The 115,343-nt window shown below is 26.4% G+C and carries 110 protein-coding genes, 3 tRNA genes and 1 pseudogene (2 of these 114 only partly in view); 59 read left to right on the forward strand and 55 right to left on the reverse strand.

Annotation, left to right across the window (positions count from 1 at the left end):
* The 3 genes in view from accC to rpmF are tightly spaced (at most 6 nt apart) and all read right to left on the reverse strand, a layout consistent with a single transcriptional unit that may run on beyond the window.
* Positions 1-1,072: the 5' portion of an acetyl-CoA carboxylase biotin carboxylase subunit gene (gene accC / locus H0H74_RS00620; RefSeq protein ID WP_185849333.1), read on the reverse strand. It extends 275 nt beyond the left edge of the window; 1,072 of the gene's 1,347 nt are visible here — the first part of the coding sequence; it begins with the start codon at positions 1,070-1,072; the stop codon falls past the left edge of the window.
* Positions 1,073-1,078: 6 nt separating this feature from the next.
* Positions 1,079-1,561 (reverse strand): acetyl-CoA carboxylase biotin carboxyl carrier protein, encoded by a 483-nt coding sequence (accB, locus tag H0H74_RS00625; RefSeq protein WP_185849334.1) that lies wholly within the window; start codon positions 1,559-1,561, stop codon positions 1,079-1,081.
* Positions 1,562-1,563: 2 nt separating this feature from the next.
* The gene (gene rpmF / locus H0H74_RS00630) at positions 1,564-1,758 is read right to left on the reverse strand and encodes a 50S ribosomal protein L32 (RefSeq protein ID WP_185849335.1); all 195 of its coding nucleotides are present in this window, start codon (positions 1,756-1,758) and stop codon (positions 1,564-1,566) included.
* A gap of 109 nt (positions 1,759-1,867) precedes the next feature.
* Here rpmF and proS point away from each other — a divergent pair, with 109 nt between their 5' ends.
* Positions 1,868-3,337 (forward strand): proline--tRNA ligase, encoded by a 1,470-nt coding sequence (proS, locus tag H0H74_RS00635; protein ID WP_185849336.1) that lies wholly within the window; start codon positions 1,868-1,870, stop codon positions 3,335-3,337.
* Here proS and H0H74_RS00640 read toward each other — a convergent pair.
* Positions 3,334-4,272, reverse strand: coding sequence for a dihydroorotate oxidase (locus H0H74_RS00640; RefSeq protein ID WP_185849337.1), 939 nt, complete (start codon positions 4,270-4,272; stop codon positions 3,334-3,336). The genes proS and H0H74_RS00640 overlap by 4 nt on opposite strands.
* A gap of 67 nt (positions 4,273-4,339) precedes the next feature.
* Here H0H74_RS00640 and pyrF point away from each other — a divergent pair, with 67 nt between their 5' ends.
* Both pyrF and H0H74_RS00650 read left to right on the forward strand, forming a co-directional pair.
* On the forward strand, positions 4,340-5,704 hold the full coding sequence (gene pyrF / locus H0H74_RS00645) for an orotidine-5'-phosphate decarboxylase (protein WP_185849338.1): 1,365 nt from the start codon (positions 4,340-4,342) through the stop codon (positions 5,702-5,704).
* Positions 5,705-5,861: 157 nt separating this feature from the next.
* The gene (locus H0H74_RS00650) at positions 5,862-6,437 is read left to right on the forward strand and encodes a MarC family protein (RefSeq protein ID WP_185849490.1); all 576 of its coding nucleotides are present in this window, start codon (positions 5,862-5,864) and stop codon (positions 6,435-6,437) included.
* Here H0H74_RS00650 and H0H74_RS03115 read toward each other — a convergent pair.
* From H0H74_RS03115 to fbp, 3 genes are read right to left on the reverse strand one after another with little or no spacing between them, the layout of a single operon-like run.
* Positions 6,409-6,591 carry a hypothetical protein gene (locus tag H0H74_RS03115; protein ID WP_238784101.1) on the reverse strand — a complete coding sequence of 61 codons (183 nt, stop codon included), beginning with the start codon at positions 6,589-6,591 and terminating at the stop codon, positions 6,409-6,411. The two genes, H0H74_RS00650 and H0H74_RS03115, sit on opposite strands and share 29 nt — an antisense overlap.
* A 5-nt stretch (positions 6,592-6,596) precedes the next feature.
* Positions 6,597-6,782 carry a hypothetical protein gene (locus tag H0H74_RS03120; protein ID WP_238784102.1) on the reverse strand — a complete coding sequence of 62 codons (186 nt, stop codon included), beginning with the start codon at positions 6,780-6,782 and terminating at the stop codon, positions 6,597-6,599.
* 9 nt (positions 6,783-6,791) lie between these two features.
* Positions 6,792-7,793, reverse strand: a complete 1,002-nt coding sequence (gene fbp / locus H0H74_RS00660) for a class 1 fructose-bisphosphatase (protein WP_185849339.1) — start codon at positions 7,791-7,793, stop codon at positions 6,792-6,794.
* Between the two features lie 151 nt (positions 7,794-7,944).
* Here fbp and H0H74_RS00665 point away from each other — a divergent pair, with 151 nt between their 5' ends.
* Positions 7,945-8,697 (forward strand): lysophospholipid acyltransferase family protein, encoded by a 753-nt coding sequence (locus H0H74_RS00665; protein ID WP_185849340.1) that lies wholly within the window; start codon positions 7,945-7,947, stop codon positions 8,695-8,697.
* 24 nt (positions 8,698-8,721) lie between these two features.
* Complete coding sequence (locus H0H74_RS00670) at positions 8,722-9,195, forward strand: ribonuclease HI (RefSeq protein WP_185849341.1); 474 nt, start codon at positions 8,722-8,724, stop codon at positions 9,193-9,195.
* 3 nt (positions 9,196-9,198) lie between these two features.
* Here H0H74_RS00670 and H0H74_RS00675 read toward each other — a convergent pair whose 3' ends face one another.
* Entirely contained in the window at positions 9,199-10,005 is an 807-nt protein-coding gene (locus H0H74_RS00675) for an RNA methyltransferase (protein WP_185849342.1), read from the reverse strand.
* A gap of 26 nt (positions 10,006-10,031) precedes the next feature.
* On the opposite strand from H0H74_RS00675, the pseudogene H0H74_RS00680 reads away from it, so the two are divergent.
* Positions 10,032-10,450: pseudogene (locus H0H74_RS00680) on the forward strand (deoxycytidylate deaminase).
* A gap of 11 nt (positions 10,451-10,461) precedes the next feature.
* Positions 10,462-10,544 (forward strand) — tRNA-Leu (locus H0H74_RS00685).
* 7 nt (positions 10,545-10,551) lie between these two features.
* Here H0H74_RS00685 and ureC read toward each other — a convergent pair.
* Together ureC and H0H74_RS00695 are read right to left on the reverse strand one after the other, a co-directional pair.
* A complete protein-coding gene (ureC, locus tag H0H74_RS00690; RefSeq protein ID WP_185849343.1) occupies positions 10,552-12,258 on the reverse strand; it encodes an urease subunit alpha in 1,707 nt (568 codons plus the stop codon).
* A complete protein-coding gene (locus H0H74_RS00695) occupies positions 12,255-12,884 on the reverse strand; it encodes an urease subunit gamma (protein ID WP_185849344.1) in 630 nt (209 codons plus the stop codon). The genes ureC and H0H74_RS00695 overlap by 4 nt, the downstream gene beginning before the upstream one ends.
* A 322-nt stretch (positions 12,885-13,206) precedes the next feature.
* Between H0H74_RS00695 and thrA the strand changes: the two genes are divergently transcribed.
* The 3 genes from thrA to thrC are packed head-to-tail and all read left to right on the forward strand — an operon-like array spanning position 13,207 to position 17,954.
* A complete protein-coding gene (gene thrA / locus H0H74_RS00700; protein WP_185849345.1) occupies positions 13,207-15,654 on the forward strand; it encodes a bifunctional aspartate kinase/homoserine dehydrogenase I in 2,448 nt (815 codons plus the stop codon).
* Positions 15,655-15,659: 5 nt separating this feature from the next.
* Positions 15,660-16,613: a homoserine kinase gene (locus H0H74_RS00705; RefSeq protein WP_185849346.1), complete on the forward strand. Its 954-nt coding sequence runs from the start codon at positions 15,660-15,662 to the stop codon at positions 16,611-16,613.
* A 21-nt stretch (positions 16,614-16,634) separates the two neighbouring features.
* On the forward strand, positions 16,635-17,954 hold the full coding sequence (gene thrC / locus H0H74_RS00710; protein WP_185849347.1) for a threonine synthase: 1,320 nt from the start codon (positions 16,635-16,637) through the stop codon (positions 17,952-17,954).
* 9 nt (positions 17,955-17,963) lie between these two features.
* Here the strand turns inward: thrC and H0H74_RS00715 are convergent, their stop codons facing one another.
* Positions 17,964-18,758 carry a thymidylate synthase gene (locus H0H74_RS00715; RefSeq protein ID WP_185849348.1) on the reverse strand — a complete coding sequence of 265 codons (795 nt, stop codon included), beginning with the start codon at positions 18,756-18,758 and terminating at the stop codon, positions 17,964-17,966.
* 57 nt (positions 18,759-18,815) lie between these two features.
* Here H0H74_RS00715 and H0H74_RS00720 point away from each other — a divergent pair, with 57 nt between their 5' ends.
* From H0H74_RS00720 to H0H74_RS00730, 3 genes are read left to right on the forward strand one after another with little or no spacing between them, the layout of a single operon-like run.
* The gene (locus H0H74_RS00720; protein WP_185849349.1) at positions 18,816-19,754 is read left to right on the forward strand and encodes a ribose-phosphate diphosphokinase; all 939 of its coding nucleotides are present in this window, start codon (positions 18,816-18,818) and stop codon (positions 19,752-19,754) included.
* Entirely contained in the window at positions 19,751-20,359 is a 609-nt protein-coding gene (locus H0H74_RS00725) for a 50S ribosomal protein L25 (RefSeq protein WP_185849350.1), read from the forward strand. Before H0H74_RS00720 ends, H0H74_RS00725 begins: the two co-directional genes overlap by 4 nt.
* A 29-nt stretch (positions 20,360-20,388) precedes the next feature.
* Complete coding sequence (locus tag H0H74_RS00730) at positions 20,389-20,826, forward strand: nucleoside deaminase (protein WP_238784112.1); 438 nt, start codon at positions 20,389-20,391, stop codon at positions 20,824-20,826.
* On the opposite strand, the gene H0H74_RS00735 is transcribed toward H0H74_RS00730, so the two are convergent.
* Positions 20,819-21,472 (reverse strand): DedA family protein, encoded by a 654-nt coding sequence (locus H0H74_RS00735; RefSeq protein ID WP_185849352.1) that lies wholly within the window; start codon positions 21,470-21,472, stop codon positions 20,819-20,821. The two genes, H0H74_RS00730 and H0H74_RS00735, sit on opposite strands and share 8 nt — an antisense overlap.
* Before the next feature lie 266 nt (positions 21,473-21,738).
* Here H0H74_RS00735 and aroB point away from each other — a divergent pair, with 266 nt between their 5' ends.
* Positions 21,739-22,806: a 3-dehydroquinate synthase gene (aroB, locus tag H0H74_RS00740; protein ID WP_185849353.1), complete on the forward strand. Its 1,068-nt coding sequence runs from the start codon at positions 21,739-21,741 to the stop codon at positions 22,804-22,806.
* Between the two features lie 34 nt (positions 22,807-22,840).
* On the forward strand, positions 22,841-25,300 hold the full coding sequence (gyrA, locus tag H0H74_RS00745) for a DNA gyrase subunit A (RefSeq protein ID WP_185849354.1): 2,460 nt from the start codon (positions 22,841-22,843) through the stop codon (positions 25,298-25,300).
* On the opposite strand, the gene H0H74_RS00750 is transcribed toward gyrA, so the two are convergent.
* Positions 25,284-27,380: a carboxy terminal-processing peptidase gene (locus H0H74_RS00750; RefSeq protein WP_185849355.1), complete on the reverse strand. Its 2,097-nt coding sequence runs from the start codon at positions 27,378-27,380 to the stop codon at positions 25,284-25,286. The genes gyrA and H0H74_RS00750 overlap by 17 nt on opposite strands.
* Before the next feature lie 67 nt (positions 27,381-27,447).
* Here H0H74_RS00750 and surE point away from each other — a divergent pair, with 67 nt between their 5' ends.
* From surE to guaA, 13 genes are all read left to right on the forward strand, one after another.
* On the forward strand, positions 27,448-28,263 hold the full coding sequence (surE, locus tag H0H74_RS00755) for a 5'/3'-nucleotidase SurE (RefSeq protein WP_185849356.1): 816 nt from the start codon (positions 27,448-27,450) through the stop codon (positions 28,261-28,263).
* A gap of 18 nt (positions 28,264-28,281) precedes the next feature.
* Positions 28,282-29,247, forward strand: coding sequence for a Holliday junction branch migration DNA helicase RuvB (gene ruvB / locus H0H74_RS00760; protein WP_185849357.1), 966 nt, complete (start codon positions 28,282-28,284; stop codon positions 29,245-29,247).
* 72 nt (positions 29,248-29,319) lie between these two features.
* A complete protein-coding gene (locus H0H74_RS00765; protein WP_185849358.1) occupies positions 29,320-30,615 on the forward strand; it encodes an adenylosuccinate synthase in 1,296 nt (431 codons plus the stop codon).
* 24 nt (positions 30,616-30,639) lie between these two features.
* Positions 30,640-32,076, forward strand: a complete 1,437-nt coding sequence (gene purB, locus H0H74_RS00770) for an adenylosuccinate lyase (protein ID WP_202983695.1) — start codon at positions 30,640-30,642, stop codon at positions 32,074-32,076.
* A gap of 11 nt (positions 32,077-32,087) precedes the next feature.
* On the forward strand, positions 32,088-35,780 hold the full coding sequence (locus H0H74_RS00775; RefSeq protein WP_185849360.1) for a phosphoribosylformylglycinamidine synthase: 3,693 nt from the start codon (positions 32,088-32,090) through the stop codon (positions 35,778-35,780).
* 17 nt (positions 35,781-35,797) lie between these two features.
* A complete protein-coding gene (gene purE / locus H0H74_RS00780) occupies positions 35,798-36,292 on the forward strand; it encodes a 5-(carboxyamino)imidazole ribonucleotide mutase (RefSeq protein ID WP_185849361.1) in 495 nt (164 codons plus the stop codon).
* Entirely contained in the window at positions 36,289-37,011 is a 723-nt protein-coding gene (gene purC / locus H0H74_RS00785; RefSeq protein ID WP_185849362.1) for a phosphoribosylaminoimidazolesuccinocarboxamide synthase, read from the forward strand. The genes purE and purC overlap by 4 nt, the downstream gene beginning before the upstream one ends.
* Positions 37,012-37,022: 11 nt before the next feature.
* Positions 37,023-38,486 (forward strand): amidophosphoribosyltransferase, encoded by a 1,464-nt coding sequence (gene purF, locus H0H74_RS00790; protein ID WP_238784103.1) that lies wholly within the window; start codon positions 37,023-37,025, stop codon positions 38,484-38,486.
* 38 nt (positions 38,487-38,524) lie between these two features.
* Positions 38,525-39,493, forward strand: a complete 969-nt coding sequence (purM, locus tag H0H74_RS00795; protein ID WP_185849493.1) for a phosphoribosylformylglycinamidine cyclo-ligase — start codon at positions 38,525-38,527, stop codon at positions 39,491-39,493.
* Positions 39,494-39,504: 11 nt separating this feature from the next.
* Complete coding sequence (locus H0H74_RS00800; protein WP_185849363.1) at positions 39,505-40,074, forward strand: formyltransferase family protein; 570 nt, start codon at positions 39,505-39,507, stop codon at positions 40,072-40,074.
* Positions 40,075-40,132: 58 nt separating this feature from the next.
* Positions 40,133-41,662 (forward strand): bifunctional phosphoribosylaminoimidazolecarboxamide formyltransferase/IMP cyclohydrolase, encoded by a 1,530-nt coding sequence (gene purH, locus H0H74_RS00805; protein ID WP_185849364.1) that lies wholly within the window; start codon positions 40,133-40,135, stop codon positions 41,660-41,662.
* 5 nt (positions 41,663-41,667) lie between these two features.
* Positions 41,668-42,903 carry a phosphoribosylamine--glycine ligase gene (gene purD / locus H0H74_RS00810; protein ID WP_185849365.1) on the forward strand — a complete coding sequence of 412 codons (1,236 nt, stop codon included), beginning with the start codon at positions 41,668-41,670 and terminating at the stop codon, positions 42,901-42,903.
* 19 nt (positions 42,904-42,922) lie between these two features.
* On the forward strand, positions 42,923-44,473 hold the full coding sequence (gene guaA / locus H0H74_RS00815; RefSeq protein ID WP_185849366.1) for a glutamine-hydrolyzing GMP synthase: 1,551 nt from the start codon (positions 42,923-42,925) through the stop codon (positions 44,471-44,473).
* 3 nt (positions 44,474-44,476) lie between these two features.
* On the opposite strand, the gene accD is transcribed toward guaA, so the two are convergent.
* Complete coding sequence (gene accD / locus H0H74_RS00820) at positions 44,477-45,316, reverse strand: acetyl-CoA carboxylase, carboxyltransferase subunit beta (protein ID WP_185849367.1); 840 nt, start codon at positions 45,314-45,316, stop codon at positions 44,477-44,479.
* Positions 45,317-45,327: 11 nt separating this feature from the next.
* A complete protein-coding gene (gene fbaA / locus H0H74_RS00825) occupies positions 45,328-46,398 on the reverse strand; it encodes a class II fructose-bisphosphate aldolase (RefSeq protein ID WP_185849368.1) in 1,071 nt (356 codons plus the stop codon).
* A 128-nt stretch (positions 46,399-46,526) separates the two neighbouring features.
* Here fbaA and H0H74_RS00830 point away from each other — a divergent pair, with 128 nt between their 5' ends.
* On the forward strand, positions 46,527-49,112 hold the full coding sequence (locus H0H74_RS00830) for a UvrD-helicase domain-containing protein (protein ID WP_185849369.1): 2,586 nt from the start codon (positions 46,527-46,529) through the stop codon (positions 49,110-49,112).
* A gap of 1 nt (position 49,113) precedes the next feature.
* Here H0H74_RS00830 and lipA read toward each other — a convergent pair whose 3' ends face one another.
* Entirely contained in the window at positions 49,114-49,968 is an 855-nt protein-coding gene (gene lipA / locus H0H74_RS00835) for a lipoyl synthase (protein WP_185849370.1), read from the reverse strand.
* Between the two features lie 90 nt (positions 49,969-50,058).
* Here lipA and H0H74_RS00840 point away from each other — a divergent pair, with 90 nt between their 5' ends.
* Genes H0H74_RS00840 through H0H74_RS00850 form a run of 3 tightly spaced genes read left to right on the forward strand, consistent with a single transcriptional unit; the run spans position 50,059 to position 52,514 of the window.
* Complete coding sequence (locus H0H74_RS00840) at positions 50,059-51,162, forward strand: Nif3-like dinuclear metal center hexameric protein (protein ID WP_185849371.1); 1,104 nt, start codon at positions 50,059-50,061, stop codon at positions 51,160-51,162.
* A 2-nt stretch (positions 51,163-51,164) separates the two neighbouring features.
* Complete coding sequence (locus H0H74_RS00845) at positions 51,165-51,956, forward strand: zinc ribbon domain-containing protein (protein WP_185849372.1); 792 nt, start codon at positions 51,165-51,167, stop codon at positions 51,954-51,956.
* Positions 51,957-51,959: 3 nt separating this feature from the next.
* On the forward strand, positions 51,960-52,514 hold the full coding sequence (locus tag H0H74_RS00850) for a thioredoxin family protein (protein WP_185849373.1): 555 nt from the start codon (positions 51,960-51,962) through the stop codon (positions 52,512-52,514).
* Here the strand turns inward: H0H74_RS00850 and H0H74_RS00855 are convergent.
* The 4 genes from H0H74_RS00855 to H0H74_RS00870 are packed head-to-tail and all read right to left on the reverse strand — an operon-like array spanning position 52,498 to position 56,339.
* Positions 52,498-53,505: a DHH family phosphoesterase gene (locus tag H0H74_RS00855; protein WP_185849374.1), complete on the reverse strand. Its 1,008-nt coding sequence runs from the start codon at positions 53,503-53,505 to the stop codon at positions 52,498-52,500. The genes H0H74_RS00850 and H0H74_RS00855 overlap by 17 nt on opposite strands.
* Before the next feature lie 5 nt (positions 53,506-53,510).
* Entirely contained in the window at positions 53,511-54,929 is a 1,419-nt protein-coding gene (locus H0H74_RS00860; RefSeq protein ID WP_185849375.1) for a CCA tRNA nucleotidyltransferase, read from the reverse strand.
* Positions 54,930-54,935: 6 nt separating this feature from the next.
* Complete coding sequence (locus H0H74_RS00865) at positions 54,936-55,514, reverse strand: L-threonylcarbamoyladenylate synthase (RefSeq protein ID WP_185849376.1); 579 nt, start codon at positions 55,512-55,514, stop codon at positions 54,936-54,938.
* Complete coding sequence (locus tag H0H74_RS00870; protein WP_185849494.1) at positions 55,515-56,339, reverse strand: 2,3,4,5-tetrahydropyridine-2,6-dicarboxylate N-succinyltransferase; 825 nt, start codon at positions 56,337-56,339, stop codon at positions 55,515-55,517.
* 72 nt (positions 56,340-56,411) lie between these two features.
* Between H0H74_RS00870 and ruvX the strand changes: the two genes are divergently transcribed.
* Both ruvX and def read left to right on the forward strand, forming a co-directional pair.
* Positions 56,412-56,840: a Holliday junction resolvase RuvX gene (gene ruvX, locus H0H74_RS00875; RefSeq protein ID WP_185849377.1), complete on the forward strand. Its 429-nt coding sequence runs from the start codon at positions 56,412-56,414 to the stop codon at positions 56,838-56,840.
* A gap of 4 nt (positions 56,841-56,844) precedes the next feature.
* Positions 56,845-57,378, forward strand: a complete 534-nt coding sequence (gene def, locus H0H74_RS00880) for a peptide deformylase (RefSeq protein ID WP_185849378.1) — start codon at positions 56,845-56,847, stop codon at positions 57,376-57,378.
* On the opposite strand, the gene rplT is transcribed toward def, so the two are convergent.
* The 11 genes from rplT to H0H74_RS00935 all read right to left on the reverse strand — a co-directional run bounded on the left by rplT (position 57,370) and on the right by H0H74_RS00935 (position 70,581).
* Complete coding sequence (gene rplT / locus H0H74_RS00885; protein WP_185849379.1) at positions 57,370-57,720, reverse strand: 50S ribosomal protein L20; 351 nt, start codon at positions 57,718-57,720, stop codon at positions 57,370-57,372. The genes def and rplT overlap by 9 nt on opposite strands.
* A 6-nt stretch (positions 57,721-57,726) precedes the next feature.
* Positions 57,727-57,915 carry a 50S ribosomal protein L35 gene (gene rpmI, locus H0H74_RS00890; protein ID WP_185849380.1) on the reverse strand — a complete coding sequence of 63 codons (189 nt, stop codon included), beginning with the start codon at positions 57,913-57,915 and terminating at the stop codon, positions 57,727-57,729.
* 17 nt (positions 57,916-57,932) lie between these two features.
* Positions 57,933-58,466: a translation initiation factor IF-3 gene (infC, locus tag H0H74_RS00895; RefSeq protein WP_185849381.1), complete on the reverse strand. Its 534-nt coding sequence runs from the start codon at positions 58,464-58,466 to the stop codon at positions 57,933-57,935.
* Between the two features lie 54 nt (positions 58,467-58,520).
* Positions 58,521-59,786 (reverse strand): threonine--tRNA ligase, encoded by a 1,266-nt coding sequence (gene thrS / locus H0H74_RS00900; RefSeq protein ID WP_185849382.1) that lies wholly within the window; start codon positions 59,784-59,786, stop codon positions 58,521-58,523.
* A gap of 27 nt (positions 59,787-59,813) precedes the next feature.
* The gene (locus tag H0H74_RS00905) at positions 59,814-60,560 is read right to left on the reverse strand and encodes an MIP/aquaporin family protein (RefSeq protein WP_185849383.1); all 747 of its coding nucleotides are present in this window, start codon (positions 60,558-60,560) and stop codon (positions 59,814-59,816) included.
* A gap of 8 nt (positions 60,561-60,568) precedes the next feature.
* Positions 60,569-62,065 carry a glycerol kinase GlpK gene (gene glpK, locus H0H74_RS00910; RefSeq protein WP_185849384.1) on the reverse strand — a complete coding sequence of 499 codons (1,497 nt, stop codon included), beginning with the start codon at positions 62,063-62,065 and terminating at the stop codon, positions 60,569-60,571.
* A 28-nt stretch (positions 62,066-62,093) separates the two neighbouring features.
* Complete coding sequence (locus tag H0H74_RS00915; protein WP_185849385.1) at positions 62,094-63,695, reverse strand: glycerol-3-phosphate dehydrogenase/oxidase; 1,602 nt, start codon at positions 63,693-63,695, stop codon at positions 62,094-62,096.
* Between the two features lie 110 nt (positions 63,696-63,805).
* On the reverse strand, positions 63,806-65,161 hold the full coding sequence (gene ffh, locus H0H74_RS00920; protein ID WP_185849386.1) for a signal recognition particle protein: 1,356 nt from the start codon (positions 65,159-65,161) through the stop codon (positions 63,806-63,808).
* 18 nt (positions 65,162-65,179) lie between these two features.
* Positions 65,180-66,937 carry an arginine--tRNA ligase gene (gene argS, locus H0H74_RS00925; protein ID WP_185849387.1) on the reverse strand — a complete coding sequence of 586 codons (1,758 nt, stop codon included), beginning with the start codon at positions 66,935-66,937 and terminating at the stop codon, positions 65,180-65,182.
* A gap of 30 nt (positions 66,938-66,967) precedes the next feature.
* A complete protein-coding gene (locus H0H74_RS00930) occupies positions 66,968-68,035 on the reverse strand; it encodes a branched-chain amino acid aminotransferase (RefSeq protein ID WP_185849388.1) in 1,068 nt (355 codons plus the stop codon).
* Positions 68,036-68,127: 92 nt separating this feature from the next.
* On the reverse strand, positions 68,128-70,581 hold the full coding sequence (locus tag H0H74_RS00935; protein ID WP_185849389.1) for an alpha-ketoacid dehydrogenase subunit alpha/beta: 2,454 nt from the start codon (positions 70,579-70,581) through the stop codon (positions 68,128-68,130).
* Positions 70,582-70,698: 117 nt separating this feature from the next.
* On the opposite strand from H0H74_RS00935, the gene ndk reads away from it, so the two are divergent.
* The 3 genes from ndk to H0H74_RS00950 all read left to right on the forward strand — a co-directional run bounded on the left by ndk (position 70,699) and on the right by H0H74_RS00950 (position 72,603).
* Positions 70,699-71,124: a nucleoside-diphosphate kinase gene (gene ndk, locus H0H74_RS00940; RefSeq protein ID WP_238784104.1), complete on the forward strand. Its 426-nt coding sequence runs from the start codon at positions 70,699-70,701 to the stop codon at positions 71,122-71,124.
* Between the two features lie 30 nt (positions 71,125-71,154).
* Positions 71,155-71,757, forward strand: a complete 603-nt coding sequence (locus tag H0H74_RS00945) for a LemA family protein (RefSeq protein ID WP_185849391.1) — start codon at positions 71,155-71,157, stop codon at positions 71,755-71,757.
* A gap of 96 nt (positions 71,758-71,853) precedes the next feature.
* Positions 71,854-72,603, forward strand: a complete 750-nt coding sequence (locus tag H0H74_RS00950) for a TPM domain-containing protein (RefSeq protein WP_185849392.1) — start codon at positions 71,854-71,856, stop codon at positions 72,601-72,603.
* Positions 72,604-72,605: 2 nt separating this feature from the next.
* On the opposite strand, the gene H0H74_RS00955 is transcribed toward H0H74_RS00950, so the two are convergent.
* Positions 72,606-75,263, reverse strand: a complete 2,658-nt coding sequence (locus tag H0H74_RS00955; protein WP_185849393.1) for a valine--tRNA ligase — start codon at positions 75,261-75,263, stop codon at positions 72,606-72,608.
* 33 nt (positions 75,264-75,296) lie between these two features.
* Between H0H74_RS00955 and H0H74_RS00960 the strand changes: the two genes are divergently transcribed.
* Positions 75,297-75,794 (forward strand): dihydrofolate reductase, encoded by a 498-nt coding sequence (locus H0H74_RS00960; protein WP_185849394.1) that lies wholly within the window; start codon positions 75,297-75,299, stop codon positions 75,792-75,794.
* On the opposite strand, the gene H0H74_RS00965 is transcribed toward H0H74_RS00960, so the two are convergent.
* Positions 75,795-76,442 carry a bifunctional nuclease family protein gene (locus H0H74_RS00965; RefSeq protein ID WP_185849395.1) on the reverse strand — a complete coding sequence of 216 codons (648 nt, stop codon included), beginning with the start codon at positions 76,440-76,442 and terminating at the stop codon, positions 75,795-75,797.
* A gap of 160 nt (positions 76,443-76,602) precedes the next feature.
* On the opposite strand from H0H74_RS00965, the gene H0H74_RS00970 reads away from it, so the two are divergent.
* Together H0H74_RS00970 and H0H74_RS00975 are read left to right on the forward strand one after the other, a co-directional pair.
* Positions 76,603-77,265, forward strand: coding sequence for a hypothetical protein (locus H0H74_RS00970; RefSeq protein WP_185849396.1), 663 nt, complete (start codon positions 76,603-76,605; stop codon positions 77,263-77,265).
* Between the two features lie 119 nt (positions 77,266-77,384).
* Positions 77,385-78,368 carry a pyruvate dehydrogenase complex E1 component subunit beta gene (locus H0H74_RS00975; RefSeq protein WP_185849397.1) on the forward strand — a complete coding sequence of 328 codons (984 nt, stop codon included), beginning with the start codon at positions 77,385-77,387 and terminating at the stop codon, positions 78,366-78,368.
* Between the two features lie 6 nt (positions 78,369-78,374).
* Here H0H74_RS00975 and metF read toward each other — a convergent pair whose 3' ends face one another.
* Entirely contained in the window at positions 78,375-79,337 is a 963-nt protein-coding gene (gene metF / locus H0H74_RS00980; protein WP_185849398.1) for a methylenetetrahydrofolate reductase [NAD(P)H], read from the reverse strand.
* Between the two features lie 13 nt (positions 79,338-79,350).
* Positions 79,351-80,619 (reverse strand): serine--tRNA ligase, encoded by a 1,269-nt coding sequence (serS, locus tag H0H74_RS00985; protein WP_185849399.1) that lies wholly within the window; start codon positions 80,617-80,619, stop codon positions 79,351-79,353.
* Positions 80,620-80,725: 106 nt separating this feature from the next.
* Here serS and rsmA point away from each other — a divergent pair, with 106 nt between their 5' ends.
* The 3 genes from rsmA to H0H74_RS01000 are packed head-to-tail and all read left to right on the forward strand — an operon-like array spanning position 80,726 to position 82,979.
* Positions 80,726-81,499, forward strand: a complete 774-nt coding sequence (gene rsmA, locus H0H74_RS00990) for a 16S rRNA (adenine(1518)-N(6)/adenine(1519)-N(6))-dimethyltransferase RsmA (RefSeq protein ID WP_185849495.1) — start codon at positions 80,726-80,728, stop codon at positions 81,497-81,499.
* Positions 81,496-82,371 (forward strand): bifunctional 5,10-methylenetetrahydrofolate dehydrogenase/5,10-methenyltetrahydrofolate cyclohydrolase, encoded by an 876-nt coding sequence (locus H0H74_RS00995; protein WP_185849400.1) that lies wholly within the window; start codon positions 81,496-81,498, stop codon positions 82,369-82,371. The genes rsmA and H0H74_RS00995 overlap by 4 nt, the downstream gene beginning before the upstream one ends.
* Positions 82,368-82,979, forward strand: a complete 612-nt coding sequence (locus H0H74_RS01000) for a 7-carboxy-7-deazaguanine synthase QueE (RefSeq protein ID WP_185849401.1) — start codon at positions 82,368-82,370, stop codon at positions 82,977-82,979. Before H0H74_RS00995 ends, H0H74_RS01000 begins: the two co-directional genes overlap by 4 nt.
* 1 nt (position 82,980) lies before the next feature.
* Here the strand turns inward: H0H74_RS01000 and hisIE are convergent, their stop codons facing one another.
* Genes hisIE through hisG form a run of 8 tightly spaced genes read right to left on the reverse strand, consistent with a single transcriptional unit; the run spans position 82,981 to position 90,140 of the window.
* A complete protein-coding gene (hisIE, locus tag H0H74_RS01005) occupies positions 82,981-83,565 on the reverse strand; it encodes a bifunctional phosphoribosyl-AMP cyclohydrolase/phosphoribosyl-ATP diphosphatase HisIE (RefSeq protein ID WP_185849402.1) in 585 nt (194 codons plus the stop codon).
* 23 nt (positions 83,566-83,588) lie between these two features.
* Positions 83,589-84,347, reverse strand: a complete 759-nt coding sequence (gene hisF / locus H0H74_RS01010) for an imidazole glycerol phosphate synthase subunit HisF (RefSeq protein WP_185849403.1) — start codon at positions 84,345-84,347, stop codon at positions 83,589-83,591.
* A 2-nt stretch (positions 84,348-84,349) separates the two neighbouring features.
* Positions 84,350-85,087: a 1-(5-phosphoribosyl)-5-[(5-phosphoribosylamino)methylideneamino]imidazole-4-carboxamide isomerase gene (gene hisA / locus H0H74_RS01015; protein ID WP_185849496.1), complete on the reverse strand. Its 738-nt coding sequence runs from the start codon at positions 85,085-85,087 to the stop codon at positions 84,350-84,352.
* Between the two features lie 10 nt (positions 85,088-85,097).
* Positions 85,098-85,688 carry an imidazole glycerol phosphate synthase subunit HisH gene (gene hisH / locus H0H74_RS01020; protein ID WP_185849404.1) on the reverse strand — a complete coding sequence of 197 codons (591 nt, stop codon included), beginning with the start codon at positions 85,686-85,688 and terminating at the stop codon, positions 85,098-85,100.
* 15 nt (positions 85,689-85,703) lie between these two features.
* A complete protein-coding gene (gene hisB / locus H0H74_RS01025) occupies positions 85,704-86,867 on the reverse strand; it encodes a bifunctional histidinol-phosphatase/imidazoleglycerol-phosphate dehydratase HisB (RefSeq protein WP_185849405.1) in 1,164 nt (387 codons plus the stop codon).
* Positions 86,867-87,952, reverse strand: a complete 1,086-nt coding sequence (gene hisC, locus H0H74_RS01030) for a histidinol-phosphate transaminase (protein ID WP_185849406.1) — start codon at positions 87,950-87,952, stop codon at positions 86,867-86,869. Before hisC ends, hisB begins: the two co-directional genes overlap by 1 nt.
* A complete protein-coding gene (gene hisD / locus H0H74_RS01035) occupies positions 87,949-89,265 on the reverse strand; it encodes a histidinol dehydrogenase (RefSeq protein WP_185849407.1) in 1,317 nt (438 codons plus the stop codon). The genes hisC and hisD overlap by 4 nt, the downstream gene beginning before the upstream one ends.
* A gap of 17 nt (positions 89,266-89,282) precedes the next feature.
* Positions 89,283-90,140, reverse strand: coding sequence for an ATP phosphoribosyltransferase (gene hisG, locus H0H74_RS01040; protein WP_185849408.1), 858 nt, complete (start codon positions 90,138-90,140; stop codon positions 89,283-89,285).
* Between the two features lie 188 nt (positions 90,141-90,328).
* On the opposite strand from hisG, the gene H0H74_RS01045 reads away from it, so the two are divergent.
* Positions 90,329-91,090: an exodeoxyribonuclease III gene (locus H0H74_RS01045; protein ID WP_185849409.1), complete on the forward strand. Its 762-nt coding sequence runs from the start codon at positions 90,329-90,331 to the stop codon at positions 91,088-91,090.
* Between the two features lie 13 nt (positions 91,091-91,103).
* Here H0H74_RS01045 and H0H74_RS01050 read toward each other — a convergent pair.
* A tRNA-Lys gene (locus H0H74_RS01050) sits at positions 91,104-91,176 on the reverse strand.
* A 48-nt stretch (positions 91,177-91,224) separates the two neighbouring features.
* Between H0H74_RS01050 and H0H74_RS01055 the strand changes: the two genes are divergently transcribed.
* The 4 genes from H0H74_RS01055 to H0H74_RS01070 all read left to right on the forward strand — a co-directional run bounded on the left by H0H74_RS01055 (position 91,225) and on the right by H0H74_RS01070 (position 94,913).
* Positions 91,225-91,737 carry a shikimate kinase gene (locus H0H74_RS01055; RefSeq protein WP_185849410.1) on the forward strand — a complete coding sequence of 171 codons (513 nt, stop codon included), beginning with the start codon at positions 91,225-91,227 and terminating at the stop codon, positions 91,735-91,737.
* A gap of 83 nt (positions 91,738-91,820) precedes the next feature.
* Complete coding sequence (tilS, locus tag H0H74_RS01060) at positions 91,821-93,098, forward strand: tRNA lysidine(34) synthetase TilS (protein WP_238784105.1); 1,278 nt, start codon at positions 91,821-91,823, stop codon at positions 93,096-93,098.
* Between the two features lie 81 nt (positions 93,099-93,179).
* Complete coding sequence (serC, locus tag H0H74_RS01065) at positions 93,180-94,244, forward strand: 3-phosphoserine/phosphohydroxythreonine transaminase (protein WP_185849412.1); 1,065 nt, start codon at positions 93,180-93,182, stop codon at positions 94,242-94,244.
* Between the two features lie 6 nt (positions 94,245-94,250).
* On the forward strand, positions 94,251-94,913 hold the full coding sequence (locus H0H74_RS01070; RefSeq protein ID WP_185849413.1) for a YggS family pyridoxal phosphate-dependent enzyme: 663 nt from the start codon (positions 94,251-94,253) through the stop codon (positions 94,911-94,913).
* On the opposite strand, the gene trpA is transcribed toward H0H74_RS01070, so the two are convergent.
* The 7 genes from trpA to H0H74_RS01105 form a co-directional block, all read right to left on the reverse strand.
* Entirely contained in the window at positions 94,906-95,673 is a 768-nt protein-coding gene (trpA, locus tag H0H74_RS01075) for a tryptophan synthase subunit alpha (RefSeq protein WP_185849414.1), read from the reverse strand. The genes H0H74_RS01070 and trpA overlap by 8 nt on opposite strands.
* Positions 95,666-96,859, reverse strand: coding sequence for a tryptophan synthase subunit beta (trpB, locus tag H0H74_RS01080; RefSeq protein ID WP_185849415.1), 1,194 nt, complete (start codon positions 96,857-96,859; stop codon positions 95,666-95,668). The genes trpA and trpB overlap by 8 nt, the downstream gene beginning before the upstream one ends.
* Complete coding sequence (gene trpF / locus H0H74_RS01085) at positions 96,856-97,368, reverse strand: phosphoribosylanthranilate isomerase (RefSeq protein ID WP_317167887.1); 513 nt, start codon at positions 97,366-97,368, stop codon at positions 96,856-96,858. Before trpF ends, trpB begins: the two co-directional genes overlap by 4 nt.
* A gap of 123 nt (positions 97,369-97,491) precedes the next feature.
* Complete coding sequence (gene trpC, locus H0H74_RS01090; protein WP_185849497.1) at positions 97,492-98,292, reverse strand: indole-3-glycerol phosphate synthase TrpC; 801 nt, start codon at positions 98,290-98,292, stop codon at positions 97,492-97,494.
* Positions 98,292-99,290, reverse strand: coding sequence for an anthranilate phosphoribosyltransferase (gene trpD / locus H0H74_RS01095; RefSeq protein ID WP_185849416.1), 999 nt, complete (start codon positions 99,288-99,290; stop codon positions 98,292-98,294). Before trpD ends, trpC begins: the two co-directional genes overlap by 1 nt.
* 2 nt (positions 99,291-99,292) lie before the next feature.
* Positions 99,293-99,868 (reverse strand): anthranilate synthase component II, encoded by a 576-nt coding sequence (locus H0H74_RS01100; RefSeq protein ID WP_185849417.1) that lies wholly within the window; start codon positions 99,866-99,868, stop codon positions 99,293-99,295.
* Positions 99,869-99,874: 6 nt separating this feature from the next.
* Entirely contained in the window at positions 99,875-101,284 is a 1,410-nt protein-coding gene (locus H0H74_RS01105) for an anthranilate synthase component I family protein (RefSeq protein WP_185849418.1), read from the reverse strand.
* 269 nt (positions 101,285-101,553) lie between these two features.
* On the opposite strand from H0H74_RS01105, the gene H0H74_RS01110 reads away from it, so the two are divergent.
* The 10 genes from H0H74_RS01110 to H0H74_RS01155 all read left to right on the forward strand — a co-directional run bounded on the left by H0H74_RS01110 (position 101,554) and on the right by H0H74_RS01155 (position 112,805).
* The gene (locus H0H74_RS01110; protein ID WP_238784106.1) at positions 101,554-103,068 is read left to right on the forward strand and encodes a putative porin; all 1,515 of its coding nucleotides are present in this window, start codon (positions 101,554-101,556) and stop codon (positions 103,066-103,068) included.
* A gap of 50 nt (positions 103,069-103,118) precedes the next feature.
* A complete protein-coding gene (locus H0H74_RS01115) occupies positions 103,119-103,778 on the forward strand; it encodes a glycoside hydrolase family 73 protein (protein ID WP_185849420.1) in 660 nt (219 codons plus the stop codon).
* A 38-nt stretch (positions 103,779-103,816) separates the two neighbouring features.
* Positions 103,817-104,212, forward strand: coding sequence for a glycine cleavage system protein GcvH (gcvH, locus tag H0H74_RS01120; RefSeq protein ID WP_185849421.1), 396 nt, complete (start codon positions 103,817-103,819; stop codon positions 104,210-104,212).
* A 31-nt stretch (positions 104,213-104,243) separates the two neighbouring features.
* Positions 104,244-106,490: a heavy metal translocating P-type ATPase gene (locus H0H74_RS01125; RefSeq protein ID WP_185849422.1), complete on the forward strand. Its 2,247-nt coding sequence runs from the start codon at positions 104,244-104,246 to the stop codon at positions 106,488-106,490.
* An 11-nt stretch (positions 106,491-106,501) separates the two neighbouring features.
* A complete protein-coding gene (gene ccoS / locus H0H74_RS01130; RefSeq protein WP_185849423.1) occupies positions 106,502-106,651 on the forward strand; it encodes a cbb3-type cytochrome oxidase assembly protein CcoS in 150 nt (49 codons plus the stop codon).
* Positions 106,652-106,659: 8 nt separating this feature from the next.
* Positions 106,660-108,861, forward strand: a complete 2,202-nt coding sequence (ccoN, locus tag H0H74_RS01135) for a cytochrome-c oxidase, cbb3-type subunit I (protein WP_185849424.1) — start codon at positions 106,660-106,662, stop codon at positions 108,859-108,861.
* Between the two features lie 42 nt (positions 108,862-108,903).
* A complete protein-coding gene (locus H0H74_RS01140) occupies positions 108,904-109,080 on the forward strand; it encodes a CcoQ/FixQ family Cbb3-type cytochrome c oxidase assembly chaperone (RefSeq protein ID WP_185849425.1) in 177 nt (58 codons plus the stop codon).
* Positions 109,077-109,964, forward strand: a complete 888-nt coding sequence (locus H0H74_RS01145; RefSeq protein ID WP_185849426.1) for a cbb3-type cytochrome c oxidase N-terminal domain-containing protein — start codon at positions 109,077-109,079, stop codon at positions 109,962-109,964. The genes H0H74_RS01140 and H0H74_RS01145 overlap by 4 nt, the downstream gene beginning before the upstream one ends.
* A 79-nt stretch (positions 109,965-110,043) precedes the next feature.
* A complete protein-coding gene (locus H0H74_RS01150) occupies positions 110,044-110,526 on the forward strand; it encodes a FixH family protein (RefSeq protein ID WP_185849427.1) in 483 nt (160 codons plus the stop codon).
* Between the two features lie 5 nt (positions 110,527-110,531).
* Positions 110,532-112,805 carry an NADP-dependent malic enzyme gene (locus tag H0H74_RS01155; RefSeq protein ID WP_185849428.1) on the forward strand — a complete coding sequence of 758 codons (2,274 nt, stop codon included), beginning with the start codon at positions 110,532-110,534 and terminating at the stop codon, positions 112,803-112,805.
* Here H0H74_RS01155 and murI read toward each other — a convergent pair.
* From murI to H0H74_RS01170, 3 genes are all read right to left on the reverse strand, one after another.
* Positions 112,802-113,605, reverse strand: a complete 804-nt coding sequence (murI, locus tag H0H74_RS01160) for a glutamate racemase (RefSeq protein ID WP_185849429.1) — start codon at positions 113,603-113,605, stop codon at positions 112,802-112,804. The two genes, H0H74_RS01155 and murI, sit on opposite strands and share 4 nt — an antisense overlap.
* A 77-nt stretch (positions 113,606-113,682) precedes the next feature.
* Complete coding sequence (rpsT, locus tag H0H74_RS01165) at positions 113,683-113,928, reverse strand: 30S ribosomal protein S20 (protein WP_185849430.1); 246 nt, start codon at positions 113,926-113,928, stop codon at positions 113,683-113,685.
* A 12-nt stretch (positions 113,929-113,940) separates the two neighbouring features.
* A tRNA-Glu gene (locus tag H0H74_RS01170) sits at positions 113,941-114,012 on the reverse strand.
* Positions 114,013-114,285: 273 nt separating this feature from the next.
* Between H0H74_RS01170 and H0H74_RS01175 the strand changes: the two genes are divergently transcribed.
* Complete coding sequence (locus H0H74_RS01175; protein ID WP_238784107.1) at positions 114,286-114,711, forward strand: C40 family peptidase; 426 nt, start codon at positions 114,286-114,288, stop codon at positions 114,709-114,711.
* Here H0H74_RS01175 and H0H74_RS01180 read toward each other — a convergent pair.
* A protein-coding gene (locus tag H0H74_RS01180) for a 3-phosphoshikimate 1-carboxyvinyltransferase (RefSeq protein ID WP_185849432.1) crosses the window boundary here: on the reverse strand, positions 114,699-115,343 show its 3' portion. The gene runs 612 nt beyond the window's last position; only the last 645 of its 1,257 coding nucleotides appear in the window; the start codon falls outside the window, past its right edge; its stop codon occupies positions 114,699-114,701. The two genes, H0H74_RS01175 and H0H74_RS01180, sit on opposite strands and share 13 nt — an antisense overlap.

Consider the following 115,343-nt stretch of genomic DNA (forward strand, 5'->3'; position numbering starts at 1 on the left):
GAGTAATTTTACCAGAAACTGGACGAAAATTATGATACGGTTCTTCTGCATTAATTCTACATTCTATTGAATACATTTTTGGATAAAAAAAATTTTTTTTTATAGAAAGTTTTTCTCCATTAGCTAAAAATATTTGTTCTTGAATTAAATCTAATCCTGTTATTTCCTCAGTTATAGTATGTTCCACTTGTATTCTCGGATTCATTTCCATGAAATAAAAATTTTTATTTTGATCTACCAAAAATTCTATAGTCCCTACTCCTTCATAATGAATATACTTAGCAGCTTTTACTGCTTCTTCTCCCATTTTTTTTCTAAGAGATGTAGTTAAAAACGGAGAAGGCGCTTCTTCTACCAATTTTTGATTTCTCCTTTGAATTGAACAATCTCTTTCTGATAAATGACATGCTTCTCCATATTTATCTCCTATAATTTGAATTTCTATGTGTCTTGGATTTAAAAGAAATTTTTCTATATACATATCTTTTTTTCTGAAACAAGACCAAGCCTCTTTTTTAGCTTCTTCCCAAGAATCTTTTAAATGATTTTTATCTAAAACAGATCGGATTCCTTTTCCTCCACCTCCAGAAACAGCTTTTATAATAATTGGATATCCTATTTTATCTGCAATTTTTTCTATTTCTTGATAAGATGATTCAATAAAACAATCAGATCCAGGCAAACAAGAAATGCCAACTTTTTTCATAGTTTTTTTGGCTAAAATTTTATTTCCCATTTGAATCATATGACTAGGGTTTGCCCCTATAAACTTTATCCCATGTTTATGACACATGGAAGAAAAATATGCATTTTCAGATAAAAATCCATATCCAGGATGGATTGCATCTACATTTGTAATTTCTGCCGCAGAAATCAAATTTGGAATATTTAAATAAGATTGATAAGGAGGGGGGGGGCCTATGCATACAGCTTCATCCGCAAAATAAACATGAAGACTATGTTTATCTGCTGTAGAATAAACAGCTACAGTTCTAATTCCCATTTCTTTAGCCGTTCGTATAATTCGTAAAGCAATTTCTCCACGATTAGCAATTAATATTTTTTTAAACATAAAAATTTAAAAATTAGGATCTAAAAGAAATAAAGGTTGGTCGTAATCAACAGGAGAGGCATCTTCCACTAGAATTTTAATAAGTTTTCCATCCACTTCAGATTCAATATCATTAAATAATTTCATTGCTTCTATCACACAAACTTTTGTTCCTATTTTTATTTGATCTCCTACTTTTACAAAAGGTTCTTGATCCGGATGAGGTTTTCTATAAAATGTTCCTATCATAGGAGATTTTATGGTTAAATATTGATTTTTATTTTTTTTTTCTTCTTTATAAAATCTATCATTAAAATCAGAAACAGAAAAAGAAGATGATGATGAAGGTATTTTTTTTTTGGGATGAGTTGGTTTCCATGAACGTTCTTGATTTTTTATCAAAGCTCTATTTTTCATGTAAATCTCAGTATTTTCTATTTTTATCCTTATTTCATCGATATTCGAATCCGAAATAAATTGAATCAGGGATTTTATTTTTTTTAAATCCATAATTAGGATTCTTTTTTATTTTTACTATATACAATTTTTCCTCTATAATAAAGTTTATTTTCATACCAATATGCATGATGGTATAAATGTTTTCGCTTTGTTAAAGCACATTTTGTTAATAAAGGCTCTTTTATTTTCAAATGACTTCTTCTTTTATTTTTTCTAGATTTAGATTGTCTTCTTTTAGGATGGGGCATAAATTATGATATTTAATAAATTACTAATTTAGAAATAAAATTAAATGTGTTAAATAATTTTTATATCTTTCATACATAAAAGAATAATAGAAATCATTTCTTATGTTTTATGAGTCAACTAACTAAACGTAATGAAAATTACTCAAAATGGTACAATGAAATTGTTGTTAAATCTGGTTTAGCAGAATTTTCCGGAGTACGTGGTTTTATGATTATTAAACCATATGGATATTCTTTATGGGATAGGATGAAAACAATATTAGATAAAATGTTAAAATTAACTGGACATCAGAATGTTTATTTTCCTTTATTGATTCCAAAATCAGCTTTTTCAAAAGAAAAAGAACATACTGAGATTTTTTCTGAAGGATGTGCAGTCGTTACACATTCTAGATTAAAAAAAAATCAAAATAAAGAAGAACTTATTGTTGATCCTGAATCTAAATTACAAGAAGAACTAGTCATTAGACCTACTTCAGAAAGTATAATATGGAAAACTTATAAACGGTGGATTCAATCTTATAGAGATTTACCTATTTTATTTAATCAATGGGGAAATGCAATAAGATGGGAAATGCGAACTCGTTTATTTCTTAGAACTACTGAATTTTTATGGCAAGAAGGACATACTGCACATTCTACAGAAAAAGAAGCTATAGAAGAAGCTATAAAAATATTGAATATCTATACAGATTTTTCCGAAAAGTTTATGGCTATTCCCGTATTACAAGGAATAAAACCATATATGGATAAATTTTATGGGTCAGAAAAGACATATTGTATCGAAGCGCTAATGCAAGACGGAAAAGCTTTGCAAATTGGAACTTCACATTTTTTAGGACAAAATTTTTCAAAAGCTTTTGATGTGAAATTTACCAATTTCAACGGGAAGAAAGAATATGTATGGTCAACTTCTTGGGGCGTATCTACCAGATTAATAGGGGGATTAATTATGTCACATTCTGATGATAAAGGATTAATTTTACCTCCAAAAATAGCTCCTATACAAATCGTAATTATTCCTATATATTGTGAAGAAAAATATGATTTTATCAATAAAATAGCAAAAAAAATTTTAAATATTCTAGAAAAAGAAGGAATACGAGTCAAATATGACGATAGAATTATATTAACTCCAGGATGGAAATTTCATGAATATGAAATGAAAGGGATTCCTATCCGAATCAGTATAGGAAAAAATGAAATACAAAATGAAAAAGTAGAAATTTTTAGAAGAGATACATATGAAAAAACATATGCACCTTGGATAAATTTAAAAAATTCAATACCAAAATTATTAGATAAAATACAAAATAACATTTATAAAAAAGCTTTGAAAAGAACTCAAGAATTAATCATTCAATCAGATTATTACAATGATTTTAAGAATCAAATAAATCGTTCAGGAGGATTCATATTTGCTCATTGGGATGGAACAAAAAATACAGGTAAAAAAATTCAAGAAGAAACAGAAGCAACCATCCGTTTTATTCCTCTCTTGAAAGAGAAAGAAAAAGGAAAATGTATTTATTCTGGAAACCCTTCTTTACAAAGAGTGGTTTTTTCTAAATCTTATTAAAAATTTTTTAATTTCCCTTTAAAACTATTTATAGATGAATAATTCTTTTTTTCTAAAATGAAAATTAATTCTTTTTTTAATCTTTCAAATACAGAAATTCCCTCTTTCATAAATTGTGTTCCAATCTGAACAGCAGAAGCTCCACATAATATGTGTTCAAAAATATCTTTTCCAGAAGAAATTCCTCCACATCCTATGATGGAGATATCTTTTCTAAGATAAGTATAAAACTTATGAATATTAGCTAATGCAAATGGCTTTATAATTGATCCACCTATCCCTCCAAATCCTTTTTTAGGTCGTATTACTACTGATTCTTTCATTGGATCAATGAAAAGACCATTAGGTAAACTATTAATACAAGTAACAAAAAAAATAGGAAATTGATTTAAAACTAAAGCCATATTCTTAATGTGTTCTTCCCGGAAATAAGGAGGAAGTTTAATTCCTAGAGGTTTTTTATTAAACTTAAATATGTTTTCTATGAAATTCGAAATTTGATAGAAATCATAACCTAACATTTTTTCTTTTTCAACAATATTTGGACAAGATAAGTTTAATTCTATAGCAGTAATTTTTGAAGATTCGTTTGCTTTTTTAACGAGAAAATAATTTTCTTCTTTAGATAACCCGGATATAGAAAGAAAAATAGGTTTATTTATTTTTTTTTTTTCTAAAAAACTTAGATAAAAATTAATACCAAGATTAGGTAATCCCATTGAATTTATGCTTCCTATATTCCATTCAAAATATCTAGGGATAACATTTCCTTTTCTTGGTTTATATGTACAACTTTTTGTAACGATTCCACCAGAAAAACTATTTAATAAATTGGATAGTTCTTGTTCTGTAGTACAAAGAACGCCTGAAGCGTTCATGATGCATAATGGAAGTTTGATTCCATTTATACTAGCAGTAGTATCTATTTTTTTCATAATCGTATCAATTGTAAGTAATAATATCCAAGTATAAAATTTTTAACTTTACCAAAACAGCTTTTTTATGGAAGAAAAAGAACAATTCTTTTTAGAAATTTACAATTTAGGAATCATAAAGTTTGGAAATTTTACACTGAAAAGTGGAATGAATTCTCCTATATATATAGATTTTCGTCCAATAGCTTCTAGACCTGATTTATTAATCAAATTATCAGATTTACTAATACGTGAAGTTACATCTTATGATTTTGAATTAATTTGTGGAGTTCCATACGCTGCTTTACCTATAGCTACTACTTTATCTTTAAGATCTAAAGTCCCGCTAATTATTAAAAGAAAAGAAAATAAAGGATATGGAACAGAACGAATGATTGAAGGAATATATAAAATAGGACAAAATTGTCTTATTATAGAAGATGTAATCACAAGCGGAGATAGTTTATTAAGAACTGTAATCGATCTTGAAAAAGAAGGATTAATCATTAAAAATATTATGTCTATTCTTGATAGAGAACAAGGAGGGATCGAAAATATAAAAAAAAGAGGATATAATATTCGAACTTTATTTAAAATAAGAGAAGTTTTCAAACTATTAAAAAAAAAACATTTTTTAAAGAAAAAAGAAATACATATGATTCAATTTTTTTTCAAAAAAAGAAATATAAAAAATATTCAAAATAAACGAATTTCTTATGAAGAGAAAAAAAATAAAATTTCTCATCCTATAGGAAAAAAACTTATTGATATTACGTTAAAAAAAAAAACAAACTTGATAGTTTCTGCTGACTTGATATACACTGAAAATATTTTAAAATTAGTCAATTCAATTGGAGATAGAATTTGTGGATTAAAACTTCATGTAGATATTATAAATGACTTTTCATATTCATTTATAAAATGTCTTAAAAATATTTCTATAGAAAAAAAATTCTTATTATTCGAAGATCGAAAATTATGTGATGTTGGTCCGACTAATTATCTTCAATTACATTACGGGATACATAAAATTTCTTCTTGGGCAGACATCATCACAACGCACGTAATTGCTGGTAGTATGAGTATACAAAACTTAAATATTCCTTCTAGTATGGGATTGATTACAATATCTGAAATGTCTTCTCACGGAAGATTATCGGATGATCATTACATAAGAAAAGCTCTGAATATTTCTTTGAAAAATCCAAAAGTTATTGGAACTGTAGCACAAAGAAAAGTGGATGATCGATTATTATTGTTTACGCCTGGAATTCATTTTTCTCAACAAAATAATGACGGAGGAAATAGGTACATTCATCCTGTCCAAGCTTTTGAAAAAAATGGAAGCGATTTTATTATTGTAGGTAAAGCGATTTACAAATCTATTAATCCAGAAATAGCGGCAGAAGAATATAGAGATGCAGGATGGAAAGCTTATGAAAATGGACTTTGAATAAGTCTATTTTATTTACATGAATGAGTTTTTTTAAAAAAATTGATGATACTGATTATAATTTTATTTAATTTGTATATATATAGTCGTCATATTAATTATTTCAATCATAAAAAATTATAAACGAGGTAAAAAATTATTTGAATAAATTTTGAGTATGGAATGGATCAATTCATTAATTAGTTGTTTTATGATACTTTTTAGCATTATAGATATATTAGGGAATGCTCCCATAATTATGGGGTTTAAATCAAAGGGGAACATTATAGATACTAAAAAAGTTATAATTACTTCTCTTGTAATATTTTTATCTTTTCTTTTTTTAGGACAACCTATGCTTAAAATCATTGGAGTTGATGTTCATTCTTTTTCTGTAGCTGGATCTGTAGTATTGTTTTTAATTGGGTTAGAAATGATATTAGGAATAGATCTTCATAAAGTTACGAAAAATGCTCAAACTTCTATTGTTCCAATAGCTTTTCCACTTATAGCTGGTCCCGGATCTTTAACTACTTTAATTTCATTAAGAGCAACTTATGACGTAAATATTATTCTTTTATCTCTTATTTTAAATATGATAGTTGTCTATTTTGTGATAGACAGATGTGATTTTATAGCCGAAAAAATAGGAAATAATGGTTTAGATATTTTAAAAAAAATATTTGGAATTGTTTTATTAGCTTTTGCAGTGAAAATTTTTGGAGCTAATGCGGGGCAATTGTTTCAACAATGATTTTATTGAAAATGTTTACAATAGATTCATTTATATCTTTAAATTTGGGTAAATAAAAAGCTTTATAAATAAAAATAATGTAACAATTTTTATTATTATTTATAATACTTTTATTCAAAATTGATTTATTTAGAAAAAAAGAAGCTTTTAACAAACGTTTTATTCTATTTCTATGAACTGATTTTTTAAAATTTTTTTTTTCACTAAAGTTCCAATTAGATTTAGTGACAAGTTTTTTCCAAAATTTGTTTCTTTTAACAAAAAGACAGATAAAACAGGATATACGAATAAATATTTTCCATTTTTTATTACTTTTTCAAAAATTTTTTTTTCTTTAAGATGCATTTTTAAGATTTATTCACAATCTAGCATAAACTCTTCTAACTTGGAAACCATTCCTGTAGGACCACAAACGAATGGAGTCCTTTGATGTAATTTAGTAGGTTCTATGTCTAGAATCCGTTTTTTTCCATCAGAAGCTTTTCCTCCAGCTTGTTCTGCTAAAAAAGCCATAGGATTACATTCATAAAGTAATCTCAATTTTCCTTCTGGAGAAGAAGCTGTTTTGGGATAAATGTATATTCCTCCTTGTATAAGGTTTCTGTGAAAATCTCCCACTAAAGATCCAATATATCTTGCTGTGTATGGACGATTGTCTTTTTTTTCTTGACAATATCTAATAAATTTTCTAATAGAATTAGAAAATTTAGCATAATTTCCTTCATTAATAGAATAAATTTTTTCTTTTTTAGGAAAATGAAGATTAGAGTGAGATAAGTAAAATGTTCCAACTGAAGGATCTAAAGTAAATCCATGGACTCCATCCCCAATACTATATACTAATATAGTAGAAGATCCATAAATAATATATCCAGCAAGAATTTGTTTATTTCCTTTTTGCAAAAAATCTTCTATTGTTAAATTCATTTGAATAGGAGTTTTTCTCATATACACAGAAAATATAGTACCAATAGATACATTCACATCTATATTAGATGAACCGTCAAGTGGATCTATTAAAACAATATATTGATTTTGAAAAATATTTTCATGTTTCCCTTTTATTACTATAAAATTTTTACTTTCTTCAGAAGCTATTCCACAAACAACATTTCTACTTTTAAAAGATTCAATAAAAGCTCGATGAGCAAAATCATCCAATTTTTGTTGATTTTCTCCTTGAATATTAGTAATACCAGAACTTCCTATAATTTCTTCTGTTAATCCTGCTTTATTAACTTCTTTATGAATCGCTTTAGAAGCCAATTTTATAGAGCTAAATAATCGTAATAATGCTTCTGTAGAATATGAAAAACGATCTCTATTTTTTATAATAAACTCTCCTAATGTATACATGTTTCTTTAAAAGAAAAGACTTTCTTTATATAAAGATCAGATTTTTTTAAAAAAATTTTATAATTATGTTTCAATTTTTGTAAAATTTATGATGAATAATTTTAAAAAAGTTACTATGAATTTTATATATTTCTGTTAATTTTATTGCTTAATGAAAATTATACAAATATCATTAATATTGTTATGGCGTACATGGTTTTTTCTTATCAATATATTTTTGATTCCTTTATGGGCAGGAGCTTCTATTCCATTTCTTTTTAAAGAAAGACATTATCCCATTGCATATTGGTTTCATCAAATGTGGGCCAGAAGTAATCTTTTTCTCATGGGATTTTGGTATGTGTTGGAAAAAGACCAAGAAATATTAGATAAAAATCAACAATACGTAATTATTAGTAATCACAGTTCGATTATGGATATTATGTTAATTTACTCTTTAATGAGAAATCATCCTTTAGTTTTTGTGGGAAAGGCAGAATTAGCTAAACTTCCTTTTTTTGGATTTGTTTATAAAAAAAGTAATATTCTTATTGAGAGAAAAAATTTATCAAGTTGTATACAAGTATTTAAGAAAATAAAAGATAAAGTAGATTCTGGAAAAAGTGTTTGTATTTTTCCAGAAGGGGGGGTTCCTAAACCTTATATTTTATTGGACGATTTTAAGAGTGGAGCTTTTTTTATCGCTATTTTAAAAAAAATCCCTATTATTCCTTTTACCATAGCTGATGTAAAAACAAAATTTCCTAGTTCTTCTATTGTAAAAGGAAGGCCTGGGAAAATAAGAATTAAACAACATCGTTCCATATCAACAAAAAATTTATCCCTAAAAGATAAGGATAATTTGAAAAAAAAATGTTTCAATTTAATAAAATATCAATTAGAAAAATTTGAACGTGAAAAATAAAATAGTTAATTACATGAATCATTCGTGAACAAAAAAATTCATATTTATACTGACGGTTCTTCAAAAGGAAATCCTGGTCCAGGAGGATATGGAATTTTTATAGAAATGTTTTTTGGTCATTTTTATAATAGAAAAATAATTTCAGAAGGATTTCGTTATACAACTAATAATAGAATGGAACTATTATCAGTCATAGTAGGATTAGAAAAAATAGAAAATAAAAAGCAAAATATTATTGTTTTTACTGATTCTAAATATATAGTTAATACGGTACAAAATAAATGGATTTATAAATGGAAAAAAAATAACTTTCATAATAAAAAAAATGTAGATTTATGGAAAAGATTCCTATCCTTATTTTGTAAGCATTTTGTTATATTTTATTGGATTAAAAGTCACAATCATCATTATATCAATGATTATTGCGATCAATTATCTGTAGAAGCTTCCAAAAGAAAAAATTTAAAAATAGATCACGTGTATGAAAAACAGATATAAATATTATCTAGTATAATTTCTTTGTCTAATAATTTCATATATGATGATAGACATTGCATTACTAACATTTAATGAATCTATATTTCCAAACATAGGAATATTTATAATTTTGTTAGCTTTTTTTAACCAAATATTAGAAACTCCTTTATTTTCAGAACCAAAAACAATAGCTATTTTATTAAAATGAGAAAATTGAGTTTGGTATAGATTCATTACTTTTTTATGTTGATGAAATCCTGTTGTTATAATTTTTATTTTATTTTTTTGTAACCAATTCATAATTGATTCTATTTTTTCCATAAAAATCTTTCTTGTAAAAAGACTACCTAAACTACATCTGATAATGTTAGAATTATATATATAAGTTTTCATATTACATAGTATAATGATATGAATATTTGCAGCATCAGCTATTCTTAACATAGCTCCTATATTCCCAGGTTTTTCTATTCCATCTAATATAAGTATTAAAGAAGAATTATTATTATCAATTTTTATGTTTTTCAATTGATTCATATATTTTTTTTCTTGAAATAAAGCAATAATTCCACCCGAATTATCTCTATACGTTAATTTTTTAAAAATTTTTATATTAATAAAAAAGGTTATAGAATAAAATGATTGAATCATATTATATTTATGGAATATTTTTTCGCATATAAATATTCTTTTTGGTATAAAATTTCCCTTTATAGCCATTTCAAATTCTTTGATTCCTTCAACAAGGAAAATATTCATAGAATTTTTTTTTTGAGAAATTTTTATCAAATCTTTAATTTTTGTATTTTGAATATTATATGTTTTTTTCATATTTATTTTCTATTTCTACCTAAAAAATGATTTATAAAATTTATAAAAAATACCATGATATGATATATATGAATATGGCTATCGAACGTTCAAAATTATCTTTTTGCAAAAAAAAAAAGTAGGCGCTGTTATAGTTAAAAATAATAAAATCATATCTGATGGATATAACCATACTCCAGATGGATTTGATGATATATGTGAAGATCACAATGGAAATACAAAATGGTATGTTATACATGCAGAAGCAAATGCCATATCAAAAATGGCTTCTTCTTCTTTATCCTGTGAAGGAGCTTCCATATATATTACTCATTTTCCATGTAAAGAATGTTGTAAATTAATTTATTTTTCTAATATAAAAAGAGTTATTTATTTACAACATGCAATAAAAAATGAAGAATTATCTTTTTTGAGAAAACTAAAAATAGGAATAGACAAACTATAAATTTTATGAAAACCCAGGTGGCGAAATAGGTATACGCGCTGGACTCAAAATCCAGTGATTTTACATCATGCGGGTTCGAATCCCGCCCTGGGTATTTTTATTCAGAATAAAAAATATCTCTGAGAAAGAGGTAAAACATCAGAAGGATGAGAAATTATTTTTTCTCCATTTATATAAACATTGTAGGTTTTGGGGTCCACTTCTAAATTGGGAATTTCTCCATTTAAGATCATATTTTTTTTGGATAAAGTGCGACATCCTTTTACTATTTTTATTTGTTTTTTAATTTCATTTTTTTCTAAAAAACCATTATTGATTGCATTTATTGATACAAAAACACTGCTTAATTTTGGTTCAAAATATCCAAACATTTTTCGATACATAAATGGTTGAGGAGTAGGTATGGTCGCATTAGGATCTCCCATGCTAGCATAGACAATCATTCCACTTTTTATAACTAACTCAGGTTTTACTCCAAAAAAAGAAGGTTTCCATAGGACCAAATCTGCCATTTTTCCAATTTGAATAGATCCTACATATTCAGAAATACCATGTGTAATAGAAGGATTTATAGTATATTTTGAAATATATCTTCTTACTCTAAAATTATCATTTTTTGTATGATCTTCATTTAAAAATCCTCTTTCTTTTTTCATTTTATCAGCGGTTTGCCATGTCCGTTTTACTATCTCCCCTATTCTTCCCATAGCTTGAGAATCAGAACTAGTCATACTAATAGCTCCCATATCATGTAAAACTCCTTCTGCACTAATAGTTTCAGATCTTATACGTGATTTAGCAAAAGCTATATCTTCTGGTAAATTAGAATCCAAATGATGACAAATCATTAACATATCTAAATGTTCATCTATCGTATTACAAGTATAAGGCATGGTAGGACTTGTTGATGAAGGTAAAATATTAGAATATGATATTACTTTCAGTAAATCAGGAGCATGCCCCCCTCCAGCTCCTTCTGTATGATAAGTATGAATTGTTCTATTTTTGAATGTTTTTAAAGTATCTTCTACATAACCAGATTCATTCAGTGAATCTGTATGTATATTAACTTGTACATCTAATTTTTCTGCTACGTGTAAACATTGGTCGATGACATGTAAAGTACTCCCCCAATCTTCATGTATTTTTAATCCACCTGCACCAGCTTTTATTTGTTCAATTAAAGCTTCGGGACGAGAGCTATTTCCACTTGCAAGAAAAATAAAATTAATGGGAATATGATCTGTACTTTTCAACATTCTTTGAATGTTCCATACACCTGAAGTACAATTTGTAGCTATAGTTCCAGTAGCTGGACCTGATCCTCCTCCAATAATCGTCGTCGTTCCACTTTCTAATGCGACTTCAAATAATTGAGGACATATATAATGAACGTGACTATCTACACTTCCAGCGGTTACTATAATATTTTCTGAAGAAATGACTTCTGTTCCTGCTCCAATATACATATTAGGAGTAACTCCGTCCATAAAATATGGATTTCCAGCTTTTCCTATTCCAACAATAATTCCATTTTTAATTCCTATATCTGCTTTAATAATTCCCCAATGATCTATAATAATAGCATTAGTTAATACTAAATCTAAAACTCCTTCATCTCTTGTAGCAAATGGATGCTGTCCCATTCCGTCTCTAATAACTTTTCCTCCTCCGAAAACACATTCATCTCCATAAATAGTGTAATCTTTCTCTATTTCAATCCATAAAGATGTATCCCCTAAACGAATTTTATCTCCTTTAGTAGGACCATACATACTTGCATAAGATTTTCTATCTATTTTTTTCATATCGTTGTATTTTCTTTTCCTGAAAATCCATAAATTTTTTTACTTCCTCCAATTTCTACTAACATAACTTCTTTTGTTTCTCCTGGTTCAAAACGAACAGATCTTCCAGAAGGAATATCAAGTCTATATCCTTTAGTACCTTCTCTATCAAAAAGAAGAGCAGAATTTGTTTCATAAAAATGAAAATGAGATCCTATTTGAATAGGACGAGTTCCTGTATTAGATACTATTCTTTCTATACGAGATCGTCCAGGTAATAATACTATATCTTCTTTTAAAAGATCATATTGTCCTGGAATGAGATTAGAATTTTTTTTTCTATTTTTTTTTATAGGATGATGTATAGTTACCAATTTTGTTCCATCAGGAAAAGTGGCTTCTACTTGAACATTATTCAATAATTCATACACTCCATCCATAACTTGTTCATCGTTCAGAATATTTCCTGCTTCATACATGAGATCTTTTACTGTTTTTCCATCACGAGCTCCCTCCATTACATAATGAGTAATTAAAGCTAAAGATTCAGGATAATTTAATTTCAGTCCTCTTTTTAAACGTTTTTTTGCCAATTCTCCAGCCATGTGCAGAAGAATTTTTTCCTTTTCATAAGAAGTTAAATGCATATACTTTCTTTAATTTGATTCATAAACATAATATTCGTTGCAAAAAACAACACTCAACAGTTAATTAATTATATGGGTTTAAAGTTATGAAATATTATAATAATGAAAGATAAATAGGAATCGTTGCCTCCCCCTCTTATTTCATCCATTTAAGTCTTTTTTCGTAATCAATTTCACAATAAAAATAAGAGATATCTATATATGATATGAAAAAAAACTTCAATACCAAAAAGAATAAAATAAAAAAGGACGTCTCCATAAATTATCATTATTTTTGTTAACATCTTTAGTAATGGGAAAATTGTTTTAAAAAAATTAAAAAATGCAAGTTTTAAAATTTGGAGGTAGTTCCGTAGCTCATTCTGATGCTATAAAACGTATTTGTTCTTTATTAGAAAAAAAACCGAAAGGAAGATATGCTATTGTTGTCTCTGCATTAGGAAATATTACGGATCAGTTAATACAATGTGGTCAATTAGCTTCTGAAAGAAAAAATATTTATAAAAATATATTAGAAGAAATCGAAATTCGACATCTTAATATTATAAGAGAATTGTTTCCTATAACCTATCAAAGTCATCTAATCAGTTGGATTAAAAAAAATCTAAATGATTTAGAAAGTTTATGCGATGGAATTTTTCAAGTAGAAGAACTTTCAAAACGTTCTCTAGATAAAATCATGAGTTTTGGAGAATTGAGTTCTTCTTTTCTAATTTCAGAAAAATTAAAACAGTCTGGATTAGATGCTATTTGTAAAGACAGTAGAGATTTAATTATTACCGATTCTCAATTTGGATGCGCACAAGTAGATTTTATCACAAGTAATCACCATATTATTCAGTATTTTCGTGAAAAAACATCAGAATATGTTGTTTTACCAGGGTTTATAGGTTCTACGTTAGAAAACGAAACGACAACTCTTGGAAGAGGAGGTTCTGATTATACAGCAGCGATTCTGGCTGCTGCTATATCTGCTAGTTTACTCGAAATATGGACGGATGTAAGTGGAATGATGACAGCAAATCCAAAAATCGTGAATCAAGCTTTTCCTATCAAAGAAATTTCTTATGAGGAAGCAATGGAATTATCACATTTTGGAGCGAAAGTTATTTATCCTCCAACTATTCAACCTGCTATGAAAAAACATATTCCTATACAAATTAAAAATACTTTTTCTCCTTTAGATCCAGGAACTTTGATTTATATTAACAAAAATACAAACATTAGTCAGCCTGTTACCGGAATCTCTGGAATTCAGAATATGGCATTACTAACATTGGAAGGAAGTGGAATGGTTGGAATTCCTGGATATTCTAAACGTTTATTCGAAGCATTATCACGTGAAAAAATAAATGTAATATTTATAACTCAAAGTTCTTCAGAGCATTCAATTACTACAGGAATTCATGAAACGGATGTCATAAAAGCAAAAGCTGTAATAGATAGCGAATTCGCTCAAGAAATACATCAAAGACGTATTGATCCATTAAGAATAGAAAATGATCTTTGCATCATTGCTGTGGTAGGAGATAATATGAAAAATCTTCATGGAACCAGTGGAAAAATGTTTTCTTCTTTAGGCAGAAATAGTATTAATGTTAGAGCTATAGCGCAAGGTTCTACTGAAAAAAATATATCAGCTGTTATTAGGAAAACCGATTTTAAAAAGGCATTAAATACTTTACATGAAGCTTTTTTTGAAAGTCCCCCAAAACAAATTAATCTTTTCATTTGTGGAGTAGGAAAAGTAGGAAGCAAATTACTTGAACAGATAGATCAACAACAAAATTACTTATTAGAAGAATTAAAACTTCAAGTTCGAGTAATAGGATTAGCTAACAGCAAAAAGATGCATTTTAATGATCATGGAATCAATTTAAATAATTGGGAAAAATATCTGAACCAAAAAGGGATTAAAATGAATATATATTCTTTTATGGAAGAAGTCTGGAGATTCAATCTAAGGAATAGTTTATTTGTTGACAATACAGCTAGTGAAGAAATGGCTATGACTTATGATAAATTTTTAAAAAATGGAATAGGTGTTATTACTTGTAATAAAATAGCCTGTTCTTCAGATTATGATCATTATAAAAGATTAAAAACACTTTCTAGACATTTTAAAGCTCCATTTTTATTTGAAACTAATGTGGGAGCTAGTCTTCCTGTTATTAGTACACTAAATGATTTGATTAATAGTGGAGATAAAATAAACAAAATAGAAGCCGTATTATCAGGAAGTTTAAATTTTATATTTAATCATTTTATAGAGAGAACATCTTTTTTAGAAGTGGTAAAAGAAGCTCAATTAAAAGGATATACGGAACCTGATCCTAGAATCGATTTAAGTGGATTAGATGTTATGCGAAAAATACTAATTTTAGCAAGAGAATGCGGTTCTCCATTAGAACTAAGTGATATTCATCAAAAATCTTTTCTTCCAAAAACCTGTTCTAATTCTACTTCTATAGATAATTTTTATCAAGAGTTGAATGAATATAAGGATTATTTTTTTAAAATTAGGAGTGAAGCTGAAGAAGATAAAAAACGTTTACGTTTTATTGCTCGTTATGAAAATGGAGTAGCTTCTGTTGGATTAGAATCTGTTTCGCAGATTCATCCATTTTTTCAATTAGAAGGAAAAGATAACATGGTTTTATATAATACATATCGTTACGCTGAACAACCTCTTATCATAAAAGGAGCAGGTGCTGGAGCAGAAGTTACTGCATCTGGAGTTTTTTCAGATATTATAAAAGCTACTAAATAAAAGTCATGAAGGGAGTTAAAATATTTTCACCTGCTACTGTAGCTAATTTAGCTTGTGGGTTTGATGTTATTGGATTAGCTTTAGATTTTCCTAAAGATGAAATTTTTTTATACAAATCCAATAATCCAGGAATACGTATTAATCGAATACATGGATCATCATTACCTAACGATCCAAGAAAAAATGTAGCTTTTGTTGCTTTACAATTTTTGTTAAAAAAATATCAAAAAAGACAAAAATTTGATAACGAAAAAGAAATAGGATTTGAAATTGAGTTAATTAAAAATATTCATCCTGGAAGTGGAATCGGATCTAGTGCTGCAAGTGCAGCTGGTATTGTTTATGGAGCTAATATTCTGTTAGGAAATCCTTTTAACACTATACAATTAATACGTTTTGCTATGGAAGGAGAACGTGTAGCAAGCGGAACAGCTCATGCTGATAATGTCGCTCCTGCTATTATGGGAGGAGTCACATTAGTTAGAAGTTATAAACCATTGGATATTACAAAACTTCATGTTCCTAATGAATTATGGGTTAGTATTATACATCCACAAATTGAAGTAAAAACATCAGATGCTAGAGAAATTTTAAAACAAAAAATATTAATGACAGATGCGATTAGACAGTGGGGGAATATAGGGGCATTAGTAGCGGGGTTATATCAAGAAAATTATGAATTGATAAGTAGATCTTTAGAAGATGTAATTGTTGAACCTATACGAGCTATGCTAATTCCAGCTTTTTATGAATTAAAAATAAAATGTAAAGAAATAGGAGCTTTAGGAGGAGGAATTTCTGGTTCAGGCCCTTCTGTTTTTATGCTTAGCAGAGGAAATCATACGGCAAAAAAAGTTACTGAAATCATGAATCAAGTATATTCTCCGCTAAAAGTAGATTATAAAACTTATACTTCTCCTATCAATCAAAAAGGAGTTAAGTGGATGAAAATATTGTAAAATAAATAAAAATTCAAAAATATGTTATATTATAGTTTGAAAAATTGTAAAAACTTAGTTTCATTTGAAGATGCTGTTTTAACTGGATTATCACCTGATGGAGGATTATATATGCCTAAATGTATTCCTAAATTAGAATCTAAATTTATTCGTCAACTTCCAATATATGATATCAATACGATTGCCATGTCTGTGATAAAACCTTATATTGGAAAATATATACCAGAAAAATTTATTGAGAACATTATTTATGATACTTTAAATTTTTCTTTTCCATTGAAAAAAATACATGATAATATTTATGTATTAGAGCTTTTTCATGGACCAACTTTAGCTTTTAAAGATGTGGGAGCCAAATTTATGGCAGGATGTTTAAGTTTTTTTTCTCATAAATTAGAAAAAAATGTAACAGTTTTAGTGGCCACTTCAGGAGATACTGGAGGCGCTGTGGCTAAAGGATTTCATAAAAAACCCGGAATAGAAGTTATTATTTTGTATCCATATAATGGAATCAGTTCTTTACAAGAAAAACAAATTACTTCACTGGGAGATAATATATTCGCTTTAGAAATACATGGAAGTTTTGACGATTGTCAGAATATGGTTAAAAAAGCTTTTTTAAACAAGGAAGTGAATAAAAAATATACATTAACTTCCGCTAATTCTATCAATGTAGGAAGATGGCTCCCTCAAATGTTTTATTATTTTTTAGCTTACAGACAAATTATCGTAGAAAATCCAATAGAATTAATTTGTTCGGTTCCTAGTGGAAATTTTGGAAATATTTGTGCAGGAATGATAGCTGAGAAAATGGGTTTACCTATAAAATTTTTTATTGCATCTACAAATATTAATGATACTATTCCTAGATTTTTAATATCTAAAAAATACCACCCTTTTCCGGTAAAAAAAACTATATCAAATGCTATGGATATATCTGACCCCAGTAATTTTTCTAGGATATGGCATTTATATAAAAAAAATATATTTCAATTAAGAAAAAAATTATATTCTTATAAATTTACGGATGAAGAAACTTTAGAAAGTATAGAAATAATATGGAAAAAATATAAATACATGCTAGATCCACATGGAGCTATTGGTTATTTAGGACTTAGACAATATCTACAAGAAGTGAATAATACTTCAGAGCCAGCTATTTTTTTAGAGACAGCTCATCCTATTAAATTTTTAGATCACATGCCACTTTTTTTACAAAAACAGATTGTTCCTCCTCAGGAAATAAAAATTTTTTTGAATACGAAACAAAGCACAAACCAAAAAATATCTTTATCCAATAATTTTAATGTTTTTAAAGATTGGTTGTTAGAAAGAAAATAAAATAAATTTTTAAACGGCTACATCTCCTTTAATATGAGGAAAAGGATTATAGTTTTTCAACTCAAAATCTTCAAATCGAAATTGGAAAATATTTTTTACAGAAGAATTTAGAATGATTTTAGGAAGCCTCCTTGGTGTTCTTTTCATTTGTAATTTTACTTGTTGAATATGATTATTATAGATATGAGCATCTCCTATAGTATGAATAAATTCTTTTTCTTTTAAATGAAGGACATGAGCTAACATAGTGAGTAACAATGCATAAGAAGTAATATTGAATGGTAGACCAATAAAAATATCTGCACTTCTTTGATATAAAAGTAACGATAATTTTTTTTTATGTACATAAAATTGGAATAATAAATGACAAGGAGGTAATGCCATATTTTGAATCATTCCCACATTCCAAGAAGAAACTATTAAACGTCTAGAATTAGGATTTAATTTGATTTCTTCTATAAGATTAACTATTTGATCAATAAAATGTCCATTATATGTTGGCCATTTTCTCCATTGAAATCCATATATAGGACCTAATTCTCCATTTTTATCCGCCCACTTGTTCCAAATATGAACTTGATTGTCTATTAAAAATCGAATATTTGTATCTCCTTTTAAAAACCATAATAGTTCATAAATTATAGATCGTATATTCAATTTTTTAGTGGTTAAAATGGGAAAACCTTTTTCTAAGTTAAATCTCATTTGATATCCAAATAGGCTTATTGTCCCTACGCCAGTACGATCTTTCTTTTTAATTCCCTTTTTTAACACATTTTTTAATAAATTTAAATATTGTTTCATAAATCTCAGTATTTCTTTTTTAATTTAAAGAGTATTTTTGCATAAAAAAATATAACTATGAATCAAAACGTTCTCTTCTTTTCGACAAGAAGTGGGTTAAAATTGTCAAAAAATATAGCTTTTTTTTACGGAAAATTTCTTGGTAAAGTCCGATTTTTAGAATTTAGTGATGGAGAATATACTCCTTGTTTTGAACAATCTGTTCGTGGATCTCAAGTATTTTTGATTGGTTCTACTTTTCCTCCAGTAGATAATTTAATGGAATTATTATTAATGAGCGATGCCGCTCGTAGAGCTTCAGCTTATAATATTACACTTGTAATTCCATATTTTGGATGGGCAAGACAAGATCATAAAGATCAACCTAGAACTCCCATTGCTGCAAAACTTATAGCAAATTTAATAGTGGCTTCAGGAGCAACTAGAGTCATGACTATGGATTTACATGCAGATCAAATTCAAGGATTTTTTGATATTCCAGTGGATCATTTGTATGCATCTAGAATATTTATTGATTATATTAAAAAATTAAACATAGATCAATTAACCATAGCTTCTCCAGATATGGGAGGAGCCAAAAGAGCCAGAAGCTATGCAGGTTATTTAGGTACAGATGTTGTAATCTGTTATAAAGAAAGAAAAAAAGCAAATGAAATAGAATTCATGAATCTCATAGGAAATGTAAAAGAAAAAAATATTATACTTATAGATGATATGGTAGATACGGCTGGTACTTTAACAGAAGCTGCTAATTTAATAAGAAAACAAGGAGCTAAAAGTGTACGCGCTATAGCTACCCATCCTGTTTTATCAGGGAATTCATATGAAAAAATACATCAATCTGCGATTGAAGAATTAGTGATTACAGATACGATTCCTATTAATCATATGAAACCAAATGATAAAATTAAAGTTTTGTCTTGCGCTCCACTTTTTGCGGAAGTTATGCAATCCGTACATAAAGACGAGTCTATCAGTAATAAATTCATAATATGAAATATATAAATATATACGGTTATAAAAGAGATATTGGAAAAAAAGTAGTTCGTTCTATTCGACTCTCTGGAAAAATACCATGTATTTTGTATGGAAAAAATATAAATATTCCGTTTTCTACTTCATTAGAAAGTTTAAGAAAAATAGTATATACTGCAGAAGTCTATGGTGTTATTCTTAAAATAGAGGGATATAATCAAAGTATAAATGCAATTCGAAAGGAAATACAATTTGATCCTGTTAATGAAAAAATATTACATGCAGATTTTTACAAAATTGATAAATTCAAACCTATTATATTAGAAATTCCTATCAAATCTTTTGGTAGATCCATTGGAGTCGCAAAAGGAGGAGAATATTATTCTTCTATTAGAAAATTAAAAGTAAAAGCAGATCCATATAATATGCCTGAATACGTTAAATTAGATATTAATTCTTTAGATATCGGAGATAGAATAACAGTAAAAGATCTACATAATGATCAATATACTATATTACATCCTTCCCATACACTGATAGCAAGTGTAAAAAATTCTCGTACGACTATTAAAGAAGTTCAAGAAGAAAATCAAGAAGGAAAAGAAGATAAAAAAGTAAAAAAATAAAATGAATAATGTCTTTAGATTTTTATTTTATGAAAATAGCTTTAAAAGAAGCTTTTATTGCTTTTCATAAAAATGAAATACCTATAGGGGCTGCAATTACATATAAAAATATGGTTATAGCAAAAGCTCATAATTTAACTGAAACTTTATGTAATATTACTGCACATGCAGAAATGTTAGTGATTAACTTAGCTTCTAATTATTTTAAAAAAAAATACATAAAAAAATGTACTTTATATGTTACCTTAGAACCATGTGTTATGTGTGCTGGAGCTTTATTTTGGGCTCAAATAGGAAGAGTCGTTTGTGGAGCTTCTAATCCATCAAAAAGAGGATTTATGTATTCTGGAGCTAAATTACATCCTAAAACAGAATTTGTATCTGGAATTATGAAAAAACAGTGTAAAGCTCTTATACAAGAATTCTTTTTTTATAAAAGAATCTCTAAATTTAAAAAATCTAGATAAATACTTTTTTTTTCTTACTTATTTTCATTTTAAAAATAATTGGTAAAGTTGTAATCAATACAATTAATAAAATAATCCATTCAAGATGATTTTTTAATTCCGGAAAATTCTTATCTAAATAATGTCCAGCTAACATGATAGAAAAAGTCCAAGCAAGAGCTCCAATAATATTATATATCATAAACTTTTTGAAATCTATGCGAATAGCTCCTGCTACGATAGGGGCAAAAGAACGAAACATGGGTAAAAAACGACTCATGATAAGAGCAGTTGTTTTATATTTATTATAAAATAACTTTGCCAAAAGTAAGTGTTTTTTTTTAAAAAAGAAGGAATCCTTTTTTTTGTATAACAATTCTCCAGATTTGTATCCTAACCAGTATCCTTGCATATTACCAAGAATAGCCACAACTGCTACAATTAAAATGATCACAAAAAAAGGTACATTATAAAAATTTTTGCATAAATCTTCTCCAAAAATTCCAGCAGTAAATAATAAAGAATCTCCAGGTAAGAAAAAACCGATAAAGAATCCTGTTTCCGCAAAAACAATAGCTAAAATAATGAATAAAGCTGTATTTCCGAAATATAAAAATATCCATCTAGGATTAAACAAGTGTTGAAAAAAATCCCAAATATCTGACATTTTACAAATATGATTTGAAAGTCAAAGTTAAATATTTCCATTTTTCTAAAAAATAAAAATATTTATTTTCATATTTTCATATAAAAAAAACTTAAAATATCATGGAATGGTTATTTAAATTTATTAATATTTTAGGATGGATTCCTAATATAATTTTTTTCATTGTAGGTTTTATTTTTATCATTTTTTGGTTGTTTCAAATATTTTATTTCATTGATTAATAAAAAATTGGTTAATTTTGTTTATAGAAAGATAAACTCATAAAAATGAAAAAAAGGGGGGAATTCATACACTTTAATGAAGAAGGTTATGATATACTTAAAAATTATCTACTTTATAAAATAGATTCCATAAAAAATATATTTATTCTAGTGGATGATGTCACCTACACACATTGTCTTCCCATTCTTTTTAAGAAAATAGATTTTTTAAAAAAATCTAATATTATTAAAATCAAATCAGGTGAAAAAGAAAAAAATATTTATACGTGTATTCAAATATGTAAAAATTTAGAAAAATTTAAAGCGACCAGAAAAAGTTTAATCCTAAATTTAGGAGGAGGAGTTATAACAGATATTGGAGGATTTGTCGCTTCTATATTCAAACGAGGGATTCGTTTTATTAATATTCCTACCACTTTATTAGGAATGGTTGATGCTGCTATAGGATACAAAACAGGAGTGAATTTAGATTCTATAAAAAATGAAATAGGATCTTTTTATATACCAGAATTTTTAATCATTGATACTCATTTTTTAAAAACACTTCCGAATAAAGAAATTCTTTCTGGAATGGCAGAAATGTTAAAACATGGGTTGATAGCTGATTCAAATTTTTGGAAAAAAATGAATCAAATACAAACAGATACTATTTTTAAAAATGAAAATGAATGTAGAAACTTAATTCATCAATCTATATTAATTAAACAAAAAATTGTAAATCAAGATCCTAAAGAAAAAGGATTAAGAAAAATTCTTAATTTTGGACACACTATTGGACATGCTTTAGAAAGTTATTTTATGGATGTGAACAAAATTTTGCATGGAATTGCTGTAACTATGGGTATGATTTATGAATCATGGATTTCTTGTAAAATTAATGATTTATCTATATATGATTATAAAGAAATTAAATCTACTCTTTCTACATTATGTCCAAATCCAATACAAGATAAAATTTCTGATTTAGAAATTAATAAATTATTGTTGATCATGGAACATGATAAAAAAAATGAAAAAAATAAAATTCAATTTTCTTTATTAAAAAAAATAGGAAAATGTTCATATAATTGTCAAGTTCCGTCTTCCTTAATTAAGGAAAGTTTTTTGAACTAAATGTTTTAATTCATTAAAAATATTTTCAAAAAAAATGAATGAAAATGAAAAAGAAAAATTGATTCCTATTAACATTGAAGATGAGATGAAATCATCTTACATAGATTATTCTATGTCTGTTATTGTATCCAGAGCTCTTCCTGATGCAAGGGATGGATTAAAACCTGTACATAGAAGAGTTCTTTATGGGATGTATCAATTAGGAATTATTTCGAACAGTTCTTATAAAAAATCTGCTCGTATTGTTGGAGAAGTATTGGGAAAATATCATCCACATGGAGATATTTCTGTTTATGATACTATGGTTCGTATGACTCAAAAATGGACATTACGTTATCCATTAATAGATGGGCAAGGAAATTTTGGATCTCTGGATGCAGATCCTCCAGCAGCTATGCGTTATACAGAAGTAAGGATGAAAAAGATATCTGAAGAAATGTTATTGGATATTAAAAAAGAAACAGTAGATATGCAATTCAATTTTGATGATTCTTTGGAAGAACCAACTGTTTTACCCACACGAATTCCCAATCTTTTAATTAATGGATCTTCTGGGATCGCAGTAGGAATGGCTACTAATATACCTCCTCATAATTTAAAAGAAACTGTAAATGCTATTTGTGCTTATATAGATGATAACGATTTATCTATCGAACAAATCATGAAATATATTAAAGCTCCTGATTTTCCTACAGGGGGGATCATTTACGGATATGATGGAGTTAAAAATGCTTTTCATACAGGAAAAGGACGTATTGTTTTACGTGCAAAAGTTCATTTAGAAGAAATTCATGGAAGACAATGTATCATAGTAGATGAAATTCCTTATCAAGTCAATAAAGCTGACATGATCACTCGAACTGTCGGATTAATGAAAGAAGGAAAAATGGAAGGTATTTATCAAATTCGTGACGAGTCTGATAGAAATGGATTACGTATCGTATACATTTTAAAACAAAATACAAACCCTAATATATTATTAAACAAATTATTTCAATATACTTCTTTACAAACTTATTTTAATGTAAATAACATAGCATTAGTTAATGGAAAACCTGTTCAATTAAACATAAAAAATTTTATTCAACATTTCGTTGATCATAGACATAACGTTATTATTCGTCGTACTGAATACGATTTAAAAAAATGTCAAAATCGTGTTCATATTTTGTTAGGTTTCTTGAAGATATTAGACCATTTAGATCTCATGATTCAATTAATCCAAGGATCTCAAAATCATCATGAAGCTTGTGATAGATTGATTCAAAAATTTAAAATATCAAAAAATCAATCTACATCCATTTTAGATATGAAATTACAAAGTCTTACATCTTTAGAAATTAATAAACTTAAAAAAGAATATAACGAACTTATTAAAAAAATAGAGTTTTTTAAAAGAGTTTTAGAAGAACATTCTACAAGAACTAAAATTATTAAAGAAGAACTTATAGATATCAAAAAAAAATACCAAGATATACGTCGTACACAAATTGATTATTCAGGAAATAAAGTAAATATCGAAGATCTAATTGAAAATGAGCAGGTAGTTCTTACTATATCCCATGCTGGTTATATTAAAAGAACATCCTTATCAGAATACAAACGTCAAGGAAGAGGAGGAGTGGGAAACAGAGGGGCTACTGCTAGAGAATCAGATTTTTTCAAACATTTACTTGTAGCGACTAATCATCAATATCTACTTTTTTTTACAGAAAAAGGAAAATGTTTTTGGTTAAGAGTATATGAAGTACCAGAAGGATCTAAAATTTCTAAAGGGAGAGCAATACAAAACATTATTCATCTTCAGCAAGATGATAAAGTCAATGCTTATATATTAACTGGAGATCTTACTAATAAAAAATATGTAAAAGATTATTATGTTATGATGATTACGAAAAAAGGTATTATTAAAAAAACATCTTTAGAAAATTATTCTCGTCCTAGAAAATATGGAATTAATGCTATTGTTGTTCGTAAAGGGGATTCTTTAATAGAAGCTATCCTTACTAAAGGAGATAGTCATGTTTTTATTGCTGTAAAAAGTGGAAGAATTATTCGTTTTTCAGAAAAAAAAATTCGTTCAACTGGAAGAACTTCTTCTGGAGTTATAGGAATTAATATAAATCATAAAGATATGGTCATTGGAATGATATGTGTAGATATAGAAGAAAAAGGACATTTGTTAGTAGTTTCTGAAAAAGGATTTGGAAAAAGATCTCATATAAAAGATTATCGTATTACTAATCGTGGTGGAAAAGGAATTAAAACAATAAATATAACTCAAAAAACAGGAAATTTAATTTCCATAAAATACGTAACGGGTCAAGATGATTTGATGATTATTAAAAAATCAGGAATTATTATACGTATTCCTATCTCAGATATAAGGGTTATGGGAAGAACAACTCAAGGAGTTAGATTGATTAATCTAAAAGAAAACGATGCTATAGCTGACGTAGCAAAGGTTTATAAACCTATTATGGGTTTTCATTAAAATCTCGTAATATGTTAATACATTCTGCTATATAAAAATCTTTCTCCAGATTTTTTTTCCATTTTTTTTGTGCTTCTGATTCTTTTGTTTGCAAAAGAATTTGGGAATAAGGAGAAAAAGCTCGCAACCCATATATATTTAAATAATTTCTTAACTTTTTAAAAGTTTCATTTCTTTTTTTCATTTTTAAATGATCGTAATAAAATTCTTCCCAATTTAAAGAAAATTGTTTTTTTCTTGAAAATTTTTTTTCTAATGATTGTATTGTTTTATAAATAGTGATGAAATCCTTATTTTTTTCCAAACGTTTTATACTTTTATATTTAATATTTTCTAAATTATTATAATAATAATGAAGAGAAGGAATGGGTTCTGTATAATCCCATTTCATAGAATTAGTTTGATTTTTTTCCATATATTTTAAAAATACACTTGTCATATTACTTGGAATGACTATATCGGAATTTACTCCCTTTAATTGAGTGGAACTTCCATTCACACGATAAAATTTATTTATGGTAAATTTTAAGGCCCCTAGTTCTTCATTAAAAATGAAAAATCTATTTAATGGATAAATAGTTTGCACTGTTCCTTTTCCATATGTTTGAGAACTTCCCACAATAATCCCTCTTTTATAATCAGCTATAGCAGCAGCAAGAATTTCAGAAGCCGAAGCAGATAACTCATTTACAAGAACGACAAGGGGACCTGTCCATAGAATTTTATTTTCATGACTTTTGAGTATTTTTTTTTTGTCTGGCTTACCTATTTGCACGATAGGAACTTTTCCTAAAAAGAAACCAGCAATTTCTATTACCGTGTCTAAAGATCCTCCTCCGTTGTTTCTGATGTCTATTAGAATTCCTTTTATATTTTCTTTTTTTAATTCTTGAATGATTTTTTTTATATCTTTAGCTGCATTTCTCCCATTTTTATTTTTAGGATTAAAATAAAATTCTGGTAAACATATCAAACCATATTTATTTTTATTTTTATCCAATATTATAACGCTTTTTGCAAAAATTTCTTTTTTTTCAATTATATCTCTTGTAAGAATCACTTCTTCTAGGGATCCATTTTTCTTTTGAAGAGTTAGTTTAACTTTAGTACCTTTTTTTCCTCTTATTAAACGAATAGAATTTTCTAATAACATCCCTACAATATTTGTTGATTCCGAATTAAGGTTTTTAGAAACTCGTATAATTTTATCTCCTATTTCTATTTTTTTATTTTTCCACGCAGGACCGCCAACAATGAGTTTAACAACTGTGGGATATCCTTTATCATCTTGTAATTCTACACCAATCCCTTCTGTTTGTCCAGATATATTTAAATCAAAAATTTCTTTTTCCTTAGGAGAAAAATAATTAGTATGAGGATCATATTGAGAAGTTATAGTATTAACATATATAGAAAACCAGTCGGATTCTTTTTTTATTTTTAATTTTCGAAAATATTCTTTAATATATTCTTCTACTTTTTTTCTTGATTTTTTTTCATTGTTAAAAAATGCATTTTTCCAAATGATCTTTTGGTTTGTATTTGTTTTGGAAGAACTAACGATCTCTAGTAAAGTCAGATATTTTAAGTATTTTCTCCATTTTTCTATCCATTCTTTTTTATTTTTGGAATAAGAAAGTTCTTCTCCAACAAGGAGATACATTTCTTTTTTATTAAAATTAAAAGATGTTTTTAATATTTGAAAACATATAGATTCCACTTCTTTCACTCTTTTAAAAAAACATTTCATAATAATATTAAAAAAAGTAGGATCTCCATGAATCCAAAAATCATCTATTTTTTCTTTATATAAAGAAAAATCTTCTATATCTTTTTGTATAAAAAAACGTTTTTGACTATCTAATTTTTCAAAAAATTTATGATATACTTTTTGTGAAAAATCATTATCTATAGAAATAGGATTTGGATGTAAAAAATAAAGTGTTTTATATATCGTTTTGAGTACTATACGGTGTTTTTCCTGTTCTCCTAATGGAGAACAAAAACTTAATGAAAAAAAGAGAAAAAAACCAATTATTATGTACTTAATCTCATTCAATTTTTTTATTTTAATATTCACAATTATATATTGATTGATTGAAAAATATTAACAAAATTATATATAAATAGCTATATAATAATATAAAATGAATAAAAAACCAATTATTTTAGTCACAAATGATGATGGAATTATAGCTCCTGGAATTAGGGCTCTTGTTCATTATATGAATCTTTTAGGAGATGTATATGTAGTAGCTCCAAATAAACCCCAATCTGGAGTAGGACATGGAATAACAATGAATACGGTATTATATTGTGATTCTGTAAAAATAGATAATGGGGATCAAAAAGAATGGGAATGTTCTGGAACTCCCGTAGATTGTGTTAAATTAGCAATTAGTGACATTCTTCCCAGAAGACCTGATATTTGTGTATCAGGAATTAATCATGGTTCAAATTCTTCTGTAAATATTGTATATTCTGGCACTATTTCTGCTGCCCTTGAAGCAAGTATGGAAGGAATTCCATCTGTAGGATTTTCTCTTTTAGATTTTGATTGGAATGCTGATTTTGAACCATCCAAAAAATATGTATGTCATATTGTAAAAAAAATTCTTTACAATCCTATTTATGAAAAAACAATTAGCTTAAATGTTAATATTCCTAAATTAAAAAAAGAACAAATCAAAGGAATTAAAATATGTAGACAAGCAGAATCTAAATGGAAAGAAAGTTTTGATAAACGTTGTAATCCTAAAGGGAGAACTTATTATTGGTTAGTCGGGGATTTTGTTAATTTGGATGAAAAAATAGATACGGATGAATGGGCATTGAAAAATGGATATGTATCTATTGTTCCTATTCAATTTGATTTAACGAATTATACTATATTAAATATTTTAAAATCTTGGAATTTTATATTGTTTTTTTTTTTCGGATACATAGTTTATTCTGAATTTTAACGTTAAAACATATATATCGTGTCATCTTTTTTAGAAGGATCTTTAAATCCCAAAAAAATTCAGGATTTTATTGGACAACATGAAGTATTAGAGAATCTGAAAATTTTTATTCAAGCTGCTAAAAAAAGAAAAGAAGCCTTAGATCACATTTTATTTCATGGCCCCCCAGGATTGGGGAAAACAACGCTTGCTCATATCGTAGCTCATGAATTGAATGTAAACATTACTGTTACTTTAGGATCTGTTTTAGATAAGCCTGGAGATTTAGCTGGATTACTCATTCATTTAAAAAAAAACGATGTAATTTTTATTGATGAAATTCATCGTCTTTCTCCAATAGTTGAAGAATATTTGTATTCAGCTATGGAAAATTATAAAATAGATATTATTATAGATTCTGGATCTAATGCTAAATCAGTACAAATAGATTTATTTCCTTTCACTTTAATAGGCGCTACAACAAGATCAGGATTACTCACAGCTCCTATGCGTTCTAGATTTGGTATTAATTTTCGTCTCAGTTATTATGAAAAAAAATTATTAAACAATATTGTAAATCGTAGTGCAAAATTACTAAATATTCAAATTTCTAAAGAAGCTTCTTCTGAAATTGCGAACAGAAGTCGTGGAACTCCACGTATAGCCAATGCTTTATTACGTAGAATTCGTGATTTTGCACAAATTAAAGGAAATGGAACTATTGATATTAACATATGTAATTTAGGATTACAAGCTCTTAATGTCGATAAACATGGATTAGATGAAATGGATAATAGAATTCTTTCATATATTATAGATCATTTTCAAGGAGGACCTGTGGGGATCAACACTATAGCTACAGCTGTTAGCGAAAATTCAGATACTATAGAAGAAGTTTATGAACCTTTTCTCATTCAGGAAGGATACTTAATTAGAACTCCTAGAGGAAGAAAAGCTACAGAATTAGCTTATAAACATATAAAACAAAATTTTAAAAAAAAATAGAATTAAATCTTTTTTATTATATGTTCATAAGAATTAACTTTGTTAAAAGAATTAACATCAAAATGTACAATCATGCCTTCAAATGTTATTGTTGGTCTCCAATGGGGTGACGAGGGAAAAGGAAAAATTACAGACTTACTTGCTAAAAATTCGGATTATGTAATCCGTTATCAAGGAGGAAATAATTCTGGTCATTCTATTCATATTAAAAATCATTATTTTGTTCTTCATTTAATTCCTTCTGGAGTAATTTATTCTGGTGTAAAATGTATTATTGGACCTGGAGTCGTCATTGATCCTAAATCTTTGATACAAGAAATACAAAATTTAGAATCAATGGGAATCAATACATCTAAAGTTTTTTTAGCAAAAAGAGCACATATTACTATGCCTTATCATCGTTTGTTAGATCAATATCAAGAAGAAGCTTTAGGAGACAAATCAATTGGAACTACACATAAAGGAATCGGGCCTACTTATGTAGATAAAGTAGATCGCATAGGAATTCGTGTTTTAGATTTATTGGATCTAAAGGTTTTTTATAAGAAATTAAAATACAATATTGATTTTAAAAATCAAATTTTTACAAAAATTTTTCAAAGAGAACCTCTTTCTTTTCAATCTGTTTATGAAGAATATATAGAATATGCAAAAATTCTTTCTAATCGGATTATAGATGTTGTTTATGAAATTCATGATGCCTTTCATAACAAAAAAAGAATTTTGTTTGAAGGAGCTCAAGCTATGTTATTGGATCTAAATTATGGAACATATCCATATGTTACGACTTCTTCTACTTCTACTGGAGGGGTGTGTACAGGAGTAGGAATTCCTCCTAATTTTTTAAAAAATTTTATAGGAATAACAAAAGCATATTGTACTCGGGTAGGATTTGGCCCTTTTCCTACAGAGATAAACAATGAAATTGGTGATGCAATACGTCAGAAAGGAAATGAATATGGTGCAACGACAAAACGTCCTAGACGATGTGGTTGGTTAGATTTAATTTCTCTTAAATATTCTTGTATGATTAATGGGATCAATTACTTAATTATTACAAAATTAGATGTTTTAAGTGAATTGGATATTATTAAAGTATGTATTAAATACAAATGTGATAATAAAATCATTCAATATTTTCCTTCGAATATAAAACAAAATCTAGAAGGAATTTATATAGATTTTCCTGGATGGAAAAAAGATATATCTCATATTTATGAATATAAATATTTACCAAAAAATTGTAAAAAATATATTAAATTTATCGAAGATTATTTAAAATTAGAAATTTTATTGATTTCTGTAGGATCTGAAAGAAATCAGAACATTATTAAAAATGAATCTTTGTTTTTAGAAATTTTTACTTAAAAGTTAAAAAGATTTTTTGTGTGTGTGGAAGAATATAAAAATCCTTTAGGAGAACGATATAGTAGTAAAGAAATGCTATATAATTTCTCTCCAAAAAAAAAGTTTATTACTTGGAGAAAATTATGGTTATATTTGGCAGAATTTCAGAAGGAATTAGGTTTAAACATTAGCAAAGAACAAATATTTGATTTAAAAAATCATTTACATGACATTGATTGGGAAAGAGTTTCTTTTTATGAAAAAAAATTTCGTCATGATGTTATGGCTCATTTATATGCTTTCGGAGAAAAAGCTACTATAGCTAGGCCTATTATTCATTTGGGAGCTACAAGTGCGTTTCTAGGAGACAATACAGATATCATCTTAATCCGTGATGGATTGGAAATTTTATTAAAAAAATTGATTAATGTAATTTTTCGTCTCAGAAATTTTACTTTAGAATATCACAATATTCCTACTTTAGCTTTTACTCATTATCAGCCAGCTCAATTAACTACTGTAGGAAAACGTTCTGCTTTATGGTTACAGAGTCTTCTTCTAGATTTAGAGGAATTAGAATTTAGATTGAAAAATATTCATTTCAGAGGAGTTAAAGGAACTGTAGGTTCGGCAGATAGTTTCAAAAAATTATTTAATGGAGATTTACAAAAAGTAAAAGATTTAGAAAAAAAATTATCTGATAAATTCAGATTTAAAAATGTTTTTTCTATAACAGGACAAACTTACGATAGAAAGGTTGATGCTCAAATATTAAATTTGTTATCTAATATATCTCAGTCTTCTCATAAATTTAGTAACGATTTGCGTTTATTACAAAATTTAAAAGAAATGGAAGAACCTTTTGAAAAAGAACAAATTGGATCTAGTGCGATGGCTTATAAACGAAATCCAATACGTAGTGAACGTATGGCTTCTTTAGCTAAATATGTTATTTCTTTATCGAATAGTTCAGCCTTAGTTTCAGCTACTCAATGGTTAGAACGTACTTTAGATGATTCTGCCAATAGAAGATTGGTTATAGGACAATCATTTTTATCTGTAGATTCAATTTTAATGATTTGGAATAACATATTAGAAAATATTGTGGTATACCCTAAGATTATTGAGAGACATATAAAAGAAGAGCTTCCTTTTTTAATTACTGAATATATTATTGTAGAATGTGTGAAAAACGGAGCGGATAGACAGGATATTCATGAAAGAATACGAATTCATTCTATGGAAACAAATGATAAAATTAAATTAGAAGGAATAGAAAATGATTTTATTCAACGTATTTTACATGATGAAAAAATCCCAATTCATGAAGAAAAAATGAATCAAATTCTAAATCCTAAAAATTTTACAGGATTTTCTTCAGATCAAACTTTAGAATTTATTGATACAAAAGTTAATCCTATATTAAACCGTTTTTATCATTTAATTGATTCTGATATATCTAATATGGATAGACAAATATGATAAATTAAATAATGAATTTCAGAATTTATATACAAAAAAAAAGTCCTTTTGATATTGATTCTAGAAAATTGTACAATGAATTAAAAAGTATGAATATTTCATTGTATAATATAAATATAGTTGTTTATTATATATATGATATATTTAACATAAATGAAAAACTTTTTTTAGAAAGTTTGTCAAAGGTTTTTGTAGATCCTGTTACGGACATTTTGCACAAAAAAATACATTTGAATACTTCATATATAAAATATTTTCCAGATAAATATGATGATAGAGCTTATGCCGCTATACAATGCATTAAAGTTCTGGATCCTAAATCTACAAAAATATCCGTAAAAACTGGTCAATTAATTGAATTAATTGGAATGAAAAAAAAACAAGATTTCGATAAAATTATAAAATATTATATCAAGTCCTGTTTGAATTTGAATACAAAAAACGAAAAAAATAATACAAAAATTATAGATAATTTCATAAATTTTTCTGTTGAAAAGATCAGAACAATCCATAATGATTTGAATCTATCCATGAGCGTTCATGATTTACTATTTATACAGAAATATTTTTTGAAAGAAAAACGAAATCCAACAAAAGCAGAATTACGTATATTCGACGTTTATTGGTCGGATCATTGTCGTCATACAACATTTTTTACCAAATTAGTAGATATATCTTTTTATGGATCATTTAAAAAAACATATCAAAGTATTTTTAGAAAATATTTAAAAGATAGAGATTTAATAGGAAGATCAAAATATCCTATAAATCTTATGGATTTATCTAATCTTCCTGCTAGAATTCTTTATAAAAAGGGAAAATTAACAAATTATGTATCGTCATACGAACATAATGCGTGTATTATGATGATAAATGTAGATTTCACAAATCAAAAAAAAGAAAAATGGTACTTATTATTTAAAAATGAAACCCACAATCATCCTACTGAAATTGATCCTTTTGGAGGAGCGTCTACTTGTGTAGGAGGAGCGATTCGTGATCCTTTATCTGGAAGAGCTTTTGTTTATCAAGGAATTCGATTGAGTGGAGCTGCTGATCCTATGAATTCAAAAACTTTGAATGGAAAATTACCACAACATAAAATTTGTATTGAATCAGCTCGTGGTTATAGTTCTTATGGAAATCAAATAGGGTTAGCTACAACTCATGTTCACGAAATTTATCATGAGGGATATAGAGCTAAAAGAATGGAAATCGGAATGGTTGTTGGAGCGGTCCCTGTTGATTTTGTAAAACAGGATAAACCAAAAAAGGGGGATGTCATTTTGATAGTTGGTGGTTTTACAAAAAAAGAAGGAATTGGAGGTGCTACAGATTCTTCTAAAGAATCTAATTCTGATTTAAAAAATTATATTCAACAAAAAGGAGATCCAATAATAGAGAGAAAAATTCAAAGATTTTTCAGGAAAAAAGAAGTTATTTCTTTGATAAAAAAATGCAATGATTTTGGAGCAGGAGGAGCTGCTGTCGCTATAGGGGAATTAAGCGATAGTTTGGTGCTTAATTTAGACAAAATACCAGTAGAAAATACAGAAAACATGGAGGCTATAGAAATAGCACTTTCTGAGTCTCAAGAACGTATGGCCGTAATATTAGATCCTAAAGATGTTAAAAAATTTATTCATTTTTCTCATGAAGAAAATATCAGGTCTGTCCCTATAGGTAAAATCACGGACAATAAACGTATCATTTTTTATTATAGAGAAAAAGAAGTTTTTAATGTAAAAAGTTCTTTTTTGAATACAAAAGGATCTTTAAAAGAAAAAACTGTTCGTGTAAATTCGCCTATTTCAGTTTCTCCTTTTAATAAGTCAAAAAAAATTTTTTTTAGTAAAAAAACATTTTTAAATACTCTTTCTAAATTAAATATAGCTTCTCAAAAAAGTTTAGTGGAAATGTTTGATAGTACTGTAGGAGCTACTACAGTTTTAATGCCTTTTGGAGGAAAATATCAAATGACTCCATCTGAAGGAAGTGTACAAAAAATTCCTGTTTTTAGAGGAAATACAAATACAGTTAGTTTAGTTTCTTGGGGTTTTCATCCTGAAATTTCTGCTTGGAGTCCTTTTCATGGAGGAGCTTATGCTATTGTAGAATGTATTTCTAAAATTGTTTCTATGGGAGGAAATTATAGAAATATTTATTTTAGTTTTCAAGAATATTTTCAAAAATTGGGAAATCATCCAGAAAATTGGGGGATACCTTTTTCTGCTTTATTAGGAGCTTATCATGCTCAAATGTCTTTAGAATTAGCTTCTATAGGGGGTAAAGATTCTATGTCTGGAACATATAAAAATCTACATGTTCCTCCAACATTTATTTCCTTTGGGGTATCTACAGGTTTGTGTTCCAATATTATATCTCCTGAATTTAAAAAAGTTGGGAATAAAATTTATTTGTATTATCATAATTCATTAAAAAATGAAATGCCTGATTTTGATTCTATAAAAAAAGCTTATGACCAAGTTTATGAAGGAATTTGTTCCGGAAAAATTGTTTCGGTTAAAACCGTAAAAGATGGAGGTATTTCTATTGCTATTGCTAAGATGTCTTTTGGAAATCGTTTAGGAGCAGTTATTGATTATAATGATCATTTACTTGAAACGAATATAGGTTCTCTAATTATAGAATCTTCGTCTTCTATTTCAGACAATAATTTTATTCCAATAGGAGAGGTTATTTCTCATAAATATTTAAATTTTAATGGAATATCTATTGATATAGATGAATCAATAAAAAATTGGTTGAAAACTTTTTCTCCTATTTTTTCTTCTAATGAAAATACATTTTCATTAGAAGAAAAAATAAATAACCTTAAACAGGCAAAAAAAACTAAAAAAAAAGAAAAGTATAATTCTATTATATGGAAATGTAAATTGAAAAAAAAAGGAAAACCTCGTGTGTTTATTCCTATATTTCCTGGTACAAATAGTGAATTCGAATCAATTCGTGCATTTGAAAAAGAAGGATCTATTGTAAATACTTTTGTATTCAAAAATCTAAATGATAAAGATATTATGGAGTCTATATTTTCTTTTAAAAAGTATATAGAATCTGTACAAATATTTATGCTTTGTGGAGGTTTTAGTGGTGGAGATGAACCAGATGGTTCTGCTAAATTCATTGTATCTATATTACATAACCCATATATTAAAGATGCTATTCAATATTTTCTTGATCGTGATGGATTAATTTTAGGAATTTGTAATGGTTTTCAAGGATTGATAAAATCAGGGTTATTACCTTATGGTAAAATTTGTTTGAGGAATCAAAATTCTCCTACATTAACTTACAATAAAATAGAAAAACATATATCTCAATGTGTCCATATTAAAGTCATTTCTGATCATTCTCCATGGTTAAATGGAATGAAAAATAAAATATATACTCTTCCTATATCTCACAGTGAAGGAAGATTTTATGCAAATAAAGAAACAATAAATGTTTTATTGGATAGAAATCAAATAGCTACACAATATGTAGATTTAGAAGGTATCCCTAGTTTAGATAGATTATATAATCCTAATGGATCTGTTGGAGCTATTGAAGGATTATTGAGTGAGAATGGTAAAATTTATGGAAGGATGACTCATCCAGAACGTTATGATCATGGATTATTAAAAAATATTCCTAATGTTCATGAACATTCTATTTTCAAAAATGCAGTACAATATTTTTTATAAAAAAATTAAAATCAATTATGAAAGTGGCTATATTTTTTGGAAGTATTTCTGATAAATCAATTATGAAAATAACAGCAGAAGTGCTAAAAAAATTTAATATAAGTTATAAATCTTATATAATTTCCGCACATCGATTACCAGATATTTTATCAAACACTATTAAAGAAATAGAATCTGAAGGGACAGATGTCATTATTGCAGGAGCTGGATTATCCGCTCATTTACCTGGAATAATTTCTTCTAAAACAATTTTACCTGTCATAGGAATCCCTATTCATTGCAATAATAATTATGGATCCTTAGGAGGAATAGATGCCCTTTTTTCTATGGTGCAAATGCCAAAAGATGTTCCCGTTGCTACAGTAGGAATAAATAATTCCTATAACGCAGCTCTATTTGCCATTCATATTTTATCTATAAAATATCAAAATATAAGGAAATTATTGCTAAAATTCAGAATGAAAAAAAAAGAAAAATTGATAACTGAAATCAAGCAACATTTATTACCATGAGCTGCATAATTAAAAAAAATATTTTGTCAGAAGGAAAAACAAAAAAAATATATACGACCGAAAATCCACTTGAAGTACTTATTCATTATACAGATAGGATAACTGCTTTGAATGGACTCAAAAAAAATTTTTTACAAGATAAAGGAGTTTTAAATAATGAAATAACTACATTGATCTTTCAATTTCTAAATTCTTGTGGAATTAAAACTCATTTTATACGAAAAATAAATAATAGAGAGCAGTTATGTCATAAAGTAGATATGATTCCTTTAGAATTTGTTGTCCGTAATATTGTTGCGGGAAGCATGTCTAAACGTTTAGGGATCAAAGAAGGAATTGATTTATATAATCCTATTTTTGAAATTTTTTATAAAAATGATAAATTAAAAGATCCCTTGATTAATGATCATCATGCAGTATTTTTAGAAATTATTTCTTATGAAGAATTAAGTCACATTTATAGTATGACATCGAAAATAAACTTTTTTATCAAAAAATATTTTTTAGATAAAAATATTCTGTTGGTAGATTTTAAAATAGAGTTTGGTAAGAATCATAAAAACGAGATTCTACTATCTGACGAAATCAGTCCAGATACTTGTCGTTTTTGGGATAGAAAAACAATGAAAAAATTGGATAAAGATTTATTTAGAATGGGATTAAAAGAAGAAGTATTTGATATTTATATGGAAATATTAAAAAGGTTAAATGTAAGTTAATCCATTTAATAATGGGACAAAGATATTCTTTTTCCAAAAAAACGATATCTCAATTATTCCCTTCTATTCTGGAAAATAATTATTTTGATAAATTTCATGATGAATGTGGTGTTTTTGGGATTTATTCTCCTGATAAAGTAGACACCTTTTCTTTAATCCAATTTGGTTTATTTGCATTACAACATAGAGGACAAGAAGCTTGTGGTTTTTCTGTTTTACGAGATGGGTTTATTATATCACATAAAAGCGAAGGGCTTGTTCTAGATTTTTTTAGAAAAATTTCCAATTCTGAATGTTATCATGGAAATGCTGTAATTGGACATACTCGTTATTCTACAGAAGGAGGACAAAGTAAAAAAAATATTCAACCTTTTTTTGGAGAAGATTCCTATGGAAAGAGCACTATATCTATAGTACATAATGGAAATTTAGTCAATGCTCAAGATCTCCGTAAAAGATTGGAATCTACAGGCGTAAATTTTATATCCGAATACTCAGATTCCGAAGTTATTTTACGTTTAATACAAAAATATTTACCAGAATCTGGTAATAGTTTAGAAAAGGCTATTCAAAAAACAACTATCGATATTAAAGGAGCTTATTCTGTGATTGTACTTATGGATAATAAAATAGCTGCATTTAGAGATCCAAATGGAATACGTCCTTTATGTTATGGTATGTTGAATGAAGAAACTTACATATTTAGTTCTGAAACTTGTGGAATTGATTCTGTAGGAGGATTTTATGTAAGAGATTTATTTCCAGGAGAAATTATAATTGTGGAAAAAAAATCAATTCAATTTTCTCTACTTTCAGAAAAAAAAAATACAAGAAAAAGAATATGCTCTTTTGAATATATTTATTTTTCTCGTCCTGATTCCTTAATTGAAAATATAAATGTTTATGAAATTCGTGAAAAAAGTGGAGAAAAACTTTATGAACAACATCCAGTGAAAGCTGATGTAGTTATTGGAGTTCCAGATTCTGGAGTGCCAGCTTCTATTGGCTATTCTAAAGCTTCTGGAATCCCTTTTAAACCGATTTTAGTAAAAAACAAATATATAGGAAGATCTTTTATTCTTCCTAAACAAGAAATGCGTGAAAAAATGGTAAACTTGAAATTAAACCCTATATTAGATGAAATAAAAGGCAAACGGATTGTTATTATTGATGATTCTATAGTTCGTGGAACGACCAGTCGTAGATTAGTTTACATATTAAGAAAAGCAGGAGCTAAAGAAATTCATTTCAGAAGCGCTTCACCTCCTATTATAGGACCATGTTATTTAGGAGTAGATACTCCAAGTCAAAAAGATCTCATATCATATAATCATATTGATAAAAAAAGTATAGAAAAAATTCTAAATGTAGATAGTTTAGAATTTTTAAGCATGGATAATTTTATAGATATTCTTGGAAGTATTCATTATTGTTTTGGTTGTTTTACTAGAAATTATCCAGTTCAAAAAAATTAAAGTTGAAAAATAAAAAATATGAAAGTAAAAAAAAAAACATGACCATATGCAAGATTAATAATATTTTAGAAAAAACTTATAATAATAGAGTAATGAGTACATTAGATCATTTCTCTGGTTTTTATAAAATATATGAATTTGGATATAAGGAACCTATTTTAGTATCTGGAGTTGATGGTGTAGGAACTAAATTACGTTTAGCTATAGACTACAAAAAATATGATGTAATAGGAGAAGATTGTTTTGCAATGTGTGCAAATGATGTTTTATGTCATGGAGCTACTCCTTTATTTTTTTTAGATTATTTAGCTTGTGGAAAACTAGATTTTTCTATTGTAGAAAAAATTATACAAGGAATAGCTATTTCTTGCAAAAAAACCAATACTTGTCTTATTGGGGGGGAAACTGCGGAAATGCCTGGAGTTTATCAAGAAAATGATTATGATATAGCTGGATTTTGTGTAGGTATTGTGGAAAAGAACCATCTTATAGATGGAAAAAAATTAATTCAAGAAGGAGATATTTTAATAGGACTTCCTTCCTCAGGTGTACATAGTAATGGTTTTTCTGTGATTAGAAATATTTTTTCTACAGAAGATTTTATGAAATTTTTTCAAAAAAAACCGTTTTATGAAACGCTTTTAATTCCAACTAGAATTTATCATTTTCCTATTCATACTTTATCAAAAGAATTTGTAATTCATGGATTAGCTCATATTACTGGAGGAGGAATATCAGATAATTTATATCGAATTCTTCCAGAAAATTTATCAGCTGTAGTGGAAAAAGAAAAAATTCCTATTCAACCTGTTTTCAATTTTATTCGAAAAAAAGGAAATCTATCAGAATATGAAATGTGGAATACTTTTAATATGGGGGTAGGAATGATTATAGTCGTTTCTTTTAAAGAAAAGTGTTCTATTTTAAATAGACTCCATTTTTTAGGAGAAAGACCTTTTATTTTGGGTAAAATTGTGAAAGGAAATAAAAAAGTTCTTTTGAAATAAAAAATATTTTCATGAAAAAAATAGCTATTTTAGTTTCCGGAAAAGGAACCAATATGAAACACATTTTCCAAGCAATTAAAAGTAGGATGCTTTATAATTCTATGGTAAATTTAGTAATTTCTGATAGATGGTGTATAGCAATTCAATATGCGTTGGAAAAAAATATTCCAGTATTTTCTTTAATAAGAACTAATAAAAAATTTCTTTCTAAAGAAATAGATAATATACTTGATATATACATTCCTAATATTATAGTTCTTTCAGGGTTTCTTTCTATACTTGATACAAAATTTTGTGAAAAATGGTTCAGTAAAGTTATAAATATTCATCCTTCCCTATTGCCTAAGTATGGTGGAAAAGGAATGTATGGAATGAAAGTACATCAAGAAGTTATAAAAAATAAGGAAAAAATATCAGGAGCTACAGTTCACTATGTAACAAAAAACGTGGATTTAGGAGATGTAATTTTGAAAAAAAAATGTAAAATTGATTCAGGAGAAACTCCAACATCTTTATCAAAAAAAGTATCTGTGATAGAAAAAGAAATATTAATTCAATCTATTAATAATCTTAAGAATTAAGAATTAATTCTATATACTCATAAAATCAGTAAGTAACAATTAATTAGTAGTATGTATTATGAAAAGAGCTTTGATTAGTGTTTATGACAAAAATGAAAAGTTATTTAATTTCGTCAGTTTTTTATATAAAAAAGGATATCAAATCGTTTCTACTGGAGGGACCTACCAATATTTTATTAAAAAAGGATTATCAAATATCATGGAGGTATCTGATTTAACTTCTTTTCCTGAAATTTTAGATGGAAGAGTTAAAACCATTCATCCTAATATATATATAGGGATTTTAGCCAATCGTTCTGTTGAAGAACATATGAAATATATTCATCTTCATAAGATTCATCCTATTGATATTGTATTGGTAAATTTTTATCCATTTTTTGAAAAAATACATCAAAAACCTACTATCAATATTAATTCCTTAATAGAATTTATTGATATCGGGGGTCCATCCATGCTTAGAGCGGCTGCTAAAAATTTTTTACATGTAACCGCTATTACAGATAATAATGATTATGAACTCGTTCAATATGAAATTGAACATTATGGATTCACTTCTTTAAAACTAAGAAAAAAATTAGCAGGAAAAGCATTTAATCTTACTTCGGCTTATGATTCTGCCATTTCTCAATATCTTTTAGATGATAAATTTCCTATTTATTTACACTCTTCTTATGAAAAAAAAATGAATCTCCGTTATGGAGAAAATCCTCATCAAAAAGCAGCTTATTATGTTAATACAATTCATAAAGGATCCATGCGAAATTTTCATCAATTACATGGAAAAAAACTATCATTTAATAATTTAAGAGATATGGATATAGCGTGGAAGGTTGTTTCTCAATTTTCTGAACCTGCTTGTTGTACAGTAAAACATTCCACTCCTTGTGGAGTGGCATTAGGAAAAAATATTGTTGAAGCATTTCAAAAAACTTATTACGCTGATACTATTTCGTCTTTTGGAGGAATAATGGCTGTTAATGTTCCAATTACAAAAGAATTAGCGAAAGAAATTAATCATATTTTTTTAGAAGTTGTTCTTTCTCCGAGTTACGAAACAGATGTTTTGAATATTTTAAAAATTAAAAAAAATCTTATAATCATTAGTATTAGTGAACCTATTTCAGATAAATTAGAATATGTGCAAATTGATGGAGGAATTTTGGTACAAGAATCAGATTATTTTTTTCCTTACGAGAAAAATTACAAAATAGTTACTAAAAAAAAATTTAGTCATCAAGAACTAAAATCTTTATTTTTTTCTCAAAAAGTAGTGAAATACGTGAAATCTAATGCTATTGTTGTGTCTAAAGGGACACAAACTTTAGGGATTTCCGGAGGTCAAACTAACAGAATATGGGCCGCTAGACAAGCTATAGAAAGAGCTTTAGAAAAAAGTAAAGAGGGATTAGTTCTTGTTTCTGATGCTTTTTTCCCTTTTAGGGATGTTGTAGATGAAGCCGCTCGTTCTGGTGGAATACGTGCTATTATTCAACCAGGAGGATCTATACGTGATGAAGAGTCGGTAAAAGCTTGTGATGATCATGGAATAGCAATGGCTTTCACTGGAAAAAGACATTTTAAACATTAAAAATAATGAAAATTTTAGTTCTTGGAAGTGGAGGACGTGAACATGCTATAGGAAAAAAGTTGTTGGAAGATTATCATTCAATACACCTTTATTTTTATCCTGGAAATGGAGGAACAAGTATAATAGGAAAAAATATTGAAAATTATCATTCTGCATTAGATTTAGGTTTTTTTGCTAAAAAAAATGCAATAGATATAACTATTGTGGGATCCGAAACTTTTCTTTTAGAAGGAGTTGTAGATATTTTTCAAAATTTGGGATTAAAAATAGTTGGCCCACATTATTTAGCAGCTAAACTTGAAGGAAATCGAATTTTTGCTAAATCCTTTATGAAAAAATATGGAATTCCTACTCCTAAATATGAAGTTTTTTCTTGCTATGAAAAGGCTTTTAATTTCTTAAAAAGAAATACGAATCCTGTAGCTATTAAAGCTAACGGAATAGCTGCAGGAAAGGGAGTTTTTTTAGCCCATAATAAAAATGACGCTATAAAAGCTCTAAAAAATATTATGATAAAAAAAAAGTTTGGAGAATCTGGAAATCAGATTATCATAGAAGAATTTTTACAAGGAAAAGAAGTTTCTATTATATCTATTTTCAATGGAAAAAACATTATTCCTTTTTTATCAGCTAGAGATTATAAAAAAATTGGAGAAAATGAAAAAGGATTGAATACAGGAGGAATGGGGGCAATTGTCCCCAATCCATATATGAAAAATTCGATTTGGACAGATTTTAAAAAAAATATTTTAGAACCTACTTTAGAAGGATTAATTCTAGAAAAATTAACTTTTTTTGGATTTCTATATTTTGGATTAATGATAACTTATGAAAAAATTTACTTACTAGAATACAATACTCGCATAGGAGATCCTGAAGCTCAAACTTTATTTCCATTAATGAAAAGTAATTTTTTGAATATCATTCAATCTTTTTTTAAACAAAAAGAAATATTTATTGATTGGAAAAAATTATGTTCTTGTTGTGTAGTTTTATCATCTAGAGGATATCCTGAAAAATATGAAATTGGAAAAATTATAGCAGGGTTAAATTCTTTAAAAGAACCTTTTTATATTGCTGGAGCAAAAAAAGAACAAGAAAAGTGGATTACATCAAGTGGACGAGTTCTCAATATAGTAGGAATAGGAAATTCTATTCAAGAAGCTAGAAAAAAAGCTTATGATCAGGTTAAAAAAATTCAATTTGATAATTTGTATTTCAGAAAAGATATTGGTTTATGATTAAAAAATACAGAAAAAAATGAAAAAAGATTTTATACTCATATTAGATTTTGGATCTCAATATAGTCATCTAATTGCTAGAAGAATTAGAGACATAGGAGTATATACTTTGTTATCTCATTATAATGAGATTTCTATATCTCATATAATTTCAAAAAAACCTAAAGGATTGATTCTGTCAGGAGGCCCTTTTTCTGTTTATGAAAAAAATTCTCCATTAATATCCAAAAATATTTTTAAACTAAATATTCCTATATTCGGAATATGTTATGGAATGCAACTTATTTCTTTTCTTTTTGGAGGGAAGATAAAAAAATCAAATTCAAAAGAATATGGAAAATCTTACTTAATTATCGATCATACTAATAACAATTTATTTCATGGAATTCCCGGTAAATCTATTGTTTGGATGAGTCATTTTGATGAAGTTCAAAATCTTCCTAAAGAATTTAAAGTAATCGGACATACATCATCTTGTGATATTGCAGCTTTTAGTCATATTAATAAAAAAATTTATGCCGTTCAATTTCATCCAGAAGTAAAAAATACAGAATATGGAATATCTATGCTTAAAAATTTTGTTTTTCATATTTGCAAATGTAGTTCAAATTGGGTATTAAATGATTTTGTGCAAAAAACGATAGATGATATTAAAAAACGAGTAAATAAAAAAAAAGTAGTGCTAGGTTTCTCTGGAGGAGTTGATTCTTTTGTCACTGCTTACATTATTCATAAAGCTATTGGAGATTCTTTAAATTGTATTTTCATAGATACAGGATTGCTACTGAAAACCGAAAAAGAAAAAGTATCTTTTTTGTGTAAAAAAATGAATTTTTCTCTAAAAATAATAGATGCTAGAAATCGTTTTTTGTCTAAACTAACTGGAGTTATCGATCCTGAGATAAAAAGGAAAGTTATAGGTGAAGAATTTATCCTTATTTTTCAAAAGGAATCAGAAAAAATTAAAAATGTTGAATTTTTAGCACAAGGGACCATTTATTCAGATGTTATTGAATCTTCTGTTATTTCAAAAAATTTAATAAGTTCTTCTATAAAATCTCATCACAATGTAGGAGGACTCCCAAAAACATTAATGAAATTAAAACTCATTGAACCATTAAAAGAATTATTTAAAGATGAAGTTAGAAAAATAGGAGAAAAATTAGGACTTCCAAAAGAAATTTTATATCGTCATCCATTCCCTGGGCCTGGTTTAGGTATTCGTATTCTCGGAGAAGTCAATGAAAAAAAAATTTCTATTTTAAGAAAAGCAGAAAATATTCTTTTACAAGAATTAAAAAATTATGATATTTACGATTCTGTAAGTCAAGCTTTTATTGTTTTATTACCTGTAAAATCTGTAGGAATAAAAGGAGATAAACGAACTTATGAGTATGCAGCTATATTACGTGTTACGAACACTGAGGATTTTATGACTGCAACTTTTTCTCATTTATCTTACGATTTTTTAGAAAAGGTTTCAAATAGAATTACTAATGAAGTTAACGGAATTAATAGAATAGCATATGATATAACTTCTAAACCTCCATCTACTATTGAGTGGGAATGATTTCTATATCATCATAGAAATTAAATTATATATGTTTTTTTTTAATTCAGTTCTAGGAGAAATTAAATCTATAAATCCATGCTCCATTAAAAACTCTGCTGTTTGAAATCCTTCTGGAAGATCTTTTCCTATTATTTCCCTAATCACTCTAGGTCCAGCAAATCCAATTAAAGCTCCTGGTTCAGCTATATTGATATCTCCAAGTAAAGAGTAAGAAGCTGTGACACCTCCCGTCGTTGGATCAGTTAAAACAGAAATATAAGGAATTTTAGCATCACGTAGTTGGGTTAATCCAGCCACAGTTTTAGCCATTTGCATTAATGAAAAAGAGGATTCCATTATTCTTGCTCCTCCAGATTTGGAAATTAAAATATATGGATATTTTCTATCAATACAATATTTTATAGCTCTAGATATCTTTTCTCCTACTACGGATCCCATAGATCCTCCTATAAATGAAAAATCCATACAAGATATCACAACATTTATAGTCTTTATTTTTCCAACTCCTGTTCTAATAGCATCATATAAATTTGTCTTTTTTTGTGCTTCTTGAATTCTATCTGTATACTTTTTATAATCTTCCCATTTCATAGGATCTTTGCTCATCATTTTTACATTTATTTCTAAAAATTCCCCATGATCAAAAAGAATTTCAAAATATTCTTTACTATGAATTCTTACATGATATCCATCTTCTGGACTAACATAAGCGTTTTTTTTTAATTCTTCTGTATCTATAATTTTTCCGCTAGGAGTTCTGTACCAAATACCTTTTGGTAAATCTTTTCTATCGTCTATAGATGTTAAGATCTTCTTTTTTTTTCTTAAAAACCAAGACATGGTTATTTATTTTATAAAGTATTAATATTGTTCATATATTCAAAATATTTTTTTAAAATTCTTTTAAAAGATTTTTCTCCTTCTCTTAACCATATTCTAGGATCATAATATTTTTTATTAGGAATATGTTCTCCTTTTGGATTCCCTATTTGTTTTTTTAAATATTCCTTGTTTTTATTCATATAATCTCTTACTCCACATGTAAAAGCATATTGTAAATCAGTGTCTACATTCATTTTTACAACTCCATAACTAATAGCTTTTTGTATTTCCTTATCTGAAGATCCTGATCCTCCATGAAAAACTAAAGAAACTGGTTTAGTATTATTAAAATGAAATTTTTTTTGGATATATTCTTGTGTATTTTTCAAAATTTCAGGACGAAGTTTCACATTTCCAGGTCTATAAACTCCATGTACGTTTCCAAAAGAAGCTGCTATAATAAAATTATCACTGATTTTCATGAGTCTTTCATAGGCATAAGCTACTTCTTCTGGTTGAGTATAAAGTTTATTATTTTCTATATTGGAATTATCTATTCCATCTTCTTCTCCTCCCGTTACACCGAGTTCGATTTCAATAGTCATTTTACTTTTATTCATTCTATCGAAATATTGCTCACAAATATTAATATTATCTTTTAAAGATTCCTGAGATAGATCCAACATATGTGAACTAAACAACGTTTTTCCAAAACTTTTATAGTATTTCTCATTAGCTTCTATTAATCCATCTATCCATGGAAGAAAAGGTTTAGAACAATGATCTGTATGAAGAATAACTGTTGTTTTATAGTATAAAGCTAATTCGTGAATATGCATAGCACAAGCTATAGCTCCTTGAATTGCTGCTTTTTGTTTTTCATTATTTAATCCTTTTCCAGCATTAAAAATAGCACCTCCATTAGATAACTGAATAATAACAGGAGAATTCACTTCTGCAGCGGTCTCCATAACAGCATTTATAGTATTAGATCCAATAACATTCACCGCAGGTATGGAAAATACGTTTTCTTTAGCGTATTCGAATATTTCTTTAACAAGATTACCAGTAGCTACTCCAAAAGGAAATTTTTTATACATGTGTTTAAAATTTATTTTAACAAACATTAACAAATGTAAAAAAAAGTATTTTTTATATTCTATTTTTATTTTAATATAAAATTGCTATAAAAAACATATGAAAAAATTTTTTTATTAATTTATTCAATATGCTAGTTATTCCATCTACATTAAAAATATACAATGCTTCAGCTGGTTCTGGAAAAACTACTTTTTTAGTCATAAATTATCTTTATGTTTTATTAAAAAGTCCTTATCCTGATGAATTTAAAAGAGTTTTAGCTTTAACTTTTACTAAAAAAGCTTCCGAAGAAATGAAAAATCGCATCTTACAGTGCATAAAAGAATTTTCAAATAAAAAAGTTAAAAAAGAATACCGTTTTTTATTTGACTACATCATAAAAAATTTTAATTTAACAAAACATCAATTATATCAACGTTCTGAAAAAATATTATTTACCATATTGCACGATTTTTATTATTTTTCTAGAAATATAAGTACAATAGATAAATTTACTTATAATATTATAAGATCTCTTTTTTCAGAAAGAGAAGTCCATTTAGAAATGGATACGGATCAATTTTTATTAAAAATTGTAGAAAACATATTATATAGATTAAAAAATTCTGAAAAATGGTCAAATGTTTTGATTCAATCTTCTTTAGAAAAGTTAAAAGAAGGAAAAAATTGGGATTTAAAAAAAGAGCTATTTAAAATAGCTCATATAATGATTGAAGAAAATCATTTTTTTTCTGTAAAAAAAATTAAAAATTATTCTTTGGAAGATTTTGTTCTGTTAAAGAATATTCTAATCAAAAGAACTAAAATTTTTGAAAATAAATGCAAGAAAAAAGGAGAAAAATTTTTTCAATTTTTAGAAAAAACTTCTATTCAAAAACATTCGTTCATTCATTTAGATTTACCAAGATTTTTCCAAAAGTTTAAAAATGGAAACATATTTTTTAATCCGTTCAATGAACGTCTTGAAAAATATATTCAAAAAGGAATATTTTACTCTAAATTTTTTTCTGATAAAAACCAAAAAATATTAATAAAAAAAAATCAAAATAAAATACTTTTTTTATATGAAGAAATAAAATCTATATATCAAAAAAATATATCAAATTATCTTTTAGACAAGCTTTTTTTAAGAAAAATAAACATATTATCAATAATACATGAAATCGAAAAAGAATTTTATTCTATAAAAAATGAAAAAAAAATTATTTTAAATACAGAGTTAAATAAAATTCTTTATGAAAAAATTGTTAAAGGAGTATTTCCAAAAATATATGAAAAAATAGGGATACAATATAAATATTATTTCATAGATGAATTTCAAGATATTTCATTTTTACAATGGCAAAACCTTAGAATATTAGTTGAAAATGCATTATCTGAAAATGGATCAGCTATGATAGTAGGGGATCCCAAACAATCTATATACAGATGGAGAGGCGGAGATGCTAAACAATTTATAAATTTAATTTATTCTAAATCAAATTTTTATAAAAAAAAAATAAAAACTATAGAAAAAAATTTCCGTAGTTTTGAAGAAATTGTCAAATTTAATAATTTACTTTATCAATCTATATCCAAAACATTCAATTCTACTATATACCAAGATATATATAAAAATTATCAACAAAAAATATATAAAAAAAAATCTGGAGGGTATGTAGAAATAAATTTGACTAATGATTGTAATAAAAATTACAAAGAACACATTTATTTATGTATAAAAAATAAAATAGAAAAATTATTGAAACAAAAATATGCATTATCAGATATTGCAATTTTAGTCAGAAACAATGAAGAGGGTCATTTTTTGTCTGAAAAATTAGTGGGAGATGGCATTAGTGTAAATACTTCTGTTTCTTTATTAATAAAGAATCATTTGGAAATACAAATCATAATAAATTTTTTAAACATTATTGCTTATCCATATTGTTATCAAAAAAGAGTTATTTTGATTTTTTTATTATTAAAAAACAAATTTTTTAGGACTAAAAAAAATGATCATGATTTCATTATGAAAATACTTTTTTTACCTTTAAATTTATTTTTAAAAAAAATTCTATTAAAAAATTCATTAACATTAAACAAATTATATAATAAATCTATATACAACATATCAGAAGATATTATAGAAGCTTTCGGATTATTAAATAATAAAAATTCTATATACATCTACTCTTTCTTGGATTTTGTTTATAGATATATGAAAAAAATAGGAAATTCCATTATAGATTTTTTAGATTATTGGGAATTAAAGAAAGAAAAAGAAAGTATCGTGATTTCTGATCACATCAATGCAATTCGTATTATGACTATTCATAAATCTAAAGGATTGCAATTTCCTGTGGTCCTCATTCCTTTCACAGATTGGAATATTTATTCTAAAAATAAAGAAGAAGTCTGGATAGATGTAAATCCTCATTTATACAATGGATTAAATTCTATTTATTTAGAAATAGAAACCTATTTCAAATATATAAAAGATGATAGGAACATTCGTAATTTTTATGAAAATTATCTATCAAATATTAAATTTGATAATATCAATTTATTATATGTAGCTACTACTCGTTCTATTGAACAACTCATTTTATTTTCCAAAATTGGAAATGATAAATCTGTATCATTTTACATTAAAAATTTTCTATGTGAAAAAAAAATGTGGAATGAAAAAAAATGTAAGTATTTTTTCGGAAAAGAAGAAAAAAGTTCTTAATTTATTTTACATGTTTTTCCGCATGATAAGAAGATCTAACTAAAGGTCCACTTTCTACATATTTAAATCCCATTTTTAATCCAATTTTTTTCAATTCTTTGAATTCTTCTGGAAAAACAAAAAAACGAACAGGATAATGCTTTAAGGAAGGTTGTAAATATTGTCCCATTGTCAGAATATCTACTTTAGATTTTCTGATATCTTCCATTGTTTCTATTATTTCTTTTTTTGTTTCTCCCAATCCTAACATGATTCCTGTTTTTGTACGTATATTTTTATTTTTATCTTTTATATATTGTAAAACTTCAAGACTACGATCATATTTCGCTTGAATGCGAACTTTTTTTGTTAATCTAAAAACAGTCTCCACATTATGAGAAATGACTTCTGGATGAATATCTATTATTTTATCTATTATTTTTTTTTCTCCTTTAAAATCGGGAATTAAAGCTTCTATTGTAATGTTTGGATTGAAATGTCGTACTTTTTGTATGGTTTGAATCCATATAGAAGATCCCATGTCATCTAAATCATCTCGATTTACAGAAGTTAATACCGCATGTTTTATTTTTAATATTTTTATAGATTTTGCGACCTTTTCTGGTTCTTTCCAATCTATTTTATTAGGACGTCCTGTTTTTACTCCACAAAATCTACAAGATCTTGTACAAATATTTCCCAATATCATAAAAGTAGCGACTCCTTTATCCCAACATTCTCCTATATTAGGACAACTTCCACTCTGACAAATTGTATTTAGTTTATGCAAAGAAACTAATTTTTGCAATTCATGATAATTTTGACTTATTGGTAATTTTACTTTTATCCATTTTGGTTTTGTCCGAATTCCGTTCATGTATTTTTTAATTTTTATTATTATACTATAAAAAACATAAAAATCAATTTTTTTTTGATAAATTTGTTAAAATATATGTTTTTTATTTGTATGGAAGTGTTTGTTAGAGACATAGCTGCTAGATTAGAAAATCTAGCTCCTCTAGAATATGCAGATTCTTACGATAATGTTGGATTAATAGTAGGTTCATTTCATAAAAAAGTAAAAAATGTATTGATTACTTTAGATCTCACTGAAGAGGTTTTTTATGAATCTATGAATAAAAAATGCGATTTGATAATTTCTTTTCATCCTATCATTTTTAAACCTATTAAGAATATAACTGGAAAAACATTTTCAGAAAGAGTTATAATTTATGCGTTAAAAAATGATATATCTATTTATGTGATTCACACAAATTTAGACGTTATATGGGAAGGAACATCTTCTTATATCTCTAAATTATTACGAATTAAAAGAGAAAAAGTCCTATTCCCCCAAAAAAAAACTATAAAAAAATTAATTACTTATGTTCCAGTTGATCATGCCGTTAAAGTTAGAAATGCTTTATTTGAAGCAGGAGCTGGAAATATTTCTAATTACAGTCATTGTAGTTATAATTTTGATGGATTCGGAAGTTATATGGGGAATAAAAAATCCAAACCTTTTATTGGAAAAAAAGAAATATTTTATATGCAAAAAGAAACTTGCATTAGTGTTCTTTTCCCTGATTATAAATTAAATATAATAAAAAATGCACTCTTTAAAAATCACCCTTATGAAGAAGTAGCTTACGAAATTTATAATCTTGAAAATATAAATCCTTATATAGGAATAGGTTTTATAGGGAATTTTTTGGAAAAAATGAATGAATATGATTTTCTTCTTTTTATCAAAAAAAGAATGAATGTTCCTTGTATTCGACATTCTAATTTTACGGAAAGAAAAATTCAAAAAATAGCTATGATTACAGGATCAGGACGTTTTGGAATAGAATCTGCTATAAAAGAAAAAGCTGATGTTTTTATATCCTCTGATTTGAAATATCATGATTTTTTTAAATATGAAAAAAAAATATTAATTGTGGATGTAGGGCATTATGAATCTGAAAAGTTTACTAAAAATTTACTGAAATCTTTTTTAGATCAAAATTTTACTTCTATTTCTGTTTATGAATCAGAAGTTTATACTAATCCAGTTAAATATTTTTATTAATTATGGTCCATAAAATACAAGAAGCAGTCACTGTAGTAGATAAATTGAGAATATTATACCATCTTCAATTAATAGATTCTCGTATAGATGAAATACGAAAGTTTAGAGATAATATTCCTATGGAACTAAAAAGTTTAGAAGAAGAATTAGACCAAATGAAAAAAAAATTAGAAAATCTTCATGAAGATCTTTTTTCTATAAAAGAAAATATAAATAAACAAAATAAGAATATTAAATCTTCAGAAATTTTGATCAATAAATATGAAAAACAAAAAAATCATATAAAAAATCATAAAGAATTCTATTCTATAGATAAAGAGATTGACTATCAAAAATTAGAAATACAATTGGCTAAAAAAAGAATTAAGGAATTGAATGTTCAAATTGATAAAAGGGAAGAAATTTTTAAAAAAAAAGAGTCTATTTTAAAAAAGAAAAAGGAACACCTTTTTCACAAAAAAAAAGAATTGAATCATATTCAATCAGAAAACAATAAAGAGGAAAAAATTTTATTAGAACAATCTTTATGTTTTTCTAAAAAAGTGGATAATAGTTTATTGAAAATTTATCAAAGAATCAGAAATGGAGTCAAAAATGGAGTGGCTGTTGCTCCAGTACAAAGAGGGGCTCCATTAGGTTCTTATTTAGCGATAACACCTCAAAAATATTCTGAACTAATACAACGTAATAAGCTTTTAATAGATGAACATAGTGGAAGAATATTAATAGATGCTGAATTAGCTGAGGAAGAAAAGAAAAAATTTTTTGTTTTTTGTTCTAAAAAAAAATTATAAATCATGGTACGAACTTATTCTTCTAGTGAAATGAAAATTCAATTTAAAGATTTTAAATTGTTAGAAGTTTCTTCAGGAAAAAAGAAATTTTTAAAAGATTTTTTTTCAAATCAAGCAACTGTAATAATGTTTATTTGCAATCATTGTCCGTATGTTAAACATATCAATACAGAATTAATTCGTTTAGCTAATGATTTTCTCTTAAAAAAGATTTCATTTTTAGCAATAAATTCTAATGATGAAAAAAAATATCCGGAAGACTCTCCAGAAAATATGAAAAAAGTGTATTTTGAATTAGGTTATCCTTTTCCTTATTTTTTTGATGAAACACAGGAAGTTGCTAAATATTATTGTGCAAAATGTACTCCTGAATTTTTTATATTTTCTGGAAGTGGAAATTTATGTTATCATGGACAATTAGATGACTCTAGACCAGGAAATAATATTCCTGTTACAGGTTCTGATCTAAGAAATGTATTACAGAATATTTTAAAAGGAAAAAAAATAGATCCAATACTAAAATTAAGTTACGGATGTAATATCAAATGGAAAACGTAAGACTTTTATAATAATTGGGGATAATATTTAAAAAATATTCTATAGATTCGGATAAACTTTTTTCTAATATACCTCCTGCTGCGTTTTTGTGTCCTCCTCCTCCAAAATGTTTTCTAGCAAACATGTTTACATCAAAATTTCCTTTAGAACGAAAGGAAATTTTGATCGGATATTTTTCTTTTTCTTCAAAAAAGAAAACGGAAAAAACAATATTTTTAATACTTAATCCATAAGTAATAATTCCTTCTGTATCTCCTTGTTTATACGAATAAAAATTGATGTCCGAAGCTTTTATGCTTGTATAAGCTGTACGATATTTTTTAATGACTTTTAATTTTTTCAAAGCTTTAGATAACAATTTTAATCTATTTTTATTGTATTTTTCTTGTAAATGATTATAAATGAAATCTATATCAACTCCTTTTTCTATTAATTTTCCGGCAATAAAATGAGTTTCTGAAGTAACAGAAGGAAAACGAAAAAAACCTGTATCAGTCATTAATCCTACATATAAACACGTAGCTATTTCTTTATCTATTTTATCTAAATTATTCATATCAGATATGAATCGAAAAACCAAAATACTGGTAGCTGCCACTGTAGGATCTGAAAACATAAAATCAAAATAAAATGGAAAAGGGTGATGATCAATTAGTATTTTTTTTGCTTTTGAATATAAAAAAAAATCTCTTATATTATTGATTCTTGACAAATTATTAAAATCTATAAAAAAAATATAATCAGAGTTTACAATTTTTTTTTTTACTAAAGATTGTGTGTTTTTAGAAAAAACAAGAATATCCTTGCTTCCAGGAAGCCATTGAAAAGATTCAGAATATTCTGTTGGAGATATTAAATCCACATCATGTTTTAATTTTCTAAAATAAAATAAAAGAGCTAAAGAAGATCCTAAAGCATCTCCATCTGGATTATTATGAGGTAAAAGTACGATCTTTTTTTTGTTTATTCCATTGATGTTAGAAAACAACATATATATTATTTTTTTTTCAATCCCAATTCTTCTCCTTTTTTCAACATAAGAAAATAAGCAGAACAAAAATTATTAGATATTTTTCCTTCCAAAATAGAATCTTTAATAAAATTTTTTATGATTCCTATTTTCTTACATGGATTAATATGAAAGGCCTTCATTATATCATTTCCTGATATGGGTGATTTCCAATTTTGAATTTTATCTCTTTCTTCTAATTTTTTAATTCTTTCCATAAGAAGATAAATATTTTTTTTATATTGATTTTTTTTATCTATACTACTAGTAGTAATATCAGCAATACATAATTTTATTAAATCTTCTAAATCCTTTCCTATATCAAATAAAAACCTGCGTATAGCAGAATCACTGATATTATTTCCTATTAACGCAATAGGTCTATAACTATACTGAATCATCTTTTTAACATATCTCATAGAAGAACCTTTTGGAAGCTTTAAACGTTGAAATATATTCGTAACCATCTTGGCCCCTACAAATTCATGAGCATGAAAAGACCATCCGATTCTCGGAAAAAATTTCTTGGTATAAGTTTTCCCTATATCATGAAGTAATGCGACCCATCTTAACCAAAGAGAATTGGTTTTTTCTTTACTAATATTATCTACAACTTGCAAAGTATGATAAAAATTATCTTTGTGTTTGTATCCATTTTTTTCTTCTATTCCTTTTAACAGAACTAATTCTGGTAATATAATTGATAATAATCCAGATTTATATAATAAAAATAATCCTATAGAAGGTTTTTCAGATAGAAGAATTTTATTAAATTCTTCTATGATTCTTTCTGTAGAAACAATATTTATTCTATTCTTGTTTTTTTGAATTGATTGAAATGAATATTTTTCAATCTCAAACTTTAACTGAGTGGCAAATCTTATAGCTCGCATCATTCGGAGTGGATCATCAGAATAAGTGATATTTGCATTTAATGGAGTTCTTAATATTTTTTTTTTCAAATCTGATAACCCTCCAAATGGATCGATTAATTCTCCATAATTATTACGATTTAAACTAATAGCTAAAGCATTAATTGTAAAATCTCTTCTATTCTGATCGTCTTGCAACGACCCAAACTCTATAATAGGTTTTCTACTATAAAAATGATAGGATTCTTTTCTTGATCCTACAAACTCTATTTTTTGATTATCATATTCCAACATTGCGGTTCCAAAACGTTTAAATATTTTTATTTTAGGATAAGGAATGATATATTTAGAAACCTCTTCGGCTAATTTAACCCCTTCTCCTATAGTTAAAATATCTAAATCTTCCGATTTCATTTTACCTAGCAAAAAATCCCGAACATAACCTCCTATAACATAGCTATTTTGTTTTATTTTTTGAGAAGAAACACTTACAATATGAAATATTTTTTTCTGAACAGCAGATGATAAATTCATGTCAGTCTACATACGTAATATTTTGACTTGATTGGATCCAATTTTTATAATAGAAGAACCACTATAATTAGCTTTTTCTTCTCTTCTAAAATTTACAACATAATCTGTTTTTCTTAAAATATAAGGATGAATTTCTGAAAAAGATTTAGGGGGAAAAAATCCTGAAAAATTAGCAGAAGTAGAAATAATAGGTCTATCAAAATTTCGGATCAAACAAGTGCAAAATGGGTCATATGTTAAACGAACAGCTAAAGTATTATCTTTTCTAAAAAAATTAGTAGCTATCTTTTTAGTATTTTCGTATATTATAGTAATAGGTTTGTCTTTTCTAATAAAATTATCAACAATTATTCTTTTAGTGAAATTAGAAATTGTTCCTACTAATTGATGTAAACGATCCATACTTTCTACTAAAATAATCATAGATTTATAAATACTTCTATTCTTAATTTCACATATTTTTTTTATAGCTTGAATATTAAATGCATCACATCCCAATCCCCATACAGTATCTGTAGGATACAATAAACTCTTTCCTTTTTTTAAAATCTCTATACTTTTTTCTATTTCTACGTAAAAAGACATTCAAATTACTAAATTATGACTTCTTAATGCATCATTTAAAGATATTTTTTTATCTGTGCTTTCTTTTCTTTTTCCTATAATCATAGCACACGGAACATGATATATACCTGAAGGAAATTTTTTTGGATAAGATCCGGGTATAACCACAGAATATTTAGGAATTTCACCCTTACTTTCAATAGGTTTTTCATTAGTTACATCAAAAATTTTTGTGGAGGAAGTTAAAACTACATTTGCTCCTAAAACAGCTCCTTCTTTGATTAAAACTCCTTCCACTAAAATACATCTAGATCCAATAAAAGCATCATTTTCGATAATAACTGGACGACCTTGTAAAGGTTCTAAAACCCCTCCTATTCCTACCCCTCCACTTACATGAACACGACTTCCAACTTGAGCGCAACTTCCCACTGTAGCCCATGTGTCTATCATAGTATTGTTCCCTATGTATGCACCTATATTTACGTAAGAAGGCATAAGAATCACTCCAGGTGATATATACGAACCATAACGTGCTATAGCATGAGGAACGACACGTACTCCTTTTTTCTTAAATTGATTCTTGATAGGAATTTTATCATAAAATTCTAATGGCCCTAATTCTATCGTATTCATTTTTTGAACAGAAAAATACATAATAATAGCTTTTTTAATCCATTCATTAATTATCCATTCTCCATTTAGATAGTTCGACACTCTGATTGATCCTGTTTCTAAATGGTCGATCACCTGAAGAACTACATTTTTTATATTTGCATCAGTGGTCCATAGATTTTTCTGATTCCAAGCTTTCTCTATTTCTAATTTCAATCTATTCACTTTTATTTATTTATATATATTGGAAATAAAATAAAATAAAACAAAAGTAGCAAAAATAAAATAAGATAACAAGTATATATGGCAAAAATACTAGGAATAGATTATGGAAAAATAATAACTGGCTTATCTATAACAGATGAAAAACAAATATTTGCGTTTGGACTAGATGCTATTTTTACTAAGAACTTGATGAAGTTTTTAAAAAATTTTTTAGTTTATGAGAAAATAGAAAAAATCGTTGTAGGATTACCAAAAAAATTGAATAATCAAAAAGAAATTTCAGTAGAAACAGATATTCAGAAATTTATTTCTAAATTTCACGTAAAATATCCTAAAATCATCATAGAAAGAGTAGATGAACGTTTTACATCTAAAATGGCTTTTGACACTATGATAAAATTAGGTTTAAAAAAAAAAAAGAAAAAAAAAGTAATTTTAAATCAAATTAGTGCTACTATAATTTTACAGTCTTATCTTTCACTTTCGAAAACGAAGAAAAAAAATTAATTACATGATATTGCCTATAGTTCTTTATGGAAATCCTATTTTGAGAAAAAAATGTTTGGATATAGATTTTTCTTCCTATGAAAACAGAAAAGAAATCAATAAATTAATTCAAAATATGTTTGAAACTATACAAAAAGTAAAAGGAATAGGATTGGCGGCTCCTCAAATTGGAAAAAATATTCGACTTTTTATAGTAAAAACTCCTTATTTAAATGGAGTAAATATTAGCAATTATAAGGAAGTTTTTATTAATGCTAAAATATTAAAAATTCATGGAAAAGAGTCTAAATTTAATGAAGGATGTCTTAGTATTCCTGGAATTATGGGAAATATACAAAGAAAATCTAATGTTAAAATTGAATATTATGATAAAAATTGGAAAAAACAAAAAAAAACCTTAACAGGCATATGTGCAAGAGTAATTTTACATGAATATGATCATATTGAAGGAAAACTTTTCATAGATTATTTTTCTTCTACGAAAAAGAAAATAATAGAAAAAAAATTGATGAATTTATCAGAAATAAATTCATTGTGAATAAACATCATCTACTATTTTTTTAAAAATATTAGGATCATTCATAGATATATATGAAAGAGTTTTTCTATTGATTTTAATATTTTTTTCGGATAACTTCTTCATAAATTCAGAATAGCATTTTCCATATTGACGTACTCCCGCATTTATACGTTTAATCCAAAGAGATCTGAAATCTCTTTTCTTTTTTTTTCTTCCTGAAAAAGCATAAATAAAAGATTTTTCTACAGCATTTTTAGCAACTGTATAAACTTTGCTTCTAGCACCATAAAAACCTTTTGCTAATTTCAGTATCTTTTTACGTTTCCGTCTGGAGGAAACTGCATTTGTAGATCTAGGCATGAATTTCTAAATTTGTATTTTTATATTTTTTTGATCTGATCTTTTCAATAAAGTAAATACAGAAAGATTACGTTTCCTTCTCTTAGATTTTTTAGTTAACAAATGATTCTTGAATGCATGTTTTCTTTTTATATATCCATTAGCTGTTTTTTTAAATCTCTTTTTAGACCCTGATTTTGTTTTTAATTTAGGCATAATAAATACGTTAAACGTTAAAATTTTTTTGGAGCTAATATCATATACATTCTTTTTCCTTCCATTACCGGCATTTGCTCCACTTTTCCATATTCTTCAATTTCTTCTGCAAATTTTAATAATTTAATTTTTCCTTGATCTTTGTATACTATAGAACGTCCTTTAAAAAAAACAAATACTTTTACTTTATCTCCACGCATTAAAAATTTCTCTGCACTTTTAATCTTAACTTTTCCATCATGATCTCCAATTTGTGGTCCAAATCTAATTTCTTTAGTATTTACTTTAATTTGTTTTGCTTTAAATTGTTTTTTTCTTTTTTTTTGTTCATATAGAAATTTCTTATAATCCAGGATCTTACACACTGGAGGATTTAATTTAGGATTAATTTCAACTAAATCAAGTTCTCTTTCTCTAGAAAACTGAATAGCTTCTTGTATAGAATAAATTCCATTTTCTATGGAAGAATCACCGACTAAACGAACTTTTGGTGTATCAATATTTTCATTAATACGATGTTCTTCTTTTTTTTTCAGTAACGGTCGGTACATTCTATTTCTTTTATTCCCTCTTGAAAATTTCTTTTTTATAATAGCTTTATAGTTTTAGTTTTTAAATTTATTTGTTTCACTCAAAATAGATTCTATTCCATTGGAAATAGAAAATTTTCCTAAATCTCCTAAACCATGACGTCGTAATGATATCATTTCATTTTTCTCCTCTTTATTTCCCAGAATAACCATATAAGGAATCTTATTTTCTTCAGAATCCCTAATTTTTTTATTAATTTTCTCGTTTCTATTATCAATAAACACACGAATATTGTAACTCAGCATTAAATTTAAAATTTTTTTTGCATAAATTATATATTTATCACTTATAGGAAGTATAACCACTTGATTAGGAACTAACCATAATGGAAGATTTCCCTTTGTGTGTTCTATCATAATAGCAATAATACGTTCTAATGAACCAAAAGGAGCTCTATGTATCATCACGGGACGACATTTTTCATTATTTTTTCCTTTATAATATAAATCAAATCTTTCAGGTAAATTATAATCGACTTGAATCGTTCCAAGTTGCCAATTTCTCCCTAAAGAGTCTTTAATAAGAAAATCTAATTTTGGTCCGTAAAAAGCGGCTTCTCCATAATTGATAGATGATTCTATTTCTTCTTCTTTTACTACTTGTAGTATAGCTTTTTCAGCTTTTTCCCAATTTTTTTCTGATCCTATATAATCATCTCCTTTTTTAGGATCTCTAAGAGAAATTCTAACTGTATATGTCAAAAAACCTAGAGAACGAAATACGTAAAAAACTAAATGAATTACTTCTTTAAACTCTTTTAACAATTGATCATGAGTACAAAAAATATGTGCATCATCTTGAGTGAAACATCTTACTCTAGTTAATCCATGAAGTTCTCCACTTTGTTCATAACGATATACTGTTCCAAACTCCGCAAAACGTTTAGGAAGATCACGATAGGACCATTCTTGGGAACGATAAATTTCACAATGGTGAGGACAATTCATAGGTTTTAAAAGAAATTCCTCTCCTTTACGAGGGCTGTAAATAGGTTTAAAATGATCTTTTCCGTATTTACTCCAATGACCACTCCTAACATACAATTTTTTATGACCAATATGTGGAGTCACAACCATTTCGTATCCTGACTTTTTTTGAACATTAGTTAAAAATTCTTCTAAATTTTTTCTAAGAATTGCACCTCTAGGCAACCACAAAGGCAATCCAGTTCCCACTCTATTAGAAAAAACAAAAAATTTCAGTTTTTTTCCTATTTTTCTGTGATCTCTATCTATACTAGAATTTTCTTTGCAAAAAGGAATTGACTTATCTTCCCCCATAAAAATAAGTTACAAGTTTTTTTATTTTTATGATGATAAAAATAAATATAATGTCGCTGCTATTATACATCCTACAATAGGACCAAGTATTGGAATCAAAGCATAATCCCAATTACTTTTTCCTTTTCCCGGAATAGGAATAATGGAATATATAATTCTTGGACCTAAGTCTCGAACGGGATTGATAGCAGCACCTGTAGCACCTCCTAAAGATAAAACAATTCCTAATACAACCAAAGCGGAAGGAAGTGCCCCTAAAGAGCCCAACCCTATAGGATATTTTTCTTCTTTAAAAAAAAGAGTTCCTTCCAACGAAAGATATAAAGAAATGAATATAAAAACAAAAGTAGCTAATACTTCACTTAAAAAATTAGAAAATAAATTTTTTATAGAAGGAATAGTCACAAAAACAGATAATTTTTCTTGTTGTTCTTGAGTTTCAAGAAAATGATCCTTGTATAAAAACCATACGAACAAAGATCCTAACATAGCTCCAATGAATTGAGAAAAAATATAAAAGGGAACCATTTCCCAACTAAATTTTCCAATTATGGCAAAACTAATTGTTACACAAGGATTTAAATGAGCACCACTATAAGGTGCGGCAACGGTTATTCCCATAAACACAGCTAATGCCCATCCTATGGTAATAGTTAGCCATCCTCCATTTTTACTATGACCTTTAGTTTTTGATAAAATAACATTTGCAACCACCCCATTTCCTAAAAATACTAAAATCATTGTTCCTATGATTTCTGCATATATTTTTGTCATTTTATTTTTTATTTTATTTGTCTAGACCAAGAACGAGTTGTTTGGATTGCTCTTTTCCAGCCTTGAATTCTTTCTAGTCTACTAGATAGACCTCTTGGTTCAAAAACCTGTTCTAATTGCCATTTATCTTGAATATCTTCAAGACTGCTCCAATAATTAACAGCTAATCCAGATAGATAAGCAGCTCCAGCTGCTGTAAGTTCAGAAATTTTAGATTTAACAACTTTTACATTTAAAATGTCAGATTGAAATTGCATTAATAGTTTGTTTACCGTAGCTCCTCCATCAACACGAAGTTCTTTTATAGAAATACCAGAATCAGCTTCCATAGCTTTCAATACATCCATATTTTGAAAAGCAATACTTTCTAATGCCGCTCTAACAAAATGAGCAGAAGAAGTTCCTCTTGTAATGCCTACAATAGTTCCTCTAGCTTTTTGATCCCAATAAGGTGCTCCTAACCCTGAAAAAGCTGGAACCATATATAAACCTTCCGTATTATCCACTGTAGAAGCTAATATTTCCGCTTCATTAGAAGATAAAAGAAGTCCTAATCCATCTCTAAGCCATTGAACAACAGCTCCTGCAATAAAAACACTTCCTTCTAACGCATATTGAACTTTGTTTTTAATTTTCCAAGCAACAGTAGTAATTAAATTATTTTGAGAAAAAACAGGATTATCACCTACATTCATTAACATAAAACATCCTGTTCCATAAGTATTTTTTACCATCCCAATTTTAGTACACATTTGACCAAAAAGAGCAGCTTGTTGATCCCCAGCAATACCAGATATTGGTATTTTATGTGATAGAATATGTCCTGTTGTATAACCAAAAATTTCACTAGATGATTTTACTTCTGGAAGCATAGTGATTGGAATATTAAATAAATCTATCAATTCTTGATCCCAACTAAGCGTGTGAATATTAAATAACATAGTACGAGAAGCATTGGTTACATCTGTAACATGAATTTCTTTACCGGTTAAATTCCATATTAACCATGAATCTATTGTTCCAAATGCTAAAGATCCAGAATCAGCTTTTTTTTTAGCCCCAGGAACATTTTCTAATATCCATCGAATTTTCGTAGCGGAAAAATAAGGATCTATAATTAAACCTGTTTTTTTTCGGATCATTTCGGTTAATCCTTCTTTTTTAATTTGATCACAATACTTGAATGTACGTCTATCTTGCCACACTATAGCATTAAAAATAGGTTCTCCCGTTTTTTTATCCCATACAACAGTAGTTTCTCTTTGATTTGTGATTCCTATTGATACAATATTTTCCCCTTCTAAATTAGCCTTTAAAATAGCTTCTAAAGCAACTGAAGCTTGTGTAGACCATATTTCTTCCGCATTGTGTTCTACCCATCCAGGATTAGGGTAAATTTGTGTAAATTCTCTTTGAGCTATAGAAATAATATTTCCAATTTGATCAAAAATAATAGCTCTAGAACTGGTAGTTCCCTGGTCTAATGATAGCACATATTTTTTCATACATAAACATATAATAATTTTTATACTATCAAACTTCTGGATAATAGTATTGTATAGCTAGCTTTTTGAAAGCTGCTACTTGTGATTTTTCCCATTTCTCATCTTTAGAAAGCTCTTTAGCCATTAAAGAAGCAACCCTGGGTGCTATATCTATTGCTTTTTTAGCATTTAAAAATAATAAGCGAAATCTTCTAGCCAAAATATCTTCAATTGTTCTCGCCATTTCATAACGAACCATCCAAACTACTTCTGCTTCGGTATAAGAATAAGAATTTTTTGAAATTAAGGAAACTCCCAATAATGGATTTTTCTCTATTAATTTTTTTATATGATATTCATCTTCTCCATATTTATCCCAATGATGATTTTTACTTGTATATGAAGAATAGGAACCATAAATTTTGAGATTCTTTGTTATAGAAGGCATTTTATTTAATTTTCCTATTTCAATAGCTTTATTTACAGTATCTTCTGCCATTTTTCTATAAGTAGTCCATTTTCCACCTATAATGCTAATTAATCCAGAAGAACTAATCATAAGTTTATGAGATCTAGAAATATCTTTAGTTTTAGTAGTAACAGAATAATAATTTTTAGTAACAAAAAGAGGACGTAATCCGGAAAATGCACTTAGTATATCACTTTTTTTTGTATGAAGTACAAAATATTTGTTAAAAGTTTGTAATATAAAATCGATTTCTTCTTCTAAAGGTTTCGGTTCAAGAACACTGTTATCTATAAAAGTGTCTGTAGTACCTACTAAAACATGATCATACCATGGAACACAAAATAAAACTCTTCCATCCTTAGTTTTTGGAATGACTATAGCATTTGAACTACTAAAAAAAGATTTATCTAATACAATGTGTGTTCCTTGACTTGGTTTTATAAAAATAGGACATGTAGATTCATCCATTCTTGAAATAGAATCAGAAAAAACTCCAGTAGCGTTTATAACTATTTTTGAATAAATAGAATATTTTTTTTTAGTTTCAAGATCACAGGCGATAACTCCAGAAATTTTATTCCCAACTTTTTTTATCAAACTTTTGACTTTAAAATAATTTAATAATATTCCACCTTTTTGAACACAAGTCTGAGCCAAATTTATAGCTAAACGTGAATCATCAAACTGTCCATCATAATATAAAACTCCTCCTTTCAACTCTTTACTTTTAATTTCTGGAAAATTTTTAACTATTTCATCTTTGGATAAAAATCTGGATTTTCCAAAACTTAAAGAACCAGATAGCCATTCATACAATTTTAAACCAGTCCAATACATAATACCCATTTTCCAATTAAAGATCGGAATAATAAATTTTTGTTTTTTTACTAAATGAGGAGCATTTTTTAGTAAAAAACCTCTTTCTCGTAATGCTTCATAAACTAATCTTATATTTCCTTGAGCTAAATACCGGATTCCTCCATGAATTAATTTTGTACTTCTACTTGAAGTCGCTTTAGAAAAATCGGACTGTTCTAATAAAAGGGTTTTATATCCTCTAGAAGAAGAATCCAAAGCGATTCCTAACCCTGTAGCTCCTCCTCCAATAATGATCACATCCCAAATATTTACACTGTCTAAAATGTTTAAAAACTTATCTCTATTTAAAAAACCTTTCATCATGTTTCACTCGTATCAAATTTCAAACGGAATCTCCGATTGTATTGGGACTTTTAAAAAAGTAAATGAACAAAATTAAAAATATTTTCAATAAAAGAAAATTATAATTGTAATTATACATTATTTTCTTTATTATTAATCATTTGATATATAAAATCTTTTACAATTTTTTTCCCTGAATGATCATGAATTTTCTTCATGATTTTGTTCATATCATAAAATTGTTTTATGAAAAGATCTATATCACTCAATGTAATACCAGATCCTTTAGATATTCTTTTTTTTCTTCTCACATCAGTAAGAATCTTAGGATGATTTCTTTCATAAGGAGTCATAGAATAAATAATAGATTCTATTTTTTTAAAAGAATTTTTTTCATTTCCATAAAAAGAAAAAAACCTATCAATTCCAGGAATCATTGAAATAATATTTTTTATATTCCCTATTTTTTTAATTTGTTGAATTTGTTCTAATAAATCATTAAAACTAAAACGATTTTTGTTAATTTTTTGATAAATTTTTTTAGTTCTTTTTTCATCAAATTGTTCTTGTACTTTTTCAACTAAAGAAACGATATCACCCATACCTAATATTCTATTCGCTATTCTGTCTGGATGAAAAACTTCTAAATCTTCTATTTTTTCTCCATTACTAATAAATTTTATAGGTTTTTTCACTGCACTAGACATAGTTATAGCAACACCTCCTCTACTATCTCCATCTAATTTTGTGATGACAATTCCATTAAAATTCAATACTTTTGAAAAAGATTGGGCTGTGTTTATAGCATCCTGTCCTGTCATAGCGTCTACAACAAATAAAACCTCATCTGGTTGAGAATGTTGATTAATTTTTTTTATTTCTTCCATCATGATTTCATCTATTGCTAATCTACCAGCTGTATCAATGATAATTACGTTTCTCTTCTTTTTTAAAGCATAAAGAATAGATTGATCCACAATATCTATAACATTTTTACTTTTTTCTTTAGAAAAAACAGGAATATTTGCTTGTTTCGCAATCAATTGTAGTTGATCTATAGCTGCAGGACGATAAATATCTGCAGCGACCAGTAAAGGAGATTTATTTTTTTTTTTTAAAAAAAAAGCAAGTTTAGAGGAAAAAGAAGTTTTTCCACTTCCTTGTAATCCACAAATTAAGATAATAGAAGGATTTTTTTTAGAAAGATTTATTTCTACACTTTTTTCCCCCATAAGAGAAACTAATTCGTCATATACTATTTTTGTAATTAATTGTTTTGGATTTAAAGAAATAAGGACTTTTTTTCCTATAGATTTTTCTTGAATTTTTCTAATAAAACTTCTAACTATTTTATAATTCACATCCGCATCAATTAATGCTCGTCCAATTTCTTTTAAAGAAGATGCTATATTAGTTTCTGTAATTGTATTGTGCCCCTTCAAAATATGAAGAGCCTTAGAAAATTTATTTTGTAAATGTTCAAACATAGATATACATTTTTTTATTTACATACGATCAAGCATTTTAATACCTAATAAATTCATACCAGATTTTAAAATATTTCCTGTTATATGAATAATATTCATGCAAATGTTGCTATGAATCACGTTTAAAGGATCTATTAATTTTTTATTTTGATAAAGATGGTTGAAAGTTTTAGATACTTCATAAATATAATTTGCAATTAAAGAAGGATTTAAATAAATTGCTGATTTTTTTAGAATCAATGGATATTTTTGAAGAATTTTTATCATGTTTTTCTCATGTACATCAAATTTGATATTTGACCAATAATAATTAAGTAATAAACGAAAATTGAAAAAATTTCGTTCTAAAGAACGAATTCTAGAATAAGTGTACTGAATATATGTTCCTGTTTTTCCTTTAAAATCTATAGATTTTTCAGGATGAAAAATTATTTTCTTTCTTGGATCTATTTTAAGAAAATAATATTTCAAAGCCCCTAATCCTATTATTTCAGCATATTTTTCTTGTTCTTCTTTTTTTTCTTTAGGATATTTTTTTAGAAAATTCTTTTTTGCAATAGAAGACATTTCTAAAATAATACTGTCGGCATCTATAATATTTCCTTCTCTAGATTTCATTCTACCACTTGGTAAATATACCATTTCATATGATAAGTGTGACAATTTATTTACCCATATATATCCTAAACGTTTTAATACATTAAAAAGAACTTGAAAATGATAATCTTGTTCTTTTCCTACTATATAGATGATTTGATCTACATTGTATTTTTTAAAACGTTCTATAGCTGTTCCAATGTCCTGAGTTATATATACGGAAGTTTGATCAGATCGCAATAAAAGTTTTTGATCAAAACCTTCTTTGATTAAATCAATCCAAATTGATCCATCTTTTTTTTGAAAAAAAACACCTTCTTTAAGACCTTTTTTTACAATTTTTTTTCCAATTTCATAAATATTACTTTCATACTCTGTTTGATCAAAAGTGATACCCAATTTTTTATAGGTTTTTTCAAAACCATTATAGACCCATTGATTCATCTTTTTCCAAGTATTTCGAATAACAGGATCTCCTAATTCCCATTTTTTAAGCAATTCTCTAGCCTGATTTAGAATTGAAGACTGAGTAGATTTTCTATTAGATAATTCTTGAATTTCTTTATGATAAATTTTATTAAACAAACTATAATATTTTCCTACGAAATGATCTCCTTTTATTTTAACACTATCAGGGGTTTCTCCTTTTCCAAACATTTTCCATGCTATCATAGATTTACATATATGTATTCCTCTATCATTAATAATTTGAATTTTTATTATTTCATGACCAACTGTTTTTAATATTTCAGCGATAGATGCTCCAATAAGACTATTTCTAATATGTCCTAAATGAAGAGGTTTATTAGTATTAGGAGAAGAATATTCTATCATTATTTTTTTAGAAGGATATTTTAATTCAAAAAAATTTGTATTTAACATTTCTTTCAAAATATGAATATAATAATCATTTTTGAAAATAAAATTTAAAAATCCTCTAATAATAGAAAATTGAATCAATCCTTTTAATTGATTTTGAACATAATCTCCTATATCCTTTCCTATTTTTTCTACAGGCTTTTTGAATTTTTTAGATAAAGGAAATAAAATCAAAGTAATATCTCCTGGATATTCTTTTTTAGTATATTGAAAATCCAATTTAGGACAAGATTCTATTTTATATAAAATCAATATGGATTCTTTAACTATTTTCTCTATAGATTGAAAATGATCATTCATAGACAATAACAAAACAATATAGAACGATTTTTACAAATATCTTTTTAATTGAACTCTCCATCCAAAAGGATCTTCTGATCGATTATGTTGTATATCTAATAATTTCTTCTTTAAAGAATAAGATATTCTTTTTTTTTCTGTAATTTCCGGTAAAAAAAAATCATTACCTTTATAACTAATTGTTTTAAAATGATTTATAACAGCTGCGGTTCCACAACCAAAAGCTTCTTTCAATTCACCAGTTTTAAACCCTTCTATGATTTCTGAAACACTTAAATTTCGTTCTTCTACGAAGAAACCTTCTTTTTTAGCTAAAGAAAGAATACTTTTACAGGTAATTCCACTTAATATGTTTTCATTCGCTTTTGGCGTTATAAGTTTATTTTTTAAGTAAAAAAAAACATTCATCGTACCGGATTCTTCTATCATTGTATGAGTAGAAGAATCTGTCCATAAGATTTGATCAAATCCTTCTTCGTTAGCTAGTCTAGTAGGGTAAAAAGAAGAAGCATAATTCCCAGCAGCTTTAGTAAAACCAACTCCTCCTGATGCGGAACGACTATATTTTTCTTCTATTTTAATTTTTAAAGAATGTTTATAATAGGCATCTGCAGGAGTAGATATAATCATAAACATGTAATCTTTAGAAGGTTTAGCTGACAAAACTCCATTAGTTGCAATTATAAAAGGGCGAATATATAAAGATTGTCCATAATTTTTTGGGATCCAATCCCTGTCTATATCTATTAATTTTTTTAATCCATTCATAAAAACATTTTCTGGAATCATCGGCATTTCCAAACGAGCAGCAGATCTATTTATTCTCTTAAAGTTTTCTTCTGGACGAAATAAAAAAACTTCTTCATTTTTATCTTTATAAGCTTTCATACCTTCAAAAACAGCTTGTCCATAATGAAAAACGAGAGACATAGGGGATAACATTATATTTCCAAAAGGCTTAATGATAGAATTTTTCCATTTTCCATTCTTGAATTCAGAACAAAACATATGATCTGAATATTGATTTCCAAAGAAAATATTGTTAAAATCCATTTTCCCAATCCTAGAATGTAAGGTTTTTTCTATTTCTACTTTCATAAAATTAAAAAACATTAACATTAGTGAAACAAATATAATAATAAATAATTATTTTTTGGTTTTAAAAAAATTATAATAAAATACTGAATTTTCTAACTATCATTCATTATTTCTAATACTTTTTCTACAATATTTTCAACAGAAGGTTTTGAAAAATAATCTCCATCAGATCCATAAGGAGGACGATGTTCTTGAGCTGTTATTGTAACAGGTGGACTGTCTAAATAATAATATCCATTTTGTTCCTCTAATATTTTCTGTAAAATATAAGCAGACGCTCCTCCTGGAACATCTTCATCTATTATCAATAATCTATTGGTTTTTTGTAAACTTTTCACAATATTTTTTTGTAAATCAAAAGGTATAAGAGATTGAATATCAATTATTTCAGGTTCTATATTAATCTTACACAACTCTTCTGCTGCTTCATTAACAATTCTCCATGTAGATCCATAAGTAACCATAGTAATATCTTTTCCTTTTCTTGTTCTTTCTACTATTCCAATAGGAGTTCTGAACAAACCCAAATTATTTGGTAATTTTTCTTTTATTCTATATCCATTAAGACATTCAACAACCAAAGCAGGATCATCTCCAGATAATAAAGTATTATAAAATCCAGCCGCTTTTACCATATTTCTTGGAACAAGCACTAAAACTCCTCTTAAATAATTGATAATTCCACCCATTGGAGAACCAGAATGCCATATACCTTCTAAACGATGTCCTCGAGTTCTAATAATAACAGGGGCTTTTTGTCCTCCTTTCGTTCTGTATTGCAAAGAAGCAAGGTCATCACTTATAATTTGTAAAGCGTATAAAATATAGTCTATGTATTGAATTTCAACTATAGGACGAAGCCCTCGCATTGCAAGACCAATTCCTTGACCAATAATAGTGGCCTCACGTATTCCTGTATCGAAAACACGAATTTTTCCATATTTTTTTTGCAAACCTTCTAATCCTTGATTTACATCTCCTATTTTTCCGACATCTTCTCCAAAAATTAAAAGATCAGGATGTAATTCCAACAATTTATCAAAATTTTCTCTTAATACAATTCTTCCATCTACTACCTCAAAGTTAGTCTTGTATACAGGAAAAACTTCTTTTTTTTTGACAGAAGCTTTTTCAGAAACACTATATAAATGTGAAGAGTAATTTTCTTGTTCTTCGTGATATTTTTTTTTAATCCATTCTATCAGACAATCTTTTGTATCAGACTTAACTTCTGATAAAAGATATAATGCTTTTCTAGCAATGCGAAATATTGATTTTTTTGTAGGATAACTTTTATTTGTATTGTGTAATTCTTTAATATATTTTTGAACATATTTGTTTACCCATTTTTTTTCTGTATAAGTATCTTGCATTTTACACAAAAAACTTACAGCTTCATTCTTAATTTTAAGGATAGGTTTTTGAAATGCTTCCCAAGCTTTTTCTTTTTCATTTTCGACATATTCTCTGGCTTCTATATCTATTTTATCCAAAAAGACAGTATTCGCTATTTCACGATAATCTTTTTGATTAATTCTGAATTTAAAATTCAAAATCCAATCTCTAAATTTTTTGATTCCGTCATTATTAATTTCCCATTCTAAACGTTCTTTTGATTTATATCTTTCATGTGAAGAAGAAGTAGAATGTCCTTGAGGTTGAGTTAAATTTGTAACATGGATGATTACGGGAACATGTTCATTACGAGCTATTTGATCTGCTTTAACATATGTTTTTGTAAGATCTATGTAATTAGATCCATTGACACGAATAATTTCTATTCCTTTTTCTTTTTTATTTCTATGAAAACCAGATAAAAGATCGCTAATATTTCGTTTTGAAAATTGGTACTTATTCGGAACAGATATTCCATACTCATCATCCCAAATAGAAAGTATAATCGGAATTTGTAATACTGAAGCAGCATTTAATGTTTCCCAAAATAATCCTTCAGAAATACTAGCGTTTCCAATAGTTCCGAATGCGACTTCATTTCCATTATGAGAAAACATCTTATGTGTTTCTTTTAAATTTTTTAGTTCTTTATAAATTTTAGAAGCCTGAGCTAATCCTAATAATCTAGGCATTTGAGCCGCAGTAGAAGAAATATCTGCACTAGAATTTTTTTGTTTAATAAGATTTTTCCAATTTCCATCCTCATTCAAAAAACGTGTTCCAAAATGAGCGTTCATCATTCTACCAGACGAAACTGGCTCTGCTTTTACATCTGAATGAGCATATAATTGCGAGAAAAAACTTTTTACAGTTAAAACTCCAATAGCCATCATAAATGTTTGATCCCGATAATATCCAGATCTATAATCTCCATTTTTAAAAACTTTTGCCATGGCTAATTGAGGAATTTCTTTTCCATCTCCAAATATTCCAAATTTCGCTCTTCCATTTAGAACTTCTTTACGACCTAAAATGCTAGTTTCACGACTAATTCGTGCTAATTTGTAATCATTTAAAACTATTTTTTTAAATGAATCAAAATCAAAAAAGAAATCCTCATCATCTCCATATTTTTTATTATTATAATTCATAAACTAATCTATCATTTTTTTTATATGTATATGAAAATATAGAAATTTTCATTTATGAATTTCTTTATTTAATTTTAAATATTTTTCAATTGAAATAGAAACTATATGATTAATCATATGTTTGGAAAAATCACTCTTTCTATTATAAAGCCGGATGCGGTGAAAAAAGGATATATTGTCCCTATTTTATCTAAAATAGTTCATTCTGGTTTTCACATTATAGCGTTAAAAATGACCGAACTTTCCAAAACATCAGCTAAAAAATTTTATGCAGAACATAAAAATAAGTTATTTTTCGAATCTTTAATAAAATTTATGTCTTCTGGTCCAATTGTTTCTGTAATCTTACAAAAAGAAAATGCTGTAAAAGATTTTAGAATTTTGATAGGAAATACTAATCCAATACATGCAAAAGAAGGAACTATACGAAATTTATATGCCTCATCTTTAGAAAAAAACGCTATACATGGATCTGATAATAATCAAAACGCTTTTGAAGAAAGTTTGTTTCATTTTTCTAATAGAGAAATTTTTTTTAAATAAAATTTGTAATTAATTAAATTTTTTTCTCGCATGAAAAAAAAATTTTTTATAGCTATTTCTTTCATTTTGATTTTAATATTTATAACTGTATTATGGATAGCTAACACATACAATCAACTAGTTAAACTCAACGAAAGTATTAAAACACAATGGGGTCAAGTAGAAAATGTTTATCAGCGTAGAGTAGACTTAATTCCAAATTTGGTAAATACAGTCAAAGGATCTGCTAATTTTGAAAAAAATACACTGAATCAAATCATAGAAGCAAGAGGTAAAGCTACTTCTATTTCTATAAATAGAAACGATTTAAATCAAGATCAAATAAATAAATTTCAACAAATACAAAATCACTTAAATAATTCTGTCAGTAGATTGCTATTGATTGTGGAAAATTATCCTAATCTTAAGTCAACGCAAAATTTTTATGAATTACAAAATCAATTAGAAGGAACAGAAAACCGAATCAATGTAGAAAGAAATCGTTTCAATGATAAAGTAAACAGTTTCAACACTTATAGAAACCAATTTCCAAAAATTATAATTGCAAACTTTTTTTATCAATTTCAAGAAAAGGGATATTTTCAATCTCAAATAGGATCCAAAAAGTCTCCAATTATAGATTTTTCGAGTTAAATTAATTTTAATTTATATTTTCATTTATGATAATGAAATGAGATAAATAGTAAATCAAAATAGATGGATTAAAAGAAAATCAATTCAAAAACAATCATGAAAAAAATTATTCGATCTATTTTAATTATTTTGATTTTTTTTTGTACAATTTGTTCAAATTTGGTACGGGGACAAATGTATGTCCCTAAAGCTCCAAAAAAAATATATCCTATACAGGATTATGCAGGAGTTTTATCTAAAAAACAAATAGAAAAATTAAATATAAAGCTTATTTCTTATTCTAAAAGAACATCAACAGAAATTTTAGTTCCTATTATTCAGAGTCTTCATGGTGAAGATCCAAATTTATTTGCTTCTCAATGGGGAGAAAAATGGAAAATTGGAAAATTTCATAAAAATAATGGCATAGTCATATTGTTATCCATTTATGATAGAAAAGTATCTATCCAAAACGGATATGGGATAGAACCTTATCTCACCGATTTTTTAACTATGAAGATTATAAAAAAAATGAAACCTATATTAAAAAATAATCTTTATTATCAAGCTATAGATTATGGGACTCAAGAAATATTTCAAATTTTAAAGAAAAAATATCAAAAAAAACAGAGTAATAAAGTTTTTTCTGCATGGAGTTTATTAACTAATATTAGTCTTTTTTTGATTATGTTTTTTTTATTTTATTTCTTTTTTATGAAAAAAACAACAGATGCTTCATTATGCACGTTATTTTTAACAAATTTTTTATTCAGAAATCAAAATTATCGTCATGACCATGATGATAATTTTGACGGATTTGGAGAAGGTGGAAATTTTGGAGGAGGAGGTAGTAGTAGTAGTTGGTAATTTCATCTAATTTTTTTTAGATATTCCAAATGTTTATTGAGTTGAGTGATTTTATTTAATATATCATTCTCTTTTTTTCTTTCTCTCAAAAGTAAACTTTCTGGAACAGAAGTCACATATTTATTGTTATATAAATTTTTTCTAATAATAGACAATAAATTATTAAAATATTGAATTTTATTTTCAATTTTAACAATATCATGATGGTTCGAACAATATTTTTTATGATCTAAGGATAAAAAAAATTGATCTGTATCTAAAAAAAAAGAAAAAAACGGTACATTTTTAGGTTCTTCTAACACAGGAATTATTTTAGCTAAATTAGCTAATTTTAATATAATGGAATCATATTCTTTTTCTTCTTTTTCTTTTTTTCTCATAGAAAACAAAACCAGACTTTTTTGATGAGAAATATAATTCTGATTTCTAATATTTCGTATTTTAGATATTATTTCGATAGTTTTTTCGAAAGAAAGTAAAATATTATAGTCATAAAATTTTTTCTTAGGCCAAGAAGAAATAATTAAAGCTTCTTTGGTGTCTCTTTTTTTAAGAAGATTCCATATTTCTTCTGAAATAAAGGGCATATATGGATGTAATAATTTCAATATTTTTTCAAAAAATTTAATAGTATTTAAATATATTATTTCTGAAACAGATTTATTTCCAGAAATAGGCTTAATAATCTCAAGAAAACAAGAACAAAAATCGTCCCAAATAAATTTATACAAAATCATTAATGATTCATCCAATTTATACTCTTTAAAAGAGTTTTCAAAAATATCCAAAACATAATAAAAACGATTTTTTAACCACTTTACAGCAAGTAAAGAAGAATCAGGAACATCTTTATTTTTTATTATTTTCCAACTTTGGATTAAACGAAAAGCATTCCATATTTTATTAGAAAAATTTCTTCCTTGTAAACATATTTTTTCTTCAAAATGAAAATCTTTTCCTGCACTATTATTAAGCATAAGTACCATACGAACAGCATCCGCCCCATATTGATTAATCAAATCTATGGGATTTGGAGAGTTATTTAATGATTTTGATATTTTATTATTTTTATAATCTCTAACAATTCCAGTAAAATAAACCCTTTTAAAGGGTTTATAATTTTTTAATAAAAAACCAGACATAATCATACGTGCTACCCAAAAAAATAATATATCTGAACCTGTCACTATCTCTTCAGTAGGATAGTAATAATAAATTTCATGATTATGAGGACGATGAATTCCATCAAATACAGATAAAGGTAATAACCAAGAAGAAAACCAAGTATCTAAAACATCCGGATCCTGCCATATTTCATTATGATTTAAATATGGATTTTTACTTTTATCTCTCGCTTTTTCTAATGCTTTTTTTAAATTTTCTGCAACTACAAAATCATTAGGTTTTTTTCCATAATAATAGACAGGAATACGATGTCCCCACCATAATTGTCTAGATATATTCCAATCACGAATTTGACTCATCCATTTTAAATAAGTTTTACAAAATTTTTTAGGATAAAATTGAATATCTCCATTTTTTACAGCTTCTACAGCAGGAATAGATATTTTTTTCATTTTTAAAAACCATTGTAGAGATAGTCTTTGTTCTACTACTGATAAAGTTCGTTCCGAAAAACCGATTTTATGATTAAATTTTTCTATATTTTTTACAACTTCCAACTTTTTGAGTTCTTCAATGATTTCTTTTCTTACTTTAAAACGATCCATCCCTTTATAATGAAGACCTTTTTCATTTAAAGTTGCATTTTCATTGAAAATGTCTATAACCTCTAATTTATGTTTATCTGCTATATTTTTGTCATGTTTATCATGAGCCGGAGTTATTTTTAAACATCCAGTTCCAAAATTAGGATCTACATATGAATCTTGTATAATTGGAATATATCTATTAATTATTGGAATTTTAGCATATTTATCCTTTAAATGATAATAACGATAATCATCTGGATGAAAACAAATAGCTGTATCCCCAAATATAGTTTCAGGACGAGTTGTAGCTACAGTAACGTAATTTTTTTCTCCTTTTATTTGATATTTCAAGTAATAAAGTTTTCCAATATGTTCTTTATAAATAACTTCTTCATCAGAAAGAGTAGTTTTTGCATCTGGATCCCAATTAACGACATGATAATCTCTATATATGTAGCCTTTTTCATACAAATCAATAAAAACTTTTGTGACAGATTGAGATAATTTTGGACTCATCGTAAATTGAGTACGATTCCAATCACATGAACACCCCAATTTTTTAAGTTGATCAAAAATAATGTTTTTATGTTTATTAGACCATTCCATTACATGATACAAAAATTTTTTTCTTCCCATAAAAATCTTGGATAATCCTCTTTTTTTCAATTGATGAACAACTTTAGCCTCCGTAGCAATGGATGCATGATCCGTTCCTGGAATCCAACAAGCATTATATCCTTTCATTCTAGCATATCTAATCAAAACATCTTGAATAGTATTATTCAGCATATGGCCTATATGAAGAACTCCAGTAACATTTGGAGGAGGCATTACTATAGTATAAGGCACCCTATCATCTGGATAAGATGAAAAATAATTCCCTCTCATCCAATAATGATATCTTTTTTTTTCCACGGATTGGGGATCATATTTGATTGGAATATCCATAAATTTAAAAATATAAAAAAAATTGAAATAATCATGAAATTTATCCTGATTGCTGCTGTTTCAAAAAATGGATTTATAGGAAAAAATAACCAATTAATGTGGCATTTACCTAATGATTTAAAACGTTTTAAGGATTTAACTACGGGAGAAACAGTTCTGATGGGAAGAAAAACTTTCGATTCTATTGGAAAAATCCTTCCGGAAAGAAGGAATATTATACTAACAAGAAATAAAATAAACTTTTTATGTTTAGAAAATAATAAAAATATTAAAATTGTTTCTTCTATAAAAGAAATAAAAAATTTAACATACAAAAAAATATTTATCATAGGAGGAGAAAAAACATATGCTTCCACAATTGAAAAAGCACAGATTATAGAACTAACACTCGTTCATGAAAAATTTCATGGAGATGCTAAATTTCCAAAAATAGATCCAAAAAAATGGAAAAAAATATATGAATTTATTTATGAAAAAGACAGACATCATTTATTTAACTACAGTTTTATTAGATTTGAAAGAAAAAAATAATTATTCTCTTCTATCTAATTCTTTTTTTATTCGCGCTGCAAGCTCATAACATTCATTGACTACCGCATGATTTAATAAAGCATTCAAATCTTTTTCTGTCATATTTTCTAAATCTCGTTGGCTTTTTTCTTTAAAAAAAAGAAGACCGCTATTTTCTATTTCTGTTTCAGTAACATCATTTTCTTTTTCTTTGTCAATAGGAAATCCATTTTCAAAATAAATGCCAGCTTTATCAAAAATTTCTCTTGTTGTATAAATAGGAGCTTTAAACCGTACTGCTAAAGCAACAGCATCTGATGTTTTAGAATCTATTTTGTGTTCTTTTTTCTTAATTTTACCTTCTTCTTCTATGTAATCTCCTTCTAATAAGATATAAGAAAAAAATATTCCATTTATTAGTTTATATATAACTACCGCTTTCAATCTAATATGAAATTCTTTTGCAAAAGAAAGAAATAAATCATGCGTGAAAGATCTAGATGGATCTTTTTTTCCTAAAGCATAAGCAATAGACTGAGCTTGTAAACTCTCTATAATAATCGGAAGTTTTATCCTACCAGATTCTTCTTCAAGCAACAAAACATATATTCCAGATTGTATTTGACTTAAAGATATCCCCCGTATAGTTAACTTAATAAATTGATCCATAAGAACATATAAATTTTATAATAAATATATATACTGTACCCAAATATACTAAATAAGGATGTTTTTCTCATTTATTGTTCTATTAATAATATAATAAAATTCTTATTATATGTAATAATTTTTTTTTATATATTTAATAATAATATTAAAAATTTTTATTATGAATACTTCTTTTAGATTTTTGATCCCAACAATTTTTATAGCGTTAGGATTCATTATTTCTTGTAATGATGATATAACTTCTTCAGGTGAAGAAGAACCTGGCGTGAACAAGAATACCAATGTAGAAACCCCTTCTGTTCCTGATCCTCCTTCTATAGCTTCAAACTCTACTCCTTCACAAACTCCTAGCACGACTACAAATACAGATACAAATTCAAATCCTAATAATTCTGAAAACCCTGATGATGAAAACAATAATTTTAATCTAGATGAGATAGACCCAGAAGATCTATCTAGACAAATCAAAGATGCCGAATATAAAATAGAAAAATTAAAAGAAGAGAATATCAAACATTATGACGAATTATCTAGAATGGTAGAATTACAAAAGGAAATTGCGGAAGAAATTAAAAGAAGAAAAATCATCATGAGATCTCTACCTCTAGGAACAAAAGAACAAGAAAAAGCCAAAAAAGATTTTGAAGATGAAAAAAAATTTGGAAAAGAAAAATTAAAAATACTTAAAGATAAAAATATCTTTTTGCATAAATTGTCAAGAACAATATCAGATGCTATGAATGAAAAAGAAATTTTACAAAAAAAACAAGAATTCTTTTTTAGAAAACAAAAGGAAAAAGAAAATAAAAATTCAACTAACTGATTGAATATTTTTTTTTAACGTACAGAACGGAAAAGAAAGCCTGCTTTCTTTTCCGTTGTTTTTTTTATATTTTTATGAATATGAAACTGACCCCTCATTATAAATAATTATATTATGATATGAAAGAAAAGAGTTTTCGTGAAGTTATAGCAGAAGCTATGAGTGAAGAAATGAGAAGAGATGATACTGTTTATCTCATGGGAGAAGAAGTCGCTCAATATAATGGAGCTTACAAAGCTTCTAAAGGAATGCTAGAAGAATTTGGGCCAAAAAGAGTCATTGATACTCCTATATCAGAATTAGGATTTTCTGGAATTGGGGTAGGATCTGCTATGAATGGATGTAGACCGATTATTGAGTTCATGACTTTTAATTTTTCTTTAGTTGCTATGGATCAAATTATTAACAATGCAGCAAAAATACGTTATATGAGTGGAGGACAATGGAATATTCCAATTGTTTTTAGAGGTCCTACTGGATCTGCCGGACAATTAGGTGCCACACATTCTCAATCTTTTGAAAGTTGGTATGCAAGTTGTCCTGGATTAAAAGTAGTTATTCCATGCAATCCTTACGATGCAAAAGGTCTTTTGAAATCCGCTATCAGAGATAATAATCCAGTAATTTTTATGGAATCTGAACAAATGTATGGAGATAAAATGATGATTCCAGATGAAGAATATATTCTACCTATTGGTAAAGCAGATGTAAAAAAAGAAGGAACTGATATTAGTTTAGTATCTTTTGGAAAGATTATGAAAATAGCTTTAAGTGCTGCACATAGATTAGATCAAGAAAATATTAGTGTAGAAGTCATAGATATTCGAACCATACGACCATTAGATTATGAATCTATTCTTTTTTCTGTAAAAAAAACTAATCGTTTAGTAATTTTAGAAGAATCATGGCCTTTTTCATCTATTGCTTCTGAAATTTCATATTTTATACAAAAAAAAGCATTTGATTATCTTGATGCTCCTATTAATAGAGTATCTTTGTTAGATACTCCTGCTCCTTACGCATCTAATTTAGTAAAAACTTGGTTTCCTAATGAAGAGAAAATAATTTATACTATTAAAAAAACTCTTTATTTAAATATTTAAATTTTTTTAATAAATAGCTTGAACAATTTTGTAAATATTTTCTGGTCTATCCATGGTATAATAATGAATCACTTCCACGCCAGAATTTTTTAATTCTTTAGATTGATGAATAGCCCATTCAATCCCAATATGAGATACATTTTTTTTATCTTTCGCTTTTATGACTTCTTTTACTAATTCATCAGGAATATTTAAATAAAAACGAGATGGAAGACTGTTTAATTGTATTTTAGAAGAAATAGGCTTAATTCCAGGTATGATAGGAACAGAAATACCTTTTAATCTACATTTTTTTACAAAAGAAAAAAATTTCTTATTGTCAAAGAACATTTGAGTCACAATATAATCCGCTCCTGCTTCTACTTTTTTTTTAAGAAAAAATAAATCACTTTCTATATTTGGAGCTTCTAAATGTTTTTCTGGATATCCAGCTATTCCAATGCAAAAATCAAATAATGGAGATTCTTTTTGTTCAACAAAAGTTTTATCGAGATAGTTTCCTATATTTAAATCTTTAATTTGTTTTACAAGTTCTATTGCATATTTGTGTCCATCTTTTTGCGCAAGAAAATTTTTTTCAGATTTTAAAGGATCTCCTCTAAGAACTAAAACGTTATCTATTCCCAAAAAATTAAGATCTATTAAAGCATTTTCTGTCATTTGTTTACTAAAACCTCCACAAATTAAATGAGGAACCGCATCCACTCCATATTTATTCATAATAGCAGCACAAATCCCTACAGTTCCTGGACGTCTTGAAATTTTTCTCCTCTGTAAAAGTCCATTATCTTTTTCCACATAAATAAATTCTTCACGATGATAGGTCACATCAATAAAAGGAGGACAAAATTCCATTAATGGATCTAAAGTAGAAAAAATGTCTTTAATATCACGACCTCTTAAAGGAGGTAATATTTCAAAAGAAAATAAACTTTTCTTTGCTTTAACTATATGCTCAGTCACTTTCATAACATAAAAATTTTTACTTAATATGATCAAATTCTGTATAAGGAACTAAAACTTTGGGAATATTAATTTGATTTTCAGTTTGATTATTTTCTAATAAAGTGGCCATAATTCGTGGTAAAGCTAAAGCGCTTCCATTAAGAGTATGACATAATTCTATATTACCTGTAACAGTTTTATATCGAAGGTGTAATCGATTAGATTGAAAATTAGTACAATTTGATATAGAACTTACTTCTAGCCATTTTTTTTGTGCTATAGAATAAACTTCAAAATCATAAGTTATAGCAGAAGAAAATCCAAGATCTGTCCCACTTAAACGAACAAGACGAAAAGGTAAATTTAAAGATTGTAAAATATTTTTTACATGTAAAATCATTTCTTTCAGAGAATAAGAAGAAGAATCTGGTGTAGTAATTTGAATAATTTCCACTTTTTCAAATTGATGCAATCTATTTAATCCTCTAACTTTTGAACCATAAGAGCCGGCTTCTCTTCTGAAGCAAGAAGTGTAAGTAGTTGCTTTAATAGGAAGATCTAAATCTGTAAAGATTCTATCTCTATAACAGTTCATAAGAGGTATTTCTCCAGTAGGAATCAAATAAAAATCATCTTTTTCTATGAAATACATTTGATTTTCTTTATCTGGAATTTGTCCTGTAGCATATCCAGATTTTTCATTAATAAGATAAGGTAAACTATATTCTTTATACGAAGCTTGTATATTTTTGTCTAGAAAGTATTGAATTAAACTTCTTTGTAACTTAGCTCCTTTTCCCATATAAACCGAGAAACCAGGACCACATATTTGTGTTCCTAAATTCGAATCAAATAAACAAAATTTTTTCGATAATTCCCAATGAGGGAGTGGATCTATAACGGAAGAATGAATTTTACCTTCTTGAAAAAGAACATTATTTTTATTAGAATTTTTATCTATTTCTTCATCAGGAATATTAGGAATTTGATTCAGTTTTTTTTCTAAAATTTCAGAAACTTTTTTTAATCGGATATTAATATTCTTTTTTTCTGTTTTTAGAAAAACAGATTTTTCTTTTAAAAATTTGATTTGAGAATCATCATTGCATGAATTTAAAATTTTTCCTATTTTTTTTGAAAAAAAATTTTCTTTTTCCGATATTTTATTTAAAACATTTTGAATTACTTTTTTTTTTTCGTCTAAAATTAATATCTCATTTATTAAATGTAATTTATGAAAATTACGTTTTTCCAATCCCAATAAAACTTTTTCTTTATTTCTTCGTATGAAAGAGATTTGAAGCATATTAAAAACTAACTAAAATCTTATTTTTAATTAATTGCGTTTTTATACACAATAAAATGCACAAGATACAAATAATATTTTTTTTATATTTGCATATATAATGCAAATGCATAAACTTTTTTTTAAAAAAAAATTTGATCAACATTTTTTAAAAGATCATAATATAGCCAAAAAAATTGTTAATCATCTTTCTTTTAAAAATTATAATACAGTAGTAGAGGTTGGACCTGGATTAGGGATCCTTACTCAATATTTGTTAATTAATCCATGTAATCATATTTTTTTAATAGAAATTGATGAAGAATTAATTTCTTTTTTAAAAAAAAATTTTTCCATTTCAAAAAATCGAATTATTCATAGAGATTTTTTGAAATGGAATCCTGAAGAAATGAAATTAAAAAATTTTGCAATTATTGGTAATTTTCCTTATAATATTTCTTCTCAAATATTATTTCATATATTAAAATATAATCAATACATTCCAGAATGCATTGGCATGTTTCAAAAAGAGGTAGCAAAACGAATCACATCTCATAAAGGAAAAAAAACTTATGGAATTTTATCAGTTTTAGTTCAAACATTTTATGATGTGAAATATCTTTTTACTGTAAAAGAAAAGGTGTTTTTTCCAACACCTAATGTACAATCTGCAGTAATTTCTTTAAAAAGAAAGAATGAAACTGTTTACTGTAATAAAAATATGTTGTTTCAATGTGTTAAAGTAGCTTTTAATCAAAGAAGAAAAAAGTTGAAAAATTCTCTACAATTATTCAACCATATTTCAAATTTTAACAGAATTCCATTTTTAGATAAAAGAGCAGAAGAATTATCTGTAAAAGAGTTTCTTCAATTAACAAAAGAAATAGAAATTAGGAAATGACTACTAAATTATTATATGGAAATTTAATAGCTAAAGAAATAAGAAATGAAATATCTAAGATAATAGAAAAAGAAATTTTAAATAAAGATAAACGAATTCCTCATCTTGGAATTATTTTAACAGGAAATAACAGTTCTAGCATAACATATGTTAACAATAAAATTAAAGAATGTAAAAATATTGGAATCAAATATTCTTTAATACATTTACCTATAAATAGTTTGGAAAACGAATTGTTGGAAGAGATCAAAAAAATGAATAAAAATCCACATATAGATGGTTTTATTGTACAGTTTCCTCTGGAAAAAAATATAAATCAAGATAAAATAATTTTATCTATTAATCCTAAAAAAGATGTGGATGGATTTCATCCTGAAAATTTTGGAAAAATGGCTTTGGATATAAAAACTTTTTTTCCTGCTACAGCATTGGGAATATTAACTCTTTTAGAAAGATATAAAATTAAAATATCTGGAAAATATACTGTAATAATTGGGAGAAGTAGAATAGTGGGAAGGCCAATTAGTATACTTATGAGTAGAAAAAGTAATTTTGGTAATAGTACGGTAACACTTACACACAGTAAAACTCCAAATATAGAATATTATACTAAACAAGCTGATATTATTATAGTAGCGGTAGGAATTCCAGGTTTTCTTAAAGGAGAAATGATTAAAAAAGGAGCCATTGTTATAGATGTGGGAATACATAGTAATGAAAAAAAAATACTAGGAGATGTTGATTTCTATAGTGTTTATGGAAAAGCTTCTTATTTAACCCCTGTTCCAGGAGGAGTGGGACCTATGACTCGCGTAATGTTACTTAAAAATACTTTAATGGCAGCATTAAATAACAGACAGAAAGATAAATGAAAGAAATCAGCTATCCTATAAAAGAATCATTTTATTCTATTCAAGGGGAAGGTTATTATTGTGGAATAGCTGCGTATTTCATTCGTTTTGAAGGATGTAATATAAAATGCAATTGGTGCGATACTAAAGAAAGTTGGAATATAAAAAAAAAGGATTTTGTTTCAATTTATGAAATTGTTAGTAAGGTTAACGATCATAAAGTAAAAACTGTTGTAATTACTGGAGGAGAACCCATGATGTGGAATTTATATCCTTTAGTTAAAGAACTAAAAAGGAAAGGATATCGCATTCATATTGAAACTTCAGGATCTTACTTTATAAAAGAAAAATATGTGGATTGGATTACAATTTCTCCTAAAAAAATAAAACTTCCTATACAGGAAAATTACAAAAAAATTAATGAATTGAAAGTCGTTATTTCGGATGAAAATGATTTTCTATTTGCAGAAGAACAAGCGAATTTCATTGAATCTACTAATTGTTTCTTATTTTTACAGCCAGAATGGAATAATATTTTTATAATTATTCCAAAAATAATTTCTTATATTAAAAAAAATCCTAAATGGAGAATATCTCTTCAAATTCATAAAATGTTAAATATTCCTTAGTTTAAGATTTTGAATGTCTATTTTCCAAAATATTAATAACGTTTTGTATTTTTAAACCTTTTTTTTTCAAAAGAATAAGATAATGAAAAAGTAAATCCGCAGATTCATTTAAAAATAAATTTTTGTTATCATCTTTAGATTCAATGATAAGTTCTATTGTTTCTTCTCCTAATTTTTGGGATATTCTGTTAATTCCTTTTTTTGATAATTGATATATATAAGAATTTTCTTGTTTTTTATTAATTTTATGCGATATAATATCTTCTAAATAGAAGAGAAAATTTTTATTGTTCATTTCTTTCCAACATGTATCCGATCCTTTATGACAAGTAGGTCCTGCTGGTTTTGCTTTGATTAATAATGTGTCTTCGTCACAATCTATTAATATATTTTCAATAAAAAGATAATTTTTACTAATTTCTCCTTTAGTCCATAATCTTTTTTTAGATCTGCTATAAAAAGTTACTTTTTTTTCATTAATACTTTTTTGATAAGCTTCTTGATTCATATAACCTAGCATTAACACCTTATCTGTTTTTGAATCTTGAACAATAGCGGGGATTAAACCTTTTTTAAAATCTATCATCTTTTTTTTATATGTTTGTCTTTTTATGTAGTTCTTACAGGAATACAAAGACGATTTAAATAAAATTTTAATTTTGAAATTTCTATTTCTCTATAATGAAATATACTAGCAGCTAAAGCTGCATCTGCTTTTCCTTTTTCAAAAATTTTATAAAAATCTTCTAATTTTCCAGCTCCACCTGAAGCGATAACCGGTGTAGAAATATTTTCGGATATTTTTCTAGTGATATCTAACGCAAATCCATTCTTTGTTCCATCATGATTCATTGAAGTCAATAGTATTTCACCTGCTCCTCTATTTGTTCCTTCCTTGGCCCAATCTAAGGTTTTAGTACGAGTAGAAACCCTTCCTCCATTTAAATAGACCCACCATTCTTTATCTTCATATTTAGTATCAATAGCTAATACAATACATTGACTTCCAAATCTTTTAGAAAGATCCTCTAAAAGATTTGGATTTTTAAAAGCAGCAGTGTTTATAGATATTTTATCTGCTCCCGCATTTAACAAAAGTTCAACATCTTTTTCTTCTTTAATTCCTCCACCAACTGTAAAAGGAATATTTATATGACGGGAAATATCTTTGACTAAGCTAATTAATGTTTTTCGTTTTTCATTTGTAGCTGTTATATCCAAAAATATTAATTCGTCTGCTCCTTGTCTTGTATACCAACAAACTAATTGTATGGGATCTCCAGCGTCTTTTAAATGTTTAAAATTTACTCCTTTGACTGTTCTTCCATTTTTTATATCTAAACAAGGGATAATACGTTTAGCTAACATATTTAATGATTATTATTCTTCTTTTTTTTCCAATTTTTAAGATTGGATAATGATATTTTATTTTCATACACAGCTTTTCCAATAATGACTCCACTGCAACCTAAATCATATAATTTGTCTATATCATTCATATTACTAATTCCTCCACTTGCTATGAATTCAATATTTGGAAATTTTTCAATAATTTTTTTATACAAAAGAAAAGAAGGGCCTGATAAAACTCCATCTTTAGATATATCTGTGCAAAAAATTTTTTTAACACCATGAATGCTTTTTTCTTTCAAAAAATCTAAAAATGGAAGATCAATGAATTTAGTCCATCCGTTAGTTGCTATTTTATTATTTTTTACGTCTACTCCTAATAATATTTTATCTCCACCATAAGTATAAATCCATTTTTTTAAAAGAAAAGGCTTTTGAACAGCAACGGTTCCAATAGTAGCCATATGTGCTCCATTTTCAAATACAGTGCGTATATCCTCTTCAGAATGAATTCCTCCTCCAAAATCTATAATTAAATGTGTATATCTAGCTATTTTTTCTAAAATTTTCCAATGAACTACTTTTCCTTTTTTTGCTCCATCTAAATCTACTAAATGAAGTCTAGATATTCCATGACTTTCCAATAAAAAAGCTACTTCTAATGGGTCTTTATTATAAATTTTTTTTCTTTTAAAATCACCTTGTATTAATCTAACACATTTACCGTCAATCAAATCTATAGCTACTATAATGTCCATTTTCATAAATTTATAATCGAATAAAATTTTCTAATATTTTATGTCCTACATAAGAAGATTTTTCTGGATGAAATTGTACAGCATAAAAATTATTTTTTTGCAACGCAGCACTGTAATTGATTATATATTCTGTTTTTGCCGTCGTATATTTTCCTAGAGGAACATAATAACTATGAACAAAATATTGATAACTTCCGTCTGGAATGTTTTCAAATAAAGGTCCTTTCATTTTATGAATAGTGTTCCAACCTATTTGAGGGATTTTCTCATTTTTGTCACTAGATTTAAATTTTTTTACCAATAAATCAAAAACGCCTATGCATGTAGTGTTTCTTTCTTCTGAAGATTTACAAAGTAATTGCATCCCTAAACATATTCCCAATACAGGTTGTTCTAATTTTGATAAAAGTAAATCCAATTTTTTTTCTTTTAAATATTTCATAGCAAAATTAGCTTCTCCAACACCAGGTAAGATAATTTTTTCTGCATTTTGAATCGATTCTTTAGAATCTGTTACTTTTGCTTGTATTCCTATTCTATCTAAAGAAAAAAGAACCGATTGCACATTTCCTGCAGGGTATTTTATGATAATCGTTTTCATAATATTTTAATATTTTTACAATACACCTTTAGTACTAGGTATTTTAGTATAAGAGTTTTTTTGTATTGCCATTTTAATAGCTCTTCCAAAACATTTAAAAATAGATTCTATTTTGTGATGATCATTTTTTCCTATAGCATGAATATGTAAATTACATTTAGCAGATAAAGAAAAGGATTTAAAAAAATGATAAAACATTTCAGTAGAAACTTTCCCTATTTTTTCCCTAAAAAATTTTGCCCTCCAAAATAATTGACTTCTTCCTCCAAGATCTATTGCAATTGTAGATAAACTATCATCCATAGGAAGAGAATAGAATCCATAACGTTCTATTCCTTTTTTATTTCCCAAAGCTTGATCAAAAATTTCACCTAAAGTAATACCAATATCTTCTATAGTATGATGATCATCGACATAAAGATCTCCTTTAGTTTGAATATTCAAATCTATAGAACTATGAAATGCTATTTGTTGTAAAAGATGATCCAAAAATCCCAGTCCTGTTTGAATATGAGCTCTTCCTTTTCCATAAAGAGAAATAGTGATTTTAACATTTGTTTCTAATGTAATTCGTTGATGAACGAACTTTTTCGTAGTGATTAATGATAAATATTCATAAATTTTTTCCCAACTATCAGTTTTTAAGGATATTGTTTTTTTTAGATCTTTTTCATTTATATTAGAATAGTAATTTTTTTCTTCTTGTGTTAGATTATTATAATGATGACAATTTTTAATCCATATAGATTTGCATCCTAAATTTTTAGCGAGTAAAACATCTGTTAACCTATCCCCAATGACAAAAGATTTGGATATATTGTAAGAATCCGATTTTAAATAATTAGTTAACATTCCTATTCCAGGTTTTCTATTTTTTGATTTTTCTTCTGGAAAAGTTTTATCTATATGAACAGAAATGAAATTAATTCCTTCATTTTTTAAAACATTTAATATATGATTATGTATAGGCCAAAAAATTTTATCAGGAAATTGATCTGTTCCCAAACCGTCTTGATTAGATATCATAACTAAATCGTAATTTAGTTCTTGAACGATTTTTGATAAGAAAAATATAACTTTTGGATAGAAATTAATTTGATCAATAGAATTAATTTGATAAGTAGGAGGGTTTTCTAGTACAATAGTTCCATCTCTGTCAATAAACAATATTTTTTTCATCACATTTTTATTTTTTGAATAGAGTATTTTTGAATCTGATCTATCAAATACTCATTTTCTTCATGAGTTCCTATTGTAATTCTTAAACAATTATTACATAGAATAATTTTTGAACGGTCTCTAACAACAATTTTTTTTTTCATTAGATATTGATAAAGGTTTTTTGAGGAAGAATTTATTTTTACTAATAAAAAATTAGCGGAACTAGGATATATTTTTTGTATAATAGGAATTTTATTTAAGGACTCTCGCATATATTCTCTTTCTGAAAGAATATTTTTTAAATGAAAAAAAAATAAATCTCTATTTTCTAAAGCTTTAATAGCTATTTCTTGAGAAATAAGACTGATATTATATGGATATTTTACTTTATTCATCCATTGAATAATATCTTCAGAAGCAATAGCTATCCCTATTCTTAATCCTGCTAATCCCCAAGATTTAGAAAGTGTTTGCAGAATAATTAAATTTGGATATTGATCAATTTCTCTTGAAAAAGATTTCTGATTTGAAAAATCTATATATGCCTCATCCAAAACAACAATTCCTGTAAATTTTTTTATTATATTTTCAATATCTTCTCTTTTAAGATCATTTCCAGTAGGATTGTTTGGAGAACAAATAAAAATAATTTTACTATTCGTATTTACAACCTTTTCTATATCACCTAAATTTAATTGATAGTTTTCTTTTGTAAGAAAGATTTTGATTATGTCCACTCCGTGAATTTTTCCACTGACTTCATACATTCCATAAGTAGGAGGAAAAATAATAGCATGATCTACTTCTGGACGAGAAAAAATGCGATATACTAAATCAATAATTTCATCACTTCCATTTCCTAAAAATATTTGAGATGAAGATACATTTTTAAACTCTGATATTTTTTTTTTCAATTCTTTCTGCAAAGGATCCGGATATCTATTATAAGAATTTAAAAAAGATAAAGGAGAACCGAAAGAATTTTCATTAGCATCTAAGAAAATAGAATTTTTTTCTTTATGATGTTCTATTCTAGCAGATATATAAGGATCCATATTTAAAATATTATCTCTGATTATAGAATTTAAATTAAACTTATTCATGTATTTACGTTTTTAAACTCATTTTTTAACCGAATATTAATAGATTTTTTATGTGCTAATAATCCTTCTTCAGAAGATAAAACGTTGACACATTCCGATAAATTTTTAAGTCCTTTTTTAGAAATTTTTTGAAAAGTAATTTTTTTTACAAAACTATCTATAGATAATCCACTATAAGATTTAGCATAACCATATGTAGGAAGTACATGATTCGTTCCAGAAGCATAATCTCCAGCACTAACTGGAGAATAATTTCCTAAAAAAACAGATCCAGCATTAATTACTTTTTCTGCCCAAAAGGAAGCATTCTTACAATTGATAATAAAATGTTCTGGAGCTACTTGATTAATTAGAGTCAAGCATTCATCTAAAGATGTAAGAACAACTATTTTGCTTTTTTTCAAAGATCTTTCAATAATATCTCGCTTGTTAGAAATATCTAAAAATTGTTTTTTTAATTCTTTTTTAACTTTTTCTATCCAAGATTGATTATTTGGAGTCACCAAAAGAATATAACTTTCTGGATCATGTTCTGATTGAGATAATAAATCAGCAGCAATATATTCTGGGTTTGCTGTATAATCAGCCATAATTGCTACTTCCGAAGGCCCAGCTGGCATATCTATAGATACGATTCCTCTTTGGGATACAATTTGTTTAGCGATTGTAACATAAGAATTTCCTGGACCAAATATTTTGTATACAGAAGGTATGGTTTCTGTACCATAGGCCATAGATGCAATAGCTTGAGCTCCTCCTACTTTATATATTCGTTTGATTCCTACATATTTAGCTGTATATAAAATAGCGGGATGAATTTCTCCATCTTTATTTGGTGGACTACATAAAATAATATTTTTACATCCTGATAATTTTCCAGGAATTCCTAACATTAACACAGTAGATAATAAAGGAGCAGATCCTCCTGGAATATAAAAACCTACTTTTTCGATCGGAATGGTTTTTCTCCAACAATAAATTCCTTTTAAAATCTCTATTGAAGACTCTTCATGGATTTGTTTTTGATGAAAATGTTTTATATTTCGATATGCAATTTCAATAGATTTTTTAAAACGATTTGAAATTTTTATATCAGCTTTTTCGAAATCTTCTTCTGTTACTTGCAGACATTTTATGTCTGCATTATCATATTTTTTTGTATAAGTTTTTAAGGCTACATCTCCATAAACTTTAACATTATCAATAATAGGAACTACTAAATTTGTTAAATGAGAAATATTTTGCACGGTTCTATTCGAAATAGATTTCCATATTTCATATGTAGGATGAACATATACTTGAATCATATCCATGTTTCTATTTTATTATATTATAGTATAATTTTTTCTATAGGAAGCACCAATATATCTTGAGCTCCAAGTGCTTTTAAATTTTCTATTATTCCCCAAAAATCATTTTCATTAACTACAGAATGTACAGAACTACATTCTGAATTTGCTAGAGGTAGAACAACTGGACTTTTAATTCCCGGTAGATAAGATATTATTTTTTCTAATTTTTCATTGTGAACGTTTAGTAGAATATATTTATTATTTTTAGCTTTTTTTACAGCTCTAATTCGAAATAATAATTTTTCCATTATAATGTTTTGTGGAGAACCTAAATGTAGGTGAGAAGCTAACACCGCTTCGGATTGAAGAACCGTTTCTACTTCTTTTAATCCGTTCATAAAAAGCGTGGATCCGCTACTTACTAAATCACATATACAATCCGCTAAACCTATTCCAGGAGCAATTTCTACAGCTCCAGATATCTCATGAATTTCTGCTTTTATATATCTTTTTTTGAAAAATTCCCTAACTAAAAAAGGATAACTTGTAGCAATACGTTTTCCATCCAAATCATTAATATTATTGTAAGCTAAAGATTTTGGAACTGCTATAGAAAGCCTGCATTTTCCAAACCCCAAAGTTTCTTTAATTTTTATCTTTTTTCTTTTTTCTAAAAGAACATTTTTTCCTACAATTCCTATATCAGCTACTCCATCTTCTAAATATTGAGGAATATCATCATCTCTAAGAAAAAGTACTTCTAGTGGAAAATTAAGAGCTGTTGTTTTTAACTTATCTATACCAATATTAACTTCAATGCTGCAATCTTTCAGTAATTTAATAGAGTCTTCATAAAGACGTCCCGATTTTTGAATCGCTATTTTAAGTTTATCCATAGTTCAACACAGGAAAAAATAATAAAAGCTTACAAGAGTAAGCTTTTTAAATTTTAGTAGATCAAATTGGTGTATTTTTAATACACCATGGCAAATATAAAAACTATTTTGAATATTTTATAATTAACCTTTAAAATTACTTATGTCTATTTTTAAAAAATTCAAAAGTTATATAAAAATTTAAAATAATGAAAATTATTAGTTATAATATAAATGGAATTAGATCTGGAATTAATAAGGGATTATCGAATTGGATAAAAATAAGTCAACCAGATGTTTTATGTTTACAAGAAATAAAAGCTTTTCCTGAACAAGTCAATACGAGTATTTTTGAAAATTTGGGTTATAATCATTATTGGTTACCTTCAAAAAAAAAAGGATATAGTGGAGTGGCTATTTTATGTAAAAAAAAACCTATTCATATAGAATATGGAATAGGATTAGATTCTGTGGATGAAGAAGGAAGAGTATTACGTATAGATCTAGAAAATTTTTCAATAATCAGTCTTTATATTCCTTCAGGAAATGATATGATGAAAAGATTGAATTTTAAATTTTTTTTTATGAAAGAATTTTTTTTACATACAAAAAAAATAAAAAATAAATTGAATAATCTCATTATTTGTGGGGATTATAATATTTGTCATCGTGAAATAGATATTTATGATCCTATTCGAAATCAAAGAATTTCAGGATTTTTACCAAAAGAAAGGAAGTGGATGACTCATTTTTTAAACTTAGGATTTATAGATAGTTTTAGACATTTTGTTCACGAAGCGCATCATTATAGTTGGTGGAGTTATCGTTATAACGCTAGAAAGAATAATAAAGGATGGAGAATTGATTATGCTATGGTTAGTCATTCATTAAAAAAAGAAATAAAAAATGCTTATCTCATGCCTGAAGTAAAGTATTCTGATCATTGTCCTGTTGTTATAGAAATTTTTTAAATGAACCAAAAAATGACCTGACTGGGATTCGAACCCAGGACCCTTACATTAAAAGTGTAATGCTCTACCAGCTGAGCTATCAGGTCTATTCTATTTTAATTTAAGCAAAAATACTATAATTTTTTATGTTTTATATGAAAATCACTTTAATTGGTTATATGGGGAGTGGAAAAACGACTGTAGGAAAAATGCTATCTAAAGAGTTAGATCTAGATTTTTATGATTTAGATGCTCTTCTTGTTGAAAAAAAAAATGATTCTATTTGTAATATTTTTAAGAAAGAAGGAGAATTTTTTTTTAGAAATACAGAACGCTCCATGTTAAAAGAAATTTTGAAACAAAAAAATAAATATGTTTTATCAGTTGGAGGGGGGACTCCTTGTTTTTATAATAATATTTATTTGTTAAACAAATATTCAAATACATTTTATTTAAAAACGGAGAGTTACACTCTATTTAAAAGATTATTTTTAGAAAAAAAAACAAGACCTTTAATTTCTCATTTATCTAAAAGTGAATTATTTAGATTTATTATAAAACATTTATCTAAAAGAGCATATTTTTATGAAAAATCTTTAGAAAAAATAAATGTATTTGGAAAATCTAAAAACGATATAGTTCAAGAGATCATTCAATCTATTAGTTAGTTAAAATAGTTATGAAAAAAATATCATATCATCATTTTTTTTTGGATAAAATTAAAAAATATTTTTCGTTTAATTCGTTTAAAATGAAAAATAAAATATGTGTGGCTGTGAGCGGAGGATTAGATAGTATGGTTCTTCTCAATTTATTACTTAATATTTCTGAAATTGAACCAGAGGTAGCACATTGTAATTTTTCCTTAAGAGATCAAGAATCCAATGAAGATGAAATTTTTATAAGAAATTTTTGTTTTAAACGAAATTTAATATGTCATGTAAAAAAATTTGACACTTTTAATTTTTCTAAAAAACATAATTTATCTATACAAATGGCTGCTAGAAAGCTTAGATATGATTGGTTCGAAGAATTGTTAAAAACGAACTCATATGAATACATGGTATTAGGGCATCATTTTGATGATTCTATAGAAACTTTTTTTATAAACGTTTTTAGGGGAACGGGAATTAAAGGTTTATTAGGAATCCCTAATAAAAATAAAAAATTTATTCGTCCTCTTTCTGATTTCACGAAAAAAGAAATTTTACATTATGCGAAAATAAAAAATATAAAATGGAGGTCGGATAGCAGTAACCAAGAAATGAAATATTTAAGAAATAAAATCCGTTCAGTTTTATCTACATTTTATTATTCTTTTTCATTTTCATTTCACAATGGATTAAAAAAAACTATAAATTATCTTCATTATGAAAATTATCTAATAGAAGAAAAAATAGAAGAAATTCGTAAAGAAATTACAATAGAAAAAAAAGATAATCCATTTTTTTGGAAAATAGAATGTAAAAAGATAAAAAAATTGAAACCTTTGTCTTTTTATTTATTTAAATTATTTTCTCCTTATGGATTTAGGAATATAAACAGTATGATACATTTTATTGATGCACAATCAGGAAAACAACTTATATCCAAAATATATCGAATTATTAAAAATAGAAATGATTGGATTTTAGTTTCTCATCAATTATTATTAGAAAATCAAAATAAAACTTATATAATATCAAATATCAAAGTTTTTAATAAAATGTTTTTACCCGTTGATCTGGAAATTTTTTATGATCCAGAAGAAGAAAATAGGAAAAATATGTTTCTTATAGATTTTGACAAAATTCAATTTCCATTATTATTAAGAACATGGAGAAAAGGAGATTTTTTTTATCCTTTTAATATGAAAGGGAAAAAAAAATTAAGCAAATATTATAAGGAAAAAAAATTTTCTCTTTTGGAAAAAGAACATACATGGTTATTAATTAATGGAAATGGATATATTATTTTAATTATAGGAAATCGTTTAGATGATAGATTCAAGATTACAGAAAGTACAAAAAAAATATTAGGTATAAAATAAATTAATTGAATTATTATCTATTCATTTTATAATTTCAATTAGTATTTTTTTTAATTTTGAAAAGAATTAGTTGTTCTATTTATGAAAGTACACAATTTCAATGCAGGTCCTTCTGTTCTACCGAAAGAAGTTGTTAAAAAATCAGCTCAATCTGTAATTAATTTTAATGATTCTGGGTTATCTTTACTTGAGATTTCTCATAGAAGCATAGATTTTTTCGAAATAATCGAAAAAGCTACTTGTTTAGTAAAACGTATTATGAATTTAAATGATGATTATGCTATTTTATTTCTTCAAGGAGGAGCTACACTACAGTTTTCAATGATTCCATACAATTTAATGAATCAAAAAGCAGCTTATTTAGATACAGGGTTTTGGGCCCATAACGCAATTAAAGAAGCTAAAAAGTTTGGTGAAGTCATAGTTTTATTTTCCGGTAAGAGTAAAAATTATACATATATATCAAAAAATTATCATATTCCATGTGATATAGATTATTTTCATTGTACATCTAATAATACAATAGTTGGAACACAAATGAAAATATTTCCTAAAACATCTATTCCAATAGTTTGTGATATGTCTTCTGATATTTTTAGTAGAAAATTAGATTTTTGTAGATTCAGTTTAATCTATGCCTCTGCACAAAAAAATGTAAGTTCTGCAGGAATGACTATTGTGATAGTGAAAAAGAATATTTTAAAAAATATTAGAAAAAATATTCCTTCTTATATGGATTATAAAATTCATATACAAAATAATAGCATTTTAAATACTCCAAATGTTTTTTCTATTTATACTTCTATGTTAACTTTAGAATGGATAGAAAATCAAGGGGGTCTTTCTACTTTAGAAAAAAAGAACCAACATAAAGCTAAATTATTATATGATGAAATAGATCAAAATCATTTATTCGAAAATAAAATACATAAGAAAAATCGTTCTGATATGAATGTGTCTTTTTTCTTAAAAAAAAAGAATTTAGAAGAAGAATTTGATAAAATGTGTAAAAAAGAAAATATTGTGGGATTAGATGGTCATAGATATTTAGGAGGCTATCGTGCTAGCATATATAATGCACTTCCATTAGAAAGTGTTCAATTTCTCATAGAAATCATGAAAGAATTCGAAAGAAAATTTTCATAATTAATAATGAATCAAATAGTAGAAAATAGATTTTTTAGTTTAAAAAAATTAATTCCAAAAGATGTAAAAATTTTGGCGGTTTCTAAAAACCAAGATACTTCTTCCGTGGAGAAATTATATAGAGTAGGACATAGAGATTTTGGGGAAAATTATATTCAAGAAATGGTAAAAAAATATAAAAAATTACCCAAAGATATTCGTTGGCATATGATTGGTAGAATTCAAAGTAACAAATTAAAATATATAATCCCCTTTATTCATTTAATTCATAGTATTCAAAATATAAAACAAATTAATACAATAAATAAAATAGCATCAAAACATCATAAAATTATAAACTGTCTTTTACAAATAAAAATTTGTGATGATAAAAATAAATCAGGAATTACTTGTCAAGAGGCTTCTAAAATATTGGAAAATGAAGCTTTTAAAAAAATGAAAAATGTAAAAATAATAGGCTTAATGGGAATAGCTTCTTTTCAAGAACTAACAAAAGTTCATAATGAATTTTCATATTTACGTAAATTATATGATGAATATCAAAATAAATATGGACATTATATACTTTCTATGGGTATGAGTAGAGATTATAATATAGCTATAAAATATGGAAGCACAATTATTCGATTAGGTACTATAATTTTTGGAAATCGAAAAAAAACTATCTAATAGATTTTATATATTTTTTTATGCTTTCTTCCAATTTATTTTTATCCAATGATTGAATAAAAGAACTTCCAATGATTCCACCATTAGCATATTGACATGACAAATCAAAAGTCTTTTTATCTTTTACACCAAAACCAATCAATCTTGGAATATTTATAGATAATTTTTTAATACGTTCAAAAAAAGATATTTGTTTTTTTCCAAAAGGATTAACACTTCCTGTAGTAGAAATAGAAGAAACTATATATAAAAATCCATCACTGATTTTACTTAACATGTATATTCTATCCGAATCAGTTTTTGGAGTAATTAAAAATATCATAGATAACGAATATTTTTCAAATATATTTTGATATTTATGCAAAAAAATATCAACTGGAAGATCCGGTAAAATTAATCCAGAAATACCTGATTTCTTGCATCTTTTCAAAAATTTATCTTTTCCAAATTTATAGAATTGATTATAATATCCCATAAGAACAATAGGAATTGTTATTTTTTCTTTAAATTTTTCTATTTGATCAAATAATAAAGAGATGTTCATTCCATTATTTAACGAAATTTGATTACTTTTTTGGATCATCATTCCATCTGCTAAAGGATCAGAATATGGAATTCCTATTTCAATTAAATCTACAGAAAGATTTTGCAAAATTTTTATAATTTCTACTGTACTATTTATACAAGGAAATCCTGCTGTAAAATAAATGCATAATATATCTTTTTTCTTTTTTATAAATAAATTATGTATTTTATTCATGATTTAATAATCTAACAAAAAATTTTTCGTAAACATTAATATCTTTATCCCCTCTTCCAGATAAAGTCACAACTACTATATCCTCTTTTTTAAAAGGTATTTTTTTTAATGCAGCTAATGCATGGGCACTTTCTAAAGCAGGAATAATTCCTTCTGATCGCGTTAATTCATATCCTGCTTTTAAAGCTTCTTCATCTGTAGAATGTAAAAAATTTACGCGTTTTTTTACAAAAAGATTGGCAAACATAGGGCCAATTCCTGGATAGTCTAAACCCGGAGAGATAGAATGTGCAGGTAAAACTTGACCATCTTTGTCTTGTAAAAGGAATGTCATACTTCCATGTAATATTCCTTTAGATCCACAATGAATAGACGCAGCTGTTTTTTTTGTTGTAATACCTAATCCTGCGGCTTCCACAGCTACAAGATTAACAGAATCGTTTTCCAAAAAAAAATAAAAAGATCCTGCAGCATTGCTCCCTCCTCCAATACAAGATATCACATAATTAGGGTAAGAAGTCCCTTCTACTTCTTTTAATTGTATTTTAATTTCTTCACTTATAATAGATTGAATATCTGCAACCATTTGAGGATAAGGATGAGGACCCACAGTAGAACCTATTAAATAATAACTTTCTGGATGATTGATCCAATAACGAATAGCTTCATTCACAGCATCTTTTAACGTTTTATTTCCACTTGATACTGGAATGACTTCAGCTCCAAGAGATTTCATTCTTATAACATTACTATATTGACGGATCATATCTGTTTCACCCATAAAAATAGTGCATTTTAAATGCATTAATGCACAAACAGTAGACGTAGCTACTCCATGTTGACCTGCCCCCGTTTCTGCAACAATTTTTTTTTTACCTAATTTCTTAGCTAATAAAGCTTGACCTATAGCATTGTTGATTTTATGGGATCCTGTATGATTTAGATCTTCTCTTTTAAGATAAATTTTAGCATTATATTGATCAGAATATTTTTTGCAAAAAAATAAGGGAGTCGGTCTTCCTACATAATTTTTTAACAATTTTTTATACATTTTTTGATATTCATAACTTGTAATGAATTTTTTATATTTATATTGTAGTTCTGTTATATTATGATGCAACATTTCAGGGATAAAAGATCCTCCAAACTCTCCATAATATCCATTTTTATCAACAAAATATTTCATAATTTTCTTATTTTTTTCATAAATACATTTAACTTTACATTATCTTTTTTTCCTGGAAAAACTTCAAATTTGCTATTCACATCGATTCCAAACATTTTTGAATGCGAAAAATTTTTTATTTCATCAAAATCTTGTATTCCAATTCCTCCACTTAAAAAAAATGGAACTTGAAAAGTGTATTCATGAAGTTTTTTCCAACAAAATTTTTTTCCGCTACCCCCATAATAAATTGTATTGCTATCAAATAAAAAATAAGTACAGAAAGGAATATAATCTACAATTTTTTCAAAAGAAAAAAAATTATCTATTCTAAAACATTTAATTAATTTCAATCCTTTTTTAAATAATTTTTCACAATAAAAAGGATTTTCTGTTCCATGCAATTGAATAAAATCTAGTTTTTTTATTTTTTTTATTTTCAGTATATTTTCCTCTAATTCGTTTACAAAAACACCTGTTTTTAATATTTTTTTTTTATATTGGGAATAACGAAATCTAAACCTACAAATCTAGGAGAATTAGGATAAAATATAAACCCTATAAAGTCAGGTAATAGATCCGAAATTTTTTTTATGTCAAATTTCATTCCGCACACTTTGATTTTCAATAATTTAGATTTCATATGAATTAATTTAGTCTTTTTGATTAAGTCTCTTTGACAAAGACTCTATAAAATATTTACAGATTTTTCCAGGATCTTTTTTTCTCATAAAATATTCTCCAATTAGAAAACCTTTAAATCCTTGTTTTCTTAATTTGAATATGTGATTCACATCATCAATTCCACTTTCTGCAATTTTTATATAATTATTAGGAATTTTTGAAGATAATTTTAAACAATTATTATAATCTACAATAAAAGTTTTCAAACTTCGACTGTTAATTCCTATAATGTCAGAACTTTCTGTTATTTTCTCTATTTCAAATTCATTATGAATTTCAATAATAACTTCTAAATCAATACTTTTTGCAAGTTTAGAAAAGTCTGATATTTGATTTTTAGAAAGAATTCCGGCTATCAATAAAATGACATCAGCTCCTATGGATTTAGATTCTATAATTTGATATTCATCAATAATAAAATCTTTTCGTAATATAGGAACAGAAACTATGGGACGTGATTTTTTTAAATTTTCGTTTTTACCAGAAAAAAAATGTTTTTCTGTGAGTATAGATATTCCACAAACTCCTGCTGATTCATAATCTTTTACCACTTTTTCTACTGATTCCGTATTATTAATAATACCTTTAGATGGAGATTTGCATTTAAATTCTGCAATGATACCAGTATGGCTAGTTTTTATATTCTTTACTAAAGAAAGAGTTTTCCTTTCAAAAAAGGAACTATTTTCTAATTTTTTTACAGGACATACAATTTTATTCTTGTAAACCTCTTTTTGTTTTACATACACAATTTTTTCAAGAATATTCATCATAAGCTCAATAATTTTTTTAGAATATTCTTTGCCTTTCCACTTTTTAATGAATGCTTGGCTTTATCATAATTGTTTTCAAAACTATCTTGGTTTAACAAACTTAATGCAAATGTAGCATTTGTTAAAACAACTTCATTTTGAGATAAAGTTCCTTCTCCAGATAAAACACTAATAAATATACGAATATTTTCTTCTGTATTTTTCCCTCCTTTCAATTCGTCTGGATTGACTCTAATTTTTTTCCCCCCTATTTCTAATTCTTCTATAGAATAGAATCGTTCTCCTTTTGGGGTATAACATTTGATATCACTAGTTAGTGTGATTTCATCGTATCCATCTAAACTATGAACAATAGCGTAATTGTTATTTGTATTTTGATACATATAATAATAGATTCTTGCTAATTCCAAATTATTGACTCCTAACAATTGATTTTTTGGATTACCCGGATTTAACAATGGACCAAGTGTATTGAAAATAGTTCTAACTCCTAGTTCTTTTCTTGCTATAGATATAGTTTTCAATATAGGATGAAATATAGGAGCATGTAAATAACAAATTCCTACTTTTTCCAATTGATTTTTTAAATTTTCTTCTTTATTAGTAAAATGATATCCTAATCCTTTTAATATATTTGAAGATCCAGTAGTGGAAGAAGAATTAAAACTTCCATGTTTAATTACTTTTTCTCCTGTTCCTGCTACTATAAAACATGCTAAAGTGGAAATATTAAAAGTATTTTTCCTATCTCCACCTGTTCCTACAATATCAATGGCATTAAATTCTGTAAGGTTAATTTTTATAGATAGTTCCATCATGGCTTGTTTAAAACCTATTATTTCTTCCAAAGTGGGTGTTCTCATATTATATATGGTAGCTATAGCTATGACTTGTGTATTATTTATTCTCCCTTCTGATAATTCTATAAAAAGATTCTTAGCTTCCTGTTTTGTTAATGTTTTTTCTAAAAACAGATTTTCTAATATTTTTTTCATAATTAATTTAAATTCAACCAATTATATATTATTTTTTCACCATACGGTGTTAAAATAGATTCTGGATGAAACTGTACTCCACGTACATCATAAAATTTATGGCGTAAAGCCATAATTTCACCTTTATCTCCAATAGCTGTAATTTTAAGTTCTTCAGGAAAATTATGTGGAGATATAATCCATGAGTGATAACGTCCAACTTTGATCTTTTTTGGTAATTGTTGAAACAAAATTTCTTGTGGATCTACAATTTTAATCAAACTAGATATTCCATGATAAACCTCGCTTGTATTTAAAAGAGTAGCTCCAAACACTTCTCCTATCGCTTGTTGACCTAAACAAACCCCAAAAATACTTTTAGTAGAAGAAAAAGTTTTTATTAAAGGTTTTAAAATATGCGCTTCATCAGGGATTCCAGGTCCTGGAGAAAGAATGATTTTATTATATTTCTCAACATCCGATAGTTGAATTTCATTGTTTCTAGATACTTGTATAGGATTTTTTGTTAATTTTTTTACAGCATGAACAAGATTATAAGTAAAAGAATCATAATTATCCAAAATTAGTATTTTGTTCATAATACTTCATATATTTTTAGCTAATTCTATAGCTTTAAATAAGGCCATAAGTTTATTGTTCACTTCTTCCAATTCTTTTTCTTCTTTAGAATCAGAAACAATCCCTGCACCAGCTTGAAAAAATAGAGTATTATTTTTACTTACAAAAGAACGAATAATTATGGCTGTATTAATACAAGAATTTTGTAATCCAAAAAAACCAATTGCACCTCCATATACTCCTCTATGTTGATTTTCAATTTTGTCAATTAGTTCCATAGCTTTATACTTAGGAGCTCCAGAAAGTGTTCCTGCAGGAAAAGTGTCTCCGAACACTTTTATCATTGAGGTATTTTCTTCTAACTCTCCAGAGACTTTAGACACCATGTGTAACACATGAGAAAAAACTTGTATTTCTTTAAATCCTTCTACTTTTACATTAGAAGAGTTTTTACTAAGATCATTTCTTGCTAAATCTACTAACATGACATGTTCTGCATTTTCTTTTGGATTCTTTGCAAGATTTTCGGATAATTTTTTATCCTTATCTTCATTTCCTGATCTTCGTATTGTTCCTGCTATTGGATTAATATAAGCTCTTTGGTTATTAATAATGAGTTGTGATTCTGGAGAAGAACCAAATAATTTATAATTTCCATAATCAAAATAAAAAAGATATGGAGAAGGATTTATAAATCGTAAAGCTCGATATACATTAAATTCATCTCCTTTAAATTTTTGTTGAAATTGACGAGATAATACTATTTGAAAAACATCTCCGCGTAGACAAGCTTTAATTCCTAAAGATACCATTTTTTTGTACTCTATATCTGTTACATTTGAATAACGATTTCCAACAGGTTGAAATGGGAAAGATGAAAAATTTTTCTTTTTGATCAATTTTATCAATTGATTTATGTAAGTTTTTTCTTCAAAATCAGGAAATTGATGTTCAATTAAATATATTGCATGATGAAAATGATGAAAGACTATTAAATTTCTATAAAAACCAAATCGTATTTGTGGAAGATTATATATTTCTTTAATTGTAGTATTCAATTGAATATTTTCAAAATATTGAATACTATCATAAGATATATATCCATATAAACCTGAGTATGAAATAATGGTATTTTCACTTTCAAATTTTTGAAAAAAATCTTCAATTAAAATTTGAATATCTAATTTGTTGTTTATAAAAATGTGTTTGTGAACACAATTAGGATATGATATTCGTAATACATTTTTATCTAAAATAAGTTCAGAAATAGGATTTATACAAAGAATAGAAGAATTATTTTTTGAAATTTGATAGTCAGAAGATTCTAATAATAGTGTATTAGGAAAAATATCTCTTAGTTTTAAATATAATTCTATTGGTGTAGTACTATCAGCCAAAATTTTTTTCTGAATAGTTCTAAAATTAAATTTAAACATGGCTTATGGTATTTTTACATGACAAAAAAAGGCCGTCACAAAGACAAGCCTCAAAAATATTGTGTTAACAATATTTAATTTAATTGAAGAATACCATTTTCTTTCTTAATCTTACATAAATACTTTAAGATTATAAGAAATGACATTTACATCATGCAAATATAAACAAATTTTTTCTATTTATGGATATTAATTACAAATAGTCTAATTTAGAATTCAATTATATGAAAATATTCATTCTGACTTTATTTCTTTTTGTATCCTATAATATGGAAAAAAAAACGATAGAAATGCAACACATAAATGAAAAAAAAACAAAAACAGAAGATGTGAAGTTTTATTCTCCCACTTATCAGGATTACAAATTTTGGACGGAAGAAAAAAATATAAAAAAAACTTTTTTAGAAAAATCTTTTTCCATAAAAAAATATTATTCCCATAATTTTTTTAAAAATGACAATATAGGATATTTTTTAAATAATGGAATAGATTTATTCATTTTTAATAGAAATGGAAATGAAAAATTAATACAAGAAAATTTTAACGCAAGTATGCCTAAAAAAATGCTTTTTTTTAAAGATCCTTTTTTTTATCGTGAAAAAATTAAATATTTTGATGTTAAAACTCCTATTACAGAAATTTTTTATATAAGTCTTATTCAAAAAATTTCTTTTTTTCAAGAAAAAGAAAGATCGTTTTTCCTAAAAACTTATATGGAATACGAAAAATATTCTCAAGATCATTTATTCCATTATCCCTATAATAAATTCTATATTCTTAGAAATTTTGAAAAAAAAATCAATCATTTTTACTTGAGAAATGGTTTATTTTTAATTTTTAATCAAAAAAAAATCAATATAAAGGTAGGATCTATTTTTGACAGAATACATTATCAATTATTTAATAACAATAATTATAAAAATAAAGATATCAACAGTTTGTCTATACAAACTGAAATCAGTTATCCTATTAATAATATCTTTGAATTTAATTCCAACGGAAAATGGATTATAGAAAATAATAATAAGTCTTATGTTAAGGCTAATATTATGTTAAATACATTTTTATTTTCAAAATATAGATTTTTAACTCGATTCAGTATCAATGAAAATGATAATGGTATTTACAACAGTTTTATTCCTTTTCATGTTTTAAGGAAAAACCAAGATTGTTATAATAATGAACAAAAAGATATGTTTTTTTTTGGAAGAGGAAAAGAAAAAACAATGGATTTTTCTTTAAGTTCTGACGAAGATGAAAAACATTATGTTTCTTTTTATATATCTAGATTATCTTTTCAAGATCAAGAAAAAAAAATAAAAAAATTTTTATATTGGAAATATATCCAATTATATGGATTTAAAATTAAAACTATATATGATATATGGAAATTTCAGTTCAATCATATTTTATTATATCATAAATGTAATTCTGATCCATTAATTTTTTCTATTCCAAATTTTTTATCGAGAACTACAATCCTTTATAAGGATAATTATTTTCATAAAGCTTTATTTATACAAACAGGTTTTTCTTTTCATTATTTTAGTAAGTTTTTTTATCAAAAAATTTATTATCCTTTTCATTTTCAAACTTTTTCTTTCGAAAAAGAGTGTATTCCTAATAGAATTGTTGGGGGGACTCCTTTTGTGGATTACTTTTTCAATTTTAAAATATATAGGACTACATTTTATTTCAGTATACAAAATATAGGATTTTATGATATTTATAATTCTCATAATATTTTTATTAAAACTGGTTTTTTGTGGAATCTTTTTACTTAATTACAAAAATTTATCTATAAAAAAACGTAATTTTATTTGATTCAATGAAAATGAAAAAATTTTTTTATTTTGCATTATTCTTTTTAATGTCATCCTTTTCTTTTCCACAAGGGAAAGGGGATAGAAAAGAATATGTATATGTAATTGAATATATTAAAAAATATGCTGTTTTTGCTATGGAAGAAATGGAAAAATTTGGAATTCCAGCTAGTATTAAATTGGGTCAAGGTATTTTAGAATCTTCTAGTGGAAACAGTTCTTTATCTAAAGCTACAAATAATCATTTTGGAATTAAATGTGGAAAAAATTGGATGGGAAATGTTTATTATCATGATGATGATGTTCCAAAAGAATGTTTTCGTAAATATGACTCTGTTCAAGAATCTTTTCATGATCACTCTAAATTTTTACAACAACCACGTTATTATAAATTATTTCTTCTTAAAAAAGATGATTACCAAGCTTGGGCTACAGAACTAAAAAAAGCTGGGTATGCTACATCCTTAAATTATGCAAATCTGCTTATTGATCAAATAGAAAAATATTCTTTGTGGAAGTTTGATCAAAATACTTCTTCTAGTATAGAAAAAAGAATCAACCAATATTTGAATTATATGATGAAAAAAAATCAGAATGAAGATTCTTTTTTCAAGAGATTTAGCAAAAAATTACGTTTTTTTATAAAATTTTTTTTGACTAAAAAAAATTGAATAATAAAATAATATTTTCGAATTAAAATTTATTGAATATGAATCCGAAAAATTTAAGATATAGTAAAAATCATGAATGGATAGGGGTCCCCAATGAAAAAAATCAAGCTTATGTAGGGATTACTCATTTTGCTCAGAATGAGTTAGGAGATATCGTTTATTTAGATGTAGAAGATTCCATAATAGGAAAAAAAGTGAAATCAGAGAATTCGTTTGGAACAATAGAAGCGGTAAAAACTGTTTCAGATTTGTTCATGCCTGTTTCAGGTTGTATTCTTGAAATTAATAAAAAATTATTATCCCAACCAGAATTAATTAATAAAAGTTATTATAGTGAAGGATGGATAATCCGAATTGAAATTATAGATTTTAAAGAGTATGATCAATTAATGTCTTTTACAGAATACAAAAAATACATACAGGAATCCAACTAAACTAAAAACTAATAGAATCAGGAAATAAAACATGAAAAAGCAGAAAATTTTTGATTTTCTTGATAATGAAAAAATTGGAAGTAAGATAATTGATTTTAATCATAAAAACATTACCACAGTTCGTTTTTTAATTCCTTCTATTCACTGTAGTTCTTGTGTTTTAATTTTGGAAAAATTACCAAAAATGTATAAAAATATTTTTGATTCTACTGTTAATTTTTCCAATAAAAAAATTTGGATCACATTTAATAATACTGAACTAAAAATAAGTGATATAGCTAAATTACTTGATAATATGGGATATAGCCCTTCTATTAATTTTGAATCGATAGAAAACATAAAAAATAATTCAAATTTATTTGGGAGAAAATTAATAGGAAAATTAGCTATTTCTTTTTTTTGTTTTGGTAACATTATGTTGCTAGCTATACCAGAATATGTTGGGGCTCAACAGGATACATGGTTTATGGAAAATCGTAATTTTTTCCGTTATCTAATGTTAGTTTTATCTTTACCTGTAGTCATATTTTCTTTTTTAGATCATATGAAATATGCTGTGTTAGGATTAAAAAAAAATATTTTGAATATGGATGTTCCAATTTCTATTGGAATATTAGTTCTTTTCTTATGGAGTTGTTTTGAAATTTTTTTTGATTTAAGTTCAGGCTATTTTGATAGTCTTTCCAGTTTTTCATTATTCTTACTTATAAGCAGAATATTTCAAATATATACTCATAATGAAATTTTATCTTTTGATAAAAATTATAAATCTTTTTATCCAGTTTTAATTACAAAAGTACAAAATAATGAAAAAGAAGAAAAAATTTTGCTTTCTTCTTTGAAAAAAGGAGATTTTATTGTAATTAGAAATGAAGAAGTCGTTCCTGTTGATTCTGTATTAATAAAAGGGAATGCTGTATTAGACAATAGTTTTATTACAGGAGAATCCTATTTAATCAATAAAGAAATAGGAGAACGAATCTACGCGGGGTCTAGACAAAAAGGAGAAGCTATTATTATAAAAGTCATCAAAAATGTAGATCATAGTTATTTAAGTTTATTGTGGAATAAGAATAAATCTAATCAGTCTTATTATAAAAAATTATTTTATTTGAATTCAATATCTACTAGATTTAGTCAGTATTTTACTCCTATTATTTTAATGATTTCGATTATAACTGGAATATACTGGTCTTTTAGTAATGATGTTTCAAAAATTTTTCAAACGGTTTTTTCCGTTTTAATTGTTACTTGTCCTTGTGCTTTAGTTCTTTCTACTCCGTTAATTTTTGGAAATATTATACGTTTTTTTTCCAAGAAAGGTTTCTATGTAAAAGACATTTATACAATGGAAAGAATATCTTCAGTTAGAACTTTAATCTTTGATAAAACTGGAACTATAACTGATCCTAATAAAGAAAAAATATTTTTTGTAGGAAATATGAAACATGAAGAAAAAAAAATTATAGCTTCCTTATTAAAAAATTCAAGTCATCCTTTAAGTCAAAGAATATTATCAGAATTATCTATAAAGGATTTTTATTTAATAAAAAATTTTAGAGAAATCATAGGTCAAGGATTAGAAGGTGTTATAAAAAATATACCGGTTAAAGTTGGTTCCCAAAAATATTTAGGAATTACAAAAAAAATAATTAATAAAAATGAAATCAATCAAACAACAGTTTTTATTTCTATAAATAATAAATTTGTAGGTTATTTTCTATTTAGAAATTATTATCGTGAGGGAATAGAAAAAATATTTAAAGACTTAAAAGAATATAAAATTATTATTCTTTCCGGAGATCAGAATGATTTAGAAAAAAGGTATTTAAAGTCGATTTTGCCCAAATCAAGTCAAGTTTTTTTCAGTCAAAGTCCGGAAGATAAATTAAATTATGTAAAAAAATTACAAAAAAAAGGAGAAAAAATTATGATGTTTGGAGATGGAATTAATGATTGTGCTGCATTAAATCAAAGTGAAGTGGGAGTTTCTGTTTCGGAAAATCCGACAGGATTCTTTCCAAGTTGTGATGCTTTTATGAAATCTAATTGTTTGAATAAAATTTTCTTATTTTTGAGAGTGTCTAAAATATCTTACAGATTAGTATTTATCAATTTTATGATTAGTTTATTTTATAACAGTGTAGGAATTTTTTTTGCAATTAGCGGAAATTTAAAACCTTTTATAGCTGCCATTTTGATGCCTTTAAGTTCTTTTTCTGTTATTTTTTTTTCTATTATATCCACTTGGATACTTTCACGAAGATTAATATTTTAGTTTTTGTTTTTATGGATATATTAATTATTATGATATTGTCTAGTATTTCTTTAGGAGCATTTTTTCTTATATTTTTTTTAATCTGTCTTTATTCTGGACAATTTGATGATTATGAATCTCCTAGTATTAGAATTTTAATTGATGATTTTGAAAAAAATTAAATTTTTTGATGAAACTAAAAACATATTATTATAATAACAGTATTGTAAAAGCTTTTTTATATGCTACTATATTTTGGGCTTTTATTGGGTTTTTAGCTGGATTGTTTGTAGCACTATTATTGTTTTATCCTGAGATTCCAGAACTGATTTTTGGGAATAAACTAAAGGACTCTCAAGGGGTTATTGGGTTTGGAAGATGGAGAATGTTACATACAAGTACTGCTGTTTTTGCTTTTGTCGGAAATATTATTTTCACAGGTTATTATTACGCTCTACAACGTTTGTTAAAAACAAGAATTTTTAGTGATACTCTTAGCTGGATTCATTTTTGGGGTTGGCAAATATTTATTATTTCTACTTGGATAACTTTTTTATTAGGAATAAATACAAGTAAAGAATATGCTGAACATGAATGGCCTATAGACATTGGAGTATTTTTGATTTGGATTGTTTATGGAATCAACATGATTGGAAGCATTCTAAAAAGAAAAATTAAACATTTATATGTTAGCGTTTGGTTTTTATTAGGAACATGGGTAGCTGTGGGAATGTTGCATGTATTTAACAATCTTGAATTACCTATATCTCTTTTATCTTTTAAAAGTTATTCTATATATGCTGGAGTGCAAGATGCTTTAATGCAATGGTGGTATGGGCATAATGCTGTTGCATTTATTTTAACAACTCCTATATTGGGGTTAATGTATTACTTTGTTCCAAAAGCATCTAATCAGCCTATTTTTTCTTATAAACTTTCTATTATACATTTTTGGTCATTAATATTTATATACATTTGGGCAGGTCCTCATCATTTAATGTATACATCTCTTCCTAATTGGGCTCAAATGTTGGGAACTATTTTTTCAATTATGTTGATTGCTCCTTCTTGGGGGGGGATGTTGAATGGATTGCTGACTTTAAGAGGAGCTTGGGATCAAATGAAAACGAATCCGACTTTGAAATTTTTCGTAGTTGGAATTACTTGTTATGGAATGGCAACTTTTGAAGGGCCTATGTTAGCAACTAAAACTCTAAATTCTATAGGACATTTTACAGATTGGGTAATAGCTCATGTTCATTTAGGGACTTTAGGATGGAATGGTTTTATGGCTTTTGGTATTATATATTGGTTGACCCAAAAAATATGGAATACAAAATTGTATTCTATATCATTGGCTAACATTCATTTTTGGCTAGGTGTTATAGGGATTATTTTATACATTTTTCCTATGTATTTTGGATCTATTTTACAATCTATTATGTGGAAAAAATTTAATCCTGATGGAACTTTGGCTTATAAAAATTTTTTAGATTCTGTTTTATCTATCATTCCTTTTTATAAAATTAGATTTGTAGGTGGAATGATTTACTTTTTAGGTTTTGTTTTAATGATTTATAATATTTTTAAAACAATTAAACAAGGTTACTCATTCAACAATGAAGAATTTAAATGTGATCCATTTTATGGTAGTTATGTTAAGGAAAATAAAGGAGATACGGAAACATTTCATGGGTGGTTAGAAAGAAAACCAATACAATTAACCATTCTTTCTTTTATAGCAGTGGCTATTGGAGGGTTCATAGAAATTATACCTACTTTAGTCATTAAATCTAATGTTCCTACTATTCATAATGTTAAGCCTTACAAGGCTTTAGAATTAGAAGGTAGAGATTTATTTGTAAGAGAAGGATGTAATGCTTGTCACAGTGCCCAAGTTCGTCCATTTAGAGATGAAGTAGTTCGTTATGGAGAATATTCTAAGGCTGGAGAATTTGTATATGATCATCCATTTCTTTGGGGTTCTAAACGAACAGGACCGGATTTGGCCAGAGAAGGAGGAAAAAATCCTAATTCTTGGCATTTTAATCATATGTATAATCCTCGTTCTACTTCTCCAGGATCTATCATGCCAAGATATCCTTGGTTAATTTATAATAAATTGGATAGGTCTAATACAGGAAAAAAAATACAAGCAATGGTAAAATTAGGAGTTCCATATACTTTGAAGTACATAAAAAATATAAATCAAGATATGGATCATCAAGCAAATCAAATTGTATGTGATATTTATAAAGAATATCCGAGTTTGAAAAAAGAAATAGATCAACAAAAAAAAATAGAGAAAGAAAAATTTGTTCCATTAGAAAAAAGGGAAATTATAGCTATTATTGCTTATTTACAGCGATTGGGTACAGATATAAAATCTTAATGGTTTAATGATCATACTTTATAACGGATAAAAAAAAAGTTCATGATGAGTTTTTTTAAACAATATTTTACAGGAGAAAAAAATATAGGAATTTTTCAATCTATTATGTTAATTTTATTTTTATTAGCATTTTTTTTTGTAATATTTTTTGTGTTTTCAAAATCTAAGAAATATTATAATAAAATAAGTTTAATTCCTTTAGAAAAAGAAAGGTTATGAGATCTAAAATTCCTTCTTTTATTATGATTCCTTCTTTTTTGTCTGTTATAATATTTATGTTTTATGTGTTTTTTATAAGTTATAATCGCATATCTTATTTTGTTCATCCTATTACTATATTTTTTTTTATTATAATTACGGTATTACTGTATATTTTGGAATCAATTGATAATTTGATTTTTAAAAGAAAATTACAATTTCTTTCAAAAGAAGAAAGAAGAAAGATTTTTGAAGAAAATGAGGGGAATTATTTTTATAGACTTTACAGATTTATATTTTACGATGTTAAAAAAATCAATTATGATGGAGTGAAAAAAATAGATCATGGATTTGACGGGATTATAGAATTAGATAACAAATTACCTATGTGGTGGGTTCATCTTTTTTATATTACAATTGTTTTTTCCACAATTTATTTTTTTTCTTATTTATTAATAGATTTCTCTAATCCTTATAAGGAATATAACATAGCTTATAAAAACCAATTAAAAGAAATTGAGATTTTTGAAAAAAATACTCCACAAGTAACTATAGAAAATGCGTGTTTTAAAGAAAATTTAATTAATAGTGGAAAAATTATTTTTGAGGAAAATTGTGCGACTTGTCATCAATCGGATGGGAGTGGAAATATTGGTCCTAATTTAACAGATGATTATTGGATTAATGTAAAAGAAAAAGATTTGTTTAAAAATATATTTTATGTAATATGGAATGGAAGTGATAATAATCCAACTATGCGTGCTTTTGGTAAATTAGGAGAAATTAAAGGTAATGATATTGAGAAAATATCCAGTTATGTTTATTCTATCAATCAAAAATCTAAAAAACCTTTAATAGGAAAAGTTCCTCAAGGAATAAAAATCACAAAATGGAGCAGGATATAATATAATCATAATTTTATTATGATTTTTTCATCAGTTAAATTTTCTATTTTTTTTAAAAAAAACTTAAAGTTTTAAATGTATGAGAATAAAATTTAATTGGGATACTGGAATTGTGTTATCTTTAGTTGTTTTTATAATCTTTATTAGTTACATTGCTTTCTTTTTTCCTCATGTAGGAAGTCAACTTGTGTCAGATAGATATTATGAAGAAGAAATAAAATATCAAGAAATTCTAAATGAGAAAAAAAATGCTTTAGAACTTCCTATAAAAATAAAAGTTTTTATTTTGTATTCTGGAATTGAGATAGTTTTTCCTCCTATTAACAATGATATTCATGGTTTTTTTACTTTATTTAGATCTTCTTCTAAAGATTTAGATATTACAAGATCTTTCAAAATATTGAAATTCTCCAAAAAAACATTATTGATTCCTAAAAGATTTTTAAAAAAAGGATATTATAAACTTATAATCAGGTGGAAAACAGATAAAAAATATTTTTTTGAAAAAGATATTTTTTGGAGTCAATTAAATACTTTTTATTTCAAAATTTTAATATTTTAAATATAATGAGAAAAAACATAAGTAATCTTCGTGAAGAATCTTTAAATTACCATAGTCAATTTCCTTCTGGAAAAATACAAATTAGCCCTACAAAAAAATATAGCAGTCAAAGAGATTTATCTCTCGCTTATTCTCCAGGAGTTGCTGAACCTTGTAAAGAAATAGCTCGTTCTTCTACAGAAGTATATAAATACACATCTAAAGGAAATCTTGTAGCAGTAATAACTAATGGATCTGCTGTGTTAGGTCTTGGTGATATTGGAGCATTGGCTTCTAAACCAGTAATGGAAGGAAAGGCTCTTTTATTCAAAATATTTTCAGGTATTGATGTTTTCGATATAGAAATAGACGAATCTGATCCAGAAAAATTTATAGAAACAGTAAAAGCAATCGCTCCTACTTTTGGAGGGATAAATTTAGAAGATATAAAAGCTCCAGAAGCTTTTGAAATAGAAAGAAGACTTAAAAAAGAACTGAATATTCCTGTTATGCATGATGATCAACATGGAACGGCTATTATTTCGGGAGCAGCACTGCTTAATGCCATTACTTATGTTGGAAAAAAAATTCATGAAATTAAAATGATTGTTAATGGAGCTGGTGCTGCTGCTATTTCTTGCGCAAGAACATATAAACAACTTGGAGTTAAATCTGAAAATATTCTTATGTTTGATAGCAAAGGATTATTACATACTTCAAGAGAGGATTTAAATAAAGAAAAAAAAGAATTTGCTGTGAATATTTATCCAATTAAAAAATTGGAACAGGCAATCAATAATGCAGATGTTTTTATAGGTTTATCCATAGGAGGAATATTAACTCCTAATATGTTAAAAAGTATGGCTAAAGATCCAATTGTATTTGCTATGGCTAATCCTGATCCAGAAATAGATTATAACTTAGCTATTAAAGTTCGTCCAGACGTTATCATAGCTACAGGAAGAAGTGATTATCCCAATCAAGTGAATAATGTATTAGGATTTCCTTATATATTCAGAGGAGCATTAGATGTTCATGCTAATGTTATCAATGATGAAATGAAACTTGCAGCAGTACATGCTATAGCTTCTTTAGCAAAAGAACCTGTACCAGAACAGGTAAATATTGTTTATAATAAAAAAAATCTTTCTTTCGGAAAAGAATATATCATTCCCAAACCATTTGATAACCGTTTAATTATTCGTGTAGCTCCTGCTGTAGCAAAAGCTGCTATGGATTCTGGTGTTGCAAAAAATCCTATTTTAGATTGGAGAATCTATCAAGAAAAATTGCTAGATAGAATGGGATATGAAAGTAAAATGCTTAGAATGATTCAAAATAGAGCACGTACAAACCCTAAAAAAGTTGTTTTTTGTAATGGAGAAGAATACGATGTCTTGAAATCTGTTCAAATTCTTCATGAAGAAGGAATTATTTCTACTTCTATAGTTTTAGGAAATGAAGACCGTATTAAACGTTTAATTCATGAAAATAATTTAGATATAGAATTAGAAATCATAGATCCAGAAAAAAATATAAAAGAAGTAGAAAACTTTGCTAAAATACTTTGGAAAAGAAGAAATAGAAAAGGTTTAACTTTATATGATTCAAAAATTCGTATGCGGACTAATGATCATTTTGGAGCAATGATGGTGGATCAAGGAAAGGCAGATGCTGTTATTACAGGATATTCTAGAAGTTTTTCATTAAGTTTACGTCCTATGTTAGAAGTTATAGGAAGAGATGATTCTGTTTATAAAACAGCAGGAATGATGATTTTGTTAACAAAACGTGGCCCTCTATTTTTAGCAGATACAGCCGTAATTCAAGATCCAACAAGTGAAGAGTTAGCTAGAATAGCTATAATGGCTTCTCATGTAGTTAAAAGTTTTGATATTGAACCACGTATAGCTATGTTATCTTTTCAAAATTTTTCATCTAATTCAAAAACATCTTCTAAAGTATCTAAAACAGTAGCGTTTTTACATAAAAAATATCCAAATTTAATAGTAGATGGAGAAGTACAACCTGATTTTGCTTTGAATGAATTTTTATTATCTAGAAAATTTCCTTTCTCAAAACTTGTGAAGAAAAGAGCTAATATTTTTATTTTTCCAAATTTAGAATCAGGAAATTTAACTTATAAATTTATTAGAGGATTAGGAGATGTTCAAACTATTGGGCCTATCATGTTAGGAATGCGGAAACCTGCACATGTTATGCAAATGCAATCTAGCATAGAAGAAATAATCAATCTAGCTACTTTAGCTGTAATAGATGCACAAATTAGAAAAAGTTAAAAATATGTGTTTTTAAGAAACACTTTTTTTCCAAAAAGAATTTGGACTTTTTTTTCAAAAAAAATGGGTATAGAACTAGATGTATAAAAAATAGGACATCTATTCCAAGTAGGATGGAAACATAACAATTTTTTTTCACTTAGTTTTTCTTTTATTTCTTGTACTACTATTTTCTGTATGTCAATTAAATGAACTTTCCTATGATAAAAATTTTCTATTTCTTGTTTCAAGAATAAATAATGAGTACAAGCTAATAACATTGCATCTATTGATTTTAAATGACTTAAATAATTTTTTATTATAGGATTTATTTTTTTCATTTCCAAACCATTTTCTATAATGGGGGCTAATAAAGGGGTAGCTATTTGAACTACATCTAAATGATGATAGTATTTTTTTATTTTTTTTATATAACAATTTGAATGTATAGTCGCAGGTGTTGCAATTATTCCTATCTTATTAAAAGATAGAAAAATTGAATTTTTTACTACAGGATCTATGACATTAAATATTAATATTTTTTTATGAAATTTTTTTTGGATTAAATCTAGAGCATTAGATGCGATAGAATTGCAAGCGATGACTAAAGCTTTACATTTTTTTTCATAAAGAAAAGAAGCGATTTTCATAGAATTTTTTATAATAAATTCTTTAGATTTTTCTCCATAGGGCATATTTTTAGTATCTCCGAAATAAATCAAATCTTCATTAGGCATTTGAATTTTAATTTCTTTAGCTATAAGAAGTCCGCCAATTCCAGAATCAAATATTCCTATTGGAGATAATGGACTTATTTTCATATTTTAATTAATTAAAGAAAATGAATTATCAAAACTCATATATATAATGAATTTTTAATAAAAATTGTCATAAACAATTAACTAGAAAATAATTCTTTACTCAATTTTTTTTTAAATCTAGCTGCTTTATTCACGTGTATGATATTTTTTTTTGCTAATTTGTCTATCATGGAAATCACAATAGAATATTGTTTCTTATTCTTATTTTTATCCATTAAGAATTTTTTTATAGCTGTTTTGGTACTTTTATATACATATTTGTTTCGTAAGCGTCTAGCATAATTTTGTCTGATTCTTTTTAAAGAAGATAAATGATTTGCCATAAGATATAATTATAGCCCATAGGGGAATCGAACCCCTCTTTCCAGGATGAAAACCTGACGTCCTAACCAATAGACGAATGGGCCTTTAATCAAAAAAGTTAATAACACAAATTAAATTTTTTTTATATTTAATACAAGTATTTTGTTTACATTTGATGATCTCTTTTTCATTCTGTATTTATTTTAAATTCTTAAAACAAGAAAATCATAAATTCTAGAATTCTTTTACTTATAATTTTTTATTATCATCTTATTTCTATTTCATTATATGGAAATGTGGAATGTAATAAAAAATATGAAAGAATTTATTTTAGAAAAAAAAAACAAAAGAATAATTCAAAAAATTATTTTAAATTTATGAATCAAAAACTTTGTTTTAAAGAACAAATAGAATCCATTATAAAAAAAGCTAAAAATTACATGTATACTCCATATAGATATGGAGGAACTTCAAAAACGGGAATAGATTGTTCTGCTTTCATAAAAAATATTTTTGCTTCTTATCAGATATTTTTACCACGTATTTCTCATCATCAAGCGATGAAAGGTTCTTTTGTACCTAAAAACAAAATAGAAAAAGGAGATTTATTATTTTTTTCAACAGGAAGATCTAAAAAAATCAATCATGTAGGAATGGTCATCCATATTAACACTAACAATAATAATAATAACATATTTTTTATTCATGCATCTACATCCAATGGTGTAGTAATATCTCAATTGTATCAAAAATATTGGAAACATCGATTCATTATGGCAAGAAGGATTCTTTATTCTCCATAATAAGAATTAATTGAAAAACCTAAAGATTCTAAATCTTTCCAAAAATTGGGATATGATTTTTCTACAACATTTGGATTTTCTATTTGTATAAAATTAGAACATAATCCAAATGTAGAAAAAGACATTGCCATTCTATGATCTTGATAAGTTTTAATTCGAATAAAGGAATCAATTTTTTTTCTATAAAAATCTGTTATTTCTAAACAAGAATCCGTAATTTTTGTTATCACTCCAAATTTAAAAAGTTCATTTTTTAATGCTTGTAATCTATCTGTTTCTTTAATTTTCAATGTTTCTAAACCTTTAAAACTACATTTTATACCAAAAACTGCACAAGTTACAACAATAGTTTGAGCAAGATCTGGGGTTTTATTTAAATCTAATTCAATAAATTTTGGAAATAAAAAATTCAATTTTTTCTTTAATGTTATTACATCCTTATCAAAAACGGTAGATATTCCAAAATATTTATCATATATATAAGAAACTTCTTTATCTCCTTGTAAACTGACATTGTTGTATGAACGTAAAATAATATGACTTTTTTTTGCAATAGCAGCCATTGAATAATAGTAAGAAGCGGAACTCCAATCTGACTCTACATAAAAATATTTTTTTCCCTTATTTTTTAC

It is taken from the genome of Blattabacterium cuenoti (assembly GCF_014251315.1).
Lineage (GTDB): Bacteria > Bacteroidota > Bacteroidia > Flavobacteriales > Blattabacteriaceae > Blattabacterium > Blattabacterium cuenoti_AJ.

Coding starts and splice junctions, on each gene's coding strand:
- H0H74_RS00860 (WP_185849375.1), bottom strand. CDS start 54,929: ATGAATTTATCATCTGCTGTTCAGAAAAAAATATTTCATATTGTAAGT.
- H0H74_RS01175 (WP_238784107.1), top strand. CDS start 114,286: ATGAATCAAAAACTTTGTTTTAAAGAACAAATAGAATCCATTATAAAA.
- H0H74_RS00830 (WP_185849369.1), top strand. CDS start 46,527: ATGCTAGTTATTCCATCTACATTAAAAATATACAATGCTTCAGCTGGT.
- rpmI (WP_185849380.1), bottom strand. CDS start 57,915: ATGCCTAAATTAAAAACAAAATCAGGGTCTAAAAAGAGATTTAAAAAA.
- H0H74_RS00995 (WP_185849400.1), top strand. CDS start 81,496: ATGACTACTAAATTATTATATGGAAATTTAATAGCTAAAGAAATAAGA.
- H0H74_RS00765 (WP_185849358.1), top strand. CDS start 29,320: ATGCCTTCAAATGTTATTGTTGGTCTCCAATGGGGTGACGAGGGAAAA.
- H0H74_RS00930 (WP_185849388.1), bottom strand. CDS start 68,035: ATGAAAGTAGAAATAGAAAAAACCTTACATTCTAGGATTGGGAAAATG.
- H0H74_RS00850 (WP_185849373.1), top strand. CDS start 51,960: ATGGTACGAACTTATTCTTCTAGTGAAATGAAAATTCAATTTAAAGAT.
- thrC (WP_185849347.1), top strand. CDS start 16,635: ATGTTATATTATAGTTTGAAAAATTGTAAAAACTTAGTTTCATTTGAA.
- ffh (WP_185849386.1), bottom strand. CDS start 65,161: ATGTTTGAACATTTACAAAATAAATTTTCTAAGGCTCTTCATATTTTG.
- thrA (WP_185849345.1), top strand. CDS start 13,207: ATGCAAGTTTTAAAATTTGGAGGTAGTTCCGTAGCTCATTCTGATGCT.
- glpK (WP_185849384.1), bottom strand. CDS start 62,065: ATGAAAAAATATGTGCTATCATTAGACCAGGGAACTACCAGTTCTAGA.
- hisD (WP_185849407.1), bottom strand. CDS start 89,265: ATGGATATGATTCAAGTATATGTTCATCCTACATATGAAATATGGAAA.
- gcvH (WP_185849421.1), top strand. CDS start 103,817: ATGAATCCGAAAAATTTAAGATATAGTAAAAATCATGAATGGATAGGG.
- H0H74_RS00665 (WP_185849340.1), top strand. CDS start 7,945: ATGAAAATTATACAAATATCATTAATATTGTTATGGCGTACATGGTTT.
- H0H74_RS01145 (WP_185849426.1), top strand. CDS start 109,077: ATGAGATCTAAAATTCCTTCTTTTATTATGATTCCTTCTTTTTTGTCT.
- H0H74_RS00965 (WP_185849395.1), bottom strand. CDS start 76,442: ATGGATCAATTTATTAAGTTAACTATACGGGGGATATCTTTAAGTCAA.
- proS (WP_185849336.1), top strand. CDS start 1,868: ATGAGTCAACTAACTAAACGTAATGAAAATTACTCAAAATGGTACAAT.
- fbaA (WP_185849368.1), bottom strand. CDS start 46,398: ATGTATAAAAAATTTCCTTTTGGAGTAGCTACTGGTAATCTTGTTAAA.
- hisIE (WP_185849402.1), bottom strand. CDS start 83,565: ATGATAGATTTTAAAAAAGGTTTAATCCCCGCTATTGTTCAAGATTCA.
- purD (WP_185849365.1), top strand. CDS start 41,668: ATGAAAATTTTAGTTCTTGGAAGTGGAGGACGTGAACATGCTATAGGA.
- H0H74_RS00840 (WP_185849371.1), top strand. CDS start 50,059: ATGGAAGTGTTTGTTAGAGACATAGCTGCTAGATTAGAAAATCTAGCT.
- metF (WP_185849398.1), bottom strand. CDS start 79,337: ATGAAAGTGACTGAGCATATAGTTAAAGCAAAGAAAAGTTTATTTTCT.
- H0H74_RS01055 (WP_185849410.1), top strand. CDS start 91,225: ATGAAAATCACTTTAATTGGTTATATGGGGAGTGGAAAAACGACTGTA.
- H0H74_RS00705 (WP_185849346.1), top strand. CDS start 15,660: ATGAAGGGAGTTAAAATATTTTCACCTGCTACTGTAGCTAATTTAGCT.
- accB (WP_185849334.1), bottom strand. CDS start 1,561: ATGGATTTAAAAAAAATAAAATCCCTGATTCAATTTATTTCGGATTCG.
- fbp (WP_185849339.1), bottom strand. CDS start 7,793: ATGTATACATTAGGAGAGTTTATTATAAAAAATAGAGATCGTTTTTCA.
- H0H74_RS01125 (WP_185849422.1), top strand. CDS start 104,244: ATGAAAAAGCAGAAAATTTTTGATTTTCTTGATAATGAAAAAATTGGA.
- thrS (WP_185849382.1), bottom strand. CDS start 59,786: ATGGGGGAAGATAAGTCAATTCCTTTTTGCAAAGAAAATTCTAGTATA.
- H0H74_RS00800 (WP_185849363.1), top strand. CDS start 39,505: ATGAAAAAAATAGCTATTTTAGTTTCCGGAAAAGGAACCAATATGAAA.
- H0H74_RS01155 (WP_185849428.1), top strand. CDS start 110,532: ATGAGAAAAAACATAAGTAATCTTCGTGAAGAATCTTTAAATTACCAT.
- purH (WP_185849364.1), top strand. CDS start 40,133: ATGAAAAGAGCTTTGATTAGTGTTTATGACAAAAATGAAAAGTTATTT.
- trpA (WP_185849414.1), bottom strand. CDS start 95,673: ATGAATAAAATACATAATTTATTTATAAAAAAGAAAAAAGATATATTA.
- H0H74_RS01100 (WP_185849417.1), bottom strand. CDS start 99,868: ATGAACAAAATACTAATTTTGGATAATTATGATTCTTTTACTTATAAT.
- H0H74_RS00935 (WP_185849389.1), bottom strand. CDS start 70,581: ATGAATTATAATAATAAAAAATATGGAGATGATGAGGATTTCTTTTTT.
- hisB (WP_185849405.1), bottom strand. CDS start 86,867: ATGAAAAAAATATTGTTTATTGACAGAGATGGAACTATTGTACTAGAA.
- purE (WP_185849361.1), top strand. CDS start 35,798: ATGAAAGTGGCTATATTTTTTGGAAGTATTTCTGATAAATCAATTATG.
- H0H74_RS00650 (WP_185849490.1), top strand. CDS start 5,862: ATGGAATGGATCAATTCATTAATTAGTTGTTTTATGATACTTTTTAGC.
- H0H74_RS00695 (WP_185849344.1), bottom strand. CDS start 12,884: ATGCATTTAACTTCTTATGAAAAGGAAAAAATTCTTCTGCACATGGCT.
- trpD (WP_185849416.1), bottom strand. CDS start 99,290: ATGAAAAAAATATTAGAAAATCTGTTTTTAGAAAAAACATTAACAAAA.
- ccoS (WP_185849423.1), top strand. CDS start 106,502: ATGGATATATTAATTATTATGATATTGTCTAGTATTTCTTTAGGAGCA.
- H0H74_RS01150 (WP_185849427.1), top strand. CDS start 110,044: ATGAGAATAAAATTTAATTGGGATACTGGAATTGTGTTATCTTTAGTT.
- rpmF (WP_185849335.1), bottom strand. CDS start 1,758: ATGCCCCATCCTAAAAGAAGACAATCTAAATCTAGAAAAAATAAAAGA.
- infC (WP_185849381.1), bottom strand. CDS start 58,466: ATGTACCGACCGTTACTGAAAAAAAAAGAAGAACATCGTATTAATGAA.
- H0H74_RS00955 (WP_185849393.1), bottom strand. CDS start 75,263: ATGGATATTCCAATCAAATATGATCCCCAATCCGTGGAAAAAAAAAGA.
- guaA (WP_185849366.1), top strand. CDS start 42,923: ATGAAAAAAGATTTTATACTCATATTAGATTTTGGATCTCAATATAGT.
- H0H74_RS00775 (WP_185849360.1), top strand. CDS start 32,088: ATGAATTTCAGAATTTATATACAAAAAAAAAGTCCTTTTGATATTGAT.
- H0H74_RS00715 (WP_185849348.1), bottom strand. CDS start 18,758: ATGAAACAATATTTAAATTTATTAAAAAATGTGTTAAAAAAGGGAATT.
- H0H74_RS00845 (WP_185849372.1), top strand. CDS start 51,165: ATGGTCCATAAAATACAAGAAGCAGTCACTGTAGTAGATAAATTGAGA.
- trpB (WP_185849415.1), bottom strand. CDS start 96,859: ATGAAATATTTTGTTGATAAAAATGGATATTATGGAGAGTTTGGAGGA.
- H0H74_RS01110 (WP_238784106.1), top strand. CDS start 101,554: ATGGAAAAAAAAACGATAGAAATGCAACACATAAATGAAAAAAAAACA.
- trpC (WP_185849497.1), bottom strand. CDS start 98,292: ATGAATATTCTTGAAAAAATTGTGTATGTAAAACAAAAAGAGGTTTAC.
- accD (WP_185849367.1), bottom strand. CDS start 45,316: ATGTCTTGGTTTTTAAGAAAAAAAAAGAAGATCTTAACATCTATAGAC.
- H0H74_RS01000 (WP_185849401.1), top strand. CDS start 82,368: ATGAAAGAAATCAGCTATCCTATAAAAGAATCATTTTATTCTATTCAA.
- H0H74_RS00945 (WP_185849391.1), top strand. CDS start 71,155: ATGAAAAAAAAATTTTTTATAGCTATTTCTTTCATTTTGATTTTAATA.
- H0H74_RS00970 (WP_185849396.1), top strand. CDS start 76,603: ATGAATACTTCTTTTAGATTTTTGATCCCAACAATTTTTATAGCGTTA.
- gyrA (WP_185849354.1), top strand. CDS start 22,841: ATGAATGAAAATGAAAAAGAAAAATTGATTCCTATTAACATTGAAGAT.
- pyrF (WP_185849338.1), top strand. CDS start 4,340: ATGGAAGAAAAAGAACAATTCTTTTTAGAAATTTACAATTTAGGAATC.
- rpsT (WP_185849430.1), bottom strand. CDS start 113,928: ATGGCAAATCATTTATCTTCTTTAAAAAGAATCAGACAAAATTATGCT.
- surE (WP_185849356.1), top strand. CDS start 27,448: ATGAATAAAAAACCAATTATTTTAGTCACAAATGATGATGGAATTATA.
- hisG (WP_185849408.1), bottom strand. CDS start 90,140: ATGGATAAACTTAAAATAGCGATTCAAAAATCGGGACGTCTTTATGAA.
- purF (WP_238784103.1), top strand. CDS start 37,023: ATGGGACAAAGATATTCTTTTTCCAAAAAAACGATATCTCAATTATTC.
- H0H74_RS00675 (WP_185849342.1), bottom strand. CDS start 10,005: ATGAAAAAAACATATAATATTCAAAATACAAAAATTAAAGATTTGATA.
- H0H74_RS00735 (WP_185849352.1), bottom strand. CDS start 21,472: ATGTCAGATATTTGGGATTTTTTTCAACACTTGTTTAATCCTAGATGG.
- H0H74_RS00730 (WP_238784112.1), top strand. CDS start 20,389: ATGAAAATAGCTTTAAAAGAAGCTTTTATTGCTTTTCATAAAAATGAA.
- H0H74_RS01105 (WP_185849418.1), bottom strand. CDS start 101,284: ATGTTTAAATTTAATTTTAGAACTATTCAGAAAAAAATTTTGGCTGAT.
- ccoN (WP_185849424.1), top strand. CDS start 106,660: ATGAAACTAAAAACATATTATTATAATAACAGTATTGTAAAAGCTTTT.
- H0H74_RS01115 (WP_185849420.1), top strand. CDS start 103,119: ATGAAAAAATTTTTTTATTTTGCATTATTCTTTTTAATGTCATCCTTT.
- H0H74_RS00855 (WP_185849374.1), bottom strand. CDS start 53,505: ATGTTGTTTTCTAACATCAATGGAATAAACAAAAAAAAGATCGTACTT.
- argS (WP_185849387.1), bottom strand. CDS start 66,937: ATGAATGATCATTTTCAATCTATAGAGAAAATAGTTAAAGAATCCATA.
- serC (WP_185849412.1), top strand. CDS start 93,180: ATGAAAGTACACAATTTCAATGCAGGTCCTTCTGTTCTACCGAAAGAA.
- ndk (WP_238784104.1), top strand. CDS start 70,699: ATGTTTGGAAAAATCACTCTTTCTATTATAAAGCCGGATGCGGTGAAA.
- H0H74_RS00865 (WP_185849376.1), bottom strand. CDS start 55,514: ATGTCTTTTTACGTAGAAATAGAAAAAAGTATAGAGATTTTAAAAAAA.
- H0H74_RS00640 (WP_185849337.1), bottom strand. CDS start 4,272: ATGAAAAAAATAGATACTACTGCTAGTATAAATGGAATCAAACTTCCA.
- H0H74_RS00905 (WP_185849383.1), bottom strand. CDS start 60,560: ATGACAAAAATATATGCAGAAATCATAGGAACAATGATTTTAGTATTT.
- def (WP_185849378.1), top strand. CDS start 56,845: ATGATATTGCCTATAGTTCTTTATGGAAATCCTATTTTGAGAAAAAAA.
- H0H74_RS00915 (WP_185849385.1), bottom strand. CDS start 63,695: ATGATGAAAGGTTTTTTAAATAGAGATAAGTTTTTAAACATTTTAGAC.
- purM (WP_185849493.1), top strand. CDS start 38,525: ATGACCATATGCAAGATTAATAATATTTTAGAAAAAACTTATAATAAT.
- rplT (WP_185849379.1), bottom strand. CDS start 57,720: ATGCCTAGATCTACAAATGCAGTTTCCTCCAGACGGAAACGTAAAAAG.
- H0H74_RS01045 (WP_185849409.1), top strand. CDS start 90,329: ATGAAAATTATTAGTTATAATATAAATGGAATTAGATCTGGAATTAAT.
- hisF (WP_185849403.1), bottom strand. CDS start 84,347: ATGTTAGCTAAACGTATTATCCCTTGTTTAGATATAAAAAATGGAAGA.
- H0H74_RS00720 (WP_185849349.1), top strand. CDS start 18,816: ATGAATCAAAACGTTCTCTTCTTTTCGACAAGAAGTGGGTTAAAATTG.
- H0H74_RS03120 (WP_238784102.1), bottom strand. CDS start 6,782: ATGCATCTTAAAGAAAAAAAAATTTTTGAAAAAGTAATAAAAAATGGA.
- ruvX (WP_185849377.1), top strand. CDS start 56,412: ATGGCAAAAATACTAGGAATAGATTATGGAAAAATAATAACTGGCTTA.
- H0H74_RS00725 (WP_185849350.1), top strand. CDS start 19,751: ATGAAATATATAAATATATACGGTTATAAAAGAGATATTGGAAAAAAA.
- rsmA (WP_185849495.1), top strand. CDS start 80,726: ATGCATAAACTTTTTTTTAAAAAAAAATTTGATCAACATTTTTTAAAA.
- ureC (WP_185849343.1), bottom strand. CDS start 12,258: ATGAAAAAAATAGATAGAAAATCTTATGCAAGTATGTATGGTCCTACT.
- H0H74_RS01070 (WP_185849413.1), top strand. CDS start 94,251: ATGAATCAAATAGTAGAAAATAGATTTTTTAGTTTAAAAAAATTAATT.
- hisH (WP_185849404.1), bottom strand. CDS start 85,688: ATGAAAACGATTATCATAAAATACCCTGCAGGAAATGTGCAATCGGTT.
- hisA (WP_185849496.1), bottom strand. CDS start 85,087: ATGGACATTATAGTAGCTATAGATTTGATTGACGGTAAATGTGTTAGA.
- H0H74_RS00960 (WP_185849394.1), top strand. CDS start 75,297: ATGAAATTTATCCTGATTGCTGCTGTTTCAAAAAATGGATTTATAGGA.
- H0H74_RS00950 (WP_185849392.1), top strand. CDS start 71,854: ATGAAAAAAATTATTCGATCTATTTTAATTATTTTGATTTTTTTTTGT.
- serS (WP_185849399.1), bottom strand. CDS start 80,619: ATGCTTCAAATCTCTTTCATACGAAGAAATAAAGAAAAAGTTTTATTG.
- H0H74_RS01140 (WP_185849425.1), top strand. CDS start 108,904: ATGATGAGTTTTTTTAAACAATATTTTACAGGAGAAAAAAATATAGGA.
- H0H74_RS00975 (WP_185849397.1), top strand. CDS start 77,385: ATGAAAGAAAAGAGTTTTCGTGAAGTTATAGCAGAAGCTATGAGTGAA.
- aroB (WP_185849353.1), top strand. CDS start 21,739: ATGAAAAAAAGGGGGGAATTCATACACTTTAATGAAGAAGGTTATGAT.
- tilS (WP_238784105.1), top strand. CDS start 91,821: ATGAAAAATAAAATATGTGTGGCTGTGAGCGGAGGATTAGATAGTATG.
- purC (WP_185849362.1), top strand. CDS start 36,289: ATGAGCTGCATAATTAAAAAAAATATTTTGTCAGAAGGAAAAACAAAA.
- hisC (WP_185849406.1), bottom strand. CDS start 87,952: ATGAATAAGTTTAATTTAAATTCTATAATCAGAGATAATATTTTAAAT.
- murI (WP_185849429.1), bottom strand. CDS start 113,605: ATGAAAATAAGTCCATTATCTCCAATAGGAATATTTGATTCTGGAATT.
- lipA (WP_185849370.1), bottom strand. CDS start 49,968: ATGAACGGAATTCGGACAAAACCAAAATGGATAAAAGTAAAATTACCA.